Genomic DNA, 115,343 nt, shown 5'->3' with positions numbered 1-115,343 from the left:
ATTGGTGAGGACGGGCTGGAGGGGCTGGGCCGGAACGCGATTGAGGCGATAGAGGCGGCCGAGGTGGTTTTCGGCGGCAAACGCCATCTGGAGTTGGCGGCCGCGGTCATTCGAGGTGAAGCACGGCGCTGGCCGGTGCCGTTCGACACGGATATGGGCGATGTCGTGGTGCTGCGCGGCAAGCGGGTTTGTGTGCTCGCTTCCGGCGATCCGTTCTTTTATGGCGTCGGCGTCACGCTTTTGCGGCGTATCGATGCGGGTGAGACAGTCTGCTATCCCTCGCCCTCCGCTTTCTCGCTGGCCGCCGCACGGCTTGGCTGGGCGCTGCAATCGGTCGACTGCGTTTCGCTGCACGGGCGTTCCATCGACCTCCTGCGGCCGTATCTCCATGCCGGGGCGCGGATTATCGCGCTTACCTCGGACGCCCACGCCCCGGCCTTGATCGCGGAATTGTTGTCCGATTTGGGTTTCGGCCAGTCGGAATTCGTCTTGCTTGAAGCCTTGGGCGGAGAGCGGGAGAGGCGGCGGAAGTGCAGGGCGGCCGATTTCTCGTTTGAAGACATCAACCCGCTGAATGTGGTGGGGATTGACGTCGTCGCGGCCGAGGGCGCTCGCGTTCTGCCTTTCACAGGTGGGCTTGATGATGGCCTGTTCGAACATGATGGGCAGATCACCAAACGTGAAATCCGCGCCGTGACACTTTCCTCTCTTGCCCCACGGCGGGGCGAGTTGCTGTGGGATATCGGTGCCGGTTCGGGTTCGATCGGCATCGAATGGATGCTGTCGCACCACTCGCTCCGCGCCATCGCCATAGAACAACACCCGGAAAGGGCGGAGCGTATCGCCCGCAATGCCGAAGCTTTCGGTGTGCCGGCGCTTGAGGTGATGATCGGCGCAGCCCCTGCGGCCTTTGAAGGCTTGCCTCAGCCGGATGCGATTTTTATCGGCGGCGGCGGCAGTGAAGCGGGCGCGCTAGAGGGCGCTATGGAGGCCCTGAAACCCGGCGGGCGGCTGGTCGCCAATGCGGTGACGCTGGAAATGGAGGCGGTGCTGCTTGCCGCCCATGCGCGGTTCGGCGGCTCGATGATCCGTCTGGATGTGTCGCGGGTGACGGCCGTTGGCTCCATGTCGGGCTGGCGTCCGGCGATGCCGGTGACACAATGGAGCTGGACCAAGCCATGGTGACAGTGGTTGGCATAGGCTGCCGCAGAGGTGCGGGTTCAGATGCTGTTATTGCCGCCGTGCGCGCTGCGGAGCATGCTTTTGGCGTGATGGCGGAATGCCTGGCAACTGCGCCGCTCAAAGCCGGTGAAGCCGGTCTTGCTGAGGCGGCGAAAAGCCTGTCGCTGTCGCTTGAAATCGTATCGCAGGAACGGCTCGAGGCGGTTGCTTCGAAAACAATGACATTTTCACAGGCAAGCCTTGATCATACCGGCTTGCCAAGTGTGAGCGAAGCGGCGGCGCTTGCCGCCGCCGGCGAGAATGCAAGGCTGGTCGCGCCGCGTCTTGTAGTTGGCGATGTGACGGTGGCCATGGCAACCACTGACGATGCCCCACATGATAGCGGCTGCGCCATCGAATATGGAGAACAATAATGACGGTTCATTTCATCGGCGCCGGTCCGGGCGCCGCCGATCTCATTACGGTGCGCGGGCGCGATCTTATCGCCGCCTGCCCGGTGTGCCTTTATGCCGGCTCGCTGGTTCCGAAGGCGCTTATCGAATATTGCCCGCCGGGCGCCCGCATTGTCGATACGGCTGCGCTTTCGCTGGACGAGATCGAGGCGGAATTTGTGGCCGCAGCAAAGGCCGGCAAGGATGTGGCGCGGCTGCATTCCGGCGACCTTTCCGTCTGGAGCGCCATGGGCGAACAGATTCGCCGGCTGGAGCGGCTGGGCCTCGATTATACCGTCACGCCGGGCGTACCCTCCTTTGCCGCCGCGGCCGCCACTTTGCAGCGGGAACTGACGGTGCCGGAAGTGGCGCAGAGCCTTGTGCTGACCCGCATTTCCGGTCGCGCATCGAAGATGCCTGACGGTGAGACGCTGAAGGCTTTCGGTGCGACAGGCGCAACGCTCGCCGTCCATCTCGCTATTCATGCCATCGGCAAGGTGGTGGAAGAGCTGACGCCGCTTTACGGTTCGGATTGCCCGGTCGCCATTGTCGTTCGCGCGTCCTGGCCGGATGAGCGGGTCATTCGCGGCACGCTGTTCGACATTGAGGACAAGCTCGCCGCCGAACCGGTGGAACGGACGGCCCTGATCTTTGTCGGGCGTGGGCTTGCCTCGACGGATTTTCGTGAAAGCGCGCTTTATAGCACCGACTATGTGCGGCGGTTCCGGTCTCCGAAGGAAGATGCGAAAGGCTGATGCGACGGCGTGGAGGCGGTGCGGCCCTTGAGCGCGCCCTGACGATCGAACACCAGAATATCGAGCGCAATGGCCGGCGTCTTCAGCGCCGCCGCTGCGGTTACCCAGGCTTTTTCCGCCACGATCGCGCCGAGGTCTATCCCCGCGTGTTCGGCCAGCTCAAAGGCGTGCGCGACCATGTTGGCCTGACGGATGGCAATGGCGAGATTTTCATCTCCTCCGGCTTCCATCGCCAGTGCCGCCAGCGCATCGAGATCGGCGAGCCCCTTCTTGGAGTGTACATCGAGCATGCCCTGGGCAAGCTTGGTCATCTTCGCGACGCCGCCGGCAATCGTCACCCGCTCGACGGGGTGGCTGCGCAGATATTTCAGCATGCCGCCAATGAAATCGCCCATGTCGATCAGCGCGGTTTCCGGCAGAGCGTAAAGCGCCTGCCCGGCCTTTTCGGAGGTGTTGCCGGTGGCGCCCAGCACATGGGTGCAGCCGGTCGCACGCGCCACATCGATGCCGCGCCAGATGGAGTGAATCCACGCCGAGCAGGAAAATGGAATGACGATGCCGGTAGTGCCGAGGATGGAAATGCCGCCGACGATGCCGAGCCTGCCGTTCAGGGTTTTCTCCGCCAGTTTCTCGCCGTCACGAACGGAAATCTCGACCTCGAAATCGGCGTTTTCTTCGGCCACCTCGCGAATGGCTGTTTCGATCATCTTGCGCGGCACGGGGTTGATGGCGGGTTCTCCCGGCGGCAGGGGCAGGCCCGGCCGGGTGATGGTGCCGACGCCCTTTCCGGCCTTGAAGGTGATGCCGCTTCCCGGTTGACCTCGTCTGACCGTGCTTTCGATCAGCGCACCGTGGGTAACGTCCGGATCGTCTCCGGCATCCTTGACGACGCCGGCGCGGGCGAAGTTTTCGCCCTTTTCCTCGGTGGCAAGGGAAAATGCCGGTCTCGCGCCGCTTGGAAGTTCGACCTCGACAGGGTAAGGAAACTCGCCGGTCAGAAGGGCGGCGCAGGCCGCCTTCGTGGCGGCTGCCGCGCAGGTGCCCGTGGTCCAGCCGCGGCGAAGGGTCTTTCCATCCGTATCCATATGAATTTCTATAGCCGGGACGGCTTTTTCCGTCATCGTTAAAAAGCAGCCAAGAAGAATGTCGATAGCGCAGATTTTGAACAGCATTGCCGCAAAAGGTCCGGTCTTCGAGGCCGGTCACGTCTGGCTCGCGGGCGCAGGGCCGGGCGATGTGCGTTATCTGACGCTGGAAGTGGTGCTCGCGCTGTCTCAGGCCGATATTATCGTGCGTGATGCGCTGGTGAGCGACGAAGTCATAGCGCTTGGTCCGCAGGCGCAGATTGTTTTTGCGGGCAAAAGGGGTGGCAAGCCCTCTGCGACACAGGACGATATTACCGCTTCACTGATCGATTTCGCCGGCCAAGGCAAAAAGGTGCTGCGGCTGAAGGGCGGTGATCCCTTTATTTTCGGGCGTGGCGGCGAAGAGGCGGAGGCGCTTGTCCATGCCGGCATTCCGTTTCGCATATTGCCGGGCATGACCTCGTCGTTCACCGCGCTTGCTTCCGCTCGCATCCCCGCCACCATGCGCGGCATCAGCCGCGCCGTAACGCTGGCCACGGGCCACGCTGCGGGCACCGAAGAGGATCTGGACTGGCTGGCGCTGGCGAAAACACGCGAACCCATCGTCGTTTATATGGGGCTCAAGAATATCGGCACGATTGCCAGCCTTTTGATGCAGGGCGGCCGTTCCGGCGAAACGCCGGTCGCCGTCATCATGTCGGCAACGACGGCGCAGGAGCGGATTTTCATCGGCTCGCTGGAAAGCATAGCTCACGATGCAAAGCGGGAAAATTTCGAAGCGCCGGCTTTGATCGTTATCGGCGAGATTGTTTCGATGCGGGCGCGTCTTGGAGTTTCCGGCTCATGACGGTGCGGGCGATCATCATCGGTGCGCCACGTTCGGGTTCCGGCAAGACCAGTGTGACCATCGGCCTGCTCCGGGCCTTTGCCCGACGCGGTATCAATGTGCGCGGCATCAAGACGGGGCCTGACTACATCGATCCCGGTTTCCATGCCTTCGCTACCGGCACAGCCGGTCTTAATCTGGATAGCTGGGCCATGCGGCCGGAATTGCTGCGGCACCTGTTTTCGCAGCAGACTGGGGATTCGGAACTCGTTCTGATCGAAAGCGCCATGGGCCTGTTCGACGGTATTCCGGTTGCGGAAAATCGCACAGGTTCGGCGGCGGATCTGGCGCGGCTGTTCGGAATTCCGGTGCTGCTGGTGCTGGATGTGTCCGGCCAGTCGCAGACGGCTGCTGCCGTCGCCCATGGTTTTGCCCACTACGATCCGGCCGTTACCATGGCGGCCGTTGTGCTGAACCGGGCGGGCAGCGAAAGACACCGGACGCTGTGCACGGAAGCCATCGAAAAAATAGGCCTTCCCGTTGTCGGCTGCGTGCTGCGTGATCCGTCGCTCATCCTGCCCGAACGGCATCTGGGACTGGTGCAGGCCAGCGAACATCCGGAAATCGACGCGCATATCGAACGGCTGGCGGATGCGATGGAAAAATCCATCGATCTCGATGCCCTGCTTTCACTCGCCGCGCCGGTGAATGTGCCTTCCGGCTCGGAGGATGCGGCGATTGCACCGCCCGGCCAGCGCATTGCGCTGGCGGAGGATGCGGCGTTCACTTTCCTTTATCCGCATCTCAGGAAGCATTGGCAGGCGGCCGGGGCCGAGATCGTGCCGTTCTCCCCGCTCGCGGATGAGGCGCCCGACGGGAGCTGCGATATTTGCTGGCTGCCGGGCGGGTATCCCGAGCTTTTCGCCGGAAAGCTTGCCGATGTGGCTGGTTTCAAGGCGGGTATTGCCCGCTTTGCCGCGACAAAGCCCGTTCATGGCGAGTGCGGCGGTTACATGGTGCTCGGAGAGGCGCTGGAAGATGCGGATGGCGTGACCCATGTCATGACCGGGCTTCTGTCCCATGCCACCAGCTTTGCGACGCGCAAGATGAATCTCGGCTACCGGCAGGCGACGATCGCGGCAAGCGGACCGCTCGGCGCGGCGGGTGATGTTCTGCGCGGCCATGAATTCCACTATGCGCGGGTTACCGATGCCGGCTGCGATGAGCCCTTCGCCCAGATTGCTGACGGGCAGGGTCGTCCGCTCGGGCCATCGGGTGGCAGGAGAGGTTTTGTTTCGGGCACCTTTTTCCACGCCATCGCCAGAGGCGGTTGATTGTTTCCGGGTTTGGTCCGCGGACGTGCGGCAAAGTGGACCAAGCTGCGAAAGTTTGTAGGCCTGGATCACGGGAAAGTGCTATAGATTTCTTTTTAGGGCATGGAAGAGCGGAGTTATCTCCCGTGATCCATGTTCGGTGAAGCGCGGTGGGACCGAAAGCCGCTTCATATGTCCCGGTCCGAACCTGCTCTCGCGCATTTATATCGAGCGTGCCTACCGATGATGAAACCCGGATTTTTTGTCTCCGCTGCTCTTGCCGCATCCATTCTGCTGGCCCCCTTGGGCACCGGTGTCGATGGTATGGCTGCCCACGGCGGTGAAGACTATGCGACGCTGGAAAAGCTCGGTGCGGCGCTGTTCGACGATCCCAGTCTTTCGATGAACCGCACCATGGCCTGTTCCACCTGCCACATGCAGGCCGCCGGTTTTTCCGATGCGCGAGAGAGTGATAAGGTGGGGCGGGATGTATCGCTCGGCGATGATGGCATTTCACTGGGCGACCGCAACGCGCCGACTGCAGCTTATGCCCGCTTCACGCCGCCTTTCGGCAGGAATGCGGCGGGAGAGTATATCGGCGGGCAATTCTGGGATGGCCGCGCCTCCCTGCTTGAAGATCAGGCGGGCGGTCCGCCCCTCAATCCCCTGGAAATGGGCATGCCGGACAAGGCCTCGGTCGTCAAACGGCTCAGGGAAAACCCGGATTATGTCGCGGCTTTCGGCACGCAGTTCGGCAAGGATGTTTTTGCGAGCGACGATACCGCCTATGCCGCGATGACGAAGGCGCTGGCGAGCTTTGAGCGCTCGGATGAGTTCTCCACCTTCGATTCTAAATATGACCGCTTCCTGCGCGGCGAGGAGAAACTGACCGATCAGGAAGAGCTGGGTCGGGTTCTGATCTCCTCGACGCAATTCACCAATTGCAATACCTGCCACGAAATCCGCGGTGCCAAGGGCCTGGAAGACGGCCTCTTCACCAACCACAAATATTTCAATATCGGCGTTCCCGCCAATATATCGGTTCGGGCCGTGAACGGCTCCAAACCGGGCGCGATCGATCTGGGGCTGGCGCAAAATCCTGAAGTTGCCGGCGATGCCGCCCAGCGCGGCAAGTTCAAGGTGCCGACGTTGCGCAATGTCGCCGTCACCGGCCCTTACATGCACAATGGCGTGTTCAAGGATTTGCGCACGGTGGTGCTGTTTTACGTGAAATATAAAAGCAAGAAGCCGAGCCGCCAGATCAATCCGGAAACGGGCAAGACGTGGAATGCGCCGGAAGTGCCTGAAAATATCGCCATGGCGGAACTGACATCCGCGCCGGCGTTGGACGACAAGCGTGTGGACGCCATCGTCGCCTTTCTGAAGACGCTGACTGATAAAAGATATGAGCATCTTCTGCCGAAGGAGGATGGGCAGACGAACGCGCCGCCTGCCCAGCCGGTTTCGTCGAGCGTTACGCCGAAAGCGCCTTGAATTCGGCGAGAACCGCATTACCCATTTCGGAGGTGCCGACCTGGCGGCTGCCCTCGGCCATGATGTCGGCGGTGCGGATGCCCTTGTCGAGCACGTTTGCGATGGCCGCTTCGAGCTTTGTTGCCTCATCCACCATGTTGAACGAGTAACGCAGGCACATGGCAAAGGACGCGATCATGGCGATGGGGTTGGCGATGCCCTTGCCGGCGATGTCAGGGGCCGAACCGTGTACCGGCTCGTACATGGCCTTGCGCTTGCCGGTCTTGGCGTCAGGCGCGCCAAGCGAAGCGGAGGGCAGCATACCGAGCGAGCCGGTGAGCATGGCGGCGACGTCGGAGAGCATGTCGCCGAAGAGGTTGTCGGTGACGATCACGTCGAACTGCTTGGGCTTGCGCACCAGCTGCATGCCGCCGGCATCCGCCAGCATATGTTCCAGCTGAACATCCTTGAACTTGGCGGCGTGGGTTTCGGTGACCACCTGGTTCCACAGAACGCCGGATTTCATCACGTTGCGCTTTTCCATCGAGCAGACGCGGTTGTCGCGGGTGCGGGCCAGTTCGAAAGCGACGCTGGCGATGCGCTCGATTTCGAAAGTGTCGTAGATCTGCGTGTCGATGCCGCGCTTCTGGCCGTTGCCGAGATCGATGATCTGCTTCGGTTCACCGAAATAAACGCCACCCGTCAGCTCGCGGACGATGAGGATATCGAGACCTTCGACCAGTTCCGGCTTCAGCGAGGAAGCGGCGGCAAGTGCCGGGTAGCAGATGGCGGGGCGCAGGTTGGCGAAAAGCTCGAGATCCTTGCGCAGGCGAAGCAGACCCGCTTCCGGGCGGTGCTCGTAGGGCACGCCATCCCATTTCGGGCCGCCGACGGCGCCGAACAGGATCGCATCGGCAGCTAGCGCCTTTTCCATATCCGCATCGGAAATCGCCACGCCATGGGCGTCATAGGCAGAGCCGCCGACCAGACCTTCCGAGACGGTGAAACCGGCATTGTGCGCGCTGTTCATATAATCGATCAGCTTGCGGACTTCGGCCATGGCTTCGGGGCCGATACCGTCACCGGGCAGCAGGAAAAGCGAGCGGACTGTCATGAGAAACCCTCCTTGGGCGGCGCGCCGAAAAACATCCTGAAGGGTTTTCGATTGCGGCGAGCGCGGCGTCAAACTCATTCCGTCCTGCACATGGCAAATCGTGTCGCAGCCGGACGGGATGGGAGGTCTCTTATCTCCGCCTCAAGGGCTTTTCAAGCAAAGCAAAAGCCGATCCGGTACGGTTTGGTACGGGATCGGCTTTTTTGAAGAGCAGAAATGTGGTCAGGCCCAGGGGCGGACCGAGGCGTTTGCCTTTTCGAACGTGTCGATAGCGCCCGAACGTTCGAGCGTCAGGCCGATATCGTCCAGACCGTTCAGCATGCAGTGACGCTTGAATTCATCGATCTCGAAGGTGATCGTGCCGCCATCGGGGCCGCTGATTTCTTGACTTTCCAGATCGACGGAGAGAACGGCGTTCGATCCGCGTGACGCATCGTCCAGCAGCTTTTCGAGGTTCTCGGGGCTGACGACGATCGGCAAGATGCCGTTCTTGAAACAGTTATTGTAGAAGATATCGGCGAAGCTGGTGGAGATCACGCAGCGGATGCCGAAATCGAGAAGCGCCCATGGCGCATGTTCGCGCGAAGAGCCGCAACCGAAATTGTCACCCGCGACAAGAATCTGGGCGTTCTGATAAGCGGGCTTGTTCAGTACGAAATCCGGATTGGGCGAACCATCCTCGAGATAACGCGACTCGGCGAAGAGGCCCTTGCCGAGGCCGGTGCGCTTGATGGTCTTCAGATAGTCTTTCGGAATGATCATATCGGTGTCGATATTGACCACCGGCATGGGCGCGGCAACGCCCGTCAGCTTGGTGAATTTTTCCATCTGTCGCTTCCCGTGTTTCCCTTCAACAAAATCCGGGGCTGGTTAAAGCTCACCGGACGTGTTCTGCTGGGAAATACTGCAAAACTCATCACTTTAGAAGCGCAAACCCGCGTTCTTCGGTACGCCGCGCGCAGCGCTCTGGCATTTTTGCCGATTCGAGACGATCTCAGAGATCGATAATCGTGCCCTTGCCGTCGTTCCAGACGCGCATATCGCGCTGGTTACGGGGCTTGACCGGAATGGGGGCCGGCTTCAGACGCGCGGAAAGCAGGCGGGCAGCACTGAGAACCGCGAGCACGCCGATGAAAGCGACCGTAAGCGACGCGGTGAACAGGGCGACTATCGCCAGAATTGCAATGCCGGATGCGGCGATGAAAAACGAACGTATGCCTTGCATGATCCAAACCTTTCTATCCAGACGAATGTGGGCCTTCTTCTTCCGGCTTGCAAGAGGATTCAGTGGATTGTCAGCTTGCAGATGTCACAAAAGCTTGACACAAGTGCGGCATGGTCAACTTTTCCGAAAATATTCTTGTGAGACCACGTCGTTCGTTGCTCTCCGTGCCGGCCATCAATGTCCGGGCACTGGAAAAAATCCGCGATCTCGATTGTGACGGAGTGATCCTCGATCTGGAGGATTCGGTCGCAGCCGGGATGAAGGACGAGGCGCGGGACAATCTGCAAAAGCTGTTTTCGGAAGCGCCTTTTGCAGCGGGCGAGATCATTATCCGCATCAACCCGCTCTCCACGGCGGATGGGAAGGCGGATTTGCAGCTTGTGCTTTCCTGCCGGCCGGATGCAATTCTTTTGCCGAAGGTGGAGCAGCCGGCCGATATTCACGAGGTGGCTGATCTTCTGGCCGAGGCGGATGTGCCGGAGCACCTGAAAATCTGGGCGATGATCGAAACGCCGCTTGGTGTCCTGAATGCCGCCTCAATTGCTGACGCGGCCCATACGCCGGATGCGCGGCTTTCGGCTTTTGTCATCGGGCTCAACGATCTGCGTAAGGCAACGCGGGTGCCGGCCCTTCCTGGACGCACTTATCTCGTGCCCTGGATGATGCAGGTGGTGCTTGCCGCCCGTGCCTATGGTCTGGATGTCATCGACAGCGTCTCGAACGATTTCCGCGATATCGCCGCTTTCGAAGCCGAATGTGAGCAGGGTCGCACCATGGGGTTCGATGGCAAGATGCTGATCCACCCGGCACAGATCGAGCCGGCCAATCGGCGCTTTGCCCCAGACGACGCCGCTGTTGCGGAAGCCCGCGAGATCATTGCCGCTTTCGCAAAACCCGAATCTGTGGAATTGAACGTCATCAACATGAACGGGCGAATGATCGAACGGCTGCATGTGGGGCAGGCCGAAAGGCTGGTCGCCATGGCCGATATCATCGCACAAAGAGAGGCAAATAAGACGTGAAGGTCTATCGTTTCATAACCGGTCCCGACGACGCGAAATTCTGTCACCGGGTCACCGATGCGCTGAACAAGGGATGGGAACTCGCGGGTTCGCCAAGCTATGCCTTCAACGCCGCAAGCGGCGTCATGCATTGCGGCCAGGCTGTGACCAAGGTGGTCGAGGGCAAGGAATACCATCCGGATATGAAGCTCGGCGAGCAGTGAGCGGCGGTAGCCGCCCCGATCAGCGATCGGCGGCGGCCTCGTCGGCGCTTTCTTCGATCCGCTCCATGTCGTCGTCCGACAGGCCGAAATGGTGGCCGATTTCGTGGATGAGGACATGGGTGATGATATCCCCCAGCGTTTCCTCGTTCTCGGCCCAGTAGTCGAGAATGGGACGGCGATAAAGCGTGATGCGGTTCACCATCTCGCCCGTTTCCATGGTGAAACGTTCGGAGATGCCGCGTCCTTCGAACAGTCCGAGAAGATCGAAGGGTGTTTCGAGCGCCATGTCTTCGAACACGTCATCGGTCGGAAAATCGGCGATCTCGATGATGAGATCTTTCGTCAGTGCGCGAAATTCTTCCGGCAGGTGGCCATATGCCTCGATCGCAAGCGACTCGAAGGCGGAAAGTGTCGGCGCATGGCGGTCCCGCCAATCGTCGGTCTGGTCTATGCGGGCCATTTCTGCTCCTTGTTGGAAGGCCCATATAAACACTTGCTGGACAAATTTCGAGACCCGACTGCTTCACCCGCCGAAAAAGCATGAAATTCTTGGCGTTACAGTTACTTTTCAAGCCGTCGTCATCTTGACATAAACGGGCGTCTCGCGTAATCGGCACCCAAATTGATGGCGTAGTGCGCCTTCTGTTTATTCCGCCCTTCAAAAGGCGGCTTCACCGGCAGACATTCAAAGGGGCATTCAGTCCTGACGGATTTCCGCTACTCCGACTGATAAAAAGACGGCCAGCTTGCATTTGCGGGCAGAGCCGGAACGAACATGAAAGGATAAAAAATGTTCGCAGTCATCAAGACCGGCGGTAAGCAGTACCGCGTAGCGGCCGACGCCGTGCTGACCATCGAAAAGCTGGAAGCAGAGGCAGGCGCAACTGTAGAATTCACCGAAGTTCTCGTTGTTGGCGAAGGCGCCGACGCCAAGTTCGGTGCACCCTTCGTCAAGGGCGCCATCGTCAAGGCTGAAGTTGTCGAGCACAATCGCGGCAAGAAGGTCATCGCCTTCAAGAAGCGTCGTCGTCAGAACTCCAAGCGTTCGCGCGGCCATCGTCAGCATCACACTGTCGTCCGCATCACGGACATCGTTGCTGCCTGATCGGCGCGACACGGGAAACAAGGTTTAAAGGAGAACTCCAATGGCACACAAAAAAGCTGGCGGTTCCTCGCGTAACGGTCGCGATTCCGAATCCAAGCGCCTTGGCGTAAAGAAGTTCGGCGGCGAAGCTGTCATTCCAGGCAACATTATTCTGCGTCAGCGCGGCACGCAGTGGCATCCGGGCGCCAATGTTGGCATCGGCAAGGACCACACGATTTTCGCACTGACCGCAGGTAACGTGAACTTCCGTACGAAGGCCAACGGCCGCGTATTCGTATCCGTGGCCCCGAAAGCGGAAGCCGCAGAATAAGCCGGTAAGCGTCATATGCAGCCGGTGTCCCATCGACCCGGCTGAGACGTATCAGGTTCAGTCAAGAAAACAGGGGAGATGGGGCACCACCCAACTCCCCTTTTTCTTTAACCCCAAGGAGGGACTGAACCATGCAAGCTGAATTGTTGAGGGTTGACCAATCACGGTCACCCGAGGAACGGCCGAGGCCCGATCGGTCGAGGAGCGATTGCCCCGTTTTACTGTCGCAGAGGCTGGTTTTGCGCAAGCCTCACGAAGAAGACATCGACGCCCTTGCCCATCTTGCCAACAATGCCAATATCGCGACCATGGTGTCGCGTATGCCGCACCCTTACACGGCCAAAGACGCCGCGGATTTTGTGCGACGCTCCAAAGCTGGCGAGATTGGCAAGTGCGTCTATGCGATTACCCGCATGGACAATGGCGAGTTTCTGGGCTGCTGCGCGCTCGAACCCCAGGAAGACGAAAAGACGCTGGAAATCGGTTACTGGCTGGGGGAACCTTACTGGAACCGGGGTTACATGACGGAAGCCGCGCATGCGCTGATCGACATGGCCTTCCGCACGCGTGAAATCGACCAGATCGATGCCCGTTGCCGGGTCACCAACATCGCGTCGCGCCGCGTCATCCAGAAATGCGGTTTCCAGTTTCAGGGCTCCGGCATGGTCGGTTCGCTGGCGCTGGGCGGCATGGTGCCGGTCGAATGGTACAGGCTGGACCGCAAGACCTGGGTTTCGCTGAAGAGCTGGGGGGATATGGGATGAGCACGATAGAGCTTACCCGTCGCCGCGCCGCCACTGCCGTGGCGCCGCCCGGCCCCTGCCCTGTCATCGAGACAAAGCGTCTGGTGCTGCGGCCGCAACGGCTTTCCGATGCCGGCAGCATTGCGGAATCGCTTGGCGATTTCGCCGTGACCAGAATGCTGGCTCGCGTTCCCGCGCCCTACCACAAGCAGGATGCGCTGGAATGGCTGGTCTTGCGCACCTCCGGCACTCTGCCCGACTGGGATTTCGCCATTACCAGCGGCGACGATACCCTGATCGGCGTCGTTTCGGTGGAATTGCGGCACGGCGAGTGGCATCTCGGCTACTGGCTGAACCGCTTTTACTGGGGCAAGGGTTACATGACCGAGGCGGTGGCCGCCGTGGTCGAGCGGTTCTTCCGCCGCATGCCGGGGGTGACCCTTCACTCCGGCGTATTTGCGGATAATCCCGCTTCGCTGCGCGTGCAGGAAAAACTCGGCTTCCGGGTGACCGGTTGCCACCAGGTCTACGCCACGGCGCGCGCCGCCATGGTGGCGCATATCGGTACGATGATTGCGGCTGAGGATTTCATTCAGCCGCATCGCACTTGAGGAGCATTGCAAGGCCGGTTTGATCCAAACCGGCCTTGTCTCGCGCATGGGCTTCCCGCACGATAGTCTTTGACCTCGTGAAGAAGCGCTTGTATTCGAAACGACGATATTTTTGTTCGACGCAACGGCAAGATTGTTGCGTCCGCAAACCGACAGAACGGCAGTCCGATGAAATTTCTCGATGAAGCAAAAGTCTATATCAAGTCCGGCGACGGCGGCGCGGGCGCCGTTTCCTTCCGGCGCGAAAAATTCATCGAATTCGGCGGTCCTGACGGTGGCGATGGCGGACGCGGCGGCGATGTCTGGGTTGAGGTGGTCAACGGCCTCAACACGCTGATCGATTTCCGCTTCCAGCAGCATTTCAAGGCCTCGATTGGACAGCACGGCATGGGCAAGACCCGCACCGGCGCCAAGGGTTCGGATGTGGTGCTGAAGGTGCCCGTCGGTACGCAGATCTTCGAGGAAGACAATGAGACGCTGATCGTCGATCTGACAAAAGAAGGTCAGCGCTTTCGTCTTGCCGCCGGCGGCAATGGCGGTTTCGGCAATGCCTATTTCAAGTCGTCCACCAATCAGGCGCCCACCCATGCCAATCCGGGCCTCGCGGGCGAGGAAAAGACAGTCTGGCTTCGCCTGAAACTGATCGCCGATGCCGGTCTCGTCGGTCTGCCCAATGCGGGTAAATCCACGTTCCTTGCGACGGTCACCCGTGCGCGGCCGAAGATCGCCAACTATCCCTTCACCACACTTCATCCGAACCTGGGCGTCGCGACCATCGATGGCCGTGAATTCGTGCTGGCCGATATTCCGGGCCTGATCGAAGGCGCGCATGAGGGTGTGGGCATCGGTGACCGTTTCCTCGGCCATGTGGAGCGTACCCGCGTGCTTCTGCATCTCGTTTCCGCACAGGAGGAGAAAGTCGGCAAGGCCTATAAGACCGTTAAGGCCGAGCTGGACGCCTATGGCGGCGGGCTGACCGACAAGCCGGAAATCGTGGCGCTGTCGCAGATCGACGTGCTGGATGAAAAAGAGCTGAAAAAGAAGGCCAAGGAACTGGAGAAGGCCTGCGGCCGTCCCCCGCTACTTCTCTCCGCTGCCGCCCATATCGGCATGACGGAAGCGCTGCGCGCGCTTCGCGATGTCATCGTCTCGGCGAGCAATGGCGGCGAAACCGCCCTGCCCGACCGGTCGATGCCGCATGAGGACAGCGAGGCCGAGGAAGAGGACGACCGCCTATGAGCCTGACGCGCAAACCGCTGGCGAGCCATCACCGGATCGTCATCAAGATCGGGTCGGCGCTTCTGGTGGACCGGAAGACCGGTCTCAAGAAAGACTGGCTCGACGCCATCTGCGAGGATATCGCCGCGCTGAAGAAAAATGGCGCGGATGTACAGGTTGTGTCGTCGGGCGCTATCGCGCTTGGCCGCACTGTGCTTGGCTTGCCTTCCGGTGCATTGAAGCTGGAAGAAAGCCAAGCGGCGGCGGCTGTCGGCCAGATCGCGCTGGCGCGGGCATGGTCGGAAAGCCTGTCGCGGCATGAGATCGTCGCCGGCCAGATTCTTCTGACGCTCTCCGATACCGAAGAGCGTCGCCGTTATCTCAATGCGCGCGCCACCATCAACCAGTTGCTGAAGATCGGCGCCATCCCGATCATCAATGAAAACGATACCGTGGCGACCACCGAAATCCGTTATGGCGACAATGACCGTCTGGCGGCGCGTGTGGCGACCATGACGGGCGCCGATCTTCTGGTGCTGCTTTCGGATATTGACGGGCTTTACACGGCTCCGCCGCATCTTGATCCCGACGCGAAATTCCTTGAGACGATCGCCGATATTACGCCCGAAATCGAGGCCATGGCAGGCGGTGCGGCATCCGAGCTTTCACGCGGCGGCATGCGTACCAAGATCGATGCGGGCAAGATCGCGACCGCTGCCGGCTGCGGCATGATCATCGCCTCCGGCAAGACGCTTAATCCTTTGAAGGCTATTGAAAACGGCGCGCGCTCCTCATGGTTCGCGCCTTCGGGCACGCCGGTGACGGCGCGCAAGACGTGGATTGCCGGGCAATTGCAGCCGGCCGGCGAAATCCATGTGGATGCCGGTGCGGAAAAGGCTCTCTATGCCGGAAAAAGCCTGCTTCCGGCGGGTGTGCGACTGGTGAAGGGCAATTTCGGCCGTGGTGATGCAATCGCCATTATCGGTGCGGAAGGCCGTGAAGTCGCTCGTGGTCTTGCGGGCTACGATGCTGAAGAGGCGCGTCTTATCATCGGTCACAAGTCCAACGAGATCGAGGCGATCCTCGGTTATGTCGGGCGGGCGGCCATGATTCATCGTGACGATCTGGTGATGACGGGCGCTGCCGTCAAAGTTAAAAATGCAAAGAAGGATGAGGTCCATGCCTGAACAGGCCGTGAAGCAGAGCCATGATATTGACGCGCTGATGATCACCATCGGCGCTCAGGCGAAAGCTGCTTCGCGACCGTTGTCCATCGCCGGTACAGACCAGAAGAACCGCGCGCTGCTTGCCATGGCCTCCGCCATCGAGGCATCCAGGGATGCGATCCTTGCCGCCAACAGGAAAGATCTGACTGCAGCGGAAAGCGCAGGTCTTGCCGCTTCCTTCGTGGACAGATTGACCCTCAACGATGCAAGGATCGCCGGTATTGCCGAAGGCATCCGTTCGGTTGCGGCGCTGCCCGATCCGGTCGGTGAAGTCATCGCCGCCTGGGATCGTCCGAATGGGTTGAAGATCGAGCGCGTGCGCACGCCGCTCGGCGTCATCGGCGTGATCTACGAAAGCCGCCCGAATGTGACGGCGGATGCCGGCGCTTTGTGCCTCAAGGCGGGCAATGCCGTCATCCTGCGCGGCGGCTCGGATTCGCAACATTCATCGCGTGCTATCCATGCCTGCCTCGTGGAAGGCCTGAAGATCGCCGGCCTTCCCGAGCATGCCATTCAGCTGGTGCCGGTGACCGACCGCGCCGCTGTCGGCGCGCTTCTCAGTGGCCTGAACGGTACGGTTGATGTCATCGTGCCGCGCGGCGGCAAAAGCCTCGTGGCCCGGGTGCAGTCGGAAGCCCGCGTGCCGGTCTTCGCGCATCTGGAAGGCATTTGTCATGTCTATATCGACAAATCGGCCGATCTCGACATGGCGAAACGCATCGTCGTCAATGCCAAGATGCGCCGCACCGGTATTTGTGGGGCGGCCGAAACGTTGCTGGTGGATGCCGCTGCCGTTTCCACGCATCTTACGCCGCTCGTCAAAGCCTTGATCGAAGCCGGCTGCGAAGTGCGCGGTTCGCAGGCCGTTCGCGACGTGGTGGCGGGTCTCACGCCGGCGACGGAAGAGGACTGGCGCACCGAATATCTCGATGCGATCATTTCGGTCGCCGTGGTGGACGGTATTTCGGGCGCGATCGAGCATATAGGCACCTATTCGTCCAACCACACCGAGGCGGTGATTGCCGAAGATCCCGATGTGGTCGCGCGCTTCTTCAACGAACTCGATTCGGCCATTCTGCTGCACAATGCTTCGACGCAGTTCGCGGACGGCGGCGAATTCGGTATGGGCGCTGAAATCGGTATCGCCACCGGCAAGATGCATGCGCGGGGCCCGGTTGGCGTCGAGCAGCTTACCTCGTTCAAATACCGGGTGCATGGCACCGGCCAGACACGGACCTGATATTTGCCGGCTGACAAGCGCCTCGACAGACGTTATCTCACCATGCCGCATGTGGAGCGCGGCATGGTCGTCGGCCTGTTCGGTGGTTCTTTCAATCCGCCGCATGCGGGTCACGCGCTTGTGGCGGAGATTGCGCTGCGCAGGCTCGGTCTCGACCAGCTTTGGTGGATCGTCACACCGGGTAACCCGCTGAAAAGCCGCTCAGAACTGGCGTCTCTGGAGGATCGCATCGCCGCCTGCGAAAAGCTGGTCCACGATCCGCGCATCAAGGTGACGGCCTTCGAAAAATCACTGGGGATGAGCTATACGGCCAATACGCTCGCCAAGGTGAAGGCGAAGAATCCGCATGTCCGTTTCATCTGGATCATGGGAGCGGACAATCTGAAGAGCTTCCATCGCTGGCAGAAATGGCGGCGGATCGCCGAGACATTCCCGATTGCCGTGATCGATCGGCCAGGCTCCACGCTCTCTTATCTCTCCTCCACCATGGCGCAGGCCTTCAGCCATGCACGGGTGGATGAGGACGATGCCGGCGTTTTGTGGAAAAAAGCGGCCCCTGCCTGGGTTTTCATTCACGGTCCGCGCTCGACGCTCAGCTCCACGGCGCTGCGCAACGGTCGTAAATGACGCCTTCGATCACAAATGATGTATGTGCCGGGTGTCGAAGGGTCCATATCTTGAAAAGTTAATGCTTTGATGCCACCTTCATTGTGTGACGCAGAGAATCGCGTCGCCAGTACCTGTTTTGTCATTCTTGGAAAGGAAAACCTCTGACAACAGTACACGCCAAGGGAAGAGCATTTGTTGCTATCCCGAAGGGCCAGGACAGTGGCGCCGATGCCGCCGGCCATGCCCTCGAAACCGTCCTCGCGAGCCTCGAGGACTCCAAGGCTGAAGATATCGTCTCTCTCAACATTGCCGGAAAATCGGCGCTTGCGGACTACATGGTCGTGGTCTCCGGGCGGTCGAACAGGCATGTTTCGGCGATTTGCGAGCATCTTCTCAAGGACATGAAGGATGAAGGGTTCGGAAACGCCCGCGTCGAAGGTCTCGAGACCGGAGACTGGGTGCTGATCGATACCGGCGACATCATCGTTCACGTGTTCCGCCCGGAAATCCGCGCCTTCTACAACATTGAAAAAATGTGGGCGACGCCGGACATGCCGGAAGAGACGCTGCATTGATGCGGTGAGCCTTTGAGCGAGTGCATCGCTTTTGCCGAAGATCATATCTGACTTCGGAAACGGTGCCTCTGGCCGGAAATCAGACCGGCCGCATAGGAATCCGCAGGCTATGCTGTTAAGAGCGTGACCCTGTTGGGTCACGACGAATGCAGGTTTGCGATGCGGATTTCAATTTTTGCGGTGGGACGGCTGAAATCCGGCCCCGAAAAGGATCTTGCGGCCCGTTATATCGAGCGTCTGGCAAAGACCGGCCCGGCGATCGGGCTGGAGTTTTCGCGGGTGATCGAGGTTGCCGAAAGCCGCGCTTCCAATGCGGAGACCCGCAAGCGCGAAGAAGCCGCGATGCTGGAGAAACATTTGGCCGATGGTGCTGCCCTCGTCCTGCTGGACGAGCGCGGAAAGGCGCTGGACAGTCCTGCCTTTGCTTCATTCTTTGGCGATTTGCGCGATAGCGGCAAGCGAGACCTCGTGATCGCCATAGGCGGAGCCGACGGGCTTGATCCCGCGCTCTACGACAAGGCGACGGCCGTTCTCAATCTCGGCAAGCTGACATGGCCGCATCAGATCGTTCGTATCCTGATCGCCGAGCAGCTTTACCGCGCCGTCACGATCCTCTCCGGTCATCCTTATCATCGCGTTTGATCGGGTTTCGATTCGGATAATTGTCTCAATTTCAACATGAAGCTCCGCGACACCGCTGACAGCGCACGGCTTTGGCGGCGGCCTTTCCAGGGCCTCTTGGAAGATCGCGGCAAAATCCCTAATATCGGCGCTTCTGCTTCGGCATCAAAGAAAGTTCACATGGACAACAGGCCTCAACGAAAACGGCACGCTGCCCTTGCGGGCGCGGTTATTGCTGCTTTCGTCATGGGCATCGGTCCGACCTATTCGCGGGACGATGCGGGCGCCGTTCCGGCCGCTGGCGATGATTCGTCGCCGGATGCGCTGCAGACGCTGGAGAAGCGTCGCGACCAGAACCGGCAGGATCTGGAGGAGCTGGTCGACAGCATCGGTCTTTCGGAAGACAAGACAAGGAAGCTTGAGGAAAGCATCGCCTCCCTCAATCAGGACAGCGCACGCATCCGGGAGGAGCTGATCGCATCGGCTGCTCGGCGCAAGGCGCTGGAAACCAAGATCAGCGACGGTGAGGATCGCCTGGCCAAGCTTTCGGTGCGCGAGGATGGCGTCAAGGCGTCGTTGCGGGAAAGACGCGGTGTGCTGGCGGAGGTTCTGGCGGCGTTGCAGCGCATGGGCCGAAACCCGCCCCCCGCCCTTCTCGTCTCGCCGGAGGATGCGCTGGCGTCCGTGCGAAGCGCCATTCTTCTCGGCGCCGTCGTGCCCGGCATTCGCGGTGAAACCGACAAGCTGGTCGCCGCTCTCAAAGAATTGACCGATCTGAGGCAGGCAATCGCTCGCGAAAAGGACGATCTTACGGGTATGATGACGGCAAGTCTGGAAGAGGAAAAACGCCTCGACCTGCTGATTGCCGAAAATGACCGCAAGAACACCCAGACGGCGACGGAGCTGGAGGCGGAACGCAAGCGATCCGAAGAGCTTGCGAGCAAGGCGACGAGCCTCGAGGGGCTGGTCAGTTCGCTTGAAGGCGAGATTACCTCGGTGCGGGAGGCGATGGAAAAGGCGCGGGCGGAAGAGCAGCGCCTGGCCCGTCTTTCGGAGGCGGAACGCGAAAAGGAGCGGGCCGCGGCCGAGGCTGGAATGCCCGATAAAAACCGTATTGCGCCCGCATATCCCTTCGCAAGTTTGAAGGGAAAGCTGGAGGTTCCGGTTGCGGGCGAGGTGCTGCGGCGCTTCGGCGATGCGGACGGAACGGGCCACTTTTCCAAGGGAATTGTCGTCGCGAGCGGACCGGAAGCCATCGTGACGGCGCCTGCAGACGGCTTCGTGGTGTTTGCCGGAGATTTTCGCAGTTATGGCCGGATGATCATCCTCAATACGGGCGATGGATATCATGTGGTGATGACGGGCATGGACAATGTGAGGACGCGGCAGGGAATGTTCGTGTTCTCCGGAGAGCCCATCGCCTCCATGGGTGCAAAAAGAGTAGCGAGTGCAGCAGCATTGGCGCTGGAAACCGACAGGCCAACGCTCTACATTGAGTTCAGGAAAGATGGTGTACCGGTTGATTCTCAACCGTGGTGGACCGCAAAAAATACCGGAAGGGCGCACAATGATTCGTAAGGTTTCGCTTCTCCTTATCGGTGGGCTTATGGGCGCCACGGCGATGAGCGTGATTTATTCGGCGAGCATGCCGGCACAGGCGGCCGGGCCTTCGACCTATAAGGAACTGTCGATCTTTGGCGATGTGTTCGAGCGCGTGCGCGCACAATATGTGACGCCGCCGGATGATGAGAAGCTGGTGGAAAACGCCATCAACGGCATGCTGAGCTCGCTCGATCCGCATTCGAGCTTCATGAATGCCAAGGATGCCAACGACATGCGCACCCAGACCAAGGGTGAATTCGGCGGTCTCGGCATCGAAGTGACCATGGAGAACGAGCTCGTCAAGGTCATCACGCCGATCGACGATACACCGGCTTCCCGTGCAGGCATTCTCGCCGGCGACTTCATTTCGGAAATCGACGGTACGCCGGTTCGTGGCCTGAAGCTGGAACAGGCGGTCGAAAAGATGCGCGGCGCGGTCAAGACGCCGATCAAGCTGACGATCATCCGCCAGGGCGCCGACAAGCCGCTCGAATTCACCGTCATGCGCGATGTCATTGCCGTGCGGGCCGTCAAGTCCCGTGTCGAAGGTGACAATGTCGGTTATCTGCGCGTCATCTCCTTTACCGAGAAGACCTATGACGATCTCGAAAAGGCGATCAAGAAGATCAAGGCGGATGTGCCGGCCGACAAGCTGAAGGGTTATGTGCTCGACCTTCGCCTCAATCCGGGCGGTCTGCTCGATCAGGCGATCAATGTCTCCGACGCCTTCCTCGAACGTGGCGAGGTCGTTTCGACCCGTGGCCGTAACCCCGACGAGACCCGCCGCTTCAACGCGACGGCAGGCGATCTGACGGATGGCAAGCCGGTAATCGTGCTCGTCAACGGCGGTTCGGCTTCGGCTTCGGAAATCGTTGCCGGCGCCCTGCAGGATCTGCGCCGTGCCACCGTGGTCGGCACGCGTTCCTTCGGCAAGGGTTCGGTCCAGACGATCATTCCGCTCGGCGAGGCGGGCGCGCTGCGCCTGACCACGGCGCTCTATTACACGCCGTCGGGTAAATCGATCCAGGGTACGGGCATTGAGCCTGACATCAAGGTGGAGCAGCCATTGCCGCCCGAGCTGCAGGGCAAGGTGACCACCGAGGGTGAATCCGGTCTTTCCGGCCACATCAAGGGCCAGAGCGAAACCGACGAAGGTTCGGGTTCCTCCGCTTATGTTCCGCCGGAAGCCAAGGACGACATCCAGCTCAACTATGCTCTGGACCTGTTGCGCGGCGCAAAGACGGATCCGTCTTTCCCGCCGAACCCGGAAAAGGCTGTGGTCAACAAGCAGTAAGATAGTGCGCCGGTCAGCCGGCGCATTCCATCTATTGCCCAACCGTTTGGACGGATCGTTCATTGCCTTCGGACCTGCGAAAACCGCTTCTGGGTCGTCAGAAAAAAAGCGCCGGTATCAACCGGCGCTTTTCCGTCATTATGGCTCTGTCGGTGCTTGCGGTTTTCTCAATCGGCGGCCTGTCCGTCTATACGGCGCTTTCGCCCGGCAATTTGCAGAAGACGGCGAGCGGGCCGGATGCACAGCCTCAGCTTGCCGAAAAAACACCTGAAATCGCACCGGCCGATGTAACGGCTCCCGGCGACGCCGCCGGTATCCAGCCGCAAAGCGGTCGCTCCGGCGCCAATATCAATCGCGAGACGATGCCGGATGGCAATGTCGTATCGGTATACTCTCCCCGCCCGCGCGAGGGTGATGGGCCGGTGCTGATGAGCGGCCAGACCTATGGTCAGGATCCGCGCATGGCGACGCGACCCAATGAGGAACTGCTGGAAGAAACCGCATTCGGCAGATTGCCGGTTGTCGGTGCGGATGGTTTGCGGCCGATGGAGCAATATGCGCGGCCCTGGTCTGGTGCACGCGGCACCCGGGTGGCGATCGTGGTCGGCGGACTGGGTCTCAGCCAGACGGGATCGCAAAAAGCGATCCGGGAGCTGCCGCCGGAGGTGACGCTCGGTTTTGCCGCCAGCGGCAACAGCCTGCAGCGCTGGATGCAGGAAGCGCGCCGACAGGGACATGAAATCCTTCTGCAGATACCGCTTGAGCCTTTCGGTTACCCCGGCACCAATCCCGGCCCGGACACCCTGCTGGCGGGTGATCCCGCCAAGGTCAACATCGACCGGCTGCATCGCTCCATGGCGAAGATCACCAATTACACCGGCATCATGAATTATCTCGGCGGGCGTTTCCTTGCCGAGCAGGCGGCGCTGGAGCCGGTAATGCGCGACATCGGCAAGCGTGGCCTGCTGTTTCTGGATGACGGCTCTTCGGCGCAGTCGCTGAGCGGTGGTATTGCCAAGGCGATTTCCGCCCCGCAGGGTTTTGCCGATATTCTGCTCGACGGCGAAGTCACCGAAGCTGCCATTCTGCGCAAGCTGGACGAACTGGAGCGAATTGCACGGCGTAACGGCCAGGCGATCGGCGTTGCTTCGGCTTTCGATGAAAGTGTTGCCGCGATCTCCAAATGGTCGCGCGAGGCTGGCGGGCGCGGCATTGAGATTGTCGGTGTTTCTGCGCTTGTTTCCGGGCAGGCAGGGCAGTAAACCTTGCGTGCGGCCATTTCTGGCGCTCAGACAGTGCGGGTTTCCCATGACAATCAAAGCAGAAGATTTGCCTTACCGTCCCTGTGCGGGAATTATGGTGCTGAATGCCGAGGGCCTTGTCTGGGCCGGCAGGCGCATCAAGGAAGGCAATTCCGAATATGATGGCTCACCGCATCTGTGGCAGATGCCGCAGGGCGGCATCGATGACGGCGAACGGCCTCTGACGGCCGCCATTCGCGAACTCTATGAAGAAACAGGCATGAAAACGGTGAGCCTGCTTGCGGAGGCGAGCGACTGGATTCACTATGATCTGCCACCCGAACTGATCGGTATCGGCCTCAGGGGCAAATATCGCGGGCAGGCGCAGCGCTGGTTTGCGTTCCGTTTCGAAGGCGACGAAAGCGAGATCCAGATCGATCCGCCGCCGACCGGGCACACGGCCGAATTCGACGCGTGGGACTGGAAGCCGATGGAAAGCCTGCCGGAGCTCATCGTGCCGTTCAAGCGCGCGGTATACGAGCAGGTCGTGGCGGAGTTCCAGCACCTTTCCGGCAAATAAAAAAGGCGGCCAAGGCCGCCTTTTCTGTCCTGTCGCCAGTGCTTATTCCGCTTCGTTGGCGGAATCGGCGTTGAGCTGGCCGTATTTTTCCTCGCCGATCTTGCCGAGCAGTTCGAGCTGGGTTTCGAGAAAGTCGATATGGCCTTCCTCGTCGATCAGCAGTTCTTCGAAAAGCTTCATGGAGACGTAGTCTCCGGCCTCATAACAGATATCACGCGATTTCTTGTAGGAGGTGCGGGCGTCATATTCGCCGGCAAGGTCGGATTCCAGAACTTCCTTGACGTTCTGGCCGATGCGCAGGGGCGCGACGGTCTGAAGGTTGGGATGGCCTTCAAGGAAGATGATGCGTGCGACCAGCTTGTCGGCGTGCTGCATTTCCTCGATGGATTCAGCACGTTCCTTTTTGGCGAGCTTCGTGTAGCCCCAGTCTTCCAGCAAACGATAGTGAAGCCAGTACTGGTTTACCGCACCGAGTTCGAGAAAAAGGGCCTCGTTAAGCCGCTCGATGACTTTTTTGTCGCCTTTCAATGTCCGCTCTCCTGTTCTCTTCATGGAATTGCTTCAGGCGGGACATAAAATCAAAAACATCGGCCTCAGTCGAGTGGCGACGGGCATGATATTCTTCGGTGGTTTTGATGATCAGGTCGACAACGGTGGGGAAACAGCCGCAGCAGCGGCCGCGTTTTTCCATGGCGTGATACACTTTTGCAGGAACGATGAGCTGCCAACAGTCCTCGTCGAGGAGCTCGTTGATGACGTCCCGGATATCGTGATCGGTGATGTAATTGCAGCTGCAAACCAGCATGATGGACTGCCTGTATGACGCAACACGTTGTTTTCGTTCTTAAACCAAAACAGGACAGCAAATGTCAAGAAAAACCTCTTAATGAGTCGCCGAGGATTTCCTAGACTCATTCTAAACTATACAAAAACTATCGTATTTTCATTAGTTTAGGCTGCGTGTCATTCCAGTGTTTCATCTTCAAGTTTTTGTGCGCAGCAAAATTATCGAAGCTGAGATCACGGAAAGTTTACTGGGTTCAGGCGGCCGGGAAGGCAGGATCGACGGCCTCAGGCGAAATATTGTCCGCCATTGGCCGTCATGGTCGAACCGGTGATGAAACCGGCCTCGTCGGAAACCAGAAACAGAACGCAGCGTGCGATTTCTTCCGGCTCACCCAGCCGTCCAACGGGAATTTGCGGCACGATCCGCTCAGCCAGAACCTTCTCCGGTATCGCTCTCACCATCTCCGTGCCGATATAACCGGGGCAGATGGCGTTGACGGTGATATTGCGGCTGGCGCCTTCCTGGGCGAGCGCCTTGGTGAAGCCGATGTCGCCCGCTTTCGAGGCGGAATAATTGGCCTGTCCCGCCTGACCTTTCTGCCCATTGATGGAGGAAATATTGACGATGCGGCCGAAGCCGCGGTCGCGCATGCCCGGCCATACGGGGTGGGTCATGTTGAACACGCCGGTGAGGTTGGTGTCGATCACCTCGCGCCATTGCTGCGGCGACATTTTATGGAACATCGCATCGCGGGTGATGCCGGCATTGTTGACGAGCACCTCGACGGGACCGAAGGTCTCTTCTACCCTGGCTATGCCATTGACGCAGGCGTCATAGTCGCGCACGTCCCATTGAAAAGCGGGGATGCCGGTTTCTTTCTGGAATGCTTCCGCCCTGTCCGTCGTGAAGGCGTAATTGACGGCCACCCGGTAGCCGGCCGCCTGCAGGGCGCGGGCGATTGCGGCGCCTATGCCGCTCGTCCCGCCGGAAATCAAAGCAACCCGGCTCATATCGGCCTCCATGACCTGTCATTGAAGCACCTGCATATGCGAGGATGCTTCCATATCTTGCAGAACTTGTTCGTCGTGCTCACCGGCCACAGAAATGCGGCCAATGGGAGGCCGCTTCTACCCTATTGCGCGCTGAACCGGAATTGCTTTTTGGCAAGTTGTGCGGCGGTTTCAGAGCGCTTCGATGCACATGGCGACACCCATGCCGCCGCCGATGCAGAGCGTTGCAAGACCCTTCGACACGTTACGGCGGCGCATCTCGAAAATCAGGGTGTTGAGGACGCGCGCGCCGGAGGCGCCGATCGGATGACCGATGGCAATCGCCCCGCCATTGACGTTGACGATAGCAGGATCAAGGCCAAGTTCGCGCACCACGGCGCAGGACTGGGCCGCAAAAGCTTCGTTGGCTTCCACAAGGCCAATATCGCTGATCGACCAGCCGGCCTTGGCCAACGCCTTGCGGGAGGCGGGAATGGGACCGGTGCCCATGATCTGCGGATCGACACCCGCGGTCGCCCAGGAGGCGATACGGGCGAGCGGTCTGATACCGCGCTTTCCTGCTTCCTGTTCCGACATCAAAAGCGTGGCGGCGGCGCCATCGTTCAGACCGGAGGCGTTGCCGGCCGTGACCGTCCCTTCCTTGTCGAAGGCGGGGCGCAGCTTGGCCATGGTTTCCAGCGAAGCCCCTGGGCGGATATGCTCATCTGTATCAATGACGATATCGGCTTTACGGCCCTTCACCGTGAAAGCCACGATCTCATCTGCAAAACGGCCGGCGTTTTGCGCGGCTTCGGCCTTGTTTTGTGATGCGACGGCGAATTGGTCCTGCTCGTCGCGGGAAAGCTGCCATTGGCGGGCGATGTTTTCAGCGGTGATGCCCATGTGATAGCCATAGAAGGCATCGGTAAGGCCATCTTTCAGCATGGTGTCGATCATCTTGAAATCGCCCATCTTCACGCCGCCGCGCAAATGGGCGCAGTGAGGCGCCATGGACATGGATTCCTGGCCGCCGGCAATGACGATGTTCGCGTCGCCGGTCGCGATCTGCTGCATGCCGAGGGCCACGGCGCGCAGTCCGGAGCCGCAAAGCTGATTGAGGCCGAAGGCGGTCGCTTCCTGTGCAATGCCCGCCTTCATGGCAGCCTGCCGCGCCGGGTTCTGCCCCTCGCCCGCCGTCAGGACCTGACCGAGAATGACTTCATCGATTTCGTTTGCCGCGACACCGGCGCGCTCCAGCACGGCACTGATGACGGTCGCCCCGAGCTCATGGGCTGGCGTATTGGCGAAGTGGCCATTGAAAGAGCCGACGGCTGTGCGCGCGGCGCTGGCAATCACGATTGAAGGCAGGGTCATCAGTTTTCTCCTCACTTGCGGGCGGAGACTGGCAAAGCTTTCAATACAAGTCAAATGGCGAAAGTTGCTTTAAAAGATGTTGCTAAATCACGCCGAAATCTTGCGGAAAATTGCTGCGCAAAAAACAAACTGTTGCGATGCACAAAACATTTGTCAGAGGGCTCGTTTTGCGCATACACTTTGCGCCGGGAAGAGCAATAACACCAAAAAACAAGAAAATACCATCATCGCGAGGAGGCGGGCATGGCGAAACACGACGGCGAAACAATCATTAAAAAATACGCCAACCGGCGGCTCTACAATACCGGCACCAGCACCTATGTGACGCTCGATGATCTGGCGCAGATGGTCAAGCGCGGCGAGGACTTCAAGGTTCAGGATGCCAAGTCCTCCGAAGACATCACGCATGCGGTGCTGACGCAGATCATCGTCGAACAGGAGGCCAAAACCGGCAATACGTTGCTGCCGACGGCGTTTCTGCGGCAATTGATCTCCTATTACGGCGACCAGATGCAGATGGTCGTGCCGACATTTCTCGAACATTCGATGAAGACCTTTTCCGACCAGCAGAGCCAGATGCAGGAACATATGGCCAAGGCTTTCGGCGATGGCTCGCTTGCCCGCAATTTTCAGGCGCCGCTGCAAATGATGGAAGAGCAGATCCGCCGCAATACGGAACTGTTCCGGCAGGCGATGCAGGGTTTCACACCTTTCGCAATGCCGCAGGCGCCCAAGGAAACCCGCAAGCCGAATGCATCCGAAATCGATGAGCTGAAGGCGCAGTTGCGCGCATTGCAGCAAAAGCTCGATCAGCTCTGATCCTGTCGGGCCGATGCCCGGTTTCAGCAAACCGCATCGGCTTTTGCTTCAGACTTTCAGCCTGCCGTTCTTTCCGGCACGCGCAGCAACAGCAGGAACCCGGATCCCAGAAATACGATGAGCGTCGCCATGCCGATATGGGCGGAGCCGCTTATCGTGGTTGCTATGGAAAACGACAGCGTCGCCATGAAGCTGGTGGCGCGTCCGGAGAGCGCATAAATGCCGAAATAACGGCCCGCCTCCGCCACGGTGATGTTGCGGGCGAGATAAGATCGTGACGAGGCCTGAACGGGGCCGAAGGCAAGGCCGATCAACACACCGTAAAGCAGATAGGCCTTTTCCGCGCCGGTGGCGAAGATGCCGCCATTATCTGCGGTCGACAATTGTATCCAGCCGAACAGGGTGGAGCCTTTTTCCGTCGAGACGATTCCGAGCGTGGCCAGCAGCAGAAATACCAGACTGATGAGGATGGTGATGCGCGAACCTAGTTTCTGGTCGACGCGCCCGGCGGCAAAGCAGCCGGCAATGGCAACGATATTGAGCAGAATTCCGAAGAGCCCGATTTCCATCGTCGCCCAGCCGAACATGCCGGCGGCGAAGGCCCCGCCGAGAATGAGAACGCCATTAACGCCATCCTGATAGAGCATGCGCGCAATCAGAAACCGCAACAGCACGGGGCGGTAGCGCAGTTCGCACAGCGTGATCTTCAGTTCCCCCAATCCCGAGCGGATCGCGGCTGCGAAGGGCAAGCCCTTTTCAGCATCGGGAGTGAGAAGAAACATCGGCAGAATGAAGATGAGATACCAGAGCGCGGCGAGCGGGCCAGTTATTCTGGCATCCTCGCCGGTTGCAGGATCGAGGCCGAAAAGAGGTTTGATACCGGTGATGGTCACCCCGGTTTGTGGGTTGGCGGCCAGAAGCGTCACCACGGCAATCAGCACCACCATGCCGCCGAGATAACCGAGCCCCCAGGCGAGATTGGAAATGCGCCCGACATTTTGCGGGTTGGTCAGCCGCGGCATCATGGAATCGTTGAAGACGATGGAAAATTCCGCCGCGATGGAGGCGAGGATCATGCAGACGATTGGAAGTATGAGCGGCGAACCGGGTGCGGCAAACCAGAGGAAAAAGAGACTGACGATCTTGATGACGGCAAAGAAGGCGATCCACGGTTTGCGTGCGCCGGACTGGTCGGCGATGGAGCCGAGAATGGGGGAGAAGAGGGCGATGATGATCGAAGACACCGTCGCCATGTTGCTCCATGTCGCCTGCGCCGAAATCGGATCGTCGGTAAGCCGTGCGACGAAATAGGGCCCGAAAACGAAGGTCGTGACGACCGTGAAAAACGGCTGCGCCGCCCAGTCGAACATCACCCAGCCCCAGATGCCGCGTTTGGCAACCACTGTTTCCGCATTTGGGGAAGGGACAGTCATTCATCGTCCTATCGGAAAATCGGGAAATAAAATGCGCGATGCGGATGCATCCATCTTGTCTGGCGCCATCCGGGGGGACCCGGATGGCGTTTTTGAGGCTGCCGATCAGCGTGCCTGAACGATATCACCAAGCAGCCCGGCCGCGACCGTCAGGCGGGCAAGGTTGGTATCGCCGCTGTCGCTGAGCGCGCCGAGTTCGGAGACGATGCGGTTGACCCGCACGCGGTCCGCCGCATACCAGGCCTGAACCGGATCCTTTTCCCTGGCATATTCGGTCAGCGCGGAGATGACGATCCGGCGTCTCGACGAGGAGATCTGGTCCTGGCTGCGCAGGAGAGCCAGGCTCTCGTAATGATCCGCCGGGGTGATGCGCTGGCTTGCATCCAGCAGACGCGCGACACGGAAGGTCGATGAGACGGTGGCATAGCTTTCGGCGGCGCGGGCAAGCGTCGTACCGGCGCTTTCGGCGATGCGCATGATCTCCGGCACATAGACGAGCAGGGAAAGCGTATCGAGTTCCTCCAGAAGACCGGAAGGAACGCCGTCGATTTCCGTGACGCCGAGTTCGCGACGATACTTCGCCGCTGCCGGCGATAGCGTCTTGATCGCAGTTTTCAGGCGCTCGATTTCGGTAGCCATGTCACCTGCGGCCGCACCCGCGCTCCCGGTTTGCAGGTAAAGCCTGCTCGCATCCGAGAAGATACGCGTGATCATGGCATAAAGCCCGTTCTGGACTTCACCGCCGACCTTGCCGTCAAGCGCGTCGACTTCGCTCCACAGGCGTTTGAGACCGAAACCATCCTCGACGATCACCGCCGCCTTGACGACGTCGGCCGCCAGAAGGCCACTCGCATCGGCAAGCTTCTGCACAAAGCCTGGGCCGCCGCGATTGACGACGGCATTGGCGAGCGCGGTGGCGACGATTTCGCGATGCAGGCGATGCGATTTGATATCGTCCGCATAGTTCTTCTGCATCTTGGCCGGGAAGTAATCGACCAGAAGATGCTGGAGATAGGGCTCGTCGGGAAGCGTGCTTGCCACCAATGCATCGAACAAAGTGAGCTTGGCATAGGAGAGGAGCACGCCGATTTCCGGCCGGGTCAGCGGTTTGCCGGTGGCGTATCTTTCGCTGAATTCGGCATTGTTCGGCAGGGTCTCGACCTTGCGGTTCAGTTGTCCGGTCGCCTCCAGCGCGCTCATCAGGCGGCCGAGCTCTTCGCGATTGGAAAGGCCCAGCCGCTCCGTCAGCGAGATCGCCAGCGATTGCAGGTAGTTGTTGCGCAATACCAGCTGCGCCACTTCCGGCGTCATGGAAGCGAGAAGCTGGTTGCGTTTCGGCATCGTCAGGCGACCGCTGTTCACGGCGGAGGCAAGCGCGATCTTGATGTTGACCTCGACGTCTGAGGAGTTCACGCCGGCCGAGTTGTCGATGGCGTCGGAATTGCAACGTCCACCCGAAAGCGCATAGGCGATGCGCCCCTTCTGGGTGATGCCGAGATTGGCGCCTTCGCCGATGACCTTGGCGCGCAGCTCGGTTGCGTTGACGCGGATCGGGTCGTTCGCCCTGTCACCCACCTCGGCATTGGTTTCCACCGCCGCCTTGATGTAGGTGCCGATGCCGCCGAACCACAGAAGATCGGTTGGCGCCTTCAGGATGGCCGTCATGATCTCGAAGGGCGTGGCGACGGATTTGTCGATGCCGATGGCGGCCACGGCTTCCGGTGTCAGCGTCACCGATTTTTCGGAGCGGGAGATGATCATGGCGCCGGCGGAGAGGGCCGAACGATCGTAATCCTGCCAGCTGGAACGCGGCAGTTCGAAAAGCCGCTTGCGTTCGGCAAAGGACTTGTCGGTGTCGGGATTCGGATCGATGAAGATGTCGCGGTGATCGAAGGCGGCGATCAGCCTGATCTTTTCCGACAGCAGCATGCCGTTGCCGAAAACGTCGCCGGACATATCGCCCACGCCCGCCACCGTGAAGGGGGTGGTCTGGATGTCGGTGTCCATTTCACGGAAATGGCGTTTCACCGTTTCCCAGGCGCCGCGGGCGGTAATACCCATCTTCTTGTGGTCGTAACCGGCCGAACCGCCCGATGCGAAAGCGTCGTCCAGCCAGAAACCGGCCTCATGGGCAAGACCGTTCGCCGTATCGGAGAAGGTCGCCGTTCCCTTGTCGGCGGCGACGACGAAATAGGGGTCGTCACCGTCGAGCCGCAGTGTGTCGGCTGGCGGCACGATCGCATCGTCGACGATATTGTCGGTGATGGACAGCAGGGTGCGGATATAGGTCTTGTAGGCCTCGCGGCCGGCATTGAAGACCTCGTCGCGGGAGCCGCCAACGGGCAGGTTCTTCGGAAAGAAGCCGCCCTTGGCGCCGACCGGAACGATCACCGCGTTCTTGACCTGTTGCGCCTTGACGAGGCCGAGCACTTCCGTGCGGTAATCCTGGCCGCGATCCGACCAGCGCAGACCGCCGCGCGCGACCTTGCCGAAGCGCAGATGCACGCCTTCGACTTCTGTTCCGTAGACGAAGATTTCGCGGAAAGGCCGTGGGTCGGGCAGGCCGTCCAGATGCTTGGGATCGAACTTGAAGGCCAACAGGTCACGCGGCGTGCCGTCGGCATTTTTCTGGAAGTAATTGGTGCGCAGCGTCGCGTCGATGGCGTTGACGTAACGCCTGAGCGTACGGTCCTCATCGAGATTGGGAACACCGCTCAAAGCCGCTTCGATTGCCTTGTGTATTTCGGCGAGTTTCTTCAGACGCTTCTTTTCGTCGACGGACGGATCGAAGCCGGCTTTGAACAGCGCGAAAATATTGCGGGAAATCGCCGGATACTTATAGAGCGTTTCGGAAATATGCTCCTGCGAATAAACGATGCCGGTCTGGCGGAGATAACGGGCATAGGCGCGCAGCACGGAGACTTCGCGCACGGTGAGACCGCAGGTGAGGATCAGGCGGTTGAAGTTGTCATTGTCGACCTTGCCGGAGAAGGCGGCGAGGAAAGCTTCTTCGACTTTCTGTCCATAGTGCGGCAGATCGAGCGTCGTTCCCTTGGCGACGGACAGTTCCATGTCGTGCAACACGATGTCGCGCTTTTCGCCGTCCGAAACGACGCCGATATCGAAGGTGCGTTCGCTGATGACATTGAAACCGAGATTTTCGAGCAGCGGCACGCGGCGCGAAAGCGGCAGATGGCCGTCGCGGTGGAAAATCTTCAGCGACAGCGTTTCCGCCGACTGACCTTCCTGCTGGTAAAATTCGATGCGGACCGGCTCGCCCTTCGCGGCGCCGAGAATATCCGGCATGTCGCCGATCGCTTCTTCCGGCGTGAAGGCTTCCTGATAGGCCTGATCGACCTCCAGCACCGGCGCTCCCGGCTCGGAGAGGGCGACGAAATGGTCTATCCAGCGCGCCGCAATGTCGCTGACGGCATCTTCAAGCTTGTCCTGGGCGATGCGCGGCGTCTTGCCTTCCGTTCGGCCGACAATGAAGTGGACGCGGGCGACGGCGCCTTCGGGGAAGGCGGGGTAATAGGCGGAAATATGCCCGTCATAGACCCTGCTCAGATAGTCGCCGATCTTCTCGCGCACATAAGAATTATACTCCTCGCGCGGAACGAAGATGATGGCCGAAACGAAACGGTCGAAACGGTCGATACGTGCAAGCACGCGCACGCGCGGCCGGTCGCTCAGTTCCATGATCTGCTCGACGAAGCGGATCAGAAGATCGGTTTCGATCTGGAAAAGATCGTCACGCGGATAGGCTTCCAGCGTGTTCTGCAGGATACGCCCTGAGTGGCTGTTCGGATCGAAGCCGAAATGCCGCTCGACTTCCGCCACCTTGGCGCGCAGCAGCGGTATCTGCTTGACCGAGCGTGTGTAGGCGGTGGCGGTGAAGAGGCCGACGATGCGCAGTTCGCCGATGACATTGCCGTCCTCGTCGAAGCGCTTGATGCCGATATAATCCATATAGGCGCGGCGGTGCACGATGGATTTCACATTGGCCTTGGTGACGATGAGGAAATCCGGGCCGTCGAGGAAGGCGAGAATTTCGGGTGTCGTCGTCACGGCATTCTTGCCGAGGCGCAGCACGCGCACATCCGGATCGCTGAGGCTGCCGAGACCGACGCCGTCACCGCGCTCGATCTTCGCGTTCTTTCCCTTGCCGGAATAGGTGTAGTCACGCATGCCGAGGAAGGTGAAATTGTCGTTGCGAAGCCAGTTGAGGAATTCGACGGCTTCCGCACGCTCGGTCTTGCGCCGTGACGAACCGCGCTTGGACAATTCATCCAGCGCCTCGTCGAGTTTCGTCAGCATGGGCCGCCAGTCGCGATAGGCGAACTGGACCTGCGTCAGCACGAAGCGCAGTCTTTCTTCCAGCGCTGCGGCGGCTTGCGGCGTGAGCGGCGCGATATGCAGCTGGATGAGGCTGATATTTTCAGCGGGGTCATCCTCGGGTTCCGCAAGACGATAGCCCGCCTGCGCGCTTTCGTCGCGCACCAGGATCGGGTGCACCGCGAGGTAAAGACCGCGATAGCTGCTGGTGACCTCACCCATGACGGAATCGTAAAGGAAGGGCATATTGCGGCCGATAATGGTCAGGACCGTTACCGGAATATCCCGCGGCGAAACGCCCTCCACCTGGGAGATACCGATGTACGGAGCGTCTCCGGTCCAGTGCGAAAGCGCCTCGAAACTGTGAGCGGCGCTCGCAGCCAGCATCTCTGCGGAATAATATTCTATATCGTCGGCGCTTGCCCTTCCATAAAGAATACCCGGATCAAGAAATTGGACATTTTCGGCAATTGCCTGCTGGCGCGCTTTTTCGATCTGTTTTTCGCGTTTTGGATTATTTCTGTAGCCCATTTGACGTGGATTCCTCCAAAAATCACACTTTAATATAAAAAAGCATCGCCAATTTGCGGATTTTGCCTTTTCAGTCGAATCGGATATTGGCGTGGAATTACGAAGAGTTTAAGAGGCTTTCGTGTTTCTTCGGTCGGTAAGTGAAATTTTTTTGCTCCTTTTGCCATGAGGGCCTGTCACGAAGCATTTTGACAGTATTTCTGCGGCTAATTTTTAGGCGGTTCTTTGGCTGCCATGTGATGTTGCGGCCACGGTCGAAGCAAATTATTGATTTGCGCCTATTTTTGTGGTACACCAACGACACTGATCCACAGCGTGGCATTTGTGTGCCCAAAAACACCACGAAAGCAACACCTCTTTTGCACGCGGTTTCCGTGACATATCGAGCGTTTACGTTATCGAACCCCGCAAGACGGGAAGGTGTGTTTTTGCGTGCACGGCTGGACCAGTGCGGAGTCACCTGACGGTTCCCCCGTCTCATCAGGGCCTGACCGACCCAACCCCGGCATCCCCGGGTATGTAACAGGGAGTTTTTAGAACGAATGACGACCCAGCAGAAGAAATCTCCAGCACATCACGGTTTCAAGACCGGTGAAGCGATTGTGTATCCCGCTCATGGTGTCGGTACCATTTCTGCCATCGAGGAACAAGAAGTCGCCGGCATGAAGCTTGAGCTTTTTGTCATTGATTTCGAAAAGGACAAGATGCGTCTTAAAGTTCCCGTCGCCAAAGCCGTCAGCATCGGCATGCGCAAGCTTTCCGAAGGCGATTTTGTCGAGCGGGCGCTGAAAGTGGTGCAGGGCAAGGCGCGTGTGAAGCGTACCATGTGGTCGCGCCGCGCGCAGGAATATGATGCGAAGATCAATTCCGGCGATCTCATCGCGATTGCGGAAGTCGTGCGCGATCTCTACCGTGCGGAAAATCAGCCGGAGCAGTCCTATTCCGAGCGTCAGCTTTATGAAGCTGCTCTCGACCGCATGGCGCGCGAAATCGCCGCCGTCAACAAGATGTCTGAAACCGAGGCTGTTCGCCTGGTGGAAGTGAACCTTGCCAAGGGCCCCAAGCGCGGCAAGACCGTCGAAGAGGACGATTCTCAGGACGAAGCCGCTTAATAACCGGCTTTTTCCCTCTAAAAAAACCCGCCTTGATGGCGGGTTTTTTGTTGCCCGATTGCAGGCTGAAATTCACAGGATGCGGATTTTCGTGCCTTTGCGCAGATGCGGCAGGATGCGCCGCATGTCACGGGGATGGAGAGCGACGCAGCCCGCGGTCGGCTCATATCCCGGTCTGATCAGATGCATGAAGATCGCCGAGCCGCGATTGCGGCTTCTCGAGGTGATATTCCAGTCGAGCACCAGGCAGACGTCGTAGAGGTTGTCCTTCCGCATCATCTCTTCATGGCTCGGGGCGAAGGGCGCCTTGACCAGCCTGTTGTAATTGGGACTGCGGGGCTCGTCGCACCACAGCATGGACTTGCGTGTTCGCTGCATCGGCAGTGCCGTGGCGATGCCGGGAAGGCGGTCGCCGCGATAAAACCCGTGCAGCAGGCCGATGGTCGAGATGGGAGATTTTCCGTCTCCTTCATGTTTCAATGCAGTGCGACCATTGCGTCCGATCGCGGCGGGAAAGGTGAGATGTCCGAGCTGGACGATGGCGCGGCTGATTTTCGAGGGGGCCGGCCGAACCATGAGCGTCGATGCGCGTTTACGTTGTCTTACGGGCTGGGTGCTCATGTTTTTCACGAGATTTTGCTTTGCAGGTTATTTAACGTGAAGTCATAGCACTTCGTTATATCATGGCAATGGGTTGACCTTTTATCGGCAAACCGCTGAATTGGCTGATAATTAGAGCGCCGGGCGTCTTCTGGGATGCATAAGGGACGCTCTAACTCTTTTAAACTACGCGTCGTGTCTCTCGAAAATCGAGCCTGATTTTTGGGCCGATGCGCTAAAGTAAGAAAGGCTGAGAATCCGAATGACGGCTCGCACTATCCTTCTGGTGGACGATGACGACGATCTTCGGGAGACGCTGACCGAGCAATTGTCTCCCTATGAGGAATTCTCGCTGCTCAGCGGCGCCAATGCCGCGCAGGCGATGCAGACCGCCAAGACCGCCCAGGTCGATCTTCTGATCATGGATGTCGGCCTTCCGGACATGGACGGCCGTGAGGCGGTAAAGCTGTTGCGCAAGGGTGGCTTCAAGGCGCCGATCATCATGCTGACCGGGCATGATACCGATTCCGATACTATTCTTGGGTTGGAAGCCGGGGCGAATGACTATGTGACGAAACCCTTCCGTTTCGCCGTGCTTCTGGCGCGCATCCGGGCACAGCTGCGTCAATACGAGCAGAGTGAGGATGCGGTTTTCACCGTCGGTCCCTATCAGTTCAAGCCCAGCCAGAAGCTGTTGACGACGGAGGACGGCAAGAAAATCCGGCTGACGGAAAAGGAAGCGGCGATCATCCGTTATCTCTACCGCGCCGGCAGCACCGTCGTTACCCGCGACGTCCTGCTGGAAGAGGTCTGGGGTTACAATTCCGGCGTGACAACGCATACGCTGGAAACGCATGTCTATCGTCTGCGCCAGAAGATCGAACGCGACCCATCCAACGCTGAAATTCTGGTGACCGAGAACGGCGGATACAAGATCGTTCCCTGAGCAGGGGGCTCTTTGCACCTGTCACATGTTCAAAGCTCACGCTGCGCGTCCGAAAAGGCGCGCGGCGTTCTAACAGCTTGTATTTTGAGGGCCGATATTGGAAAACCGCTATAGTGATGCAGGCGTTTTTCCGGAGTAACGATCGACATGGCCTTGACGGACGATATCATGCTGCTGGGGCAAGTGCCGTTATTTGCTGGGTTCAGCGATGACCAGTTGCGGCTTATCGCCTTCGGTGCGGAGCGCCGCCGTGTATCGGCCGGGCAGACATTGTTCCGGGAACACTCACCGGCCGAATGCGCTTTTGCGGTGACGGCTGGCCATTTCGAGCTTTTCACGGCCGGGCGGGATGGCAAGCCCGTGCTGCAGGCGACGCCGGGCAAGGGGGCGCTGCTTTCGGAGCTTGCGCTTTTCACGCTCTGCGAACGGAAGTTTACTGCCGTGGCAGCGGAGGATTCCGAAGTCATCCGCATAACGCGCATCCTCTTCCACCGGCTGGTGGAGGAGTTTCCGGAGGTTGCCGATATCGTATCGGCGCGTATTCGCGACAATATCGCGTCGCTGGCGGCGGGTGCGGCCCGTTTGCAGAACCGCTTCGTCTGACGCCAGAATTCCGCCTGTTCAGAACCGGAAATGGGCGGTGACGGGGACATGGTCGGATGGCCGGTTCCAGCCGCGGGCCTCGCGCAATATGTCGATTTTTTCGAGCGAGGAACCGAGATCCTGCGAAGACCAGATGTGGTCGAGGCGGCGGCCGCGATCAGCCGCTTCCCAGTCCTTGGCGCGGTAGCTCCACCAGGTATAGATCTTTTCCGTCTCCGGCACATTCAGGCGCATCAGGTCGAGCCAGTTGCCCTTCTTCATGATGTCAAGCATGCCTTCGGTTTCGACAGGCGTATGGCTGACGATCTTCAGAAGCTGCTTGTGCGACCAGACGTCATTTTCGAGCGGTGCGATGTTGAGATCGCCGACGAGAATGGACGATGTACCAGGCACGCCGTCGGCGCGCAGCGCCTTCATTTCGTCGATGAAATCCAGCTTGTGGCCGAATTTCGGATTGATCGAGCGATCCGGCTCGTCACCGCCTGCCGGCACATAAAAATTATGCAGCCGCACGCGGCGCGATCCGACCTCAAAAATCGCGGAAATGTGGCGTGCGTCGCCGATACCGCAATAGTCCTGTCGATGATCTTCGGTCAGCGGAATCTTCGAGGCAATGGCGACGCCGTGATAGCCCTTCTGGCCATGGATGATGACATGCTCATAACCGAGCGCCTTCAGCGGCTTCATCGGAAACTCGCCATTCGGGCATTTCGTTTCCTGCAGGCAAAGAATGTCGGGTTTGTAACGTACCAGAAACTGCTCAACGATCGGCATTCTGAGCCTGACCGAGTTGATGTTCCAGGTGGTTATCGAAAACGACATGCATGTGCTCCGCTTTTACTGCCGCGAACCGCTTGGCTCGTGACATGTTTCCGGGGCGCAGGCTTATAACATCGCGACGAAAACGGGAATGTATTTTAGCGGTAAAATGAAAAAGGCGACCGCAGGGCCGCCTTTTGAAGAGTTCCTTTGGGGCTTAAAGCCTCAGCCGCCTTTGCGAACTTCCTCGTAATTGATGTTGAAGACGCGTTCATCGAGGTTCACGCCGGTCTGGACGTTGAAGATCATGACGGTCGTGTCCTTGTTCTGGGCGTCGGTCGTGGTCCATTGCCGCAGATCGAAGGTCTTCGGATCGAACATCAGGGTAATGGTGGAATCGCCGAAGACGCTCTTGTCGCCCAGCACGATGGTGGTCAGGTCCGATTCTTCCTTGACGTTGCGGACCTTCTGATTGCCGAGATCGATCTTGTCGGACAGAAGCAGGCTGAGCGGCGTCTTGGAGAGCGGATAAAGATCCCAGGTCTTGAGCTTCATATTGCCGATGACGACGTTCTTGCCGTCGGCGATGACCCGCATGGGCGAGGGGTCTTCATAATTGAAGCGGAGTTTGCCGGGGCGTTCGATGTAGAACTTGCCGCCGGTCTGTTCACCGCGCGGGCCGAACTGGACGAATTCCCCCATCATGGTTTTGACCGACGAGAAGTGATTGGCGATTTTCTGCGCTGTCGCCGTGTTGCCGGCCGCTTGGGCAAAGGCGTCAAGCGGCGACAGGCCGGCCATGATTGCGGCCATGGAAAATGCCTTCAGCACGCCACGACGCGTCACGCCGTTTTGCGGTGTGTTTGCGTTGGCCGTTTCGCCGGTGGTGAGGTCGTTCATTCTATTCTCCTTCATCGCAGCGATTGTCCGCATAAAAGGCGGCGGCTTCATGACGTTGAAAGCGTGCAATAACGCTTCTTCGCCCCGCTTGGTTGCGGACGTTACCGCTCGATGATGTCTGCTTCCGTCGGTACGAGTATTTCGCGTTTTCCGGCGTGGTTGGCGGGGCCGATAATGCCCTCCTGCTCCATGCGCTCGATCAGCGAGGCGGCGCGGTTGTAGCCGATGCCGAGACGCCGCTGCACATAGGAGGTGGAGGCTTTGCCATCGCGAAGCACGACGGCCACGGCCTGATCGTAAGGGTCCTCGGAATCGGAGAAACTGCCGGCGCCGGCCGGGCCGACGCCATTGCCCTCCTCGTCGTCTTCCTCGGTAATCGCTTCCAGATATTCCGGTGCGCCCTGTGTCTTCAGATAGGCGACGATTTCTTCCACCTCGTTGTCGGAGACGAAAGGACCGTGCACGCGCTGGATGCGCCCGCCGCCTGCCATATAGAGCATGTCGCCCATGCCGAGCAGCTGCTCGGCGCCCTGCTCTCCAAGGATGGTGCGGCTGTCGATCTTCGACGTCACCTGGAAGGAGATGCGGGTCGGGAAGTTTGCCTTGATCGTGCCGGTGATGACGTCGACGGAGGGGCGCTGGGTCGCCATGATGACATGGATGCCGGCGGCGCGCGCCATCTGCGCCAGGCGTTGCACCGCGCCTTCGATGTCCTTGCCGGCGACCATCATCAGGTCGGCCATCTCGTCGATGATGACGACGATATAGGGCAGGGGCTTCAGATCGAATTCTTCCGTCTCGTAGATCGCCTCGCCGGTCTGGCGGTCGAAGCCGGTCTGCACCGTGCGGGTGAGTATCTCACCCTTGTCCAGCGCCTGCTGCACGCGGCTGTTGAAGCCGTCGATATTGCGCACGCCGATCTTCGACATCTTCTTGTAGCGCTCTTCCATCTCGCGCACCGTCCACTTCAGCGCCACGACGGCCTTTTTCGGATCGGTAACGACGGGAGAGAGCAGATGCGGAATGCCGTCATAGATCGACAGTTCGAGCATTTTCGGGTCGATCATGATCAGGCGGCACTGTTCCGGCGACATGCGGTAAAGCAGCGACAGGATCATGGTGTTGATGGCGACCGACTTGCCCGAACCGGTGGTGCCGGCAACGAGAAGATGTGGCATCTTGGCGAGATCGGCGATGACAGGTTCGCCGCCGATGGTCTTGCCGAGCGCCATGGCGAGTTTGGCCTTGCTGTTTTCGAAATCGCGGCTGCCGATCAGTTCCCGGAGGAACACGGTTTCGCGCGTATGGTTCGGCAGTTCGATGCCGATGGCATTGCGGCCGGGAACGACGGCGACACGGGCGGCGATCGCGCTCATGGAGCGGGCGATGTCATCGGCAAGGCCGATGACACGCGAGGATTTGATGCCGGGTGCCGGTTCCAGTTCGTAGAGCGTGACGACCGGGCCGGGGCGGACATGAATGATTTCGCCCTTGACGCCGAAATCCTCAAGAACGCCTTCCAGAAGGCGGGCGTTCTGTTCCAGCACTTCCTCGCTCAGCATATTGTCGCGAACGACATTCTTCGGCTCCGCCAGAAGATGGACTGTGGGTAGCTGGAAACCGTCTGCGGCGATGAAAGAGGCCTGCGCCTCCCTTGCCACGCGCTCGCTGGGCTTCGGGCGCGCGGAAGGGGCGGTTATTCTCGGCTGCCCGCGTCCCGGCGCCTGTCGGGCCGTGAATTTCTGGTCGGACTCGTCGTCGGAGAGAATGCCGTTCGGCAGCCGGCGTCCATCCGCGTCGAAGGGTTGTTCGTCATCCATGTCCTCGTCATGATCGAGCGCGATGGAGGGAGGTGACATCTGGCGACGCGATGCGGCGCGTTCTTCGAAAGACGGCTCTGCGCGCTGGTCGAGACGGTTGATCGCGGTCTTGAGGCGCGACGGTTCGTTCAGCGTGCCGAATTCATATTCGTTGAAGTCGTAAGGATGTTCGAATTCATCGTGCAGGGATTTAGACTTCAGGCCGAACAGGCGGCGGAAGCGCGCCTGGGTGATGTACCAGTAATGCGCCAGTGCGCCGAAGGCGAGCATATTGGCGAAGAAACCCTCGCCGTCGTCTTCATCATCCTCTTCGGCCTCACGGGCGGCGCGGGCCTTGCTGGTGGCGACGGGAGCGGCCTCTTCGCGTTCCAGCTCGTCATCCAGACCGCCAACGACACCGGCGGCAAACAGCATCAGCCATGCGGCAGGCGCCGCAAATATCACACCCAGTACCGTGGCAATCGTGCCGGTGGGGTAAGCGCCGATGAAAAGGGCGGGAAAGCGCAGGATCATGTCACCGATGACGCCGCCGATGCCGTTCGGCAGCGGCCATGTCACGGGGGCCGGAAAACAGCCGAGCGAGGCGGCGCAGACGATGGCGCCTGCGACCCAGGCCACGAGGCGAACGGGTATGCGGTGGAATTTGCGGCCGGCGATCAGCGCGATCGCCCAGGCGATGACGGGCAGGAGCGAGATGATTGCGGAAAGCCCGAGGAACTGCATCACGATATCGGCGAAAATTGCACCGCCGTAGCCCAGAAGATTGGTGGGCTGGTTTCCTGTCGCGTAGGAGAGGCTCGGATCCGCGACATTCCACGTCGCGAGCGCGGCGATGCCCAGTGCAATCGTGGCCAGCAGAGCGAAACCGGCGAGAGCCATGATCTGACGCACGAAAAACGCCGTCAACACGAAGCGCGTGTGACGACCATCGAATGTCGGAGAATGCATTCTGCCCATGTCCCTGAACCCGTCGTTTTATGGTTTCGGCAAGATCCGGCAGGAGACCTGATCCCGGATTGACAGGGAAAACTAACCGCTTGCTGGTTAATGTCGTGTTAACCATGCGGTTTTTTGAAGCGCTTCGGATTTACGGCAAAGAAAAAGGCCCGCCGGAGCGGGCCTTCTTTTGGGAGAGGGGATGGAGAACCCCTTTTCCCGGATATCAGGAATGGTAGGCGGCTTCGCCGTGGGTTGCGAGGTCGAGACCTTCGCGTTCGGCTTCGACCGGAACCCGCAGACCGACGATCACGTCGACGATCTTGTAGAGGATCGCGGAGACGATGGCGCACCAGACGATGGTGATGGCGACGGCGACGAACTGCGTCCAGAGCTGCGAGGCGATGGAGAAGTCTTCCTTGCCCGTGCCGCCAAGCAGCGGCGAGGTGAAGATGCCGGTGCCGAGAGCGCCGATGATGCCGCCAATGCCGTGGACGCCGAAGACGTCGGCAGTGTCGTCATAACCGAACTTGTTCTTCACCACGGAGACGAAGAAGTAGCAGATCGGCGAGACGATGAGGCCGAGAACGATGGCGCCCATAGGGCCGACGGAGCCGGCGGCGGGGGTGACGGCGACGAGACCGGCGATCATGCCCGAAGCGGCGCCCAGCATGGAGGCCTTGCCGCGGGTGAAGCTTTCAACCAGCGACCAGGAAACGATGGCGGCTGCGGTTGCGAGGAAGGTGTTCATGGTTGCGAGAACCGCACCGCCCGATGCTTCGAGGTTGGAACCGGCGTTGAAGCCGAACCAGCCGAACCACAGCATGGCTGCACCGACGAGGGTCAGCGTCATCGAATGAGGGGCCATCATGTCCTTGCCGAAGCCGGTACGCTTGCCGACCATGATCGCGCCGATCAGGCCTGCGATACCGGCATTGATGTGAACCACGGTGCCGCCGGCGAAGTCGAGAGCGCCCATGCCGAAAATCAGGCCGTTTGCATCCCAGACCATGTGAGCGATCGGGAAATAGACGAAGGTGGCCCAAAGGATGGTGAAGAGGATGACGGCGGAGAATTTGACGCGTTCTGCGAAGGCGCCGATAATCAGCGCCGGCGTGATGGCCGCGAAGGTCATCTGGAAGGCGATGAAGGTGTATTCGTAGATCACGACGCCCTCAGAGAAGGTTGCCGAGGTGCTGTCAAGCGAAACGCCAGACAGGAACAGCTTGCCGAAACCGCCGAAATAAGGGCCGGTGCCGCCGCCAAAGGCGAAGGAGTAACCGTAGATTACCCAGACGAGCATCATGACTGCGCCGACGACCGTGCACTGCATGAGAACGGAGAGCATGTTCTTGGTGCGGACGAGACCGCCGTAAAACAGGGCGAGGCCCGGAATGATCATGAAAAGCACGAGGATCGTCGCGACATACATGAATGCGGTGTCGGCCTTTTCCGGAACGGGCGCTGCGGCTGCTGCCGGCGCGGCATCCTGGGCAAAGGCGATGGCCGGAGCCATCAGGGCCGCCGCTGCGCCGCCCAGCTTGCCGAGCGTTGAAAACTTGTTGAGTTGCATAGCTAGAAAACTCCCCTGTCAGCCGTGCTTCAAAGCGCTTCTGTGTTGGTTTCGCCGGTACGGATGCGCACGGCCTGTTCGATAGAGTAGACGAAGATCTTGCCGTCACCGATCTGCCCGGTCTTTGCCGCAGACGCGATCGCTTCGACAGCCTTGTCAACGACGTCGGATGGAACTGCGATCTCGATCTTCAGCTTGGGAAGGAAGCTCACCGCATATTCCGTGCCGCGATAAATCTCGGTATGCCCCTTCTGGCGTCCGTAACCCTTTACCTCGGTCACGGTCAGGCCCTGGATGCCGACGCCGGTGAGCGCTTCGCGCACTTCATCCAGCTTGAACGGCTTGATAATGGCCATCACAATTTTCATCTGGTTTCCCATCCTTTGTTTTGTCCTCGGCACGGAGCCGACTCTCCTGCCGCTGGCAGATCAGTAACAGCGACTGCGGACATACATTCAAAGGGCGTGCCAGTTTTGAGTGTGTATCTAACGTATTGAAATATAAAACTTATATGAAAGGCGTCTGAAAAAGGGGAATTTGTCGCCAAAATTTGCGTCTATTAAATGTGCGATTTTCAGAAAAAGCACATTATTTAATCATTTGCCCTTTTGCGGATCAAACCCTCCTGCGCTACGGAGGCGACCAGTTCACCCTGTCTGGTGAAAATATTGCCACGGGTCAAACCGCGTGCGCCGGAAGCGCTGGGGCTGTCCTGTGTGTAAAGCAGCCAGTCGTCCAGCCGGCAGGGGCGGTGGAACCACATGGCGTGGTCGAGGCTCGCCACCTGAATGGACGGATCGAAGATGGTCGTGCCATGGGCGTAGAGCGAGGTGTCGAGCAGGGTCATATCCGACAGATAGGCGAGAATGGCCGATTGCAGGCGCGGATCATCGGGCACATCGCCGACGGCGCGGACCCAGATATCCTGCTGCGGTTCGAGTTTTTCCTTGGAGATGTAGTGGGTCAGCGATACCGGCCGTATCTCTATCGGCCGCTTGTTGCTCCAGTATTTGCGGATAGAAGCGGGCGCCTTTGCAAGAAAGGCTGCCTGCATCTGCTCCTCGCTCATCAGTTTTTCAGGCGGCGTCACGTCAGGCATTTTGATCTGATGGTCGAAACCATCCTCGAAAATCTGAAACGAGGCCGACATGGAAAAAATGGCCTTGCCATGCTGGATGGCGACCACCCGGCGTGTGCAGAAGCTCGCGCCGTCGCGGATGCGTTCCACCTGGTAGACGATAGGCACCAGCGGATCGCCGGGGCGCATGAAATAGGCATGCAGCGAATGCACGAAACGGTCGTTATCCACGGTCCTCTGCGCGGCGATCAGGGCCTGCGCGATGACTTGGCCGCCGAAAACCCGCTGCCAGCCGATCTGCGGGCTTTCGCCCCGGAACAGGTTCTCTTCCAGCTTCTCAAGATCGAGTGTGGCGATGAGATTGGCCATCGGGTCTGACGTTTGCGAGGGATGCGACATTTTTTCGGCCTGCTCCGGCTGTAGGAAGACGTCACATGGTCTATAGTGCGCCGATGATGCGTGCACAAGATTTGAGGAGAAGCGCGATGCTGGACGTAGTGGTGGCAGGCGGCGGATATGTCGGTCTTTCCGTTGCTGTCGCAATCAAGCAGGCGGCCCCGCATCTTGATGTGCAGGTGGTTGAGGCCTCTCCCGAGGATGTCTGGGCGAAGGACGTTCGCGCGTCCGCCATTATTGCGGCAGCCACCCGGATGCTCGATGTTTTCGGCATATGGAACGAAATCGAGCCGGAAGCGCAACCGATACACAAGATGATCGTCACCGATTCGAAGACCGCCGATCCGGTGCGTCCCGTGTTCCTGACGTTCGACGGCGCCGTGGAAGAAGGCAGGCCGTTTGCCCATATGGTTCCGAACGTCGCTCTGGTGGGCGCATTGCGAGGCCTGTGCGAGCGTCTTGGCATAAAAATCCGTCACGGTCTCAGTGTTTCCGATTTTACCGCGGGTCCCCAGTCGACGGCCATTAGCCTTTCCGACGGGTCGACGCTCGAAGCGCGATTGCTGATTGCCTGTGACGGCGTTCGCTCCGCGCTCAGGGACATGGCCGGTATCAAGACCGTGCACTGGGCTTACGATCAGTCCGGTATCGTGACGACCGTTGAACATGAGCGGCCGCATGAGGGCTGCGCCGAGGAGCATTTCCTGCCATCGGGCCCCTTCGCCATCCTGCCGCTGAAGGGAAATCGCTCTTCGCTCGTCTGGACCGAACGCACGGCCGATGCCGACAGGCTGGTAGCTTCCGATGATCTGGTGTTCGAGGAAGAACTGGAACGCCGGTTCGGTCACAAGCTAGGTCATCTTCGTCCGGTCGGTCCCCGCCGCGCCTTCCCATTGGGTCTGACGCTGGCGCGCTCTTTCGTTGCACCGCGTTTCGCGCTTGCGGGTGATGCGGCGCACGGCATTCACCCGATTTCCGGGCAGGGCCTCAATCTTGGCTTCAAGGACGTGGCGGCTCTCGCTGAAACCGTGGTCGAGGCCGACCGCCTCGGCCTCGATATCGGCTCACTCAACGTTCTGGAGCGTTACCAGTCCTGGCGGCGTTTCGACACGTTGCGGATGGGCGTGACGACGGATGTGCTGAACCGGCTTTTCTCCAACGATATTGGCCCTATCCGTATCATGCGTGATTTCGGTCTCGGCGTCGTGGATCGTTTGCCGGGTCTCAAATCCTATTTCATCGGTCAGGCCGCCGGCACGACGGATGCGAATGCGCCGCGTCTGCTTGCCGGCGAGGCGCTCTGATCCGACCCCTCATGTATGTTTCTGATCGGCTTTTCCGGGATTGCCGCTTGACAGCCGATTCCGGGATTTTCTGCCCGGCGGCTTTACCGTAAAGCCGAATCCGGCCAAGGACTTATCCGGATTCATAATCTGGTATGGTCTGCGCCCTGGCCAACCAGATATTGCGGAGAACAAAAGCTGAATCCCATCGAGTCAGCGATTCGTATTCGATTCGTTCGCAGACTGTTCCGCAGCCGAATCGATTTCATTTTCGCCGGATTCTTTTTGTTTGCTCAACTAGCTGAATCTGAACGGAAAATTACGTCGACAGGTCGCCCTGCGCCACTTTGCGGGTGAGGCCTATTGCCTTTGTCTGCGGGCGTTGCCATGTGTGGTGCGTGCGGCCCGTATCGGTGATGCCGGGCGGCACGGCAAGCAGATGAAGTCGATTCGCGGATAGTACGTTGAATTTTCGCCCCATGATCCTGAGCGGCCGCGGTGTCACGGCCGTTCTCGGCCCCACCAATACCGGCAAGACCCATTACGCGATCGAGCGGATGGTCGCGCATGGCAGCGGTGTCATTGGCCTGCCGCTGCGTCTTTTGGCGCGGGAGGTCTATACCCGTCTCGTTGAAAAGGTGGGTGCGCCGAATGTGGCGCTGATTACCGGCGAAGAAAAAATCGCGCCTCCCAAAGCCAAATATTCCGTCTGCACGGTGGAAGCCATGCCGCGCGAGACGACGGCCGCCTTCGTCGCGATCGACGAGGTGCAGCTGGCGGGCGATCTCGAACGCGGGCATATCTTCACCGACCGGGTGCTGCATCTGCGCGGGCGGGAGGAAACGCTGCTGCTCGGCGCCGGCACGATGCGCCCTATCCTCGAAAAGCTGCTGCCGGGAATTACCGTTGTGGAACGCCCGCGCCTGTCGCAGCTTTTTTATGCGGGTCAGAAGAAGATTACCCGCCTGCCGCAACGCACGGCGATTGTCGCCTTTTCCGCCGATGAGGTCTATGCCATCGCCGAGCTGGTGCGCCGCCAGCGCGGTGGTGCTGCCGTGGTGCTGGGCGCGCTTTCGCCGCGCACGCGCAATGCGCAGGTGGGGCTCTACCAGTCCGGCGATGTCGAATACCTTGTCGCGACGGACGCCATCGGCATGGGTCTCAACCTCGATGTCGACCATGTCGCCTTCGCGCAGGATCGCAAATTCGACGGCTATCAGTTCCGCAATCTCAATCCGGGCGAGATCGGCCAGATCGCCGGCCGCGCCGGCCGCCATCTTCGCGATGGCACATTCGGCGTGACGGGGCGTGTCGATCCGTTCGATGACGAGCTGGTGGAGCGGATCGAAACCCATCAGTTCGATGCGGTGAAGGTTCTGCAGTGGCGGACGAAAAATTTCGATTTTTCCTCCATCGCCAATCTGCGCCTGAGCCTCGATGCCGCGCCGGCGATCCAGGGACTTTCGCGCGCCCTGCCGGCAATCGACCAGCAGGCGCTGGAATATCTGTCGCGTTATCCCGAGATCATCGATGTGACGACGACCGATTCGCGGGTGGAAAAACTCTGGGAGGCGTGCGCGCTTCCAGACTATCGCCGCATTGCTCCTGCCCAGCATGCGGATCTGATCTCCACGCTCTATTTCGACCTCGTCAAACGCGGGGCGGTGAACGAGGATTTCATGGCCGAGCAGGTGCGTCGCGCCGACCGGACGGATGGAGAGATCGATACCTTGTCTGCGAGGATTGCGCAGATCAGAACATGGACTTATGTATCGAACCGCCCAGGATGGCTTGCCGATCCGACACACTGGCAAGAAAAGACTCGGGAAATCGAGGATCGATTGTCCGATGCGCTACATGAAAGGTTGACGAAACGCTTTGTTGATCGCAGGACATCTGTGCTCATGAGGCGCCTGAGAGAGAATGCGATGCTTGAAGCTGAAATCAGTGTAAATGGTGATGTCTTCGTAGAAGGTCATCACGTCGGCCAGTTGGCCGGGTTCCGGTTCACGCCGGTGCCGGGAATGGAAGGGCCGGATCAGAAGGCCGTGCAGGCTGCGGCGCAGAAGGCGCTTGCGCTCGAATTCGAGGCGCGTGCCGCGCGTCTGCATGCCAGTGGAAATGGCGATCTCGCTTTGAGCTCCGATGGTCTGGTTCGCTGGTTGGGCGAACCGGTTGCCCGCCTTTCGGCCGGCGACAACATCATGAAGCCACGGGTGATCCTGCTTGCCGACGAGCAGTTGAACGGCAATGCCCGTGATCACGCGCTGGCGCGCGTCGAGCGTTTCGTCAATCATCAGATTGCGACCGTGCTGAAGCCGCTGGACGATATTTCCCGCGCCGAAGACCTTCAGGGTCTGGCGAAGGGTCTGGCGTTCCAGCTCGTGGAAAATCTTGGCGTGCTGTTCCGCCGCGACGTTGCCGAAGACGTGAAGTCTCTCGATCAGGACGCGCGCGCCTCCATGCGGCGCTACGGCGTGCGTTTCGGCGCCTATCACGTTTTCCTGCCTGCGCTTCTCAAGCCCGCCCCGGCGGAGCTTGTGACGCTGCTCTGGGCTTTGAAGAATGACGGTCTCGGCAAGCCGGGTTACGGCGATCTCATTCCGGTGCTGGCCGCAGGCCGTACATCGGTCGTCACCGATGCCAGCTTCGAGCGCATGTTCTACAAGCTCGCCGGTTTCCGCTTCCTCGGGAAGCGCGCCGTGCGTATCGACATTCTCGAGCGTCTGGCCGATCTCATCCGCCCGTTGCTGCAGTGGAAGCCCGGTCAACAGCCGCGTCCGGAAGGCGCCTATGATGGCCGCCGTTTTACGACGACCACCGCCATGCTTTCCATTCTCGGCGCGACGCTTGACGACATGGAAGAAATTCTGAAGGGCCTCGGTTACCGCGCCGATCAGGTGACGGCGGAAGAGGCGCAGGCCTTCCTCGCCAGCTACGCCGGCGCGTCTGCTCCGGCTGCCGCGGAAGCGGCGACGGCTGAAGAGGAAAGCGTCGAGACCGAGGAACACGAGCCGGCTTCCGAAGAACAGGTGTCCGAGACGGCGGCTGTTGTCGAAGGCGAAGCTGTCGAGGCGCCGGTTGCGGAGGCTGCAAGCGAAGAGGCTGTCGCAGCCGAGGCTGCGCCGGAAAGCGCTGAGGCCGCCGAGCCCAAGCCCGTTCTTCTGTGGCGTCCGGGTGGTCGCAACGAAAATCAGCGTGGCGAAAACCGTCGTCCCGGCAATCGCGGTCAGGGCCGTGGTGAAGGAGCGCGCGAACAGGGCGAGCGTCGCGGTGAAGGCCGCCGCGACAATCGTGACGGTGCAAACCGCGAAGCTGCCAATCGCAGTGGCGACGGCGAGCGCAAGCGCGATGGCGGCCGTCCGGACCGTGGCAACAACCGCAACAATGATCGTCACGATCGCGGGGAGCGCAAGGATCGGCCGGAACGCAATGACCGTGGCGGAAAGCCGCAGGGTCAGCAGCGCTTCGAAGCCAAGCCGCCGCGCAAGGAAAAGCCGCTCGATCCGGATTCGCCTTTCGCAAAGCTCGCTGCTCTCAAGGAGCAACTGAAGAAGTAAGCCCATGGGAAGCAGCGAACAGCCACTGGAAAGCACGCGTCAGCGTCTGGACAAGTGGCTGTTCTTTGCCCGCATGGCCAAATCCCGTTCGCTCGCCCAGGGCTACATTCAGTCGGGCCACGTCAAGGTCAACGGCATTGCCATTCGCCAGTCCAGCCATGTGGTGAAGGCGGGCGACAGGCTGGAGATCGGCTTCGAGTGGATGGATAAGGTGCTTGTCGTCAAGTCCGGCGGAACACGGCGTGGACCCTATGAGGAAGCCAGACTTCTCTATGACGACGAGACGCCGCCACGGGAACCTTCCGACCTGCTGACACCCCTCGAGCAGGCGTTGCGCCAGCCGGGCAGCGGGCGTCCCACCAAAAAAGAGCGCAGGGCGCTCGACAGGTTTCTGTCTGACAGCGACGGAAGCAAAGATTAGAATAAACCTCCGGGTCGCACCCCTTTTTCAGAATTGTTTATCCTTGCTATCTGCAAGCAAAGGCATTACGTCACTTGCGAAATTGCCCTGTCTGAATTCCGGGCGACGGCTTGTGTTCCGAAGCCCACAGACCCGGCCTGCATATTCTGGAGTTCATCATGACATATGTCGTGACCGACAATTGCATCCGCTGCAAATATACCGATTGCGTTGAGGTCTGCCCCGTCGACTGCTTTTACGAGGGTGAAAATTTCCTCGCGATCAATCCCGATGAATGCATCGATTGCGGTGTCTGCGAACCGGAATGTCCCGCCGAAGCCATCAAGCCCGATACGGAGCCGGGTCTCGACAAATGGCTGAAGCTCAATGCCGAATATGCGGCAATCTGGCCTAATATCACGATCAAGCGCGACCCGATGCCGGAAGCCAAGGAAATGGACGGTGTCGAAGGCAAGCTCGAGCTTTATTTCTCCGCCGAGCCCGGACAGGGCGACTGAGTTTTACGGCCTGACGGCGAAACCATGATTTAAAAAGCCCTCGCAGCAGCAGCGCGAGGGCTTTTTGCTGGGCCTCATCCGCCGCGGCCGGATTGCAGCGTGGTCGACAGCAATGTCAGAAGGGCCACGCTTTCCTCCAGGCTTTGCCGCTGACGGCTTTGCAGGATAGCGGCCTGCAGGCGGTTCATCTCGCGTGCGATTGCCGCTGGCTGCCAGGTTCGCAGGGCTCGTTCGATGATGGGTTTTCTGCGGAAATGGATGTGGCGTCCAAGCGTCTGCATGACCTGACCGGCCTGCAGTTTTTTCTCATCCATTTCGGCCCGCATCTGGTCGAGTAACTGGAATTGCTTGAGGCACCCCTGGAGCACAAGAAAGATCGGGGTCTTTGAAGAGACGATCTTCTGCGTCGCGTGGAAAAAGGCGTTTCTGTCGCCTTTCAGAATGGCGTCGACGGCATCGTCTGCGGAAACCGTGCTGGCGTCTCCGATGATCGCCAGCACATCGTCTTCCTCGACCAAGTCGGCCCCACGGCAATAGAGTGCCAGCTTGCGGATTTCGTTGCGCGAGGCGATGCGGTCACCACCCAGGGATTCGATTAGCCTCTGTCTTGCGGCTGGCGCGATGCGCAGATTATCGGCGGAGAGTTCCTGATCGATCAATGCGTTCAATGAGCGCGCATCGTCGGCATAACAGGGAATCGCAGCGATGGAGCGTGCCGGTTCTGCGATCTTGCGCAGTCCCGTACCCTTCTTGATGTCGCCTGCTTCGATGATGAGGAAGCTCGCTTCCGGCGGTGTCTCGGCAAGAATCTGGAGCGCATCCACCAGCGCCTTTTCGGCCGAAGCACTTTTGATCCAGACGAGTTTTTCGCCGCCGAAAAGGCCGATGGCATTCACCTCGTCGAGCAGACGGCCGGGGTCGCCCTGCAGATCGGATGCGGTCAGTTTCAGCGATGCGAAAGCGTCATCGGGATCGATACCGGTCTTTTTGGCGATGACGCCTGCGCGTTCCGACACGAGACCGCGATCCGGGCCGTAGAGCACGAAAATGCGAAAGCGCTCCGCCGGATTTTCGGCGAAGCGCTCAAATTCATGGGATTTTATCTCCGTCACGGCCGCCGCTCTCAGCGGCCGAGCGTGGCAGCGATATCGGTGCGGATGATTTCAGCCAGTTCCCGGGCCGCACGGTTCTCGGCATCGCGGATTGCCCGGATCTTGGCGAATTCCTGCTGTGGCAGGTCCACCTGCGCTGTTACGCTGCGGCGTGCGGAGCGCAGGATTTGACCGTCGGAAACGCGGGTCAGCACATATTGACCGCTCATCACGACTCGACCCGGGTAGGGGCCATCGTAATTGTTGTTCGCGCGGGTCGTCAGGTCGTAATTCTGCACTTCCGTTGACGTGGCGCTCGAGCTTACGGAAATCTTGACGTTATATTGCGCCGTGGCCGGTTGGCCTGCGCCGCCGGCCATCAGAAAGATCAGTTGGTTGCGGACTTCCTGCCCGACTCTGCCACCGACGTCGGAGACGCTGACGGCCGCCAGTCTTTCCTTGGTTCCGGAAGCTTCCCCATAAAGCGGGCGCACCTGGCAGCCTGCCAGAAGACCAGCCATCGTCACGACGGAAATCGCTGCCGCGACGCGGCCCCATCTTGAAAAAACGTCAGACAACAATGTTCACAATCCTCTGCGGAACCACGATGACTTTCTTGGGCTCGCCACCGGCAAGAATGGATTTGACGGCATCCAGCGCAAGGGCGGCCGTTCGGACCGCATCTTGATCCGCATCGCGCGCGATTGTCAATTCGCCACGCTTCTTGCCGTTGACCTGCACGGGCATGACCACATCGTTTTCTTCGACCAGCGAAGCGACGAAGGTCGGCCACGGCGTCTGGGCCACGAGGCCCGTATTGCCCAGTGCGGACCAGCATTCTTCCGCCAGATGCGGCGTCATGGGGGCGATGATGCGGATGAGGATTTCGACGGCGTCGCGCGCTGCCGCCTTGACGTCCTCAGGCTTGCCGCCAGAAGCAACATCGGCGAGCGGACCGGCCAGCGCGTTGACCAGTTCGTAGATGCGGGCGATGGCCTTGTTGAAGGCGAGCTTGTCCAGGTCTTCCTGAACAGCCTTCAGCGTCTTGTGGGCCGCCTTGGAGGCCGCCAGCCCTTCGCCTTCGGTCGCAGGCTTCGGCTGGACTGTTCTCAGCTCTTCCGCCGCTTCGCCGATGATGCGCCAGACGCGCTGGACGAATCGGTTTGCACCTTCCACCCCGGCTTCGGACCAGATGACGTCACGATCGGGCGGAGAGTCCGACAGCACGAAGAAGCGTGCGGTATCGGCGCCGTAGGATGCGATGATGTCATCCGGGTCGACCACGTTCTTCTTCGACTTCGACATCTTCTCGATGGAGCCGATCTTCACCTCTTCGCCGGAAGAGAGCAGGAAGGCGCGGCGCGTGCCGTCGTTTTCTTCGATCCTCAGTTCGGCAGGCGGTACCCATTCGCGTGCGGTGCCTTCGCCGCGGCTATAGGTCTCGTGCACCACCATGCCCTGTGTGAACAGGCCCTTGAAGGGTTCCTTGACGCCGACATGGCCGGTTTCGCGCATGGCGCGGGTGAAGAAGCGCGAATAGAGCAGATGCAGGATCGCGTGCTCGATGCCGCCGATATATTGGTCGACCGGCAGCCAATGGTTGGCGACCTTCGGATCGGTCGGTGCGTCTTCCCACGGCGCGGTGAAGCGCGTGTAATACCAGCTGGAATCGACGAAGGTATCCATCGTGTCGGTTTCGCGGCGCGCGTCATGGCCGCATTGCGGGCAGGAGACATGACGCCAAGTGGGGTGCCGGTCCAGCGGGTTGCCGGGCACGTCGAACGTCACGTCGTCGGGCAGCTTGACCGGCAGATCCTTTTTCGGAACCGGTACGACGCCGCAGACTTCGCAATGGATGACCGGGATTGGGCAACCCCAATAACGCTGGCGGGAAATGCCCCAGTCGCGCAGGCGGAAATTGACCTTGCGCTCGGCCTGCGGCGTGTTGCCCAGCGTCTGCGCAGAAAGCTTCTGCGCCATCGCCTCAAAGGCGTCAGCCGTCTTCATGCCGTTCAGGAAGCCGGAATTGATCATCACGCCGTCATCGGTGAAGGCGGTATCATCGATGGTGAAGTTTGCAGCATCGGGGCCTTCAGGGGCGACGACGGCCACGACCGGCAGGCCGTATTTGCGGGCGAAATCCAGATCGCGCTGGTCACCCGACGGGCAGCCGAAGATTGCGCCGGTGCCGTAATCCATCAGCACGAAGTTGGCGACGTAGACTGGCAGTTCCCAGCTGGGATCCAGCGGATGCACGACCTTGACGCCCGTGTCGATGCCCTTCTTTTCAGCCGTTTCGAGCGCTGCGAGCGAGGTGCCATGGCGGCGGCATTCGTCGCAGAACTCGGCAATCGCCGGGTTGTTCACGGACAGTTCCCTGGCCAGCGGGTGGTCGGCGGCGATTGCCAGGAAGGAGGCGCCGAACAGGGTGTCCGGGCGTGTCGTATAGACGGTGATGTCGGAGAAACCTTCCGGCGCCGTGTCGGCAACCGTCTGCCAGCGCAGTGACAGGCCTTCGGAGCGGCCGATCCAGTTCTTCTGCATCAGGCGCACTTTTTCTGGCCATTGGTCGAGCGTATCCAGCTCGTCCAGCAGGTCCTGGCTGAAATCGGTGATGCGGAAGAACCATTGCGTCAACTCGCGCTGTTCGACCAGCGCGCCGGAGCGCCAGCCGCGACCGTCGATCACCTGCTCATTGGCGAGAACCGTATGGTCGACCGGGTCCCAGTTGACCTTGGACTGCTTGCGGTAGACCAGACCCTTTTCCATGAAATCGACGAAAAGCGCCTGCTGGCGGTGGTAATATTCCACGTCACAGGTGGCGAATTCGCGGGTCCAGTCCAGCGACAGGCCCATGGATTTCAGCTGACCGCGCATGGTGGCGATGTTCTGATAGGTCCAGTCCTTCGGGTGAACCTTGTTCTGCATGGCGGCGTTTTCGGCAGGCATGCCGAAGGCGTCCCAGCCCATCGGGTGCAGAACGTTGAAGCCGCGGGCGCGCTTATAGCGGGCGACCACGTCGCCCATGGCATAGTTGCGGACATGGCCCATGTGGATGCGTCCTGACGGATAGGGAAACATCTCCAGAACGTAATATTTCTCGCGCGGATCGCTGTTGTCGGTGACGAAAACCTTGTCTTCGTTCCATTTCTGCTGCCAGCGCGGCTCGGCGTCGCGAGGATTGTAACGTTCGATGGCCATTGTTTAGAATTCCGGGTATCGAGGGGAAAAATTTGCGCTGACCTTCACCATGAAACGACCGGGGCGTCAAGTTTGGCGGGGCATTCGGGCGTTCAATCTTGGCCAGCGTGCCTCAAATGGTGCTAAACCCGCTTGGCATCAAGGCAATCGGCGTCTAGTTAGCGTTGCGAATGGTTCAAATGAAGGTCTTGTGATGGAAATCGAAGCACGTCTTGAGGATGTCAGGCAGCGCATTGCCGATGTTGCGGAAAAATCCGGACGCAAGGCGGCGGATGTTGCCCTCGTCGCGGTCTCGAAGACCTTCGAGGCGGAGGCGATCCAGCCGGTCATCGATGCGGGCCAGCGCGTGTTCGGCGAGAACCGCGTGCAGGAGGCGCAGGGCAAGTGGCCAGCGCTTAAAGAGAAGACGCCTGATATCGAGTTGCATCTGATTGGCCCGCTACAGTCCAACAAGGCGGCGGATGCCGTGGCGCTGTTTGATGTGGTGCAGAGCGTCGACCGGGAGAAGATCGCCCGCGCGCTTGCCGAGGAATGCGGCAAACAGGGCCGCAGCCTTCGTTTTTATGTGCAGGTCAATACCGGGCTTGAGCCGCAAAAGGCGGGCATCGATCCGCGTGAGACAGTTGCATTCGTCGCCTTTTGTCGGAATGAGCTGAAATTGCAGGTCGAAGGACTGATGTGCATTCCGCCGGCGGATGAAAATCCGGGTCCGCATTTTGCGCTTCTGGCGAAACTTGCCAAACAATGTGGGCTTGAGAAGCTTTCCATGGGCATGTCGGGCGATTTCGAAACCGCCGTGGAATTCGGCGCAACGAGTGTCCGTGTGGGCTCGGCGATCTTCGGTACGCGATAAGGCTGCAAATAAAAAACCCGGCGCTGAGGCCGGGTTTTCAAACTCTAAAAGACGTCCGATCAGTAGTGATCGTCCTCGTCTTCGTCCTTCTGCGTAGACTTCAGCGAGCTGAGCTTCTTGAAGACCGCATCGGCGTCGATCTGCTCGTCTTCGTCGCGCTGGAAGCTGTAGTCCAGACCTTCCGTCGCCGTTGCCGGCTGCAGCGTATTGTCGAGTTCTTCTGCGGTCGGCAGCGGACGGCCGCGCGAGGCGCGTTCGACTTCGAGGTCGAGATCGATCTGGCTGCAGAGGCCGAGCGTCACCGGGTCCATCGGCGTCAGGTTGGCCGAGTTCCAGTGGGTACGGTCGCGAATCTGCTCGATCGTCGACTTCGTGGTGCCGACGAGACGCGAGATCTGCGCATCCTTCAGTTCCGGGTGGTTGCGAACGAGCCAGAGAATGGCGTTCGGACGGTCCTGGCGCTTGGAAACCGGGGTGTAGCGCGGGCCGCGGCGCTTGGATTCCGGCACGCGGACCTTCGGTTCGGAAAGCTTGAGCTTGTGGTTGGGATTGGCTTCGGCGCGGGCGATCTCGTCGCGGGAGAGCTGTCCGGTTGCAATCGGATCGAGACCCTTGATGCCCTGTGCGGCTTCACCGTCGGCAATCGCCTTGACTTCGAGCGGATGCAGTTTGCAGAACGTGGCGATCTGATCGAACGACAGCGCGGTGTTGTCAACCAGCCATACAGCCGTAGCCTTTGGCATGAGCAATTGTTGAGCCATAGATACAGTCCTTCTGTCCGTCCGCGCCGGTGTCGCGGGCCGTGGGTATCAACCACTAATTTCCGGGATATGGGGGCTCTATAGCCGCATTGCATCAGAATTGCAATTCTTTGCGAAACAAATGACCTTTGTCTAATTGCCGTGCGGATTTGAACTGCTATGAATTCAACACATGCCTGAGGTGGGAGTCTCGGGCCACGTTAAAAGCCATATCGGTTCCAGGAGGAGTTCATGTCTGCCAAAATCTACCCGGTTCTCAAATCGGCGAAGGCCCGCACGCTCATCGACAATGAGCGTTACCAGAAATGGTATCAGGAGAGCGTCGAGGATCCGGAAAAGTTCTGGGACAAGCACGGCCGGCGGATCGACTGGTTCAAGCCCTATACCAAGGTCAAGAACACGTCCTTCAAGGGCAGGGTGCCGATCAAGTGGTTCGAGGACGGCCTGACGAACGTTTCCTATAACTGTATCGACCGGCATCTGAAGACGCATGGCGAGCGCACGGCGATCATCTGGGAAGGCGACAACCCCTATATCGACAAGAAGATCACCTATAACCAGCTCTATGACTATGTCTGCCGTCTGGCGAATGTGCTGAAGAAGCACGGTGTCAAGAAGGGCGACCGCGTCACCATCTATATGCCGATGATACCCGAGGCGGCCTACGCGATGCTCGCCTGCGCCCGCATCGGCGCCATCCATTCCGTCGTGTTCGGCGGGTTCTCGCCGGAAGCGCTGGCGGGCCGCATCGTCGATTGCCAGTCCACCTTCGTCATCACCTGCGATGAGGGCGTGCGCGGCGGTAAGCCGATCCCGCTCAAGGAAAATACCGACAAGGCGATCGATATCGCCGCCAAACAATATGTCATCGTCAACAAGGTTCTGGTGGTGCGCCGCACCGGCGGCAAGACCGGCTGGGCGCCCGGCCGCGATATCTGGTACCATCAGGAAATCGCCACCGTGAAGCCGGATTGCCCGCCGGTGAAGATGCGTGCGGAAGACCCGCTATTCATCCTCTATACGTCCGGCTCCACCGGCAAGCCGAAGGGCGTGTTGCACACGACGGGCGGCTACCTCGTCTATACGTCGATGACGCATGAATATGTCTTCGACTACAAGGATGGTGAGGTTTTCTGGTGTACGGCCGATGTCGGCTGGGTCACCGGCCATTCCTATATCGTCTACGGGCCGCTTGCGAACTGCGCGACGACGCTGATGTTCGAAGGTGTTCCCAATTTTCCGGATCAGGGCCGTTTCTGGGAAGTCATCGACAAGCACAAGGTCAATATCTTCTACACCGCGCCGACGGCGCTCAGATCGCTGATGGGGGCGGGCGACCAGTTCGTCCAGCGCTCCTCGCGCGAGAGCCTGCGGCTTCTCGGCACGGTCGGCGAACCGATCAATCCGGAAGCCTGGGAGTGGTATTACCATGTGGTCGGCGAGGACAAGAGCCCGATCGTCGACACCTGGTGGCAGACGGAAACCGGCGGCATTCTCATTTCGCCGCTGCCGGGCGCGACCGATCTGAAACCCGGTTCGGCCACAAGGCCGTTCTTCGGCGTGCAGCCGCAGCTTGTCGATGCCGAGGGAAATGTGCTGGAAGGACCGGCCGACGGCAATCTCTGCATCATCGATAGCTGGCCGGGCCAGTCGCGCTCCGTCTATGGCGATCATCAGCGCTTTGTCGATACCTATTTCTCGACCTACAAGGGCAAGTACTTCACTGGCGACGGTTGCCGGCGTGACGAGGACGGCTATTACTGGATCACCGGCCGCGTCGATGACGTGCTGAACGTTTCCGGTCACCGCCTTGGCACGGCCGAGGTGGAGTCGGCGCTGGTGTCGCACCACCTCGTTTCGGAAGCGGCCGTGGTGGGCTACCCGCATGCCATCAAGGGCCAGGGCATTTATTGTTATGTCACGCTGATGGCGGGCCAGAATGGCGACTATGCGCTGCGTGAGGAGCTGGTGAAGCACGTGCGCAACGAGATCGGACCGGTTGCGACACCTGACAAGATCCAGTTCGCGCCGGGTCTGCCCAAGACGCGCTCCGGCAAGATCATGCGGCGCATCCTGCGCAAGATCGCCGAGGACGACTTTGGTGCGCTGGGGGATACGTCGACGCTCGCCGATCCGGCGGTGGTCGAAGATCTCATCGCCAACCGGCAGAACCGCACGGCGTGATCTTTTGGAAAGGCCGCTTCGGCAGCCTTTTTTCTGTCGGCTATTTTCACAAACAAAAACACCCGGAGGCGGAACCTCCGGGTGTTTTCAATTGTATCCGGCAAGGATTACTGGCCGCGGATCTTCTTCAGGTCCGCCAGAACGGCGTCGACGACGTCTGCGCCGATTTCAGCCTTGTGCTTTTCGTAGACGACCATCGACTTTTCGCGGATACGGGTCTGCTCTTCGGCAGACAACGTGTTCACTTCGAGGCCGGCAGCCTTGATCTTCTCCAGCGACTTCTGGTTCAGTTCGCGGATGACCTTGCGCTCTTCGTCGCGGCCGACGACTGCGCATTCACGCAGGGCGGCCTGTTCTTCGGGCGTGTAGCTGTCGAAGATCGGCTTGGAGAAGAGGAAGAGGAACGGCGTATAGGCGTGGTTCGTCTCGGTGATGTATTTCTGCACCTCGTAGAACTTCGAGGTGTCGATCGTCACATAGGGGTTTTCCTGCGCGTCGATCGCATTGGTTTCCAGCGCCGAGAAGACTTCGCCGAAGGCCATCGGCGTTGCATTGGCGCCGAGGTTCTGGAAGGTGTCGAGGAAGATGTTGTTCTGCATCACGCGGACCTTGAGGCCCGAGAAATCTTCCCACTTGTTCACGGCATGCTTGGAGTTCGACAGGTTGCGGAAGCCGTTTTCCCAGTAGGCCAGGTTTACGAGGCCCTGTTCTTCCAGCTTCTTGTTCATCATGTCGCCGAAGGCGCCGTCCATGACGGCATCGGCTTCCTTGGCGTTGGCGAAGAGGAACGGCAGGTCGAAGACGCCGAGCGACGGGATGAGACCGACGAGCGGCGACGAGGACGTCACGACTGCTTCCTGAACGCCGGAGCGCAGGGCCTGCGTCGCCTGAAGGTCACCGCCGAGAGCGCCGCCCCAGAATGCCGTCAGCTTCAGCTTGCCGCCGGACTTGTCGTCGAGGCAGGCCTGCATGGCCTTGATGCCGTTGCCGACCGGATGATCCTGGTTGATGCCGTTCGAAACGCGGATATTGCGGCTGTTGAATTCGGCCATTGCCGGAGCGGCGGCGCCAACTGCGAAAGCGATGGCCGTGGTGGTCAGAAGAAGCTTTCTCATAATATCCTCCCTTGGATTGTTTGCGAGAAGCAGGTTGAATTAACGAAGATACTGCAGCGGTACGAGGACGATGTCCGGGAAAATCACGAGCAGCGCCAGGACGATGGTTTCGGCGACGAGGAACGGCCATACGCCGACCGTGACCTTGCCGAGCGGAATGCGGCCGACGCCGCTGACGACGTTCAGCACCACGCCAACCGGAGGAGTAATCAGGCCGATGGCGTTGTTGATGATGAAGAGAACGCCGAAATAGACCGGGTCTATGCCCGCCTGTTTGACGATAGGCATCAGAACAGGGGTCAGGATCAGGATGGTCGGCGTCAGGTCGAGTGCGGTTCCGACAATGAAGACCAGTACCATCATCGCGGCCATCAGAAGCATCGGGCGGTCGATCAGCGGCTCGATATAACCTGCGACTTCATTCGGAATGTTCGCTGCCGTGATGAGCCATGCGGAGACGAGTGCCGCGCAAACCAGGAACATGATGATGGACGTGCTCTTGGCGGCGCGCAGAAGCACGTGGAACAGATCGGCCGGTTTCAGTTCGCGGTAGATCACCATACCGACGAAAAGCGCGTAAACAGCCGCAACGACGGCAGCTTCCGTCGGCGTCATGATGCCTGCCTTGATGCCGCCGAGAATGATGACCGGCATGCCGAGCGCCCAGCCGGCGCGAGCAGTGGCGGTCAGACGTTCCTTGGCGGAGGTCTTCGGCAGCGGCTTGACGTTATCCTTGCGGACCACAATCAGCCAGGCGATGATGAGCGATGCACCCATCAGAATGCCGGGAACGATACCCGCAAGGAAAAGCTGTGTGATCGAGACGTTGGCGGCAACACCGAAAACGATGAAGGCCATGGATGGCGGGATGACCGGGGCGATGATGCCGCCTGCGGCGATGAGGCCACCGGAGCGCGGAATATTGTAGCCGGCCTTCGCCATCATCGGGATGAGGATTGCGGCAAGGGCTGCGGTATCGGCAGCGGCCGAGCCGGAAATGCTGGCCATGATGATGGCCGCAACAATGGCCACGATGCCGAGACCGCCACGGATATGACCGACGAGTGCGATTGCAAAGTCGATGATGCGGCGGGACAGACCGCCGGAATTCATCAGTTCGCCAGCCAGAATGAAGAAGGGGATGGCGAGCAGCGTGAAGGTGTCCGCGCCCGAGATCATGTTCTGGGCGATGATCGCGGTGTTGAACATGCCCATGTACCACATGAGCACGACGCCGCAGAACATCAGAGAGAACGCGACGGGAACGCCAATCGCCATGGCTCCCAGCAGAGAGCCGACAAAAACGAGAAGTGTCATGGTATCAGCGCTCCGAAAGCTGTTCGATCGTGAGGTTCTCGCCCGCGAACTGGGCGATTTCGTCTTCTGTCACGCCGCCCGTCAAGTAACGGTACAGGCGTTCCAGTGCGATGATGAACATCAGGCCGCCGGTGAACATGCCAACGCCATAGACCCAGATCATCGAAAGCTTGGTGACAGGCGCATGCATGCTGGCATTGATGCCGGACTGCTTCCAGGTGCCCCAGAAGAAGATGGCGGAACAGGCCAGAATGATGATGTTCGACACGATCATGCAGACGATGCGGGCGCGACGGGACAGGAACATCACGAGCGTTTCGATGCCCATGTGGCTGTTCTCACGGAAGGTCAGCACGGCGCCGATGAAGGTCAGCCACACGAAGAAATAACGCGATAGTTCTTCCGAGACGTTGATGCCGGAATTCATCGTATAACGCATGACGACGTTGACGAAGACCATGATCGACATGCCGGCGAGCAGCAGGACGAGAATGATTTCGAGAATCCGGTAAAAGAGATTGATGATCTTTTGCATTTTCCCCTCCCGAAGAAATATCTAGAGCAGCCCTCGTTTCGCCAGGTTGCGCATCAGGGCCGCGGTGCCGAATGTCCATTCCGGGCATTCGTCGGTCGTGGTGACCCAATTGATCAGCTTACCGAGCTTGGGCGTGGAGATTTCGACACGGTCACCCTTTGAATGGGTGAAACCGAGGCCTGGGCCATGACGATCCTTCACCGGCGCGAACATCGTGCCAAGGAAAAAGACGGCGCCGTCAGGATATTGGTGGTTACGGTTCAAGAGCTGCGAAGCGAGGTTTTCCGGTGTGCGGCTGATCGCTTCCATGGGACTGACGCCCGTCATGGTGAAGCCGTCTTCGCCTTCGACCAGAAGCGATATCTGCGACTTCTTCACGTCTTCGATGGTGAAGTTGCCGTCAAACAGGCGGATGAAAGGACCGATGGCGCAGGAAGCGTTATTGTCCTTCGCCTTGCTGAGCAGGAGTGCAGAGCGGCCTTCGAAATCGCGCAGATTGACGTCGTTGCCAAGCGTCGCGCCGACGATGCGGCCATCGGAGGTGATGGCCAGCACCACTTCCGGTTCCGGGTTGTTCCATTGCGATTTCGGGTGAACGCCGATCAGCGCGCCGCAGCCGACGGAAGCCATGGCCTGCGCCTTGGAGAAAATTTCCGCATCCGGTCCGATGCCCACTTCCAGATATTGCGACCAGAGGCCCATTTCCTGGAGCAGTTTCTTCACTTCGGCCGCTTTTTCGGAACCGGCCTCAAGTCCCTTGAGATTGTCGCCGAGAACCGGCGCCAGCCGTCCGCGAATTTCCTGCGCCCGCAGCGGATCGCCCTTTGCCTGCTCTTCGATCACGCGTTCGAGCATGCTGTCGGCGAAGGTGACGCCGGCGGCCTTGACGGCCTGAATGTCGTTGGGGGCAAGGAGTTCGCCGGCGGAACCGTCCAGAAAAGCTTCCAGTGCGCCGAGTGCGACGAAAGTGCCGGTGTCGGCGAGCCGCTCCAGCAGATCGGTCTTCTCCAGAAGTTCGGACATGGTAGGGGAAATCGAAGTGAGGTCATAAAGCACGCCGCCCTTCAGCAGGACGGGGCAGGGGCCACCTTCGCTTTTCGACCAGACACGGCCGACGAGCAGCGCGTTTTCGAAATCTTCAGGCAAAATTGCGGTAGCGTCGATGGACCTTGTACCGGTCATGTAGTCCTCCCCTTCAGCACCCGACAGGCCGCCTCCTGCGGTCTTATTGTCTGGATGTCTGACAACTTAATCCCATTCTTCTTAGTATGACTTTTGTTACGAGTCTAGCGGCCTTGCCGACAAAATTATCGTGTTTCGCGTCTCAATTCCCGGAAAGCCGTAAACCTGTCCTATAGCTTTGCCGGCGTGCTCATTTGCTGCTCAGAAGATATCCAGTTCGAGATTGACCCGGCTGGCTGCGCCGATCAGATGCTTGCGCATGGCGTTCTTGGCGGCAGTGGCGTCGGCCTTCTCGACGGCTTCGTAGATTGCCACATGTTCGGCGATCGTCACCTCGAGAATTTCACCAAAAACCGCACGCGAAAAAGCAATGTTGATGGCGGAGCTGATGCGTTCCGCGATGAAGCCGAGGAACATCAGGAAATATTCGTTCTCAGTCGCTTCCGCCAGAATGCGGTGGAAGTCGAGATCGGCGGCAACGCCTTCCGTCGACCAGTCATCGGCGGTTTTCATCTTTTCCAATGCTGCCGCCAGCCGCGTTAGCTGCTGCGGGCTGCGGTGCAATGCGGCCAGCCCCGCCGCCTCTATTTCCAGCGGCATGCGAAGCTGAAAAAGATCGCGGAAATTTTCCGGGTCGTTCAGCCGCGACCGCTCGATGCGGATGGACAGTCTTTGCCGGGGATCGGTGACGAATGCGCCCACGCCCTGTCGGGTTTCGACAAAACCTTCGTTGCGCAATTGTGCGATCGCTTCGCGGATGACCGAACGGCTGACCCCGAAGGTTTTCGCCAGAACATGTTCGGTCGGCAGCCTGTCACCCGGTCCGAGCTTCGAATCATTGATTTCGCGCGCAATCTCCGCGGCGATCCGGCCGGGCAGATGGTCGTTGCGATGTATCTGATTGAACTCCAGCGTCATGGTTGCTCCCGTTCCACAGAAACGATTGGTTCGTTTTCCCGCGGCAGGCGACTTCCTCCTTCGCCGTCAGCGGGGTTTTCAAAGGCGGCGTTTTTGGCCGCCTTTGCCGTTCCTCGATTAGCTATCCGGTTGCAGGGTTATCTGGCAACCGGGATTCATCCGCAAATCAGGGTCAAAGGTGTTTTTCAGGCCGGTGATCATCCGGCGCTGCACGTCGGATAGCCGGCTTTCGAAATCGGCGCGTTTCAGGCGGCCGATGCCGTGCTCGGCGCTGATGCTGCCGACGTAACGGTCAAGGACTTCGTTAACGAGCGTCTTGGACTTGTAGATGAAGGCGTCGCGCTCTTCCGGCGTCGAACCGTTCGGCGGCAGCACGTTGAGGTGGACGTTGCCGTCTCCAACGTGGCCGTAGGAAACCGCCAGGCATTCCGGCAGTTTTGTCGCCAGTTCCGCCTCGGCTTCGGCCACGAAAGCGGCGAGTTTCGACAAAGGTACGGAAATGTCGGTACGCATATGCGCGCCGCGCAGCGCCTGGCCTTCGTTCATACCTTCGCGGAACAGCCAGAGCGATTGTGCTTGTGCCCGTGAAGAAGCGATGACGCCGTCCAGCACCAGCCCGTCTTCCATCACGCCCTCAAGGAAGCGTCCCATCAGGTCGGCGGTATCGACCAATCCCGAGCCGGAAATTTCCATCAGCACATAAGCGGGGTAATCGCCGGCGATCGGCATTTTCAGGTCGGGTATAGCTTCGATCGCCAGCGTGAAGGCGACGGGCGGCATGAATTCAAAGGCGGACATCAGGTCGCAGCATTCGCGGCGGGCGCGTCGGTAAAGCTGGATGGCATCGTCAAGCGAATTGAGGCCGAGCAGCGCCGTCTCGACATGTTCGGGATTGGGGTAAAGCTTGACGGCAACGGCGGTTATGATGCCGAGCGTTCCTTCCGCGCCGATGAAGAGCTGCTTCAGATCGATGCCGCGATTATCCTTGCGCAGTGTCGACAGCCCGTTCCAGATGGTGCCATCAGGCAGGACCACTTCCAGACCCAGCACCAGTTCGCGGGTCATGCCATAGCGCAGGACATTGATGCCGCCGGCATTGGTGGAGACGTTGCCGCCGATGCGGCAGCTGCCCTGTGCACCGAGCGACAGCGGGAAGAACATGCCCTTGTCCTGAACCGCATCCTTGAATTCCGAGAGAATGCAACCGGCTTCCACAACGGCGGAAAAATCGTCGCTATCGATGGTGCGGATGGCGTTCATGCGCTCCAGGCTCAATACGACCTGATGCTTGGGGGCATCGGGAATGCCACCGAGCACCAGTCCGGTGTTGCCGCCCTGGGGGATGATGGCAAGGCCAAGTTCCGCGCAGGCGCGGACAGTGTCGGAGACTTCCTTGGTCGACCGGGGGCGGATGACGGCCACGGCCGAGCTGGTGACATCGCCGTGCCAATCGCGGCAATAGCGCAGCATGTCTTCCTGCGATGTCAGCAGCAAAGCCTCGCCGAGCCTGTTCTTCAACGAGAACCGCAATTCCTCGATATCGGTTTCGCTCACGATCGTCATTCCACCCTCTCCGTCCAATCCGCCCTAAATTTCCGGACAGGGCTCTTTCGCCCTTGCTTTTGCCGGTTTGTGAAAAAATACTATTTTCAATCCGATCATATAAGGTTATCAGACAACCTTACAAGCTAATTTATCGGCGACTGGCCGATGATGTTTTTTCGGTCCCGGGAGAATGGCCGGGACAAAGAGGAGGAAGACATGCATATCGCAATCATCGGCGCCGCAGGCATGGTTGGCCGCAAGCTGACGCAGCGTCTCGTCAAGGACGGAGCGCTCGGCGGCAAGCCAATCGACAAGTTCACGCTTATCGACGTGTTCCAGCCCGAAGCGCCCGCCGGTTTTTCCGGTACGGTCGATGCGCGTGCCGCCGATCTCTCCGCGCCGGGTGAGGCCGAAAAGCTGGTTGAAGCCCGTCCCGATGCCATTTTTCACCTCGCTGCCATCGTCTCCGGTGAAGCCGAGCTTGATTTTGACAAGGGCTATCGCATCAATCTCGACGGTACGCGTTATCTCTTCGATGCCATCCGCATTGCCAACGGCAAGGACGGTTACAAGCCGCGCGTGGTCTTCACCTCGTCCATCGCCGTCTTCGGTGCGCCGCTTCCCTATCCGATCCCGGACGAGTTCCACACCACGCCGCTGACCAGCTATGGTACGCAGAAGGCGATCTGCGAATTGCTGCTGTCCGATTACAGCCGTCGCGGTTTCTTTGACGGCATCGGTATTCGCCTGCCGACCATCTGCATTCGTCCCGGCAAACCGAATGCGGCTGCTTCCGGCTTCTTCTCCAATATCCTGCGCGAGCCGCTGGTCGGCCAGGAAGCGGTTCTGCCGGTGCCGGAAAGCATTCGCCATTGGCACGCTTCGCCGCGTTCCGCCGTCGGCTTCCTCATCCATGGCGCAACGATTGACGTCGATAAGGTCGGCCCGCGCCGCAACCTGTCGATGCCGGGCCTCAGCGCCACCGTCGGAGAACAGATCGAGGCGCTGCGCAAGGTCGCTGGCGAAAAGGCCGTCGCCCTCATTCGCCGCGAGCCGAACGAGATGATCATGCGCATGTGCGAAGGCTGGGCCCCCGGTTTCGAAGCCAAGCGCGCCCGCGAACTGGGCTTTACGGCCGAAAGCTCGTTTGAAGAGATCATTCAGGTTCATATCGAGGACGAACTGGGAGGTTCACTGAAATGAGTGTTGGCGGGGGGGAGAAGAAGCGGTCGGTTGCCTTTATCGGCACGGGCCTGATGGGCGGGCCGATGGCCCGGCGTCTGCTGGGCGCTGGCTTTTCGGTCACGGTCTGGAACCGCAGCGTCGATAAGGCCGAGGCACTGGTTGCCGATGGCGCGGTCGTCGCGGCATCGCCGGAGGAGGCCGCCAGGGGGGCCGATATCGTCATCACCATGCTGAGCGACGGCAAGGCTGTGGGCGAGGTGCTGTTCGAGGCCGGCGTGGCCGAAGCGCTGAAAAAGGGTGCGGTCGTCATCGACAGCAGTTCGATTGCGCCGCCGATTGCGCGCGAACATTCCTCCCGGCTTCAGTCGCTAGGTGTTCATCACGTTGACGCGCCGGTTTCCGGTGGTGTGCCGGGCGCGACCGCCGGTACGCTTGCGATCATGGCGGGTGGCGATGAGGCGCTGATCGCGGGTCTTGCGGATGTTTTCGCGCCGATGGGCCGGCTCACCTATGTCGGTCCCTCGGGTGCTGGCCAGCTCTGCAAGCTCGCCAACCAGCAGATCGTCGCCATCACCATCGGCGCGGTTGCCGAGGCGATGATGCTGGTGGAAGCGGGTGGTGCATCCCGCGAAGGGTTCCGCAACGCCATACGCGGCGGTTTTGCCGAAAGCCGAATCCTGGAACTGCATGGCGACCGCATGGTGAAGCGCAATTTCGTGCCGGGTGGTCCCTCCAAGTTCCAGCTCAAGGATCTGAATGGCGTGCTGGCGACGGCGAAGGATCTGTCTCTCAACCTGCCGCTTACCCAGCAGGTGACGCGGGAATTCGATGACTTCGTCGGTGACGGCGGTGCCGATATCGACCATAGCGGCATCCTGCTTTACCTCGAAAAACTGAACAACCGGGAACAGGGCTGAGGCAGGTTCATGAGCGACGAGAAGACACCGATGCGCCGCCTGCGGTCGCAGGACTGGTTCGACAATCCCGACCATCTCGACATGACGGCGCTCTATCTGGAGCGCTTCATGAACTACGGCGTGACGCCGGAAGAGCTGCGTTCCGGCAAGCCGGTCATCGGCATTGCCCAGAGCGGCAGCGACCTGACGCCCTGTAACCGCGTCCATGTGGAACTCGTCAAGCGGGTGCGGGACGGCATCCGCGATGCGGGTGGCATTCCCATCGAGTTTCCGACCCATCCGATGTTTGAAAACTGCAAGCGCCCGACGGCGGCGCTTGACCGCAATCTCGCCTATCTGAGCCTCGTGGAAGTGCTTTACGGTTATCCGCTTGACGGCGTCGTTTTGACCACGGGCTGCGACAAGACCACGCCTTCGGCATTGATGGCGGCAAGCACGGTCGATATTCCGGCCATCGTGCTTTCCGGCGGGCCGATGCTCGACGGTTACCATGATGGTGATCTGGTCGGTTCCGGCACGGTCATCTGGCGCATGCGCCGCAAATACGGCGCTGGCGAAATCACCCGCGAGGAATTCTTGCAGGCGGCGCTGGAATCTGCGCCTTCCGTTGGTCACTGCAACACCATGGGCACCGCTTCCACCATGAATGCCATGGCGGAGGCGCTCGGCATGTCACTCACCGGCTGCGGTGCCATTCCAGCCGCTTACCGCGAGCGCGGCCAGATGGCCTATCGCACCGGTCGCCGCGCCGTCGAGCTGGTTGTCGAAAACATCAAGCCCTCCGACATCATGACCCGCGAGGCGTTTTTGAACGCGATCCGCGTTAATTCTGCAATCGGCGGTTCCACCAATGCCCAGCCTCACCTGGCAGCCATGGCCAAACATGCGGGCGTTGAGCTTCGCGAGGAAGACTGGCAGGTTCACGGTTACGACATTCCGCTTATCGCCAATGTCCAGCCTGCCGGCAAATGGCTGGGTGAGAAATATCACCGCGCCGGCGGCACGCCCGCCATCATGTGGGAGCTTCTCAAGGCGGGCAAGCTCGACGGAAACTGTCCGACCGTGACTGGCAAGACCATGGCGGAAAATCTGGAAGGCCGGGAATCGACCGACCGCGACGTGATCCTGCCTTACGATAAGCCGCTGAAGGAACGGGCCGGTTTCCTCGTCCTCAAGGGCAATCTGTTCGATTTCGCCATCATGAAGACGAGCGTGATCTCGGCGGAGTTCCGCCAGCGTTATCTGAGCGGGCCGGGCCGCGAGGGGATTTTCGAGGGAAAATGCGTGGTGTTCGATGGTTCGGAGGACTATCACGCCCGCATCAACGATCCGTCCCTCGATATTGATGAGCGTACCATTCTCGTCATTCGCGGTGCGGGGCCGCTCGGCTGGCCGGGTTCAGCTGAGGTCGTCAACATGCAGCCGCCGGATGCGCTGTTGAAAAAGGGTATCACCAGCCTGCCGACGATCGGCGACGGCCGGCAGTCGGGAACGGCGGACAGCCCCTCCATCCTCAACGCCTCGCCGGAAAGTGCTGCCGGCGGTGGGCTGGCATGGCTCCGTACGGGGGATGTGATCCGCATCGATTTCAATGAGGGCGAGTGCAATGCGCTGGTGCCGGATGAGGAGCTTGCCGCCCGCAAAGCCGATGGCATTCCCGCCGTTCCTGCGGATGCGACGCCTTGGCAGCGCATCTATCGTCAATCGGTGACCCAGCTTTCGGATGGCGCGGTTCTCGAAGGGGCCGCGGATTTCCGCCGGATCGCCGAGAAGATGCCCCGGCACAATCATTGATCACATACGACAAGATCCCTGGCTACGTCCGGGGATTTTTCTTTTCCGGGCGGTTTCGCAATTGATTGCGACCTCTTAATGTATCCGCAAATCCGCATCACAGGGGCAGGACATGACAGATATTTCGATGATAGAAGCCGCGCGTGGGCGCATCGGCAACCATGCGGTTCGCACACCGCTTCTCTCATCGCCTTTTCTGGACGAGATTGCCGGGCGGAAGCTGTTCGTGAAGGCTGAATGCCTGCAAAGAACGGGTTCCTTCAAGTTTCGCGGCGGCTGGTCGGCCGTTTCCGGCCTTCCGGCGGAGGTGCGCGCCAAGGGCGTGATCGCCTTTTCCTCCGGCAACCATGCGCAGGGCGTGGCGCTTGCCGCCCGACTGCACAATGTTCCCGCCGTCATCATCATGCCGTCGGATGCGCCGAAGATCAAAATCGACAATACCCGCGCTTATGGCGCAGAGGTCGTGCTCTATGACCGGGCAAACGAGGACCGTGACGCCATCGGCGACCGCCTGTCGCGCGAGCGCGGGCTGACGCTGATCAAGCCATTCGACGAACCGCTGGTCATTGCCGGTCAGGGCACGGTGGGGCTGGAAATTGCCGAACAGGGCGCCGAGCTTGGCGTCGGCGCGGCCGAGGTTCTGGTGCCGTGCGGCGGCGGCGGTCTCACCTCGGGCATTTCGCTCGCGCTCGCCGCAAAGGCTCCAAATTACAAAGTAAGGACCGCCGAGCCCGAGAATTTCGATGACGTGGCGCGCTCGCTCGCCTCGGGCAAGATAGAGCGTAATGTTTCGACATCGGGTTCCGTCTGCGATGCGATCATCACGCCGCAACCCGGCAACATCACCTTCCCGATCATGGCCGGGCTCTGCGGAAAAGGCGTTGCCGTTACCGAGGAGGAAGCGCTGCGGGCAATGGTTCTCGCCTTTAACCGGCTGAAGATCGTTGTCGAACCCGGTGGTGCGGTGGCGCTGGCGGCGGCACTGTTTCATGGCGATGAACTGGAAAGCGAAACGGTGATCGCAGTCGCGTCCGGCGGCAATGTCGATCCGGAGATCATGGCCGGTGCGCTGTCCCGTTTCGGCTGAGGTTGAGGTCAGGCCTCGAGCCGTGCCGCGACCTCATTGGCAATCGCCAGCGATGCGGTAAGTCCGGGGCTTTCTATGCCGAAAAGATTGACGAGGCCGGCAACGCCGTGGGTTTCCGGCCCATCGGTGCGGAAGTCCATGGCCGGTTCGTCCGGGCCGGAAATCTTCGGCCGGATTCCGGAATAGGCCGGGATCAGCGCGTTATCGGGAAGGCCCGGCCAATAACGACGGATCGCATCGCCAAAACCCTCCATGCGGCGGGGATCGACGGCATAGTCGATGGTGTCCACCCACTCCACATCCGGCCCGAAACGGGCCTGGCCGGCGAGATCGAGCGTGAGATGCACGCCGAGGCCATGGGTGTGCGGTGCGGGGTAGATCAGCCGTGAAAAGGGCGACTTGCCGGCCAGCGAAAAATAGCTGCCCTTGGCGAAACGCGCCTGCGGAATAACATCCTCCGGCAATCCTTCGATCTTTCTCGCCACCATGGGTGCAACAAGCCCGGCGGAATTGACAAGCAGCCGGCATGTCAGGCTGGTGGGCTCCGCTCCGCCGACGTAAACACGGAAACCATTGCCCATCGCCTCTGCCTTTTCGAAGGGTGCGTTCAGGGCAAGGGCCGCGCCATGATCCTGCGCATCTCCAAGCAGCGCCAGCATATAGCCGTGGCTATCGATGATACCGGTCGAGGGCGATATCAGGGCTGCGACGCAGGCGAGCGCGGGTTCGAGCAGGCGCGCCTGTCGCGCATCGATCAGCTCAAGGTCGTTGCAGCCGTTAGCTTCGCCTTTTTCGTGAAGCGTGGCGAGCATGGCCACCTCTTCATCGCTCGTGGCGACGATGAGCTTGCCGCAACGACGATGTGAAACGCCGTGGCTTTGGCAGAAGGCATAGAGCCGCTCCTTGCCCTCCACGCAAAGTCGGGCCTTGAGGCTTCCGGCCGGATAATAGAGCCCGGCGTGGATGACTTCGCTGTTGCGGGATGAGGTGGCAGAGCCGAATTCCTTCCCGCTTTCGAGGATGATGACGGAGAGGCCACGCATCGCCAGTTCACGCGCTGTCGCGAGCCCTATCACCCCGGCTCCGATGATGATGGCGTCGATATCCGTCATGGTCTTTTCCGTGCCCGCCACCGATTTTGAACGGAAATGCCCTCCACCGCGTTGATCCTGCGCAATGGGTAGATTGATGCTTGCCGGTGGGCAAGTCGCAATCGGTATTTTTCCCAATGCGCCAATCTTATGGAATTTTATCTCTACTGAAACAGTGGGGAATAAAGCTATTCTATAAGTGAAATAAGCAATGCCCGCTTTGAAGGGCCGAGCAGGAAGGGAGTGTACAATGTCTTATTCCAAGGCAGGAAAAGTAAAAGACTTTGTCTCGCAGCCCCAGTCGCCGCGCAACTGGAAAGATTCGGTTCATGCGGCTCTTGTCGGCGTCTGCGTGGCTTTTGTCGCTGCCGTCATTTTCGGTCTCGTTCCCTGATCCTCCCGATTTTCTCGTCAGGTAATCTGAGAATAAAAGGCCGGTCGCTCCTCCGACCGGCCTTTTTCATGCCCATTCAGGCCTTCAGGTAATCTTCCGCCAGATCGACCCAGAAAGCGGTGCCGATCGGCAGGATATCGTCGTTGAAATCGAATTTCGGATGGTGCAGCGGCGGGTCATTCTCCGTGCGCGCGGTGCCGAGGAAGAAATAACAGCCGGGCCGTTTCTCCAGCATATAGGCGAAGTCTTCCGCACCCATCGACGGGCGCTGCATCTCGACCACCTTTTCAGGTCCGGCAAAACGCCGGGCGAGATCGGCGACATAATCCGTTTCCGCCTTGTGGTTGACGGTTGCATTATAACCGCGCTCGTAATCGATGGTGACGCTCATGCCGTAGCTGGCCGCCTGGCCTTCGGCTATCGCCCGGATGCGCTTTTCCAGCTCGTCGCGCACGCCCGGATCGAAGGAGCGGATGGTCAGCAGCATTTCCGCCGTTTCGGGAATGACATTGCTGGCAGCACCGGCATGGAACGCGCCAACCGTGACGACCGCCGATAATTGCGGATGGATGTTGCGGGAGACCACGGTTTGCAGCGCCATGATGATGCTTGCGCCGGCAACGATGGGGTCGGCCGCATCCTGCGGTTCGGCGCCGTGGCCGCCGTAGCCGTTGACGGTAATCTTGCACTCGTCGACGGCGGCAAGGATCGGCCCGTCGCGTAGCACGAATTGCCCGAAGGGCACGCCGGGATCGTTATGAAGGGCAAAAACCGCATCGCAGGGAAAACGTTCGAACAGCCCGTCTTCGATCATGATGCGGGCGCCGCCGAAATTCTCTTCCGCCGGCTGGAAGATCAGATGCAGGGTTCCGTCGAAATTTTTGCGCTCGGCAATGATCTTCGCCGCGCCGAGCAGCATGGCGGTGTGGCCGTCATGGCCGCAGGCATGCATCACGCCCTGATTGGCGCTCGCATAATCCGCACCGGTTTCTTCATGGATCGGCAGGGCGTCGATATCGGCGCGAATGCCGAGCGTGCGGGTGCTGTCGCCATTGCGGAGTGTGGCGACGACCCCGGTTCCGGCGAGCCCCCGCGTAACCTCATAGCCCATTGCCGCCAATTGTTCGGCGATAAAATCCGACGTCTTGAACTCCGAAAGGCCGATTTCGGGGTTGCGGTGCAGGTGGCGGCGAATGGCCACCACATCCGGCATATGGTTGGCAAAAGATGCGAGATTTGCGGTCTGTCTGGTCATTTTTAAAGTCCCGGGTTCGGCCGTTTTTTCCGGCGTCTTTTGTAAATGACATAGCAGCATATGCAGCCATGCGTAAGGGGCGTGCCTGCCCGGAAATGCCCCGAAATTCAGCGCTTGCATCGTGCCGCGACAGGTGGCATGGAACTATTGACGTCCTGGGGCATTAGCTTCTTTCGGATGTAGCGCGGGCCTCTCGGTTCGTGTTGCCCTTCAGGTTGTCAACGGGGGATTATCGGACGTTGCGCGAACAATTTTCGCCATCGGGGAGGGTGCGAAATCCGGTCGGAACGGCATTGCCGGGCCGAACGATGCCATTTTCTTCCCCTCATCGAAAACGCCCTGTCCGCGCCGATCTCCAGCTTCGCAGATATTACGGAATAATGACGCTGCAGCATGACGCGCCTGCGGATATTCTGCACTTGACGATCCGTTCCGCACAGCGTCCGGTCCGGTTCACCGAAGGTTCAGGATAAGTCATAAATATAGCGTGGCCCGATTTTCGTGTGTGTTCCCGCCACGGACGAAATGCCGGTCAAGTCGAACAGGTTTCCATAAAGTTCAGAATACGAGCCCGATGTCATTTCATATTACCCCGACCGCCGCCGCCCGTGATTCCGAGACGAAGCAGATCGATCACAACGATTCGATCCGCGCGTCCTATATGACGGTGGAGGAACTGCATGATGCGGGCGCCGCGCTTTCGCGCGATGGCGCCGACAGCCTTCCCGGCTTCATGGAGTTCGATTTCTTCGAGCGTCATCGCGAGAACGAGAAAGAAATCCTCAGGGTCTATCGCACGACGGCCGTCGATGCGGAAAATGGCGCGACGATAACGCCCGCGGCGGAATGGCTGCTCGACAATCACTACGTCATCGAAGAGGCGATCCAGGAAGTCCGCCGCGATTTTCCGCGCAAGTTCTATCGCCAGCTGCCGACGATGACGGTGGGCGGCGTGACGATCCCGCGGGTCATGGCGCTCGGCTGGCTTTATGTCGCCCATACCCACAGCACGGTTTCGCGCGAGAACATGACGGCGCTGGTGGATGGCTACCAGACGTCGAAGACGCTGCAGATCGGCGAATTGTGGGCTTTGCCGTCGATCATCCGTTTCGTCCTCATCGAAAATCTTCGCCGTATCTCCATCCGCGTGGAGCGTTCGCGCCGCATGCGCCAGAAGGCAAATGAGGTCGTCGATGAAATCATCCGTCTGAACGATGCGGAAGCCTCGGCAGCGCTTCTCAAGCAGGTCGATTCGCTGGTCGACGACCCGACTTTCGCGACGCAGTTCCTTTATCGTCTGAGGAACGGTTCGCAGACCTCCGGTTTTGCCGTTGCCTGGCTAGAAGAGCGTCTTCACGCTGCCGGCACCGATGCCGAAAACGTCATGATGTCGGAACATAATCGCCTGGCATCCGGCAATGTGACGATGGGCAACATCGTCAAGAGCCTGCGCGAAATCGACGATACCGAATGGTCGGTGTGGTTCGAGGAAGTCAGCCATATCGACAAGGTTCTGCGCGAAGAGACCGACTACGAGGTTCTCGATTTCGGTTCGCGCAACACCTACCGCAACACGATCGAACTTCTGGCGCGCCGTTCTCCCAAGACCGAAGTCGAGGTTGCACGCGCCGCCGTTGAAATGGCGCGTTCGGAGACGCCGGCCGATGCGGATGAAACCCATCGCGTCAATGTCGGCTCCGTGCTTGTCGGCCAGCGTCGCTTTGAGCTTGAAAAGGCTTTGGGTTACCGGCCGTTGGTGTCGCAGCGCATCGTGCGCTCGATGCGCAAGTTCAACTGGCTTGCGATTGCGGCGCCGGTGCTTCTCATTACCGCGCTCGCCATGCTCGCTGTCGGCTGGTTCCTGGCGCAGGCCGGCATGCCCTGGTATGTTGTGACCGCCTTCCTGCTGATGTTCGCATTGCCAGCATCCGAGGGCGCGACCGGCCTCTTCAACACGCTCGTCACCTTCTTTGTGAAGCCGTTCCGGCTGGTCGGATACGAGTTCAAGAACGGCATTCCGCAGGATGCCCGCACATTGGTCGCCGTGCCCTGCATGCTGACCAGCCGCGACAGCGTCGACGAGATGATGCGCAATATCGAGGTGCATTATCTCGCCAATCCGCATGGCGAGATTTACTTCTCACTGGTGAGCGACTGGCGCGATGCGCAGTATGAACAGTCCGACGATGACCTCGAGATTCTCGATTATGCCAAGCGCGAGCTTGCGGCGCTGAACAGCCGTTATGCCTTTGATGGCAAGACGCGCTTTTACCTGCTGCATCGCCGCCGCCTCTACAATCCGGCCGAAGGCTGCTGGATGGGCTGGGAGCGCAAGCGCGGCAAGCTGCATGAGCTGAACATGCTGCTGCGCGGCGACAAGGATACGACCTTCCTCGGTGGCGCGAACATCGTGCCGGCCGATGTCAAATATGTCATGACGCTGGATGCCGATACGCGCCTGATGCGCGATGCGGTGACCAAGCTCGTCGGCAAGATGCATCACCCGATCAACCGTCCGGTGATCGATCCGGTATCCGGACGGGTTGTCGAAGGCTACGGCCTGCTGCAGCCGCGGGTAACGCCCTCGCTGACGACCGGCAAGGACGCCTCCGTCTTCCAGCGCGTCTTCTCGATCAACCGCGGTATCGATCCTTACGTCTTTACCGTTTCCGACGTTTATCAGGACCTGACCTCGGAAGGCACCTTCACCGGCAAGGGCCTTTACGATGTGGATGCCTTCGAGGCGGCGCTGAAGGGTCGTATCGAAGAGAACTCCATCCTCAGCCACGATCTGCTCGAAGGCTCCTTTGCGCGCTGCGCGCTGGTGACCGATGTGGAACTGGTCGAGGATTTCCCGACCCGTTATGAGGTGGAAGTGTCGCGCCAGCATCGCTGGGCGCGTGGCGACTGGCAGCTTCTGCCCTTTATCCTCGATCGTGCCCGCGGCGTTACCGCCATCGGCCGCTGGAAGATGGTCGACAATCTGCGTCGCTCGCTGACGCCGATCGCCTGGTTCTTCGCCTCGATCCTCGGCTGGTATTTCATGGATCCGCTCGGTGCGTTGATCTGGCAGATCCTGCTGATCTTCTCGCTGTTCGTCGCGCCCACGCTTTCCCTGCTGTCTGGTCTCGTGCCGCGCTCCACCGATATCGTGCCGCAGGCGCATTTCCATACCATTTGGTCGGAAATCCGCGCCACCAATGCACAGGTTGCGCTGCGCATCGTCTTCATCGCCGATGCCGCCTGCATGATGACGGATGCGATTGCCCGTTCGCTTTACCGTCTGCTTGTGAGCCATAAGCTGATGCTGGAATGGCGTACCGCCGCCAGCATGCAGTCGAGCGCGCAGGGCAGCATCGTCGATTATTACCGCCAGATGTGGCATGCGCCCGTGGTGGCGATGCTCGGCCTGCTGTTTGCGGCACTGCCGGGCGACAACGCCTTCCTGATCGGCATTCCTTTCACGCTGCTCTGGGTTCTGTCTCCCGCCGTTGCCTGGTATGTCAGCCAGTCCGCTGAAACCGAAGACCGACTGTTCGTTTCGGAACACGTTTCCTTCGAGCTTCGCAAGATCGCACGCCGCACCTGGCGTTATTACGAGGCCTTCGTGACGCCGCAGGAAAACCACCTGCCGCCGGACAACTTCCAGGAAACGCCCGAGCCGATCGTCGCTTCGCGTACCTCTCCGACCAATATCGGCGTCTATCTGCTTTCCATCATTTCGGCGCGCCAGTTCGGCTGGATCAGCTTTGCCGATACGCTGGAGCGGATCGAGAACACGATCCAGACCGTCGAGAAGATGGAAAAGCATCGTGGCCATCTCTACAACTGGTATCATACCGACACCTTGCAGACGCTTGGGCCGCGCTATGTTTCGGCGGTGGACAGCGGTAACCTCGCCGGTCACCTTATCGCGGTTTCATCCGCCTGCCGCCAGTGGGCGGAGGCGCCGTCCGCGCATCTTCAGGGCAATCTGGACGGTATCGGCGATCTCGCTGGCATCCTGCGTGAAACGTTGAAGGCGCTGCCCGACGACCGCAAGAACCTGCGCCCGCTGCATCGTCGCCTCGAGGAGCGCATCATCGGCTTCTCGAACGCTCTGGCCTCTGTCAAGCGCGAGCATGAATTCGCTTCGATCCGTGTCATCAATCTCGCGGTTCTTGCGCGCGATATCCAGAAACTCGCGACCAACGTCGATCACGAGGTGAAATCCGCGCAGAGCGCGGAAGTGACGCGCTGGGCGCAATTGCTCGTCGATTGCTGCGAGGCGCATATTTCCGACAGCGCCATCGACCTCACCAACATGGAGCCGCTGCGCCAGCGCCTCGCATCGCTGCGCGACCGCAGCCGCAACCTCGCCTTCTCGATGGATTTCACCTTCCTTTACCGCAAGGATCGCCGTCTTCTGTCGATTGGCTACCGCGTCGAAAGCAAGGAGCTGGACGAGGCCTGCTACGACCTTCTGGCTTCCGAATGCCGCCTGACGAGCCTCTTCGCCATTGCGAAGGGCGATCTGCCGACCGAGCATTGGTACCGTCTCGGCCGTCAGGTCGTGCCGATCGGTGCGCAGGGCGCGCTGGTTTCCTGGTCCGGCTCGATGTTCGAATATCTGATGCCGCCGCTCGTCATGCAGGAGCGTCAAGGTGGCATCCTCAACCAGACCAATAATCTGATCGTCAAGGAACAGATGAACCACGGTCGTCGTCTCGGCACGCCATGGGGCATTTCCGAAGCGGCGTTCAACGCCCGCGATCACAACATGAACTATCAGTACACCAACTTCGGCGTGCCGACGCTCGGCCTCAAGCGTGGCCTTGGCCAGAATGCGGTGATCGCACCCTATGCATCGATCCTCGCCAGCCAGTACGATCCTGACGGTGCGCTCGAAAACCTCGACAAGCTGCGCAAGCTTGGCGCTCTCGGCCAGTACGGTTTCCATGATGCGGTGGATTTCACGCCGACACGTGTGCCCGATGGCAAGGTCTGCGCGGTGGTCTACAATTATTATGCCCACCATCACGGCATGTCGATTGCGGCCGTCGCCAACGTCGCTTTCGATGGCGTGCTGCGCGAACTCTTCCACTCCGATCCGGTGATCGAGGCGGCCGAACTGCTGCTGCAGGAAAAGGCGCCGCGCGAAGTGCCGGTCATGAGCGCCAAATACGAGCCGGAAACCCCCGGCAAGGAACAGGCGGACCTGTTGCGTGCGGAAGTGCGCTCCATTGCCGATCCGGCCGTGCGCGACCGCGAAGTGGTGTTCCTGTCGAATGGCCATTACTCGACCATGCTCACCTCCACGGGTGCGGGTTATTCGAAGTGGAACGGCCAGGCGATTTCCCGCTGGAAGGCCGATCCGACGGAGGATCGCTGGGGAACCTTCATCTTCCTGCGCGACACCACCAATGGACAATGGTGGAGCGCGACGGCGGAGCCGCGCGTTATCGAAGGTGAAAAGACCAAGACGATCTTCACCGACGACAAGGCCGAGTTCCACAAGACCACCGGCGATCTGCAGAGCGTGGTCGAATGCATCGTCGCCACCGAGCACGATGCCGAGGGCCGCCGCGTCACCCTGCTCAACGTCGGTTCCGAGGATCGCTATATCGAAGTGACCTCCTATATGGAGCCGGTGATTGCGTCGGAGGATGACGACAACGCCCATCCGCTGTTCTCACGCATGTTCGTGCAGACAGAGATCGGCCGGCGCGGCGACGTTATCCGCGCATGGCGCAACCGTCGCAGCCCGAACGAGCCCGGCACCGTCATCGCTCATCTGGCCGCTGACAATGCCGGCCCGTCGCGCCCGACGGAATTCGAGACGGATCGCGCCAAGTTCATCGGTCGCGGACGCTCGCTGCGTGAAGCGGCGGCTTTCGATGCCGGTGCGACGCTTTCCAGCACCGATGGTTTCACGCTTGATCCGATCCTGTCGCTGCGCCGCACCGTGCGCGTGCCGGCGGGCAAGAAGGTGAGCGTGATCTTCTGGACGATCGCCGCGCCGAGCCGCGAGGAAGTCGACAAGGCAATCGACCGTTATCGTCATCCGGATGCCTTCGCGCATGAACTCGTGCATGCCTGGACGCGTACGCAGGTACAGATGCGCCATGTCGGCGTCACCTCGCAGCAGGCTGCTGCCTTCCAGCATCTCGGCCGTTATCTGACCTATCCCGACATGCATCTGCGGGCGGATTCGGAAACGCTGAAAACCGGCCTCGCCTCGCAGCGCGCTTTGTGGCCGCTTGCGATTTCGGGTGATTTCCCGATCTTCAGCCTGCGCATCAACGACGATATGGACATGGATATCGCCCGTGAGGCGCTCAGCGCCCATGAATATCTGCGCTCGCGTGGCGTGATCTTCGATCTCGTCATCGTCAACGAACGGGCTGCGTCCTATGCGCAGGACATGCAGCATGCGCTGGATCATATTTCCGAGGCGCAGCGCCGCATCAATCCCGCCGATGGCGGTCGTCCGCACGTCTTTTCGGTGCGCCGCGACCTGATGGATGAAGAGACCTGGAGCGCGCTTCTCGCCGCCTCCCGCGTTGTCCTCCATGTGCGCAACGGCAAGATCGTCGACCAGATCAACCGCGCGGTATCGCTGTTTGCGGCCCATCGCGGTCCTGACGGCACGAGCGATGCTGCACAGGCCCGTCTGCCTGTTCCGGTCTTCCCTGTGGCGGAGCCGGTGGAGGATGCGGGCGATCTCGATTTCTGGAACGGTTTCGGCGGTTTTGCCAGAAGCGGTCAGGAATATGTCGTGCGCCTCAATGGCGGGCAGTCCACGCCACATCCGTGGATCAACGTCATCTCGAACGAGAATTTCGGCTTCCATATTTCGGCCGAAGGCGCCGGTTTCAGCTGGAGCCGCAATTCGCGCGACTATCAGCTGACACCCTGGAGCAACGATCCGGTCATCAACCGGCCGGGCGAGGCCTTCTATGTCGCCGATGTGGAGACAGGAAAGCTCTATACGCCCTGTGCTGCGCTGTCGCGCGATCCCGAAGCCATGTTCGAAACCCGCCATGGTCTCGGTTACTCCGTGCTGACGGGCGTGGCCGATACGCTTGAGGTGGAGCTGACGCAGACCGTAGACCGTGAAAAACCGGTCAAGCTCTCGCAGGTCATCGTTCGCAACAAGGGTTCGAAAAGCCGCCGGCTGAAGGTCTATGCCTATGTGGAATGGGTGCTCGGCAATAACGGCCAGAAATCTGCGCCGTTCATTCTGAGCAGGCACGATGCTGGTAACAATGCGATCTTCGCGTCGAACCCCTACAGCATCGACTATAGCGCCCGCACCGCTTTCCTGACGCTCGACAGCGAGGCGAGCGGCTTCACGACCAGCCGTCGGGAATTCATCGGTCGCTTCGGGTCGGCGCAGGCGCCGCAGGGCATCGTGTCCGGCGCCGCACTCAGCGGCAGCACCGAGGTCGACGGCGATCCCTGTGCTGCACTGATGCAGGAAATCCACCTGAAGCCCGGCGAAGAACGGCACATGACCTTCATTCTCGGCGACGCCGACAATGCGGAAGAGGCCGAAGCGCTGGTGAAGGATGTTCGCAAGGCGGACTTCCAGACGGTGCTGGATGAGAGCAAGGCGTTCTGGACGGGCTTTACCGGTCAGTTGCAGGTTTCCACGCCCGATTCCGGTTTCAACCACATGGTCAACAACTGGCTGCCCTATCAGGCGCTGGCCTGCCGCATTCTGGCACGTACCGCCTTTTACCAGTCGAGCGGCGCCTTCGGTTTCCGCGACCAGCTTCAGGATACGCTGGCCTTCCTGCTCTACCAGCCGGATCTCGCCCGCAAGCAGATCCTGCGCGCGGCAGGCCGCCAGTTCCCGGAAGGCGATGTGCAGCACTGGTGGCTGCCGCTGACGGGCGCTGGCGTTCGCACCACCATTTCGGACGATGTGGTCTGGCTCGCTTATGCGATCAACCAATATGTCTCGGCCACGGGCGATGCCGTCATCCTCGATGAAAGCATCCCCTTCCTGAAGGGTGCGGCATTGATGCCCGGCCAGCATGACGCCTTCTTCCAGCCGGAGACCAGCGACAGATCCGCCACGCTTTACGAGCATGCGGCGCTGGCGCTCGATCTTGCCATTCATCGCACCGGCGAAAATGGCCTGCCGCTGATCCTCGGCGGCGACTGGAACGACGGCATGAACCGTGTCGGCGTCGGCGGCAAGGGCACGAGCGTCTGGCTCGGCTGGTTCCTGTCCGGAGCGTTGCGCGATTTCATCGAGATTGCGGAAAAGCGTGGCGATACCGAGCGCGTCGGCAAATGGGCGGCGCACCGGGAAAGGCTGCGCAATGCGCTGGAAACAGCGGGTTGGGATGGCAGCTACTACCGGCGCGGTTATTTCGATGACGGCACGCCGCTCGGTTCCGCCGAAAGCGAGGAATGCCGGATCGATTCGCTCGGTCAGAGCTGGAGCGTTCTCTCCGGCGAAGGCGAAGAGGCTCGGTCGCGGCAGGCGATGGATGCCGTCATGGAGCATCTGGTCGATGAGCAGACCGGCATCATCCGGCTGTTCACGCCGCCCTTCTCGCGTGCGCCGCATGATCCGGGCTACATCAAGGGATATCCGCCGGGTGTGCGCGAAAACGGCGGACAATATACCCACGCGGCGACCTGGGTGGTTCTCGCCCTTGCGAAGCAGGGTAGGGCGCAGGAAGCATGGAACTGCTTCAAGCTGCTCAACCCCGTCAATCATGCGCTCGATGCGGCAGCGTCGGAAACCTATCGGGTCGAACCCTATGTGGTGACTGCGGATGTCTACGGTGAAGGCGCTTATGCGGGCCGTGGCGGCTGGAGCTGGTACACGGGTTCCGCCGGCTGGCTCTACCGCGCCGCTGTCGAGGGTATTCTCGGCATCACCCGCACCGACGGCAAGCTGCATATTTCGCCGTCGCTGCCGGAGGACTGGAGCGGTTTCTCGGTGAAGATCACGCTCGACGGTAAGACCAGGGACATCGTCGTAAGCCGCAAGGCCGACACGGCGGAAGTCTCCGTTTCCGTCGATGGCAAGGCCCTGTCGGCAGATGATCGGGTGATCCCCTTCGACTGAGACGATCAGGTCTCCGTTCGCCCTTAAACTCAGGCTCCCGTGGTAACGCGGGGGCCTGAATTTTTATGAGGCTACCCTGGCCCCCGGCTCAGCTTACGGGTCGGATCTTGGCACGGAAGCCCGGGCTCCTTCGCGGTGTCGGCTGGAAGGTCCTGCCGCACCGAGATAGGGTCATATTGGCGAAGGCTTTGATGGCGCGGTGCCGGACCGTCCGGTGCGGACTGTCGTCAGTCTTTTCGAGAAAAGCAGCAGTCGCCAATAGTCGGTCGATCGGAAGGGAGTTATCTTGCAATTCAGCGCATCTTTCACAGAACTTGCACTGTTGGCGGTGCTCGCCATTCTTTCCCTGGCGTTGTCCTGCTGGTTGGCGCGCTACCCTCGGAAAACGAGCGTCGGAATAACGCTTGGTGGGGTGCTCGGAGTTTTATTGACCAATCTCGCAGCAGGTATTGTCGCCATTCTGGGAAATGTCCTCCCCTTCGGGCAGATCGATTTCTGGCTGGCAAGTTTCTTGACCGGAATTCTTCGATAGGCGGCCTGTGATCTGGTATGGCTGTCGGGAAGCGCACAAAGAAAAAGGGCGGACAGCATGCTGTCCGCCCTGTCTTCATTCCGTCAGCCAGGCCCTCAGGAGGCTATGGCCTTTGGCCGGGGCTGCTGGTTTTCGTCTTCCGTCAGCAGGCCGCTGGTGCGCAGCAGCGAGGTAAAGCGTCCGCCGCGCTGGCTTAGCTCATCGAAGGTGCCCTTTTCGATGATCCGGCCCTGATCGAGGAAGAGGACGAGATCGGCATCGCGGACCGTGGAAAGGCGGTGGGCGATGATGAAGGTCGTACGGTTCTTTCTCAGCGCGTCGACAGCGGCCTTTACCCGGGCTTCCGTTTCCACGTCCAGCGCACTGGTTGCTTCGTCGAGAACCAGAATGGGAGCGTTCTTCAGGATGGCGCGGGCAATGGCGATGCGCTGGCGCTCGCCGCCGGACAGGCGGTTGCCGCGTTCACCCACCTGGGTCAGATAGCCGTTGATGCGGCTATCGATGAAATCCGTCGCCGCTGCGGCTGCCGCTGCTTCCACCACTTCCGCATCGGTGGCCGATTCACGGCCGAGGCGGATGTTTTCGCGAATGGAGCGGTTCAGCAGGCCGGCATCCTGAAACACCGTGGCGATGGAGTTGCGGAGCGAATTTTTCGTCACCGTCGAAATATCGGTCCCATCGATCAGGATCTGGCCGGAATCGGGATCGTAGACCCGCTGCAGGAGATTGATGAGCGTGGTCTTGCCGGCACCTGTCGGTCCGACGATAGCGACTGTCTCGCCGGCTTTGGCCGTGAACGAAACGTCGTGAACGCCCTGCTTGGTGTTGGCGAAACCGAAATTGATGTTGCGGAACTCCACAGTGCCGGAGACATTCGACAATTCGCGCGCATCGCCCGGTTCTTCCCGTTCCTTGACGGAATCTTCCAGTACGAAGAAGTCCTCGAGTTTGGCGCGGGCTTCGAAAATCTGCGTCACGAATTGGCGCATCTGGTCCAGACGGCCGATCAGGAGATTGGCGAAACCGATGAAGGCAATGACGTCGCCGACGCGCAACTCGCCGTTCTTCACCAATACCGTGCCGATGACGAGGATGATCATCATAGAAACGGTGGAGGCCGTACGGTTCAGCGCGCTGGCGAAAGCCCACCAGTCGAGCACCGGATATTGGGCGCTCAGCAGCTTCTCGGTAAAGGATTTCAGCGCCTTCGTTTCGGCCTCGATACGGTTGTAGCTATGCAGCACCGAGACGTTGCTGATGGAATCGCTGACATGGGCAAAAACGCTGTGATAGTGTTCTTCAACCGAAGCCTGGCCGTCCTTGGTGCGGCCCATCACCCACTTGCCGATGAACCAGTAGACGATGCCGAGGCCGATCAGCACGAAGCTGAGGCGCAGGTCCATGGACATGGCGGTCGGCACAAGCAGCACCAGTGCGACGAAGGTGGCCAGATGCGTGCGCATGAATTCGAGCCACAGGCCGAACAGCGTTTCGCTGGCGCGCAGCAGCGTGTGCAGGGCATTGGATGTGCCGCGCTGATGGTGCCAGGAAAGCGGCATCGAGATGATGCGCCCGAAGGCTTCCGTCAGGAGCGAAGCGCGCCGGCCATGGGCCAGCCGGTCTGCCTCGCGGGCGACAGCCACATAAGCGACGGTGTTGAAGACACCGAAACCCGCCCAAAGGATAAGGATCGGCGTGACGTTGGTGCCGGAAGAGATGGCGTCGATGATCCGGCCGAACAGCACCGGTTCGGCGATGGTGATCGCTGCAAGAATGACGTTGGCGATGACGACCACCGTCACCCGCCATTTATGTACGGTCAGATAGCGCAGAGCGCGTGTGTAAACCTGAAACAAGGTCAAATTTTCAATCCAGTCCGAGCGTCTTTTTCGAGCGGTTGTTTGTTCGGCCTCAAGGCAAGTTATTTTAGCAAGGTTGCATGAGACGGCGAAATTTGTGTAATTATCGCTCTTTCTGTCTGAATGGCGGCTTAACAGATTGACCGCGCGTGCGAACCGAAAAAAACCGAACCCGATGTTTCCCGGGGCCTGCCGTCACAAGATTTCGCATCTTCGTTTCAGGGATTGCTAACGACGATATGTTCAATCTCAACCGACCGGCGCCCGAGTAACATGACGTCATCGCGGGACCACGTCCTTCGTGTCATTCCCTTCAAGCCAAGCTCCGGACCACGTGTCTTTATGCATGATATTCTTCACTTCATCTCTGCGTGTTACCAGGCGGGAAGCGCCGACCGCGTTCGTTCCGAATTTGCAACGCTCATTCGCGAATACGGTTTCGAATATTTTCTCGTCAGCAGGCGGATGACCGGGGAGCTCGCCTCCACCGGACACATCCTTGCGCAACATCTGCCCGAAGGCTGGCTGGAGGTCTACAGGGCCAAGAAATACAATCTCGTCGATCCCGTCCGCAAGGTGATCGGCATGGTGCACAAGCCGTTTCAGTGGAAGGAAGCGCTGGAGGGCCTGCCGCGTGCGATGCATCGCAAAAGGGCGAGCGTCTTTTTCCACGATGCCGGCCGGTACGGCCTGCAGGGCGGTTACGCCTTTCCCGTACATGGCCGTGCGGGCTTCATCGGTGCGGTCTTCATCGGCGGCCAGGATCGGCAATTGCCCTCTTTGCAGGTGGAACTGCTGGATGCGGCCACGCGTGCCGTGTTCTGGCGCCTGCTCGATCTTTCTGGGCAAGCCCATGGCTTCAGCAATGCCCCTGAAGTTTCCGCTCTCGAGCTTACGAGGCGCGAAATGGAGGTGCTGACGCTGATGGCGGACGGCATGACCTCCACCGAAATTGGACGCCAACTATCGATCTCCAACCACACGGTCGACTGGTATATCAACGGAATTCAGCGCCGTTTCAGCGCCAAGAACCGGCAGCATACCGTAGCGCTTGCTTTTCGTCATGGTTTGCTGAGCTAGCGCAAACAGGACAGTTCTCGCCGGAATTGCCCTTTCCAAGACCGGGTTTTGCTGCTTAATTCCGCAGTGCAGCAGAAATTTTGTTTTGGCGTGTGGGGAGACCGTCTTGAAAATATCGAAAATACTTGTTGCCAACCGATCCGAAATTGCGATCCGCGTTTTCCGGGCAGCGAACGAGCTTGGGATTAAAACCGTTGCGATTTGGGCGGAAGAGGACAAGCTGTCTTTGCACCGCTTCAAGGCGGACGAATCCTATCAGGTCGGCAGGGGTCCGCATCTCGCCAAGGATATGGGACCGATCGAGAGCTATCTTTCGATCGAGGAGGTTATTCGCGTAGCCAGGCTCTCCGGAGCGGACGCGATCCATCCCGGTTACGGCCTTCTGTCTGAAAGCCCCGAATTCGTGGAGGCCTGCAACAAGGCCGGCATCACCTTCATCGGACCGACGGCCGATACGATGCGCCAGCTCGGCAACAAGGTGGCCGCGCGCAATCTGGCGATCTCGGTCAACGTCCCCGTTGTTCCCGCTACCGATCCGCTGCCGGACGATATCGCCGAGGTGGAGCGCATGGCCGAGGAAATCGGCTATCCGGTCATGCTGAAAGCCTCCTGGGGCGGCGGCGGCCGCGGCATGCGCGCCATCCGCAAAAAGGAAGACCTGGCGCGTGAGGTGACCGAGGCCAAGCGCGAGGCGAAGGCCGCCTTCGGCAAGGACGAGGTCTATCTCGAAAAGCTGGTCGAGCGTGCGCGTCACGTCGAAAGCCAGATTCTCGGCGATACGCATGGCAATGTCGTGCATCTGTTCGAGCGTGATTGTTCGATCCAGCGCCGCAATCAAAAGGTGGTCGAGCGTGCGCCCGCGCCCTATCTCACCGAAGCGCAGCGTCAGGAACTGGCTGCCTACTCCCTGAAGATCGCCGCCGCGACCAATTATATAGGCGCCGGCACGGTCGAATATCTGATGGATGCCGATACCGGCAGATTTTACTTCATCGAGGTCAATCCGCGCATCCAGGTGGAGCATACCGTTACCGAAGTCGTGACCGGTATCGATATCGTCAAGGCGCAGATCCATATTCTCGAAGGCGCCGCCATCGGCACGGCGGAATCCGGCGTGCCTCGCCAGGAGGATATCCGTCTCAACGGCCACGCGCTGCAGTGCCGTATCACGACGGAAGACCCGGAACATAACTTCATTCCGGACTATGGCCGTATCACCGCCTACCGTTCCGCCTCTGGCTTCGGTATCCGTCTGGATGGCGGCACTTCCTATACCGGCGCTGTCATCACCCGCTATTACGATCCGCTGCTCGTCAAGGTAACGGCCTGGGCGCCGCAACCGGATGAGGCGATCAACCGCATGGACCGCGCGCTGCGCGAATTCCGTATTCGCGGCGTGGCAACGAACCTCACCTTCCTCGAAGCCATCATCGGTCACGACAGTTTCCGCAACAATACCTATACGACCCGCTTCATCGATTCGACGCCGGAACTGTTCGCGCAGGTGAAGCGTCAGGACCGTGCCACGAAGCTCCTGACCTATCTTGCCGACGTGACCGTCAACGGCCACCCGGAAACCAAGGGTCGCGCCAGGCCGTCCGAAAAGGCGGCAAAGCCCGTCGTGCCTTATATCGATGCGCCGACGCCCGATGGCACCAAGCAGTTGCTGGACAAGCTTGGCCCGAAGGGCTTTGCGGACTGGATGCGCAATGAAAAACGCGTTCTGGTTACCGATACGACCATGCGCGACGGGCACCAGTCGCTGCTGGCCACCCGCGTTCGCACCCATGATATTGCCCGCGTCGCCAGCGTTTACGCCAAGGCGCTGCCGCAGCTTCTCTCGCTGGAATGCTGGGGCGGGGCGACGTTCGACGTTTCCATGCGCTTCCTGACGGAAGACCCATGGGAGCGTCTTGCGCTGATCCGCGAAGGCGCGCCGAACCTGCTGCTGCAGATGCTTCTGCGCGGCGCTAACGGCGTGGGATACAAGAATTATCCCGACAATGTCGTCAAATATTTCGTCCGTCAGGCCGCAAAGGGCGGGGTCGATCTTTTCCGCGTCTTCGACTGCCTGAACTGGGTGGAGAATATGCGCGTCTCGATGGATGCGATTGCCGAGGAGAACAAGCTCTGCGAGGCGACCATCTGCTATACCGGCGATCTGTTGAATTCGGCGCGTCCGAAGTACGATCTCAAATATTATACCAACCTTGCCGCCGAGCTTGAAAAGGCCGGAGCTCATATCATCGCCGTCAAGGACATGGCGGGCCTGTTGAAACCGGCCGCCGCCAGGGTTCTGTTCAAGGCGCTGCGTGAGGCGACCGGTCTGCCGATCCACTTCCACACCCACGATACCTCGGGCATTTCCGCCGCGACCGTTCTTGCGGCCGTGGATGCCGGTGTCGACGCCGTCGATGCTGCAATGGATGCCTTCTCGGGCAATACGTCGCAGCCATGCCTCGGCTCGATCGTGGAGGCGCTGGCGGGGTCGGAACGCGATACGGGTCTCGACACCGAATGGATCCGCCGCATTTCCTTCTATTGGGAGGCTGTGCGCAACCAGTATGCCGCCTTCGAGAGCGATCTCAAGGGACCGGCCTCGGAAGTTTATCTGCACGAAATGCCGGGCGGCCAGTTCACCAACCTCAAGGAACAGGCGCGTTCGCTGGGTCTCGAAAGCCGCTGGCACGAGGTGGCTCAGGCCTATGCCGACGCCAACCGCATGTTCGGCGATATCGTCAAGGTGACGCCGTCCTCCAAGGTCGTCGGTGATATGGCGCTGATGATGGTCAGTCAGGATCTGACGGTGGCCGACGTTGAAAACCCCGATCGTGAAGTGTCTTTCCCGGAATCGGTGGTGTCGATGCTGAAGGGCGATCTTGGACAGTCGCCCGGCGGCTGGCCGGCAGCCCTGCAGAAAAAGGCGCTGAAGGGCGAAGCGCCCTATACGGTCCGTCCGGGTTCGCTGCTGGAAGATGCCGATCTCGATGCCGAACGGAAGGTGATCGAGACCAAGCTGGAGCGCAAGGTCGACGATTTCGAGTTCGCGTCCTATCTGATGTATCCGAAGGTATTCACGGATTTCGCGCTGACAGCCGAGACCTATGGCCCGGTTTCGGTGCTGCCCACCCATGCCTATTTCTACGGCATGGAGGACGGCGAGGAACTGTTTGCCGATATCGAACGCGGCAAAACGCTTGTCATCGTCAATCAGGCCTCGTCCGGCACGGATGACAAGGGCATGGTGACGGTGTTCTTCGAGATCAACGGCCAGCCGCGCCGCATCAAGGTGCCGGATCGTGCCCATGGTGCTTCCGGCTCCGCCGTGCGCCGCAAGGCCGAACCTGGCAATGCCGTCCATATCGGCGCGCCGATGCCAGGCGTGATCAGCCGCGTCTTCGTCAACCAGGGCCAGGACGTCAAGGCTGGCGACGTGCTGCTTTCCATCGAGGCGATGAAGATGGAAACCGCGCTTCACGCCGAACGCGACGGCAAGATCGCAGAAGTTCTGGTGCGCCCCGGCGACCAGATCGATGCGAAGGATCTGTTGATCGCTTACGGGGAATAAAGCCGTATCCGATCATTGATGCAGTGTCAGACGCCCGCCTCTCCGGCGGGCGTTTTTTGTTGCGCGGCCGTAAAAACTCGAATATGCATGTTCGTGCACGTTTATTCCTGTTTATGCATGAGTTCCGATGAGCGATCATTTTGTTAGCGAGCGGCAGGCGCTCATCCTTGCGCAGTTACGGCAAAGCGGCCGGGTGCTGGCGCAGGATCTCGCGCAGAATTTCGGCGTTTCCGAAGACACCGTGCGCCGCGACCTGCGTGAGATGGCAGCCCGTGGCGAATGCCTGCGGGTTTATGGCGGAGCGTTGCTTTCCGACAGCAAAACGGTGCCGCTGAAGACGCGCATTGCCGAGGATGCGGACCGCAAGGCCCTGCTGGCGCGCGCCGTTGTCCCGCTTCTCGAACCGGGCATGGTCGTCTTCATCGATGCCGGTTCCACCAATCTCGCCATTGCAAGGGCGCTTCCCGCAGGGCTCAATCTGACGGTGGTGACGAATACGCCCGCCATTGCCGCTGAACTGACGGGGCGGGCCGATATCGATCTGGTGCTGATCGGCGGCAAGGTCGATCCGGCCGTAGGTGCTGCGATCGACGCCATGGCGCTTCGGCAGCTCGAACTGATGCGGCCCGATCTCTGCATTCTCGGTGTCTGCGGCGTTGCGGCCGAGACGGGTCTGTCGGCGGATGTTTTCGAGGATGCGGTGTTCAAGCGGCTCGCCTGCAGCGCCAGCCAGCGGATTGTCGCCGCCATCACCACGGAAAAGCTCGGCCACAGGGCAGCTTTCCATGTGCATGATTTCTCCCCACCTCTTTCCCTCGTGCTGGAACAGGATGCCGACCGTGCATTCGTCGAGGCGCTGTCGGCAAAGGGCGTACAGGTTTATTGCGGCGATGATGACGTCGCTCAGTTTTCTCATGGTCAAGTCTGAAGGATATTGCCGATGAATGGCCCCACGACATTTTCGCCGACAGGCATACGCTCGTCCTATCTGACGCGGCACAGGCTGGGCGTTTCCCTGCTGTTCTTGATGAACGGTTTCATGATGGGGTCATGGGCGCCCAAGATTCCGGAATTTGCGGCGCGCCTGTCCCTCAGTGAGAGCGCGCTCGGCCTGATCATTCTGGTCTTCGGCATCGGTTCGCTGGTTTTCATGCCGATTGCCGGTTCGCAGATCGCCCGTTTCGGCTCGCGTACGGTGAGCCTCGTCACTGCGGCGATCTTTTTGCCGACTCTGCTTTTCATTTCCTGGGCGGGCACGGTGTGGGCCGGGGTGATTGCGGTGTTTCTGTTCGGCGGGCTGACGGGGGCGATGGATGTCGCCATGAACGCCAATGCCGTGGCGGTGGAACGGGATATGCGCCGCGCCATCATGTCGTCGTGCCACGCCTTCTGGAGCCTTGGCGGCCTGATCGGCGCCGGTCTTGGCGGTTATCTCATCACGGCCATCGGTGTGCAGGGGCACGCCATTGCGCTGACGGTCATCGCACTCGTGCTGCTGGTCATCGCGTGGCCGCGCGTCCTTGCGGATCGTCCGCATCCGGAGGAAGAGCGACCGAAAGGCGGCCTGCCGCTGACGCCGCTGCCGTGGATCATCGGCCTGATGGCGCTGTTCTCGATGATTCCTGAAGGCGCTATCCTCGACTGGGGCGCACTTTATCTGCGCAATGAACTCGGTGCTTCGGTATCGCAGTCCGGTTTCGCCTTCGCGGCCTTTTCCATGACCATGGCGGCCATGCGTTTTGCCGGCGATCTGGTGCGTGACCGCTTCGGTGCCGTGACGACCCTGCGCTTTTGTTCGGCCATGTCGATTATCGGTCTTATGATTGCTGGTCTTGCGGGAAATTCCACTATCGCGATCATCGGCTTCGCGATTGCCGGCATCGGCATTTCCAACATGGTGCCCATTGCCTTTTCCGCCGCCGGCAACATGCCGGGACTGGCGCCCGGCATTGGTCTCTCGGTGGTCACCACCATGGGCTATTCCGGTATTCTGGTGGCGCCATCGGCCATCGGCTTTATTGCCGAGCATACCGGTCTTGCCAGCGTCTTCATCGCCCTGCCGCTCTTGCATGTGGTGGTTCTGCTGCTTTCGCGGCTCGCCCGCCATGCGGATGGCGCGGGCAAGGAATAGGCGTCTCGAATTTTGCCATGATTGCGGTAAAGTAGAAGCTCTCATGCGTTGGGTGTTGACAAGCAGGCCCCCTTGTTTCACCTCAATTGCCAGACCTTGCCGCAAGCTCCAGAGACCGCCATGACGTCACATGCCGATTACGATCCCAAGCCCCGCCGCGCATCCGTCGCCGTAGACGTGGGCGGTGTCATCGTCGGTGGCGGCGCGCCCGTCGTCGTGCAGTCGATGACCAACACCGATACGGCGGATATCGACGCCACCGTGCAGCAGGTGGCGTCGCTCTTCCGGGCCGGTTCGGAAATCGTGCGCATCACCGTCGACCGCGACGAGAGCGCGGCCGCCGTGCCGAAAATCCGCGAACGGCTGCTGCGTCTTGGGCTTGATGTGCCGCTTGTCGGCGATTTCCATTATATCGGCCACAAGCTTCTGGCCGATCATCCGGCCTGTGCCGAAGCGCTGGCGAAATACCGCATCAATCCGGGCAATGTCGGCTTCAAGGACAAGAAGGACAAACAGTTCGGCGAGATCGTCGAAATGGCGATCCGCTACGACAAGCCGGTGCGAATCGGCGTCAACTGGGGGTCGCTCGATCAGGAACTTCTGACGACGCTGATGGACAAGAACAAGGAGCAGGGTTTCCCTCTCTCCGCCCGTCAGGTCACGCGTGAGGCCATCGTTCAGTCGGCGCTGATTTCCGCCGAGCTTGCCGAAGAGATCGGCCTGCCGCGCAACCGCATCATCCTGTCGGCCAAGGTCAGCCAGGTGCAGGACCTGATCGCCGTTTATTCCATGCTGTCGGAACGCTCCGATCACGCCCTGCATCTCGGCCTCACCGAAGCGGGCATGGGCTCCAAGGGCATCGTCGCCTCGTCCGCCGCCATGGGCTACGTCTTGCAGCACGGCATCGGCGATACGATCCGCGTGTCGCTGACGCCGGAGCCGAATGGCGACCGCACCCGCGAAGTGCAGGTGGCGCAGGAATTGCTGCAGGTCATGGGTTTCCGTCAGTTCATTCCGGTCGTTGCGGCATGTCCCGGCTGCGGACGCACCACGTCCACCGTCTTTCAGGAACTTGCCCAGAACATCCAGAACGATATTCGCAAGAACATGCCGATCTGGCGTGAGAAATATCCGGGCGTCGAGGCGCTCAATGTCGCCGTCATGGGCTGTATCGTCAACGGCCCCGGTGAAAGCAAACATGCCGATATCGGCATTTCCCTGCCCGGAACCGGTGAAAACCCGGCAGCGCCCGTCTTTATCGACGGTGAAAAGGCGCTGACCCTGCGTGGTCCCAATATCGCCGCCGATTTTGAAGCGCTTGTGATCGATTACATCGAAAAGCGTTTTGGCCGGAAAGATGCGGCGGAGTAAAGAGTACCGTGAAAAGGCCGGAATTCCACTGTCATACCTCCTGAACCTCTCGGAGCATCAAAACACATGATCAAAAAAATCGCGATCGTCGCCCTTTGCGGGACCTATCTTTCCGCCTGCACCACCACCGATCCGTATACGGGTGAGCAGAAGATGTCGAACACGGCCGGCGGCGCCGGCATCGGCGCCGTGGTCGGTGCTTTGGGTGGTCTGGCTGTCGGCGGTTCGCCGACCGGTCGCCGCAATGCCGCGCTTATCGGTGCGGGCATCGGCGCGCTCGCCGGCGGCGCCATCGGCAATTACATGGATGGCCAGGAAGCCGAGCTTCGCGCCCAGCTTCAGGGAACCGGCGTTTCGGTTACCCGCCGTGGCGACAGCATCGTTCTCAACATGCCGTCGAACATCACCTTCGCGACGGACCAGGATCAGGTCATCCCGCCATTCTATCAGACGCTCGATTCCGTCGCCATCGTGCTGAACAAGTTCAACCGCACGCTCATCGACATCAACGGCCATACCGATTCGACCGGCAGCGCCGGTTACAATCAGGGCCTTTCGGAACGCCGTGCCGCATCGGTCGCCAATTATCTCGGCGCGCGTGGCGTCGACCAGCGCCGTATTTCGACACTCGGCTTCGGCCCGTCGCAGCCGATCGCTTCGAATGCAACGCCGGATGGCCGCGCTCAGAACCGTCGCGTCGAAGTGCTGATTTCGCCGCTCAAGGGCTGATTGGGTGATGAAAAGCTGAGTGGAAGCCGCTCAGCTCTTTCGTTCAGCGATGAATCTGGCGGCCGCGATGAGAATCGCGGCCTTTTCGCCATAAGGGGCCAGCAGTTCGCTGGCTTCCGCCACTTGCTCCCGCAGCTGGCTGCGCGCCCAGTCCTCGCCGCGTAGCGCCACAAGCGTTCCCTTGCCACGTGCGGCATCCTTGCCGGTTGCCTTGCCCATGGTGGCGGCATCGGCCGTCAAATCCAGAAGGTCGTCGGCAAGCTGAAAGGCGAGGCCGATCTTTTCGCCGAAGAGACGCAGCCTTTGCCTTTCGGAAACATCGCTGCCGGCGATGATTGCGCCTGCTTCGCAGGCAAAACGCAGCAGTGCACCGGTTTTCATAGCCTGCAATGTAATGACGCCGGCTTCATCGGGTGCTTTCTTTTCCGCAGCGAGATCGAGCGCCTGGCCGCCGGCCATGCCGCCGATGCCCGCCGCGCGGGCAAGCGAAAGTACGAGCGCGGCCTTGCGCTCGGCCGCAAGCGGATTTTCGTCCGAGGCGATGATGTCGAAGGCAAGCGTCAGCAGGCTGTCGCCGGCGAGAATTGCGGTCGCCTCATCGAATTTGCGATGCACGGTCGGCTGGCCGCGGCGCAGGTCGTCGTCGTCCATGGCCGGCAGATCGTCATGAACAAGCGAATAACAATGGAGGCATTCCAGTGCCGCGCCGACATAAAGGGCTGCTTCGGCATTCCCGCCCGCAAGGGCGGCACTTTCGATGACGAGGAAGGGCCGCAGGCGTTTACCGCCGTTCAGCACGCCATGGCGCATGGCATCGAGCAGGTTTTGCGGACGAGTGATCTCATCTGCGCGGGCTTCGCCGGAAAGCAGGCGGCCAAGCAGGGCTTCGGTTTTAGCCGCGTTTTCGCGCAGCTTCGTTTCGAAATTTGTCATCGCAGCGTCCATGCCGCGCTCTTTGGCATGCCGCGCGAATGCAGGCAAACCTTTTCGTGATTCCAGAGGTGCAACTATTTGAGCGGACTCGCCTTGAAGGCGGCAATGGACTATGAAAGGCTTCAATTGGTGCGGGGCTTTGACGAATATTGAGCAGTACGCCTGAAAGCGACGCAGATTACGCCGTGCTGGCGGAAGACCGGAGCAGTCCGAAGGTGGATTTTCGCACGTTGGCAAAGCGTATCGTCATGACCTTGCTGGCTTTGCTGATCCTGCCCTATCTGCTGATTCCGGTTTATGCGCTGCCGTTTATCCGGCCGGTCTCGACGCTGATGCTCGCCGATCTGGTGACCCTGCAGGGATATGACCGGCGCTGGGTGCCGCTTGAGGATATTTCGCCGCGCCTTGTGCAATCCGTGATGATGTCCGAGGACGGGCAATTCTGTTTCCATGGCGGTGTGGACTGGAACCAGATGCAGTCCGTGGTCAGCAATGCGCTTGACGGGGCCGCGACGCGTGGGGCGAGCACCATTCCGATGCAGACGGCCAAGAATCTGTTTTTATGGAACGGCCGCTCGTTTTTACGCAAAGGGCTGGAGTTGCCGCTGGCGATTGCTGCCGATTTCGTCTGGTCCAAAAAACGGATGATGGAGATTTATCTCAACGTTGCCGAATGGGGACCGGGCATTTATGGAATCGAGGCTGCCGCCCAGCACCATTTCAAGGTGCCGGCCGCAAAACTCAGCTCCCGTCAGGCGGCGTTGCTGGCTGTGTCATTACCCAATCCAATCGACCGCGTCGCCAGCAAGCCGGGACGCGGGCTGCAACGGCTTGCCGGCCTTATCGAACGGCGCGCCCGCGCTTCCGGCGGCTATGTCGGCTGCGTGCTGGATTGACCCCGGCGCGCCGCTTCAGCCTTTCTTGAAAATATAGTCGGTTTCCTGTCGCAGCGTTTCACCCGGCCGCAGGATGGCGTGCGGGAAATCCGGGTGGTTGACGGCGTCCGGCCAAATCTGCGTTTCCAGGCAGAAACCGGCAAAGGGGCCGTAGTGACGGCCATCGAGGCCCGGAACCGGGACATCCAGTTTGAAGGCCGAATAAAACTGCACACCGGGTTCGGTGGTGTGAACCTCAAGGGCGATATCGGAGGCCGGTGAATAGGCGCGGGCAACCTTGCGTTTTGCGCGGCGCTCGGGCGAGAGGCAGAAATTATGGTCGTAGAGAACCTGCTCGCCATTCTCCTTGCGCCGCATCGGTGTCGGGTGGCGCAGGTCGAAGACGGTGCCTTCGACGGAGCGGATTTCGCCCGTCGGTATCTGCTTGTCATTGGTGGGCAGGTAAAAATCAGCCGCGATGCTGATCTCATGCCCAAGTGCGGTGTCTGCGCCATCGAGATTGAAATAGGAATGCTGGCAGACATTGGCGATGGTCGGCTTGTCGGTCACCGTTTCATAGACCACCGAAAGCACGCCGCCGTCGAGGATCGTATAGGTGGCCGTGACCGTGCAATTGCCGGGATAACCGGCGCGGCCATCGGGGTCGATGATCTGCAGAACCGCATGGCTTTCGCCATGTTCCATCAGCATCCAGTTGCGCTTGCCCATGCCGTCGCTGCCGCCATGCAGGTGGGTCACGCCCTTTTCGTTGAGCTCCAGCTGGTATTCGTGCCCGTCGATGGAGAACCGACCGTCGCCGATGCGGTTGGCGTTGCGGCCGGGGGTGGCGCCGAAATAGGAGGAATATTTGTAATCCTCGAACCTGTCGAAGCCGAGAACGAGCGGCGGCTGGTGGCCTTCAAGGCGCAAATCCTGAATGACCGCGCCCCAGGTGATGACCTTGGCCGTCAGTCCGTCTTTCGAGATGGTGACGCGTTCGACCTTTTCGCCGGTCGCCGTGAAACCGAAATTCTCCCGCGCCGCCGCGTCGCTCATCTCGTCATTCTCCCTGGTGTTGCGAATTGCCGGGCGGACGTTGCGTCATTTTCCGGCAATTCGCAATCCCGCAATTCAAAGCATGTCTCCCAAAAGTGTGCCGCGGTTTTGGGAAAAAGACATGCTTAAAACAGAACGAAAGCGCGTCGCATGCGTTCGATAAAACGCGACGCGCTTTACGCCGCCAGTTGCCCGATGGCTTCGAGATCGTAGGGTGTCGTCTGGTATATCTCGTTGATCCAGTTGCCGAAAAACAGATGGGCATGGCTGCGCCAGCGGTTGAGCGGAGCGAGCTCCGGGTCGTTGTGCGGAAAATAATCATGCGGCAGCTTGATGGGCACGCCGGCATTCGCGTCACGGAAATACTCGTCCGAAAGCGATGTCGAATCATATTCGACATGGTTGAACATATAGAGCCGGTTGCCCTCTTTCTCATGCACCAGACAAACGCCCATTTCCTCGGATTCCATCAGGATTTCGAGTTTCGGATGTTTTTCGATATCGGCGCGGCGTACTTCCGTCCAGCGCGAGACCGGGACCTGGAAATCGTCCGAAAATCCGTTCAGATAGATTGATGAGGGGCAGAGATTGCGGTGACGGTAGACCCCGAAAGCCTTTTCCTTCAGCTCGTGTTTCGGCACGCCGTGGAAATGATAGATGGCGGCCATCGCGCCCCAGCAGACATTCAGCGTCGAATGAACGTTGGTTTGCGTCCATTCGAAAATTTGTCGCATTTCGTTCCAGTAAGTCACGTCTTCATAGGCCAGCGTCTCCACGGGCGCGCCGGTAATGATGAAACCGTCAAACTTGCGGTGGCGCACTTCCTCCCACGTCTCGTAGAAGGACAGAAGATGTTCTTCCGGCGTGTTCTTGGCGCGATGGCCGCCGATCCGCACCAGCGACAGCTCCACCTGCAGCGGCGAGGCGCCGACAAGGCGCGCCATCTGGATTTCCGTCTTGATCTTGTTCGGCATGAGGTTGAGAAGCCCGATCTGGAGCGGGCGGATATCCTGCCGGATGGCCGCCGTTTCGGTCATGACCCGCACGCCCTCATGAACGAGGGTCTCAAAAGCGGGAAGCGTATCGGGAATCTTGATCGGCATGTCGAACTCTCTTTTCCGGATCACGTAAAGAACGTTGCGAAAACAAAAAAACCGGCAGCGAAATCGCGACCGGTCCCAGGAAATTGCCTTTTTCCTCGACCCTTTAGCGACTTCTTTAAAGTGGCTGCAAGCCGGTCGGCAAATCACCACTGAGGCGTTTCATAATCCCGAAGCCGGCGAAAATCAATATAGGCCGATTTCATCGGGTTTCCGCTTTCCATTTTTGGCCGAGGTGCGATAAGGCAGGGCATGGATAAAGAGCGTTTCACCATTCTGCTTGGCGGCGATGTTACGGTAACCGATCGTCTGCAAGAGGCGGTCGCGGATAGCCGTGTGATTGCGGCCGACGGCGGCATGCGCCATGCCGGGCCGCTTGGCCTTGCGCCGGAGTTGTGGGTCGGGGATTTCGATTCCGCCAGCAAAGAGTTGCTGGAGGCCTGGCCCGATGTAGCGCGGCAGCCATACCCGGCCGCAAAGGCGGTGACGGATGGCGAGATCGCGGTATCGGAAGCTCTCTCCCGTGGCGCGCATTCGCTGGTGCTTGTCGGTGCGCTTGGCGGCGCGAGAAGCGACCATGCGCTTCAGCACCTCCTTTACGCGGTGGCGCTCGCCGAACGTGGTATCGACGTTACGCTGACCTCCGGTGAAGAAGAGGCGCGGCCGCTGCTTGCCGGTTCGCTGGATATCGATCTGCCGCCCGCCTCGCTGTTTTCGGTTGCCGGATTTACTGCCCTTGAGGGGCTCGATATCGGCAATGTGCGTTATCCGCTGAAGGATTTCGCGCTTGCTTTCGGTTCGTCCCGCACTATTTCCAATGTCGCGAATGGCGGCCCCGTGCATTTCTCGCTGAAAAGCGGAAAAGCCATCGTGCTCGCCCGCCCTTATGATCTGACCGGAGCCTGACGCCTTGGCACCCCCAATTTTGAAACTCGATGACATCAAGCTGACCTTCGGCGTGACCCCGCTGCTCGACGGCGCCAATCTCCAGGTGGAACCGGGCGACCGCATCTGCCTCGTCGGGCGCAACGGTTCCGGCAAGTCCACCCTGATGAAGATCGCTGCGGGTCTGGTCGAGGCGCAGTCGGGCGAGGTTTTCCGGCATCCGGCCGCCACCATCCGTTATCTGGAGCAGGCTCCGGATTTTGCCGGTTACGACACGGTTCAGGCCTATGCCGAAGCGGGGCTCGGCCCCGGTGACGATCCCTATCGCGTCACCTATCTTCTGGAGCATCTTGGCCTCACCGGGCAGGAACATCCGGCGAGCCTTTCCGGCGGTGAAGCGCGACGTGCGGCTCTTGCCCGCGTCATGGCGCCGGAACCCGATATCCTGATGCTGGACGAACCGACCAACCATCTCGATTTGCCCACCATCGAATGGCTTGAAAGCGAGCTGCAGCAGACGCGCAGCGCGCTGGTGCTGATTTCGCATGACCGGCGTTTTCTCGAAAAGGTCTCGACCTCGACCGTCTGGCTGGATCGTGGCCAGTCCCGTCGTCTCAATCGCGGTTTTGCCCATTTCGAGGAATGGCGCGACAAGGTGCTGGAAGAGGAAGAACTGGAACAGCACAAGCTCGGCAAGGCCATCGAGCGCGAAGAACACTGGATGCGTTATGGCGTGACCGCAAGGCGCAAGCGCAACATGCGCCGCGTCGGCGAGCTTCAGGCCATGCGTGCGGAATATCGCGGCCACAAGGGGCCGCAGGGCACGGTGCAGGCGACCGTTACCGAAGGGCGTGAATCCGGCAAGCTCGTTATCGAAGCCGAGGCCATCACCAAGGCTTATGGCGAGCGCGTGATCGTCGCGCCGTTTTCGCTGCGTGTCCATCGCGGCGATTGCATCGGTTTCGTCGGCCCGAATGGCGCCGGTAAAACCACGCTTCTGAAGATGCTCACCGGCCAGCTGGAGCCCGATAGCGGCTCGGTGAAGCTCGGCACCAATCTGGAGATTGCGACGCTCGACCAGAAACGCGAGGATCTCAATCCCAACGATACGCTCGCGCATTATCTGACCGATGGCCGCGGTGAAAATCTGCTGGTCAACGGCGAATTGAAGCATGTTACCGGCTATATGAAGGATTTCCTGTTCCAGCCGGAACAGGCCCGTACGCCGATCCGCAACCTTTCCGGCGGCGAGCGCGCGCGCCTTATTCTGGCGCGCATTCTGGCGCGGCCGACCAATCTTCTGATCCTCGACGAGCCGACCAACGATCTCGATATCGAAACGCTCGATTTGCTGCAGGAAATCGTTGCGGGCTTTTCCGGCACCGTTATCCTTGTCAGCCACGACCGCGATTTTCTCGACCGCACCGTCACCTCCACCATCGCGCCCGTCAATCCGGATGAGCCGGACGGACGATGGATCGAATATGCCGGTGGCTATTCGGACATGATGGCGCAGCGCAAGGGCGCGGCGGAAGAAAAACGCAAGGCTGAGAAACAGGAAAAGGCGAAGGCAGCACCTTCAGCCTCTGCATCGCAGGATCCTTCAAAGGCCAAGGGCAAGCTGTCCTTCAAGCAGAAATTCGCGCTCGAAAATCTTCCGAAGGAGATGGAGAAGGCGCAAGGCGAAATCGCAAAACGCGAGCAGCGCATGGCCGATCCGGAACTTTTCACAAAGGACCCGGCGGCCTTCAACACGCTGGCGCAGGAAATGTCGAAGCTGCGCGACAAGCTGGAGGCCATGGAAGAAGAATGGTTGGAACTGGAGATGCTGCGCGAGGAACTGGAGGGCTGAAGGCAATCAGTTCCCCGTTTGGCCGACCCTCCTTCGGCCTTTGACAGAAAAGCAGAATTGCCGTTCTATGCCGGCGTTCGTTTGGAGGAGTTGTGAAAATGCGCATGATTTTCGTCAATCTGCCGGTCAAGAATATCGAGACATCAAGAAACTTCTTCACTGCTCTCGGTTTCAGCTTCAACCCGGAATATTCGGATGACCGCACGCTCTGCATGATCGTGGAAGAGAATATCTTCGTGATGCTTCTCCAGGAGGGACGTTTCCGCGATTTCATCAACGGCGACATTGCCGACGCGACGCGAACCACCGAGGTTCTGACCTGTCTTTCCGCCGGAAGCAGGGAGGAAATCGACCGGATGATCGCCACGGCGCTTGCCTCCGGCGGCAGCGGCTGGAAGCCTGTTCAGGACCATGGCTTCATGTATGCCGGCAGCTTTCAGGATCCCGACGGGCACGTCTGGGAACTGGTGCATATGACGGAGCAGGGCTGACCTCGGCCATCTTGCCAATCAGGGACGGCGGGACTACACCATCATCTTGATCTAACGGGGTGTCTTTTGCGCTTGGGTGCAAAAGGCTGAGAGGCTTGCCAACCCGAAGAACCTGATCCGGTTCATACCGGCGGAGGGATTAGACGGCTTTAACGCAGGCGGCTATTTCCCTATCGTTTTTTTGAGGAGATACCCGTGCGCCGTCGTCTTTTCCTGAATTCCCTCGTTGCCGCCTCGCTGTTTCTGCCCGGTCTTGCCGTCGCACAGGATAGACAGGAACTGACCGTCTACACCTATGAGAGCTTCGTTTCCGAATGGGGTCCCGGTCCCAATGTGAAGGAGGCCTTCGAGAAGGTTTGTAATTGCACGGTCAATTTTGTCGGCGTGGCCGATGGCGTGGCGCTGCTCAATCGTCTGAAGCTTGAAGGGGCGGGATCCAAGGCGGATGTCGTCGTCGGTCTCGACACCAATCTTGTCGCGGAAGCAAAACAGACCGGTCTATTCGATGTCAGCGGCATCGATGCATCGGCGGCCAAGGTGCCGGGCGGCTACACGGACGATGTTTTCGTTCCCTATGATTACGGTCATTTCGCTGTCATCTATGATACGCAGACGGTGAAAAGCCCGCCGACGAGCCTGAAAGACCTCGTGGAAGGCGACCCCTCGCAGAAAATCGTCATTCAGGATCCGCGCACCTCCACGCCGGGGCTTGGCCTGCTGCTATGGGTGAAATCGGTTTACGGCGACAAGGCCCCGGAGGCCTGGGAAAAGCTCAGGAAGCGCATTCTCACCGTTACGCCGGGCTGGTCGGAATCCTATGGCCTCTTCACCAAGGGTGAGGTGCCGATGGTGCTCTCCTACACCACCTCGCCCGCCTATCACATGGTCGCTGAAAAAACGGATCGTTATCAGGCCGCCGCCTTTTCCGAAGGGCATTACATCCAGATCGAGGTTTCCGGTCTCCTCAAAAACGCGCCGCACAAGGAACTGGCAAAGCAGTTCCTCGCTTTCACGCTGACATCCGGTTTTCAGGATGCCATTCCGGAAAACAACTGGATGATGCCGGTTGCGGCGACCTCTAAGCCCTTGCCGGAGGCGTTTTCCAAACTCGTGGTGCCGCAGAAGACTTTCCTGATGGATCCGGAAGAGGTGGCGAAGAACCGCAAGGCATGGATCGATGAATGGCTTGCCGCCATGAGCATGAATTGAGGAAGAGGCACACCCGCGCATGATGCTGCGTCGCGATTACCGGCGGTCGATCATTTTCGGAACGGCGGCCTTTGCCGCCGTTTTCCTGTTCATGGCGCTCGCGGTTGCGGCTCTCCTGTCCTTCGATGCCGGCGCGTCCGCTGCCGGCATCATGGATGCCTATACGCTGCGCATCCTGCGTTTCACGCTTTATCAGGCAATGCTTTCCACCCTTCTTTCCATTGGTCTCGGCCTGCCGGTGGCGCTGGCGCTTTGCCGTCGGCGCGAGTTTCCGGGAAGGATCTGGATCGTCAGACTGATGGCGGTGCCGATGGGTCTGCCGGTGATCGTCGGCGCCTTCGGTATCATCACCATCTGGGGCAGGCAGGGCGTTTTGAATTCGGCACTCGTTTTTGCCGGGGCGGATGAACCTTTCAGCATTTACGGCCTGTCTGGCATTCTTATTGCCCATGTGTTTTTCAATCTGCCGCTTTCGGTGCGGCTGATGCTGGCAGGGCTGGAGCGCATTCCGGGCGAATATTGGCGCATGGCGGCGAGCCTCGGCATGGGGCCGATTTCGATTTTCCGTTTTATCGAATGGCCGGCGGTCGCGCGTCTCGTTCCCGGCATTGCCGGGCTTGTCTTCATGCTGTGCGCCACCAGCTTCACGCTCGTTCTTCTGTTGGGCGGCGGGCCGGCGGCAACGACGCTGGAGGTGGCGATTTATCAGGCGCTGCGGTTCGATTTCGATCCGCAGCGGGCGATTGCGCTTTCGGTTTTGCAAATTGCCCTCACCGCAATCCTGCTCGGCCTTCTTGCCTTTTTGCCGTCGCCCGAAGCGGAAATTCCCTCGCTTGGTCGTTCCCTTCACCGTTTCGACGGAAAGGGTATCGGTGTCCGCCTCTGGGATGGCGCGGCAATTGTGTTCGCTGTTCTGCTGATTGGCCTGCCGCTTGTCGCCATAGCAGTCTCGGGTTTGAGGGCCGATCTGCCGCGTCTTCTGTCCGCGCCGATTTTCCTGCGCGCGGCGGTGACCAGTCTTGCAATCGCCGCACTGTCCGCAGCCCTTGTCGTGCTTTGCTGCATGGCGATCATCGGCGCACGCCAGGCGATAGGCTCCAGACGGCAGGCGGGGCAACCCCTGCGCTTCCTCTCCGCCATGCTGGGGGCAGGGTCTTCGCTGGTGCTTTTGGTGCCGCCTGTCGTATTGGGAAGCGGATGGTTCCTGTTATTGCGGGTTTTCGGCGATGTCAGCTTCTATGCGCCGGTCCTCGTGGCGCTCATCAACATGCTGATGGCTTTGCCGCTTGCCATGCGGGTGCTGGAGCCGGCCTGCACCAGTCATTTTTTGCGCACCGGCCGACTTTCCGCCAGTCTCGGGCTTCAGGGCCTGACGCGGCTGCGGTTCGCCGATCTTCCGGTTCTGTGGCGGCCGCTGGCCATGGCGTTTTCCTTCGCCATGGCCCTGTCTCTCGGCGATTTAGGCGCGGTTGCCCTGTTCGGGTCGGAAAGTTTCGTCACCCTGCCATGGCTGGTTTATAGTAATATGGGCAGCTATCGTACCAATGACGCCGCCGGTTATGCCTTCCTTCTCGGTATCGTCTGCCTGCTGCTTGCCGCAGGCGGTGTTGCACGGCAATCCCAATCAGCAAGGGCGAGCATATGACAGGCGATGATTTTGCCGTTGAGCTGGACAAGGTCAGGCTGCGGCTTGGAACACAGGATTTCGACCTCGATTGCACATTCCCGCAGAGCCGGATAACCGCCGTCGTCGGCGCGTCCGGTTCGGGCAAGTCGACGCTTCTCAACCTCGTCGCCGGTTTCGAGGCGCCGGATTCAGGCCGCGTGATGATCTGCGGGCAGGATATGACGGCGTTCGATCCTTCGGAAAGACCGGTCTCATCGATCTTTCAGGATAATAATCTGTTTGCGCATCTCGATATCTTCACCAATGTCGCTCTCGGTGTCAGCCCCGGGCTGAAATTGCGGGTGGAAGACCGGGAACGGATTGAGATGGCGCTTGCACGTGTCGGTCTGGCGGGTTTCGACAAACGTTTGCCGGGCACGCTTTCCGGCGGAGAAAGGCAGAGAGCGGCGCTGGCGCGTGCGCTGGTCAGGGAAAAACCGGTCATGCTGCTCGACGAGCCTTTTGCCGCACTCGATCCGGGACTGCGGGCGGGTATGGCCTCCCTGCTTCTCGACTTGCACGGAGAAACAAAAAACACGGTGATTATTGTCACCCACCATCCCGAAGACATAAAGAAGCTGGCGCAGCAGGTGGTTTTTCTTGATCGCGGCCGGGTTGTCTATGTCGGCTCGACCGCAGATTTCTTCGCCACACAAAATGTGAAGGCGGTGGACAGTTTTCTGAACGGGTGATCGCCTTATTTTCGACGTGTGCCGCTGGCAATCGCTTTAGATGACTTCAATGGCGCTAATTTGCACTTGCCAGTTTCAAGTTGTTGCCCGAGAAAAGATGGGAATTATTGCGTTCTTCAGGAATAATCCGGACTTGATGGATCGTTTTTACCGTTTCGGCATTCATCGCCCGTTGGGGCGAATCTGTTATTCTGGTCTGCAATTAACGGATGATCAGGAACGTTAGGGGCAGGCATAGAGAATGAGAAATAGCATGACTGCACTGTGGAGGCTCTTCTCCCGTTCAGGCCTTCGCCGTTCGGGCAGGATGGCTGCCGCCTGTTCCGTGCTGACCGCGTCTGCGGTGTTCCTGTCGTCGTGCCAGTCTCTCTTCAGCCCGGCCTACCAGTCCACCCTGCGCCCGTCGGATAATCCGCAGACTGTGGAAGAGGTGCAGAAGAATGATCCCCGCGCCCAGATGGGCGCGCGCGAGCATCCGCGCATCGTGGCGAGTTATGGCGGTGAATATCGTGACGCCAAGACGGAACGGCTTGTCGCGCGCATTGCCGGTGCGCTGACCGCCGTTTCGGAAAATCCGCAACAGTCTTACCGCATCACTATCCTCAACTCGCCGGCCATCAACGCCTTTGCGCTGCCCGGCGGTTATCTTTACGTGACGCGCGGGCTTCTGGCGCTTGCCAACGATGCTTCGGAAGTGGCCGCCGTGCTTTCGCATGAGATGGGCCATGTCACCGCCAATCACGGCATCGAACGCCAGCGCCGCGAAGAGGCGGAGGTGATTGCCAGCCGCGTGGTTGCCGAAGTGCTGTCGAGCGATCTTGCCGGCAAACAGGCGCTTGCGCGCGGCAAGCTGCGGCTTGCGGCCTTTTCGCGCCAGCAGGAATTGCAGGCGGATGTGATCGGCGTGCGGATGCTGGGTGAGGCCGGTTACGACCCCTTTGCCTCGCCGCGTTTTCTGGATTCCATGGCGGCCTATGCGCGGTTCTCTTCGGCTGATCCCGAAAACGACCAGAGCCTCGACTTCCTTTCCAGCCACCCCAACACGCCGCAGCGCATCGAGCTTGCGCGCCGTCATGCCCGCGCCTTCGGTCAGGACGGTCAGGTCGGGGATCGTGGTCGCGACTGGTTTCTGGATGGCATAGACGGCCTGCTTTATGGCGATAGCCCGCAGGAAGGTTATGTCCGCGGCCAGACGTTCCTGCACGGAACGCTCGGCATCCGTTTCGATGTGCCGGAAGGTTTCGTCATCGACAACAAGGTTGAGGCCGTTCTGGCGACGGGACCGGGCGATATGGCGATCCGTTTCGACGGCGTCGCCGATCCGAAACAGACGACCCTTGCCAATTACCTGACCAGCGGCTGGGTTGCCGGTCTGTTGCCGGAAACCGTCAAGGAAACCCAGATCAATGGTCTGGAGGCCGCGACAGCCCGGGCAAGTGCGGATAAATGGGACTTTGACGTGACCGTCATTCGTGTCGGCCAGCAGATATTCCGTTTCCTGACCGCCGTGCCGAAGGGCAATACGCAGCTCGATTCCATCGCCAATACATTGCGCACTAGTTTCCGCAAGATGACGCCGCAGGAAATCGCCTCGCTGAAGCCGCTCAGGGTACGGGTGGTGACGGTGAAGCCCGGTGAAACCGTGGCGACGATGGCGGCGCGGATGATGGGAACCGACCGGAAGCTCGACATGTTCCGCATGATCAATGCCATGAGCGCCACGGCCACCATCCAGCCGGGCCAGCGGGTGAAGATCATTTCTGAATGAGCTGACGGCCTGTCATTCACCGGTTGCCTGAGACAGGTAGGCGTGAACGAGTGCGATCATTTCCCGTCTGACTTTGGGCGACTGCAATTCTCCGCGGCGGGCGGCATTGTGAATGATGCCGTCAATGGCATCGGATACGGTCAGCGCCGTGGTTCTGCTTTCGACCTTTGTGTCGGCCGTCATATGTGCCGCGATCGCTGCAGCGTAGAGACCGAGATATTCCTGTTCGAAAACGCTGTTGGGATCGTTCGTCCCTTCGTGGCTGGGCGCATCGTCCAGAAGGACCTTGTGAAGACCGGGATGGATGCTGTGGACCCCGATCATGCCAGTCACGAGCTCTTCCACGAATTTCGCAAGCGATTGCCGCTTTTGCGAGACGCTTTTCATGACGGAGAGACAGTCCTCGAGGTGACGATGGCGCACGGCTTCCACGATTGAAATCTTGTCCGGGAAATATTGATAGAGCGAGCCGATGCTGACGCCAGCCGTTTCGGCGACCCTGTTCGTGGTAAAACCCGCCCAGCCATGATCGCTCAAAATGCGAGCCGCCGCGTGAATGACGGCATCGACCGTGGCGCGGGAACGCTCCTGACGCGGCTCCTTGCGCATCTCGGTCTTCCGCTTTGCAATGCGAGTAGACAAGACACCCTCCATGGCGAAAATATAAACATAGTACTCACATTTTTCAGATGTAAAGGATATTGTGATGAGGGATCTGCTCGGGAGCCTGCTCGGCTATCACCAATGGGCGAACAGGGACTTGTTCGAGAAGCTGCAACACCTCGATCCCGTCCACAATGCATCTGAACGGCACACGGCAATCCGGCTGATCAATCACTATTACGTCGTCGCGAGGATTTTTTCGGGTCACCTCACGGGAACGGCACATGGTTTTCTCTCGGATAATACCGAGGCAACGCCGCAGCTGGATGATCTTGCGAAGGATGTCGCCGCTCTCGATGGCTGGTATCTCGATTATCTCGAGAAAACATCGCCGGCATCGCTTGGCGAATTCGTCGCCTTCACCTTCACGGATGGGGACAAGGGTTACATGTCCCGCGCTGAGATGATCTCACATATGGTCCTGCATGCGGGTATTCACAGAGGCGAGGTCGCGCGTATTTTGGGCCAGCTCTCCATCACGCCACCCTGGGATACTTTTGCCGTGTTTCTGCACGGCACGCAGCCGCAGCGGCGTTTGCAGGGGCTATAATAAAAAGCCACCCGCCCCTGTGGGGACGGGTGACTTTCCTGAAACGATGGCTTCAGGAGCTTATTGCCACTCACGCACGTCGACGAAATGACCGGCGATCGCCGCCGCTGCCGCCATGGCGGGGGAGACGAGGTGGGTGCGGCTCTTATAGCCCTGACGGCCCTCGAAATTGCGGTTCGAGGTGGAGGCGCAGCGTTCGCCGGGTTTCAGGCGGTCGTCATTCATGGCAAGGCACATGGAACATCCGGGTTCACGCCATTCGAAACCGGCTTCGAGGAAAATCTTGTCCAGACCTTCCTTTTCCGCCTGTTCCTTCACGAGACCGGAGCCGGGCACGATCATGGCCGAAACGGTGGGAGCGACTTTACGGCCGTCAACGATCTTCGCCGCCGCGCGCAAATCCTCGATGCGGCCGTTGGTGCAGGAGCCGATGAAGACACGGTCGATGGCGATATCGGTGATGCGCGTGCCGGGCTTCAGGCCCATGTAGTCAAGCGCACGCCACTTGGAAGCGCGCTTGTTTTCTTCCTCGATATCATCGGGATTGGGAACAATGCCTTCAACGGAGGTCACGTCTTCCGGAGACGAGCCCCAGGAGACGATGGGCGGCAGGTTGGCCGCATCCAGCACCACGACCTTGTCGTAATGGGCGCCTTCGTCGGATTTCAGCGTTTTCCAATAGGCGATAGCCTGTTCCAGTGTTTCGCCCTTCGGCGAGCGCGGCTTGTCCTTGATGTAATCGAAGGTGGTTTCGTCCGGTGCGATAAGACCTGCACGGGCGCCACCCTCAATGGTCATGTTGCAGACCGTCATGCGGCCTTCCATGGAGAGCGAACGGATCGCCTCGCCGGCAAATTCGATAACGTGGCCGGTGCCACCAGCCGTGCCGATCTCGCCGATAATGGCGAGGATGATATCCTTGGCGGTAACGCCATCAGGAATTTTGCCGTTGACACGCACCAGCATGTTCTTGGCTTTCTTCTGGATCAGCGTCTGGGTGGCCAGAACGTGCTCGACTTCGGACGTGCCGATGCCATGCGCCAGCGCTCCGAAAGCGCCGTGGGTGGAGGTGTGGCTGTCGCCGCAGACGATTGTCATGCCCGGCAGGGTGAAACCCTGTTCGGGGCCGACGATGTGAACGATGCCCTGGCGTTTGTCGCGCTCGGAATAATATTCGACGCCGAAATCCTTGGCGTTCTGCGCGAGCGCTTCCACCTGAATGCGGCTTTCCTCGTTCTTGATGCCTTCCAGCCGGTCGGCCGTGGTCGGAACGTTATGGTCGACGACGGCCAGCGTGCGGGCAGGCGAATGCACGGGGCGACCGGCCATGCGCAGGCCTTCGAAGGCCTGCGGGCTCGTCACCTCATGGACGAGGTGACGGTCGATGTAGAGAAGACAGGTTCCGTCCGGGTCACGATTGACGACGTGGTCGTCCCAGATCTTGTCATATAAGGTTCGGGGTGCGCTCATGGCTCTATGCCTTGTCATGGAAAAGGGTAATCAGGGTTCAGAAAGGCGTGGACAGCGGTGCTGTCAGGCGAGCCTAAGTCGGCTGGTGAGCGCCCCGGAAACGCGCGCAAAGAACCGTGCCGGCAGACGCTTGTGGTCCTGCAGCACATAAACATTCTGCGCGAGACATCCGAATTTAGATCCCATGGCAGCCTTCATAGCAGATCGCCGGTTTTACGGCAATATGAATGCGCATAGCACGGAACGCGACGGCTCGGCATTTTCTATATGCACTGCATCATGGCTGAAGGCCCGTAACGGGCCCTGTCCTGCTGGGGTTCTCCAATGGTTATGATGCAATGCAACTTGCGTATTTTGCGATGCACATATAGATGGATTCCCTTATCATTTGCGTTTCGACGAGAAATCGAAGGGAGGGAAAAGCATATGGTATCCGAAAAAGCCCTTATCTCGAAGATCACCTGGCGGCTGATGCCGTTTCTTGGCCTTCTCTATCTCATCGCCTATATCGACCGCCAGAATGTCAGCTATGCCAAGCTGCAGATGGTGGATGCGCTGAGCCTCAGCGAATATGCCTACGGTCTTGGCGCTTCGCTGTTCTTCATCGGTTACTTCATCTTCGAAGTGCCGAGCAACCTGTTCCTCAACCGTTTCGGCGCCAGCAAATGGTTTGCCCGCATTCTGGTTTCCTGGGGCGCCGTCACCATTGCGCTTGCCTATACGCAGAACGCCACGATGTTTTACATCCTGCGCTTCCTGCTCGGGCTTTGCGAAGCGGGTTTCTTCCCCGGTGTGCTCTTCCTGATGACGCTCTGGTTCCCGCGCGATTATCGCGGCCGTATGATTGGCCTGTTCATGATTTTCAGCGCGCTTGCCAATGCCATCGGCGCGCCGCTCGGCGGCATGCTGCTCGATCTGGATGGCTTCCTCGGTTATGCCGGATGGGAATGGGTATTCCTCGCCACGGGTATCCCGGCTGTCATCGCCGGCGTCGTCACCTTCTTTTATCTCGACGACACCCCGGAAAAGGCGAAGTTTCTGTCGCAGGATGAGAAAAACTGGCTGAAGAACCGGCTGGCCGAAGAAAACAAGGGCATGGAAGAGCATGCGGAGGACGGCTTCAAGGCGCTGGTCAATCCGCGCGTTCTATTCATGGCGCTTTGCTATGTCGGCTTTCCGCTGGCGGCCTATGGTCTCAGCTACTGGCTTCCGACCATCGTGAAGAGCTTCGGCGTTTCCAACACCGCCAATGGCTTCATCAACATCATCCCCTGGGTGATCGTGGCCATCGCCCTGTTCGTTGTGCCCCTGGCCGCCGACAAGGCAAAGAACAAGACGCCCTATATCGTCGGTCCCGCCTTCATCGGCGCCTTTTGCCTGTTGATGTCGGCATTGCTGAGCGATCCGGTCTTGCAATTCGCCTTCCTTTGCATCGCCGCCGCAGGCATCTTTGCCGGCCAGCCGGTGTTCTGGAGCCTGCCCGGCCGCTTCCTCAAGGGAGCAGGTGCGGCCGCCGGCATCGCCGCGATCAATTCCGTCGGCAATCTGGGTGGCTTCGTGGCGCAGAATGTGGTGCCCTGGATCAAGGATGAGACCGGCAGCACCATTGCGCCGATGTTCTTCCTTGCCTTCTGCCTGGCGCTTGCCGGGGTGCTGGTCATCATCGCAACGCGTAGAATGGGCAGTCAGGTCAAGGCGGCTTGACTGGACGATTGCGATAGCTGACGCGATTGCCTACCGTTTCATGAGCAAAAAATTGTGGCCCGGATTCTTCCGGGCCACAATCATTTCAGGCTATGAGAAATGAAATTCTCTTTGAGACAATTATGCAGTGAACCAATCGCTGCCGCTGAGGTGGACGTCGGACAGAACGATCTTCTCGCCTTTGTGAGCTCCATCGACATTATAGCTTAAGATCGTGTCTGATTCGTAAGTCGACAGCGTCCAGTCGCCAATTGTCGTCCCGACCAGCTTCAGCTTGTCCATAGACGCATTGAAGCCGTTGACGGTGTCGGTAACAATGCTCTTGGCCATATCGCCAAGATTGAAAACGAAGGTATCAGCGCCACCGCTTGCAATGATGCGATCGACACCCGTGCCGCCGGTTACCAGCGAGGAAGCCAGCTTCACTCCGCTCAGGTCGATTTTGTCGTCACCGGCGCCTGCATTGATGGTGACATTGGTGAAACTGCCGTCGGTTACGCCAGCGCCACCATTCACAGCCTGGGCGAGAATACCGCCCGTACCTTCGGCTGAGGTGTCGTTGAACGACTTTCCCGCCTTGAACGTGATGGTGTCGTTGCCAGCACCTGTGTCGACATTGAAGGCATTTGACCAGAATTTCTCGTTCGAAACGAGAGAGACGGTGACCGTATCGTTACCCGAGCCCGTGGAAATATTGCCACGCTTGGCGTTGAGGACTTCAACGTTGGATGAACCCGTGCCGCCGAGGTGAACATCGACGTGAACGAAATCCTTGAACGAGAGGTTTTCGGATGTGTCGGATTTGGCGAGGACGTTTTTAACGGAATTCCACGCCGTCGTTACGTCGAAATTGAAGCTGTTCGTGTCGGCATTGTATCCGACAGCGATCTTGGCACCCGGGGCGGCCTGAACGATGCCGGAATTGAGCGAGGAGCCGGTCTTGGTCTGCGTAGTCGCTTCATCGAGGAGTTTGTATGTTTCCTGATCAACCAAATTGGTAAGCGAAGCGACCGTGTAGGCGCCACCATTACCAAAAGTTACTTTTAACGCCATTTTACACTCCCATAAATTTTTGAGAAATCGATGAATTGAAATTAAATTTATAATAAATATTGCGGGTGATATTTAATACGTAAAAAATGATAATACAATATAAGAAATTGTTTTTTTGAATAAAGTGCGTCTTTAACGTGTTGCGGAAATTCCTTTCGCAAAATTATGCAGTGAAAACTGTTTATTCCTGCACGAAGGTCTTTTTGAGCCTGTCCTGGAACGGCTTCATAAAATAAGAAAGAACACTCCTTTCGCTGGTTTGTATGAATACTTCGGCCGGCATGCCGGGATATAATTTCCCGCCGGGCAGATGACCCATTCCGGCCTTGTCGGGTTTGATGCGCAGCGCGTAATAAGATGTGCCAGTTCGGGAATCCGTCTGCAGATCGGGGGCGACGACAGCAACTTGCGCGCTCAAATCCGGCGTCGTGCTTTGATTGAATGCCGTGAAACGAATGGTAACTGGCTGCCCGACGTAAATCTGATCGATGTCTCGCGGGGTTATATTGGCCTCGATGGCAAGCTCGTCCTGCTCCGGCACCACCAGCATCAGAACTTCACCCGGTTGAATGACGCCGTTTATATTGTGCACCGAGAGCTGGTAGATGCGACCGGCAATCGGCGAGCGGATGTCGAGGCGATCCAGCTGGTCGCGCGTTGCCGCCAGCCGCTCTTCATATTCCGCGACGGTCGCTTCGATCGATGTCAGATCTTTCGTGACTTCCGATTTGCGGTCTTCATCGAGCTGAAGCAATTGCAGGTCCAATTCGCTCAGCTTGCCCACCGTCTGTGCCCGGGCGGCGATATATTGGCCCTGCTGACCTTCGAGATTGGAAAGCTGGCGCTTGAGGAGATTGAGGCGCTGAAGTGTGACAAGCCCTTTTTTGAAGAGCTCGTCCGTCTTGGAAACGTCTTCCTTTACAATGGCAAGCTCATTGTTCGTCGCCTCTACCTGCACCTCGAGGCCGCGTGCCTCGTCGGCGAGTTGGTCCTTGCGTGTTCCCAGCTGCTTTTTCATGCCGATCAAGGCGTTGCGACGGCTGTTGAAAAGGTTCTGTTCGCTGTCGATAAAGGTCTTGGCCGCCTTCGAACTCGTCAGGGCCGCCAGATCTTCCTGCACGGTGAAAGACGGCGCCTCGGCAATTTCCGCACGCAGGCGAGCCCGACGAGAATAAAGCTGCGCAAGCGTATTTTCGACGATGGAGAGGTTGGCCTGCACGACGGTGGCGCTTAGCCGCAACAGCACCTGACCGGCCTCGACCCTGTCACCTTCGGCAACATTGATCTCACTGACGATGCCACCGGAAAGATGCTGGATTTTTTTTGAATTGCCTTCAACGACAACCCGGCCCGTGGCCACCACTGCGCCGGCAAGCTTTGCAAAAGCCGCCCAGCCGCCCAATCCGACCAGAAGGCCAAGGGCTAGAACGACCACTGCGGTCGAGTGCCTGAGAATGGAGGCATTCGTCATACCGGATTTTTCCGCCTCAACCATTTTCGCTCACCCGGTTTTCAATCTTGCGCGTTTCTTCCTCCTCAGGCACCTGGCGGATATTCTGCCGCAGGATTTGCGCGAGCACCTCCTCCTTGGTGCCAAAGCGCAACATCCGGCCGTTGCTCATCACCATCACCAGATTGACGCTTTCGATAGCGCTGGGGCGATGGGCAATGACGACGACAATGCCGCCACGCGCCCTGATGTCGCCAATGGCATTGCGCAGGGCCGCTTCGCCTTCGCTGTCCAGATTGGAGTTCGGCTCATCGAGAAGGACAAAGAAGGGTTCGCCAAACAGTGCGCGGGCAAGGCCGATGCGCTGTTTCTGCCCGCCTGATAAAGCCTCGCCACGGTCGCCAATATAGGTATCGTAACCGTTGGGCAGGTTGAGGATCAGCTCATGCACCTGCGCGGCCTTTGCTGCGGCGACAACCGCTTCCGCTGTCGCATCGCGGTCGAAGCGTGCGATATTCTGCGCCACGGTTCCGGGCATCAGCTCCACCTGCTGGGGCATGTAGCCGATGGATTTGCCGAGAAACTCGAAATCCCACTGGTTGAGCGCGGCCCCATCGAAGCGGACGGAACCGCGTTCATAGGGCCAGATGCCGGTCATCAAGCGTGCCAGCGTGGATTTGCCGGAGGCGCTTGGGCCAATGATGCCGAGACCATCGCCTGCGTTCAGCGTGAAGGAAATATCGGCGACCGTATCGCGTGCATTATTGGGCGGCCCACCGGTTACACGGTCAACCGCGACGGTAAATTGCGGGCGGGGCAGGGAGAGCGGCTGCGAGGGTTCGGGCACCAGTTCCAGGAACTCGTTGATGCGTTTCCAGCCCTGTCTTGCGGTCATGAAGCTGCGCCAGTTTGCAATCGCATGTTCGACAGGACCGAGCGCCTTTGCGGAGAGGATCGAGCCTGCGATGATGCTGCCCGCCGATGCATTGCCGTCGATGACAAGCACGGCGCCGATGGCCATGACGCCGGATTGCAGCAACAGGCGGAAAGTTCGCGACATGGCGCCGAGCATGCCGGCCGTATCGGATGTCGACAGGGTGACGGCGCGATATCTGGAGTGCAATTCGTCCCACATGGACGTTACCGCCCCCATCATGCCCATTGTCTTGATAGATTCGATGTTGCGCTGGCTGCTGCCGACGAGGACGTTTCTCTGCCCTCGTGCGGTATAAGCCTGCTTTGTCGCCCGTTCGGTCAGCCAGTTCGTAAGAAGCGTCAGCACGATGAGAACTATAGCTCCGCCGAGCACAGCGAACCCGATCCACGGATGCAGGGCAAAACAGATCAGTAGATAAATGGGCAGCCAGGGAATGTCGAAAAAGGCGGCCGGGCCCGGTCCCGAGAGGAACTGGCGGATCTGATCGAGATCGCCGATGATCTGCAGCCCATCGACCTTTCCCGAGGCAAGGAGCGGCGCACTGATCGACGCCCTGAAAAGCTTCTGATTGAGCGCGTCGTCCATATTGTCCGAAATGCGAGCCAATATGCGGCCTCGCAGCGCGTCGAACCCCATAAGAAACGCGTAGAGAACGATCAGGAGAACGACCAGTGCCACAAGGGATGGAATGCTCTTGCTTGGCAAAATGCGGTCGTAAACTTCCAGCATGAAAAGCGAGCCGGAAAGATTAAGAATGTTCATCAACGCGCTGGCGAGACCAACGGCGAAAAAAGCGGACTTATTTTTTGTTAAAAAAGAATTAAATAAAAACATAATAACACCTGAAACGGCAAGAAAATCGCACAATAAATGCAATTAGGCAATGCTGTTCGAGGATGGGCTAAAACACTCGAGCAAGAAATCAGGGAGGCATTTGTTGTCGGTCGAAATCTGCCGCATCTTTCCGCAAAGGAAATGACTGAAAGAGCTTCGGTATTCTCAGGTCCGCCAATGCTTGCCAAGCGCAGCTTTCAAGCCGCATGCGTGCCTTGCTATGTTATATCGTCGCAACAAAAAAGGCGGCCCGAAGACCGCCTTTTGATCAATCCATCGAAATGGAAATCTTATTCCGCTGTGGCTTCCGCAGCCTTTGCTGCTTCTTCCGCTGCCTTGGCTTCTGCGGCTTCGGCTGCTGCCTTCTCGGCGGCGAGAGCCTGTGCTGCTGCTACCTTTTCGGCTTCCAGACGTGCCTTTTCGTCGGCAAGCGCCTGACGCTCGGACTCGTTCAGCTTGCGGGCGCGCGTACCGGTGTTTTCGACGATACGGGCAGCCTTGCCGCGACGGTCGCGCAGGTAGTAGAGCTTCGCGCGGCGAACCTTACCGCGGCGAACGACTTCAACGCCTTCGACCAGCGGGGAGTAGATCGGGAATACGCGCTCGACGCCTTCGCCGTAGGAAATCTTGCGAACGGTGAAGCTTTCGGAAAGACCGCCGCCGGAACGGGCGATGCAAACGCCTTCGTAAGCCTGAACACGGGTACGGTTACCTTCCGTCACGCGAACGTTGACGCGCAGGGTGTCGCCCGGAGAAAACTCGGGCAGGGTGCGCTTTGCTTCGATCTTGGCGGCCTGTTCGGCTTCCAGCTGCTGAATGATGTTGGTCATGTTAACCTCTGATTTCTTCTGAAACAGCCAGAGCGCTCAACGGTTCGTCTGTCGGTTAATGCCTTCAGACCATGCCTTTCGGCAGGAGCGGGTTCGCCATTCTTTGCTTTCGGTTGGGATATTTCCCATTTCCACGCGGGCACATACACGAGGATGCGCCGTTTGTCATCCCTTTCATGACAATATTTTATCAATTACGCGCCG

At 59.7% G+C, this 115,343-nt stretch carries 95 protein-coding genes and 2 riboswitches (1 of these 97 cut by a window edge); of the genes, 55 read left to right on the top strand and 40 right to left on the bottom strand.

Features of this window, described 5'->3' with window-relative positions:
* The 3 genes in view from cbiE to cobM are tightly spaced (each overlapping or abutting the next) and all read left to right on the top strand, a layout consistent with a single transcriptional unit that may run on beyond the window.
* Positions 1-1,185, top strand: the 3' portion of a protein-coding gene (gene cbiE, locus CFBP4996_RS12810) for a precorrin-6y C5,15-methyltransferase (decarboxylating) subunit CbiE (RefSeq protein ID WP_080852955.1). It extends 75 nt beyond the left edge of the window; the window shows 1,185 of its 1,260 coding nt (coding positions 76-1,260); the start codon falls outside the window, past its left edge; its stop codon occupies positions 1,183-1,185.
* A complete protein-coding gene (locus CFBP4996_RS12805; protein WP_162935957.1) occupies positions 1,179-1,595 on the top strand; it encodes a cobalamin biosynthesis protein in 417 nt (138 codons plus the stop codon). Before cbiE ends, CFBP4996_RS12805 begins: the two co-directional genes overlap by 7 nt.
* Entirely contained in the window at positions 1,595-2,368 is a 774-nt protein-coding gene (cobM, locus tag CFBP4996_RS12800) for a precorrin-4 C(11)-methyltransferase (RefSeq protein ID WP_080852957.1), read from the top strand. The genes CFBP4996_RS12805 and cobM overlap by 1 nt, the downstream gene beginning before the upstream one ends.
* Here the strand turns inward: cobM and CFBP4996_RS12795 are convergent.
* Entirely contained in the window at positions 2,323-3,453 is a 1,131-nt protein-coding gene (locus CFBP4996_RS12795) for a cobalt-precorrin-5B (C(1))-methyltransferase (RefSeq protein WP_162935958.1), read from the bottom strand. The two genes, cobM and CFBP4996_RS12795, sit on opposite strands and share 46 nt — an antisense overlap.
* A gap of 58 nt (positions 3,454-3,511) precedes the next feature.
* On the opposite strand from CFBP4996_RS12795, the gene cobA reads away from it, so the two are divergent.
* The 3 genes from cobA (at position 3,512) to CFBP4996_RS12780 (ending at position 7,086) form a co-directional block, all read left to right on the top strand.
* Positions 3,512-4,300, top strand: coding sequence for a uroporphyrinogen-III C-methyltransferase (gene cobA, locus CFBP4996_RS12790; protein WP_080852958.1), 789 nt, complete (start codon positions 3,512-3,514; stop codon positions 4,298-4,300).
* Positions 4,297-5,613, top strand: a complete 1,317-nt coding sequence (locus CFBP4996_RS12785) for a cobyrinic acid a,c-diamide synthase CobB (protein ID WP_080852959.1) — start codon at positions 4,297-4,299, stop codon at positions 5,611-5,613. Before cobA ends, CFBP4996_RS12785 begins: the two co-directional genes overlap by 4 nt.
* Before the next feature lie 222 nt (positions 5,614-5,835).
* Positions 5,836-7,086 carry a cytochrome-c peroxidase gene (locus CFBP4996_RS12780; protein WP_121490286.1) on the top strand — a complete coding sequence of 417 codons (1,251 nt, stop codon included), beginning with the start codon at positions 5,836-5,838 and terminating at the stop codon, positions 7,084-7,086.
* On the opposite strand, the gene leuB is transcribed toward CFBP4996_RS12780, so the two are convergent.
* The 3 genes from leuB to CFBP4996_RS12765 all read right to left on the bottom strand — a co-directional run bounded on the left by leuB (position 7,067) and on the right by CFBP4996_RS12765 (position 9,404).
* Positions 7,067-8,179: a 3-isopropylmalate dehydrogenase gene (leuB, locus tag CFBP4996_RS12775; protein WP_080853291.1), complete on the bottom strand. Its 1,113-nt coding sequence runs from the start codon at positions 8,177-8,179 to the stop codon at positions 7,067-7,069. The two genes, CFBP4996_RS12780 and leuB, sit on opposite strands and share 20 nt — an antisense overlap.
* A 222-nt stretch (positions 8,180-8,401) precedes the next feature.
* Positions 8,402-9,007, bottom strand: coding sequence for a 3-isopropylmalate dehydratase small subunit (leuD, locus tag CFBP4996_RS12770; RefSeq protein WP_080852960.1), 606 nt, complete (start codon positions 9,005-9,007; stop codon positions 8,402-8,404).
* 166 nt (positions 9,008-9,173) lie between these two features.
* Positions 9,174-9,404 carry a hypothetical protein gene (locus tag CFBP4996_RS12765; protein ID WP_020809819.1) on the bottom strand — a complete coding sequence of 77 codons (231 nt, stop codon included), beginning with the start codon at positions 9,402-9,404 and terminating at the stop codon, positions 9,174-9,176.
* A gap of 110 nt (positions 9,405-9,514) precedes the next feature.
* Here CFBP4996_RS12765 and CFBP4996_RS12760 point away from each other — a divergent pair, with 110 nt between their 5' ends.
* Both CFBP4996_RS12760 and CFBP4996_RS12755 read left to right on the top strand, forming a co-directional pair.
* Positions 9,515-10,426 carry an HpcH/HpaI aldolase/citrate lyase family protein gene (locus tag CFBP4996_RS12760; protein WP_162935959.1) on the top strand — a complete coding sequence of 304 codons (912 nt, stop codon included), beginning with the start codon at positions 9,515-9,517 and terminating at the stop codon, positions 10,424-10,426.
* A complete protein-coding gene (locus CFBP4996_RS12755) occupies positions 10,423-10,629 on the top strand; it encodes a DUF1737 domain-containing protein (protein WP_045020366.1) in 207 nt (68 codons plus the stop codon). Before CFBP4996_RS12760 ends, CFBP4996_RS12755 begins: the two co-directional genes overlap by 4 nt.
* Positions 10,630-10,648: 19 nt before the next feature.
* Here CFBP4996_RS12755 and CFBP4996_RS12750 read toward each other — a convergent pair whose 3' ends face one another.
* A complete protein-coding gene (locus CFBP4996_RS12750) occupies positions 10,649-11,089 on the bottom strand; it encodes a metallopeptidase family protein (RefSeq protein WP_003520258.1) in 441 nt (146 codons plus the stop codon).
* Between the two features lie 330 nt (positions 11,090-11,419).
* Here CFBP4996_RS12750 and rplU point away from each other — a divergent pair, with 330 nt between their 5' ends.
* From rplU to CFBP4996_RS12680, 14 genes are all read left to right on the top strand, one after another.
* Positions 11,420-11,734, top strand: coding sequence for a 50S ribosomal protein L21 (gene rplU / locus CFBP4996_RS12745; protein ID WP_003492690.1), 315 nt, complete (start codon positions 11,420-11,422; stop codon positions 11,732-11,734).
* A 40-nt stretch (positions 11,735-11,774) separates the two neighbouring features.
* On the top strand, positions 11,775-12,044 hold the full coding sequence (rpmA, locus tag CFBP4996_RS12740) for a 50S ribosomal protein L27 (RefSeq protein ID WP_003492686.1): 270 nt from the start codon (positions 11,775-11,777) through the stop codon (positions 12,042-12,044).
* Between the two features lie 131 nt (positions 12,045-12,175).
* Complete coding sequence (locus tag CFBP4996_RS12735; protein ID WP_003505256.1) at positions 12,176-12,808, top strand: GNAT family N-acetyltransferase; 633 nt, start codon at positions 12,176-12,178, stop codon at positions 12,806-12,808.
* Entirely contained in the window at positions 12,805-13,398 is a 594-nt protein-coding gene (locus CFBP4996_RS12730) for a GNAT family N-acetyltransferase (RefSeq protein WP_080852961.1), read from the top strand. Before CFBP4996_RS12735 ends, CFBP4996_RS12730 begins: the two co-directional genes overlap by 4 nt.
* Before the next feature lie 168 nt (positions 13,399-13,566).
* Positions 13,567-14,637, top strand: a complete 1,071-nt coding sequence (obgE, locus tag CFBP4996_RS12725; protein ID WP_035265258.1) for a GTPase ObgE — start codon at positions 13,567-13,569, stop codon at positions 14,635-14,637.
* Entirely contained in the window at positions 14,634-15,803 is a 1,170-nt protein-coding gene (gene proB / locus CFBP4996_RS12720; protein ID WP_059759775.1) for a glutamate 5-kinase, read from the top strand. The genes obgE and proB overlap by 4 nt, the downstream gene beginning before the upstream one ends.
* The gene (locus CFBP4996_RS12715; RefSeq protein ID WP_162935960.1) at positions 15,796-17,082 is read left to right on the top strand and encodes a glutamate-5-semialdehyde dehydrogenase; all 1,287 of its coding nucleotides are present in this window, start codon (positions 15,796-15,798) and stop codon (positions 17,080-17,082) included. The genes proB and CFBP4996_RS12715 overlap by 8 nt, the downstream gene beginning before the upstream one ends.
* A gap of 42 nt (positions 17,083-17,124) precedes the next feature.
* Positions 17,125-17,709 carry a nicotinate-nucleotide adenylyltransferase gene (locus CFBP4996_RS12710; protein WP_052025747.1) on the top strand — a complete coding sequence of 195 codons (585 nt, stop codon included), beginning with the start codon at positions 17,125-17,127 and terminating at the stop codon, positions 17,707-17,709.
* 113 nt (positions 17,710-17,822) lie between these two features.
* A complete protein-coding gene (gene rsfS / locus CFBP4996_RS12705) occupies positions 17,823-18,266 on the top strand; it encodes a ribosome silencing factor (protein WP_035236703.1) in 444 nt (147 codons plus the stop codon).
* A gap of 159 nt (positions 18,267-18,425) precedes the next feature.
* Positions 18,426-18,908: a 23S rRNA (pseudouridine(1915)-N(3))-methyltransferase RlmH gene (rlmH, locus tag CFBP4996_RS12700; RefSeq protein WP_035265250.1), complete on the top strand. Its 483-nt coding sequence runs from the start codon at positions 18,426-18,428 to the stop codon at positions 18,906-18,908.
* A gap of 159 nt (positions 18,909-19,067) precedes the next feature.
* Positions 19,068-20,465, top strand: a complete 1,398-nt coding sequence (locus tag CFBP4996_RS12695) for a murein hydrolase activator EnvC family protein (RefSeq protein ID WP_080853295.1) — start codon at positions 19,068-19,070, stop codon at positions 20,463-20,465.
* Positions 20,455-21,783, top strand: a complete 1,329-nt coding sequence (locus CFBP4996_RS12690; RefSeq protein WP_065656868.1) for a S41 family peptidase — start codon at positions 20,455-20,457, stop codon at positions 21,781-21,783. Before CFBP4996_RS12695 ends, CFBP4996_RS12690 begins: the two co-directional genes overlap by 11 nt.
* A gap of 62 nt (positions 21,784-21,845) precedes the next feature.
* A complete protein-coding gene (locus tag CFBP4996_RS12685) occupies positions 21,846-23,045 on the top strand; it encodes a divergent polysaccharide deacetylase family protein (RefSeq protein ID WP_080852962.1) in 1,200 nt (399 codons plus the stop codon).
* 46 nt (positions 23,046-23,091) lie between these two features.
* On the top strand, positions 23,092-23,604 hold the full coding sequence (locus CFBP4996_RS12680; protein ID WP_020811992.1) for an RNA pyrophosphohydrolase: 513 nt from the start codon (positions 23,092-23,094) through the stop codon (positions 23,602-23,604).
* 42 nt (positions 23,605-23,646) lie between these two features.
* Here CFBP4996_RS12680 and bfr read toward each other — a convergent pair whose 3' ends face one another.
* The 4 genes from bfr to CFBP4996_RS12660 form a co-directional block, all read right to left on the bottom strand.
* Complete coding sequence (gene bfr, locus CFBP4996_RS12675; protein ID WP_003520274.1) at positions 23,647-24,132, bottom strand: bacterioferritin; 486 nt, start codon at positions 24,130-24,132, stop codon at positions 23,647-23,649.
* The gene (locus CFBP4996_RS12670) at positions 24,098-24,409 is read right to left on the bottom strand and encodes a (2Fe-2S)-binding protein (protein ID WP_003505234.1); all 312 of its coding nucleotides are present in this window, start codon (positions 24,407-24,409) and stop codon (positions 24,098-24,100) included. Before CFBP4996_RS12670 ends, bfr begins: the two co-directional genes overlap by 35 nt.
* A 266-nt stretch (positions 24,410-24,675) precedes the next feature.
* Positions 24,676-25,401 (bottom strand): acetoacetyl-CoA reductase, encoded by a 726-nt coding sequence (gene phbB, locus CFBP4996_RS12665; protein ID WP_003520276.1) that lies wholly within the window; start codon positions 25,399-25,401, stop codon positions 24,676-24,678.
* Between the two features lie 171 nt (positions 25,402-25,572).
* Positions 25,573-26,754, bottom strand: coding sequence for an acetyl-CoA C-acetyltransferase (locus CFBP4996_RS12660; protein WP_080852963.1), 1,182 nt, complete (start codon positions 26,752-26,754; stop codon positions 25,573-25,575).
* A 243-nt stretch (positions 26,755-26,997) separates the two neighbouring features.
* On the opposite strand from CFBP4996_RS12660, the gene phaR reads away from it, so the two are divergent.
* Positions 26,998-27,573, top strand: a complete 576-nt coding sequence (gene phaR / locus CFBP4996_RS12655) for a polyhydroxyalkanoate synthesis repressor PhaR (protein WP_003520279.1) — start codon at positions 26,998-27,000, stop codon at positions 27,571-27,573.
* A gap of 56 nt (positions 27,574-27,629) precedes the next feature.
* On the opposite strand, the gene CFBP4996_RS12650 is transcribed toward phaR, so the two are convergent.
* A complete protein-coding gene (locus tag CFBP4996_RS12650) occupies positions 27,630-29,006 on the bottom strand; it encodes an MFS transporter (protein WP_080852964.1) in 1,377 nt (458 codons plus the stop codon).
* A 105-nt stretch (positions 29,007-29,111) separates the two neighbouring features.
* Positions 29,112-33,872: an NAD-glutamate dehydrogenase gene (locus CFBP4996_RS12645; protein WP_080852965.1), complete on the bottom strand. Its 4,761-nt coding sequence runs from the start codon at positions 33,870-33,872 to the stop codon at positions 29,112-29,114.
* Between the two features lie 542 nt (positions 33,873-34,414).
* Between CFBP4996_RS12645 and CFBP4996_RS12640 the strand changes: the two genes are divergently transcribed.
* Complete coding sequence (locus tag CFBP4996_RS12640; RefSeq protein ID WP_003505223.1) at positions 34,415-34,984, top strand: CarD family transcriptional regulator; 570 nt, start codon at positions 34,415-34,417, stop codon at positions 34,982-34,984.
* A gap of 72 nt (positions 34,985-35,056) precedes the next feature.
* On the opposite strand, the gene CFBP4996_RS12635 is transcribed toward CFBP4996_RS12640, so the two are convergent.
* Complete coding sequence (locus CFBP4996_RS12635; protein ID WP_121490305.1) at positions 35,057-35,560, bottom strand: L,D-transpeptidase family protein; 504 nt, start codon at positions 35,558-35,560, stop codon at positions 35,057-35,059.
* Between the two features lie 286 nt (positions 35,561-35,846).
* Between CFBP4996_RS12635 and CFBP4996_RS12630 the strand changes: the two genes are divergently transcribed.
* Both CFBP4996_RS12630 and CFBP4996_RS12625 read left to right on the top strand, forming a co-directional pair.
* Positions 35,847-36,530, top strand: coding sequence for a response regulator transcription factor (locus tag CFBP4996_RS12630; protein ID WP_003505216.1), 684 nt, complete (start codon positions 35,847-35,849; stop codon positions 36,528-36,530).
* A 147-nt stretch (positions 36,531-36,677) separates the two neighbouring features.
* Entirely contained in the window at positions 36,678-37,133 is a 456-nt protein-coding gene (locus CFBP4996_RS12625) for a cyclic nucleotide-binding domain-containing protein (protein WP_020810625.1), read from the top strand.
* An 18-nt stretch (positions 37,134-37,151) separates the two neighbouring features.
* Here CFBP4996_RS12625 and CFBP4996_RS12620 read toward each other — a convergent pair whose 3' ends face one another.
* The 6 genes from CFBP4996_RS12620 to tesB form a co-directional block, all read right to left on the bottom strand.
* A complete protein-coding gene (locus tag CFBP4996_RS12620; protein ID WP_080852966.1) occupies positions 37,152-37,955 on the bottom strand; it encodes an exodeoxyribonuclease III in 804 nt (267 codons plus the stop codon).
* Between the two features lie 162 nt (positions 37,956-38,117).
* Positions 38,118-38,843, bottom strand: coding sequence for an outer membrane lipoprotein carrier protein LolA (locus CFBP4996_RS12615; protein WP_162936003.1), 726 nt, complete (start codon positions 38,841-38,843; stop codon positions 38,118-38,120).
* 50 nt (positions 38,844-38,893) lie between these two features.
* Positions 38,894-41,560 carry a DNA translocase FtsK gene (locus CFBP4996_RS12610; protein ID WP_162935961.1) on the bottom strand — a complete coding sequence of 889 codons (2,667 nt, stop codon included), beginning with the start codon at positions 41,558-41,560 and terminating at the stop codon, positions 38,894-38,896.
* Positions 41,561-41,774: 214 nt separating this feature from the next.
* A complete protein-coding gene (locus tag CFBP4996_RS12605) occupies positions 41,775-43,121 on the bottom strand; it encodes an ammonium transporter (protein ID WP_121490287.1) in 1,347 nt (448 codons plus the stop codon).
* A gap of 29 nt (positions 43,122-43,150) precedes the next feature.
* A complete protein-coding gene (locus tag CFBP4996_RS12600) occupies positions 43,151-43,501 on the bottom strand; it encodes a P-II family nitrogen regulator (protein ID WP_004444057.1) in 351 nt (116 codons plus the stop codon).
* 212 nt (positions 43,502-43,713) lie between these two features.
* On the bottom strand, positions 43,714-44,598 hold the full coding sequence (tesB, locus tag CFBP4996_RS12595; protein ID WP_080852969.1) for an acyl-CoA thioesterase II: 885 nt from the start codon (positions 44,596-44,598) through the stop codon (positions 43,714-43,716).
* Between the two features lie 86 nt (positions 44,599-44,684).
* Between tesB and CFBP4996_RS12590 the strand changes: the two genes are divergently transcribed.
* The 4 genes from CFBP4996_RS12590 to fdxA all read left to right on the top strand — a co-directional run bounded on the left by CFBP4996_RS12590 (position 44,685) and on the right by fdxA (position 50,356).
* A complete protein-coding gene (locus CFBP4996_RS12590) occupies positions 44,685-45,899 on the top strand; it encodes a ubiquinone biosynthesis hydroxylase (protein WP_233283511.1) in 1,215 nt (404 codons plus the stop codon).
* 458 nt (positions 45,900-46,357) lie between these two features.
* The gene (locus CFBP4996_RS12585) at positions 46,358-49,438 is read left to right on the top strand and encodes a helicase-related protein (RefSeq protein WP_080852970.1); all 3,081 of its coding nucleotides are present in this window, start codon (positions 46,358-46,360) and stop codon (positions 49,436-49,438) included.
* Between the two features lie 4 nt (positions 49,439-49,442).
* Positions 49,443-49,859 carry an RNA-binding S4 domain-containing protein gene (locus CFBP4996_RS12580; protein WP_080852971.1) on the top strand — a complete coding sequence of 139 codons (417 nt, stop codon included), beginning with the start codon at positions 49,443-49,445 and terminating at the stop codon, positions 49,857-49,859.
* 158 nt (positions 49,860-50,017) lie between these two features.
* Positions 50,018-50,356, top strand: coding sequence for a ferredoxin FdxA (gene fdxA, locus CFBP4996_RS12575; RefSeq protein ID WP_003520294.1), 339 nt, complete (start codon positions 50,018-50,020; stop codon positions 50,354-50,356).
* Positions 50,357-50,430: 74 nt separating this feature from the next.
* Here fdxA and holA read toward each other — a convergent pair whose 3' ends face one another.
* The 3 genes from holA to leuS are packed head-to-tail and all read right to left on the bottom strand — an operon-like array spanning position 50,431 to position 54,648.
* A complete protein-coding gene (gene holA, locus CFBP4996_RS12570; RefSeq protein WP_080852972.1) occupies positions 50,431-51,468 on the bottom strand; it encodes a DNA polymerase III subunit delta in 1,038 nt (345 codons plus the stop codon).
* Between the two features lie 11 nt (positions 51,469-51,479).
* Complete coding sequence (gene lptE, locus CFBP4996_RS12565; RefSeq protein ID WP_049832314.1) at positions 51,480-52,025, bottom strand: LPS assembly lipoprotein LptE; 546 nt, start codon at positions 52,023-52,025, stop codon at positions 51,480-51,482.
* A complete protein-coding gene (gene leuS / locus CFBP4996_RS12560; RefSeq protein ID WP_080852973.1) occupies positions 52,018-54,648 on the bottom strand; it encodes a leucine--tRNA ligase in 2,631 nt (876 codons plus the stop codon). Before leuS ends, lptE begins: the two co-directional genes overlap by 8 nt.
* 193 nt (positions 54,649-54,841) lie before the next feature.
* Here leuS and CFBP4996_RS12555 point away from each other — a divergent pair, with 193 nt between their 5' ends.
* Entirely contained in the window at positions 54,842-55,501 is a 660-nt protein-coding gene (locus CFBP4996_RS12555) for a YggS family pyridoxal phosphate-dependent enzyme (RefSeq protein ID WP_162935962.1), read from the top strand.
* Positions 55,502-55,560: 59 nt separating this feature from the next.
* On the opposite strand, the gene CFBP4996_RS12550 is transcribed toward CFBP4996_RS12555, so the two are convergent.
* Positions 55,561-56,262, bottom strand: coding sequence for a DUF1013 domain-containing protein (locus CFBP4996_RS12550; protein ID WP_162935963.1), 702 nt, complete (start codon positions 56,260-56,262; stop codon positions 55,561-55,563).
* A 231-nt stretch (positions 56,263-56,493) separates the two neighbouring features.
* On the opposite strand from CFBP4996_RS12550, the gene acs reads away from it, so the two are divergent.
* Positions 56,494-58,446 carry an acetate--CoA ligase gene (acs, locus tag CFBP4996_RS12545; RefSeq protein WP_080852976.1) on the top strand — a complete coding sequence of 651 codons (1,953 nt, stop codon included), beginning with the start codon at positions 56,494-56,496 and terminating at the stop codon, positions 58,444-58,446.
* A gap of 107 nt (positions 58,447-58,553) precedes the next feature.
* Here acs and CFBP4996_RS12540 read toward each other — a convergent pair whose 3' ends face one another.
* The 6 genes from CFBP4996_RS12540 to CFBP4996_RS12515 form a co-directional block, all read right to left on the bottom strand.
* Complete coding sequence (locus CFBP4996_RS12540; protein ID WP_080815532.1) at positions 58,554-59,561, bottom strand: TRAP transporter substrate-binding protein; 1,008 nt, start codon at positions 59,559-59,561, stop codon at positions 58,554-58,556.
* A 39-nt stretch (positions 59,562-59,600) separates the two neighbouring features.
* Positions 59,601-60,878, bottom strand: a complete 1,278-nt coding sequence (locus tag CFBP4996_RS12535) for a TRAP transporter large permease (RefSeq protein WP_035265222.1) — start codon at positions 60,876-60,878, stop codon at positions 59,601-59,603.
* 4 nt (positions 60,879-60,882) lie between these two features.
* Entirely contained in the window at positions 60,883-61,413 is a 531-nt protein-coding gene (locus CFBP4996_RS12530; protein ID WP_080852977.1) for a TRAP transporter small permease, read from the bottom strand.
* A gap of 21 nt (positions 61,414-61,434) precedes the next feature.
* A complete protein-coding gene (locus CFBP4996_RS12525; protein WP_080852978.1) occupies positions 61,435-62,595 on the bottom strand; it encodes a fumarylacetoacetate hydrolase family protein in 1,161 nt (386 codons plus the stop codon).
* 201 nt (positions 62,596-62,796) lie between these two features.
* On the bottom strand, positions 62,797-63,513 hold the full coding sequence (locus tag CFBP4996_RS12520) for a FadR/GntR family transcriptional regulator (RefSeq protein ID WP_003520305.1): 717 nt from the start codon (positions 63,511-63,513) through the stop codon (positions 62,797-62,799).
* A gap of 117 nt (positions 63,514-63,630) precedes the next feature.
* On the bottom strand, positions 63,631-65,076 hold the full coding sequence (locus CFBP4996_RS12515; protein ID WP_080852979.1) for an FAD-binding oxidoreductase: 1,446 nt from the start codon (positions 65,074-65,076) through the stop codon (positions 63,631-63,633).
* A gap of 198 nt (positions 65,077-65,274) precedes the next feature.
* Between CFBP4996_RS12515 and denD the strand changes: the two genes are divergently transcribed.
* From denD to CFBP4996_RS12495, 4 genes are all read left to right on the top strand, one after another.
* The gene (gene denD / locus CFBP4996_RS12510) at positions 65,275-66,261 is read left to right on the top strand and encodes a D-erythronate dehydrogenase (RefSeq protein WP_080853298.1); all 987 of its coding nucleotides are present in this window, start codon (positions 65,275-65,277) and stop codon (positions 66,259-66,261) included.
* On the top strand, positions 66,258-67,160 hold the full coding sequence (locus CFBP4996_RS12505) for an NAD(P)-dependent oxidoreductase (protein WP_080852980.1): 903 nt from the start codon (positions 66,258-66,260) through the stop codon (positions 67,158-67,160). Before denD ends, CFBP4996_RS12505 begins: the two co-directional genes overlap by 4 nt.
* A 9-nt stretch (positions 67,161-67,169) precedes the next feature.
* The gene (locus CFBP4996_RS12500) at positions 67,170-68,954 is read left to right on the top strand and encodes an IlvD/Edd family dehydratase (RefSeq protein ID WP_080852981.1); all 1,785 of its coding nucleotides are present in this window, start codon (positions 67,170-67,172) and stop codon (positions 68,952-68,954) included.
* Between the two features lie 112 nt (positions 68,955-69,066).
* Entirely contained in the window at positions 69,067-70,041 is a 975-nt protein-coding gene (locus CFBP4996_RS12495; RefSeq protein ID WP_080852982.1) for a threonine ammonia-lyase, read from the top strand.
* Positions 70,042-70,049: 8 nt separating this feature from the next.
* Here the strand turns inward: CFBP4996_RS12495 and CFBP4996_RS12490 are convergent, their stop codons facing one another.
* Entirely contained in the window at positions 70,050-71,153 is a 1,104-nt protein-coding gene (locus CFBP4996_RS12490) for an NAD(P)/FAD-dependent oxidoreductase (RefSeq protein WP_080852983.1), read from the bottom strand.
* A gap of 229 nt (positions 71,154-71,382) precedes the next feature.
* Here CFBP4996_RS12490 and CFBP4996_RS12485 point away from each other — a divergent pair, with 229 nt between their 5' ends.
* On the top strand, positions 71,383-71,526 hold the full coding sequence (locus CFBP4996_RS12485; protein WP_003505150.1) for a hypothetical protein: 144 nt from the start codon (positions 71,383-71,385) through the stop codon (positions 71,524-71,526).
* 76 nt (positions 71,527-71,602) lie between these two features.
* On the opposite strand, the gene CFBP4996_RS12480 is transcribed toward CFBP4996_RS12485, so the two are convergent.
* Positions 71,603-72,781 carry a M20 aminoacylase family protein gene (locus CFBP4996_RS12480; protein ID WP_162935964.1) on the bottom strand — a complete coding sequence of 393 codons (1,179 nt, stop codon included), beginning with the start codon at positions 72,779-72,781 and terminating at the stop codon, positions 71,603-71,605.
* A 574-nt stretch (positions 72,782-73,355) separates the two neighbouring features.
* On the opposite strand from CFBP4996_RS12480, the gene CFBP4996_RS12475 reads away from it, so the two are divergent.
* Together CFBP4996_RS12475 and CFBP4996_RS12470 are read left to right on the top strand one after the other, a co-directional pair.
* The gene (locus CFBP4996_RS12475) at positions 73,356-81,851 is read left to right on the top strand and encodes a glycoside hydrolase family 94 protein (protein WP_080852984.1); all 8,496 of its coding nucleotides are present in this window, start codon (positions 73,356-73,358) and stop codon (positions 81,849-81,851) included.
* A 286-nt stretch (positions 81,852-82,137) separates the two neighbouring features.
* On the top strand, positions 82,138-82,383 hold the full coding sequence (locus CFBP4996_RS12470; RefSeq protein WP_080852985.1) for a hypothetical protein: 246 nt from the start codon (positions 82,138-82,140) through the stop codon (positions 82,381-82,383).
* Positions 82,384-82,478: 95 nt separating this feature from the next.
* Here CFBP4996_RS12470 and CFBP4996_RS12465 read toward each other — a convergent pair whose 3' ends face one another.
* Positions 82,479-84,245: a glucan ABC transporter ATP-binding protein/ permease gene (locus tag CFBP4996_RS12465; protein ID WP_003520317.1), complete on the bottom strand. Its 1,767-nt coding sequence runs from the start codon at positions 84,243-84,245 to the stop codon at positions 82,479-82,481.
* Between the two features lie 339 nt (positions 84,246-84,584).
* Here CFBP4996_RS12465 and CFBP4996_RS12460 point away from each other — a divergent pair, with 339 nt between their 5' ends.
* The 6 genes from CFBP4996_RS12460 to CFBP4996_RS12435 all read left to right on the top strand — a co-directional run bounded on the left by CFBP4996_RS12460 (position 84,585) and on the right by CFBP4996_RS12435 (position 93,121).
* A complete protein-coding gene (locus tag CFBP4996_RS12460; RefSeq protein WP_080852986.1) occupies positions 84,585-85,322 on the top strand; it encodes a helix-turn-helix transcriptional regulator in 738 nt (245 codons plus the stop codon).
* Between the two features lie 106 nt (positions 85,323-85,428).
* On the top strand, positions 85,429-88,890 hold the full coding sequence (gene pyc, locus CFBP4996_RS12455; protein WP_080852987.1) for a pyruvate carboxylase: 3,462 nt from the start codon (positions 85,429-85,431) through the stop codon (positions 88,888-88,890).
* Between the two features lie 127 nt (positions 88,891-89,017).
* The gene (locus CFBP4996_RS12450; protein ID WP_080852988.1) at positions 89,018-89,818 is read left to right on the top strand and encodes a DeoR/GlpR family DNA-binding transcription regulator; all 801 of its coding nucleotides are present in this window, start codon (positions 89,018-89,020) and stop codon (positions 89,816-89,818) included.
* Positions 89,819-89,830: 12 nt separating this feature from the next.
* Positions 89,831-91,021 (top strand): MFS transporter, encoded by a 1,191-nt coding sequence (locus CFBP4996_RS12445; protein WP_020810992.1) that lies wholly within the window; start codon positions 89,831-89,833, stop codon positions 91,019-91,021.
* A gap of 120 nt (positions 91,022-91,141) precedes the next feature.
* Complete coding sequence (ispG, locus tag CFBP4996_RS12440; protein WP_080852989.1) at positions 91,142-92,392, top strand: flavodoxin-dependent (E)-4-hydroxy-3-methylbut-2-enyl-diphosphate synthase; 1,251 nt, start codon at positions 91,142-91,144, stop codon at positions 92,390-92,392.
* Positions 92,393-92,458: 66 nt separating this feature from the next.
* Positions 92,459-93,121 carry a YiaD family glycine zipper/OmpA-like lipoprotein gene (locus tag CFBP4996_RS12435; RefSeq protein WP_003520323.1) on the top strand — a complete coding sequence of 221 codons (663 nt, stop codon included), beginning with the start codon at positions 92,459-92,461 and terminating at the stop codon, positions 93,119-93,121.
* Positions 93,122-93,151: 30 nt separating this feature from the next.
* Here the strand turns inward: CFBP4996_RS12435 and CFBP4996_RS12430 are convergent, their stop codons facing one another.
* Positions 93,152-94,066: a polyprenyl synthetase family protein gene (locus CFBP4996_RS12430; protein WP_065657031.1), complete on the bottom strand. Its 915-nt coding sequence runs from the start codon at positions 94,064-94,066 to the stop codon at positions 93,152-93,154.
* A gap of 236 nt (positions 94,067-94,302) precedes the next feature.
* On the opposite strand from CFBP4996_RS12430, the gene mtgA reads away from it, so the two are divergent.
* Positions 94,303-94,950 (top strand): monofunctional biosynthetic peptidoglycan transglycosylase, encoded by a 648-nt coding sequence (gene mtgA, locus CFBP4996_RS12425; protein WP_211393980.1) that lies wholly within the window; start codon positions 94,303-94,305, stop codon positions 94,948-94,950.
* Positions 94,951-94,965: 15 nt separating this feature from the next.
* Here mtgA and CFBP4996_RS12420 read toward each other — a convergent pair whose 3' ends face one another.
* Both CFBP4996_RS12420 and metA read right to left on the bottom strand, forming a co-directional pair.
* Positions 94,966-95,985, bottom strand: coding sequence for an aldose epimerase family protein (locus tag CFBP4996_RS12420; RefSeq protein WP_080852990.1), 1,020 nt, complete (start codon positions 95,983-95,985; stop codon positions 94,966-94,968).
* 176 nt (positions 95,986-96,161) lie between these two features.
* Positions 96,162-97,088, bottom strand: coding sequence for a homoserine O-acetyltransferase MetA (metA, locus tag CFBP4996_RS12415; RefSeq protein ID WP_003520328.1), 927 nt, complete (start codon positions 97,086-97,088; stop codon positions 96,162-96,164).
* 83 nt (positions 97,089-97,171) lie between these two features.
* Positions 97,172-97,248: riboswitch (SAM riboswitch) on the bottom strand.
* Positions 97,249-97,337: 89 nt separating this feature from the next.
* Between metA and CFBP4996_RS12410 the strand changes: the two genes are divergently transcribed.
* From CFBP4996_RS12410 to CFBP4996_RS12380, 7 genes are all read left to right on the top strand, one after another.
* Entirely contained in the window at positions 97,338-97,991 is a 654-nt protein-coding gene (locus CFBP4996_RS12410; protein WP_003520329.1) for a thiamine diphosphokinase, read from the top strand.
* A gap of 4 nt (positions 97,992-97,995) precedes the next feature.
* Positions 97,996-99,822, top strand: a complete 1,827-nt coding sequence (locus CFBP4996_RS12405) for an ABC-F family ATP-binding cassette domain-containing protein (RefSeq protein WP_020811007.1) — start codon at positions 97,996-97,998, stop codon at positions 99,820-99,822.
* Between the two features lie 98 nt (positions 99,823-99,920).
* Positions 99,921-100,313 carry a VOC family protein gene (locus tag CFBP4996_RS12400; protein WP_003520331.1) on the top strand — a complete coding sequence of 131 codons (393 nt, stop codon included), beginning with the start codon at positions 99,921-99,923 and terminating at the stop codon, positions 100,311-100,313.
* 45 nt (positions 100,314-100,358) lie between these two features.
* Positions 100,359-100,469: riboswitch (TPP riboswitch) on the top strand.
* 39 nt (positions 100,470-100,508) lie between these two features.
* The gene (thiB, locus tag CFBP4996_RS12395) at positions 100,509-101,522 is read left to right on the top strand and encodes a thiamine ABC transporter substrate binding subunit (RefSeq protein WP_080852991.1); all 1,014 of its coding nucleotides are present in this window, start codon (positions 100,509-100,511) and stop codon (positions 101,520-101,522) included.
* Between the two features lie 19 nt (positions 101,523-101,541).
* Positions 101,542-103,167 (top strand): thiamine/thiamine pyrophosphate ABC transporter permease ThiP, encoded by a 1,626-nt coding sequence (gene thiP / locus CFBP4996_RS12390; protein ID WP_080852992.1) that lies wholly within the window; start codon positions 101,542-101,544, stop codon positions 103,165-103,167.
* Positions 103,164-103,880, top strand: a complete 717-nt coding sequence (locus CFBP4996_RS12385; protein WP_080852993.1) for a thiamine ABC transporter ATP-binding protein — start codon at positions 103,164-103,166, stop codon at positions 103,878-103,880. Before thiP ends, CFBP4996_RS12385 begins: the two co-directional genes overlap by 4 nt.
* A gap of 253 nt (positions 103,881-104,133) precedes the next feature.
* Positions 104,134-105,648, top strand: coding sequence for a M48 family metalloprotease (locus CFBP4996_RS12380; RefSeq protein WP_170988553.1), 1,515 nt, complete (start codon positions 104,134-104,136; stop codon positions 105,646-105,648).
* A gap of 12 nt (positions 105,649-105,660) precedes the next feature.
* Here the strand turns inward: CFBP4996_RS12380 and CFBP4996_RS12375 are convergent, their stop codons facing one another.
* Complete coding sequence (locus CFBP4996_RS12375; RefSeq protein ID WP_080852995.1) at positions 105,661-106,257, bottom strand: TetR/AcrR family transcriptional regulator; 597 nt, start codon at positions 106,255-106,257, stop codon at positions 105,661-105,663.
* A gap of 97 nt (positions 106,258-106,354) precedes the next feature.
* Here CFBP4996_RS12375 and CFBP4996_RS12370 point away from each other — a divergent pair, with 97 nt between their 5' ends.
* A complete protein-coding gene (locus tag CFBP4996_RS12370) occupies positions 106,355-106,861 on the top strand; it encodes a DinB family protein (protein ID WP_080852996.1) in 507 nt (168 codons plus the stop codon).
* A 60-nt stretch (positions 106,862-106,921) separates the two neighbouring features.
* Here the strand turns inward: CFBP4996_RS12370 and leuC are convergent, their stop codons facing one another.
* On the bottom strand, positions 106,922-108,331 hold the full coding sequence (gene leuC / locus CFBP4996_RS12365) for a 3-isopropylmalate dehydratase large subunit (protein ID WP_080852997.1): 1,410 nt from the start codon (positions 108,329-108,331) through the stop codon (positions 106,922-106,924).
* A 426-nt stretch (positions 108,332-108,757) separates the two neighbouring features.
* Here leuC and CFBP4996_RS12360 point away from each other — a divergent pair, with 426 nt between their 5' ends.
* Positions 108,758-110,035, top strand: a complete 1,278-nt coding sequence (locus tag CFBP4996_RS12360; RefSeq protein ID WP_080852998.1) for an MFS transporter — start codon at positions 108,758-108,760, stop codon at positions 110,033-110,035.
* Between the two features lie 120 nt (positions 110,036-110,155).
* On the opposite strand, the gene CFBP4996_RS12355 is transcribed toward CFBP4996_RS12360, so the two are convergent.
* The 4 genes from CFBP4996_RS12355 to rplS all read right to left on the bottom strand — a co-directional run bounded on the left by CFBP4996_RS12355 (position 110,156) and on the right by rplS (position 115,139).
* The gene (locus CFBP4996_RS12355; RefSeq protein ID WP_080852999.1) at positions 110,156-111,088 is read right to left on the bottom strand and encodes a rhizobiocin; all 933 of its coding nucleotides are present in this window, start codon (positions 111,086-111,088) and stop codon (positions 110,156-110,158) included.
* A gap of 181 nt (positions 111,089-111,269) precedes the next feature.
* The gene (locus CFBP4996_RS12350) at positions 111,270-112,583 is read right to left on the bottom strand and encodes an HlyD family type I secretion periplasmic adaptor subunit (protein ID WP_137396221.1); all 1,314 of its coding nucleotides are present in this window, start codon (positions 112,581-112,583) and stop codon (positions 111,270-111,272) included.
* Positions 112,576-114,309: a type I secretion system permease/ATPase gene (locus tag CFBP4996_RS12345; protein WP_080853000.1), complete on the bottom strand. Its 1,734-nt coding sequence runs from the start codon at positions 114,307-114,309 to the stop codon at positions 112,576-112,578. Before CFBP4996_RS12345 ends, CFBP4996_RS12350 begins: the two co-directional genes overlap by 8 nt.
* 290 nt (positions 114,310-114,599) lie before the next feature.
* Entirely contained in the window at positions 114,600-115,139 is a 540-nt protein-coding gene (gene rplS, locus CFBP4996_RS12340; protein ID WP_059759847.1) for a 50S ribosomal protein L19, read from the bottom strand.
* Between the last annotated feature and the right edge of the window lie 204 nt (positions 115,140-115,343).

The sequence above is a fragment of the Agrobacterium leguminum genome, assembly GCF_005144435.2.
Classification (GTDB): Bacteria; Pseudomonadota; Alphaproteobacteria; order Rhizobiales; family Rhizobiaceae; genus Agrobacterium; species Agrobacterium leguminum.
Note: the sequence above shows the minus strand (reverse complement) of the source record. Positions and strands in the feature narration are given on the sequence as shown.

Coding starts and splice junctions, on each gene's coding strand:
- CFBP4996_RS12805 (WP_162935957.1), top strand. CDS start 1,179: ATGGTGACAGTGGTTGGCATAGGCTGCCGCAGAGGTGCGGGTTCAGAT.
- cobM (WP_080852957.1), top strand. CDS start 1,595: ATGACGGTTCATTTCATCGGCGCCGGTCCGGGCGCCGCCGATCTCATT.
- CFBP4996_RS12795 (WP_162935958.1), bottom strand. CDS start 3,453: ATGGATACGGATGGAAAGACCCTTCGCCGCGGCTGGACCACGGGCACC.
- cobA (WP_080852958.1), top strand. CDS start 3,512: ATGTCGATAGCGCAGATTTTGAACAGCATTGCCGCAAAAGGTCCGGTC.
- CFBP4996_RS12785 (WP_080852959.1), top strand. CDS start 4,297: ATGACGGTGCGGGCGATCATCATCGGTGCGCCACGTTCGGGTTCCGGC.
- CFBP4996_RS12780 (WP_121490286.1), top strand. CDS start 5,836: ATGATGAAACCCGGATTTTTTGTCTCCGCTGCTCTTGCCGCATCCATT.
- leuB (WP_080853291.1), bottom strand. CDS start 8,179: ATGACAGTCCGCTCGCTTTTCCTGCTGCCCGGTGACGGTATCGGCCCC.
- leuD (WP_080852960.1), bottom strand. CDS start 9,007: ATGGAAAAATTCACCAAGCTGACGGGCGTTGCCGCGCCCATGCCGGTG.
- CFBP4996_RS12765 (WP_020809819.1), bottom strand. CDS start 9,404: ATGCAAGGCATACGTTCGTTTTTCATCGCCGCATCCGGCATTGCAATT.
- CFBP4996_RS12760 (WP_162935959.1), top strand. CDS start 9,515: ATGGTCAACTTTTCCGAAAATATTCTTGTGAGACCACGTCGTTCGTTG.
- CFBP4996_RS12750 (WP_003520258.1), bottom strand. CDS start 11,089: ATGGCCCGCATAGACCAGACCGACGATTGGCGGGACCGCCATGCGCCG.
- rplU (WP_003492690.1), top strand. CDS start 11,420: ATGTTCGCAGTCATCAAGACCGGCGGTAAGCAGTACCGCGTAGCGGCC.
- rpmA (WP_003492686.1), top strand. CDS start 11,775: ATGGCACACAAAAAAGCTGGCGGTTCCTCGCGTAACGGTCGCGATTCC.
- CFBP4996_RS12735 (WP_003505256.1), top strand. CDS start 12,176: ATGCAAGCTGAATTGTTGAGGGTTGACCAATCACGGTCACCCGAGGAA.
- CFBP4996_RS12730 (WP_080852961.1), top strand. CDS start 12,805: ATGAGCACGATAGAGCTTACCCGTCGCCGCGCCGCCACTGCCGTGGCG.
- obgE (WP_035265258.1), top strand. CDS start 13,567: ATGAAATTTCTCGATGAAGCAAAAGTCTATATCAAGTCCGGCGACGGC.
- proB (WP_059759775.1), top strand. CDS start 14,634: ATGAGCCTGACGCGCAAACCGCTGGCGAGCCATCACCGGATCGTCATC.
- CFBP4996_RS12715 (WP_162935960.1), top strand. CDS start 15,796: ATGCCTGAACAGGCCGTGAAGCAGAGCCATGATATTGACGCGCTGATG.
- CFBP4996_RS12710 (WP_052025747.1), top strand. CDS start 17,125: ATGCCGCATGTGGAGCGCGGCATGGTCGTCGGCCTGTTCGGTGGTTCT.
- rlmH (WP_035265250.1), top strand. CDS start 18,426: ATGCGGATTTCAATTTTTGCGGTGGGACGGCTGAAATCCGGCCCCGAA.
- CFBP4996_RS12695 (WP_080853295.1), top strand. CDS start 19,068: ATGGACAACAGGCCTCAACGAAAACGGCACGCTGCCCTTGCGGGCGCG.
- CFBP4996_RS12690 (WP_065656868.1), top strand. CDS start 20,455: ATGATTCGTAAGGTTTCGCTTCTCCTTATCGGTGGGCTTATGGGCGCC.
- CFBP4996_RS12680 (WP_020811992.1), top strand. CDS start 23,092: ATGACAATCAAAGCAGAAGATTTGCCTTACCGTCCCTGTGCGGGAATT.
- CFBP4996_RS12670 (WP_003505234.1), bottom strand. CDS start 24,409: ATGCTGGTTTGCAGCTGCAATTACATCACCGATCACGATATCCGGGAC.
- phbB (WP_003520276.1), bottom strand. CDS start 25,401: ATGAGCCGGGTTGCTTTGATTTCCGGCGGGACGAGCGGCATAGGCGCC.
- CFBP4996_RS12660 (WP_080852963.1), bottom strand. CDS start 26,754: ATGACCCTGCCTTCAATCGTGATTGCCAGCGCCGCGCGCACAGCCGTC.
- phaR (WP_003520279.1), top strand. CDS start 26,998: ATGGCGAAACACGACGGCGAAACAATCATTAAAAAATACGCCAACCGG.
- CFBP4996_RS12650 (WP_080852964.1), bottom strand. CDS start 29,006: ATGACTGTCCCTTCCCCAAATGCGGAAACAGTGGTTGCCAAACGCGGC.
- CFBP4996_RS12645 (WP_080852965.1), bottom strand. CDS start 33,872: ATGGGCTACAGAAATAATCCAAAACGCGAAAAACAGATCGAAAAAGCG.
- CFBP4996_RS12640 (WP_003505223.1), top strand. CDS start 34,415: ATGACGACCCAGCAGAAGAAATCTCCAGCACATCACGGTTTCAAGACC.
- CFBP4996_RS12635 (WP_121490305.1), bottom strand. CDS start 35,560: ATGGTTCGGCCGGCCCCCTCGAAAATCAGCCGCGCCATCGTCCAGCTC.
- CFBP4996_RS12630 (WP_003505216.1), top strand. CDS start 35,847: ATGACGGCTCGCACTATCCTTCTGGTGGACGATGACGACGATCTTCGG.
- CFBP4996_RS12625 (WP_020810625.1), top strand. CDS start 36,678: ATGGCCTTGACGGACGATATCATGCTGCTGGGGCAAGTGCCGTTATTT.
- CFBP4996_RS12620 (WP_080852966.1), bottom strand. CDS start 37,955: ATGTCGTTTTCGATAACCACCTGGAACATCAACTCGGTCAGGCTCAGA.
- CFBP4996_RS12615 (WP_162936003.1), bottom strand. CDS start 38,843: ATGAAGCCGCCGCCTTTTATGCGGACAATCGCTGCGATGAAGGAGAAT.
- CFBP4996_RS12610 (WP_162935961.1), bottom strand. CDS start 41,560: ATGCATTCTCCGACATTCGATGGTCGTCACACGCGCTTCGTGTTGACG.
- CFBP4996_RS12605 (WP_121490287.1), bottom strand. CDS start 43,121: ATGCAACTCAACAAGTTTTCAACGCTCGGCAAGCTGGGCGGCGCAGCG.
- CFBP4996_RS12600 (WP_004444057.1), bottom strand. CDS start 43,501: ATGGGAAACCAGATGAAAATTGTGATGGCCATTATCAAGCCGTTCAAG.
- tesB (WP_080852969.1), bottom strand. CDS start 44,598: ATGTCGCATCCCTCGCAAACGTCAGACCCGATGGCCAATCTCATCGCC.
- CFBP4996_RS12590 (WP_233283511.1), top strand. CDS start 44,685: ATGCTGGACGTAGTGGTGGCAGGCGGCGGATATGTCGGTCTTTCCGTT.
- CFBP4996_RS12585 (WP_080852970.1), top strand. CDS start 46,358: ATGATCCTGAGCGGCCGCGGTGTCACGGCCGTTCTCGGCCCCACCAAT.
- CFBP4996_RS12580 (WP_080852971.1), top strand. CDS start 49,443: ATGGGAAGCAGCGAACAGCCACTGGAAAGCACGCGTCAGCGTCTGGAC.
- fdxA (WP_003520294.1), top strand. CDS start 50,018: ATGACATATGTCGTGACCGACAATTGCATCCGCTGCAAATATACCGAT.
- leuS (WP_080852973.1), bottom strand. CDS start 54,648: ATGGCCATCGAACGTTACAATCCTCGCGACGCCGAGCCGCGCTGGCAG.
- CFBP4996_RS12555 (WP_162935962.1), top strand. CDS start 54,842: ATGGAAATCGAAGCACGTCTTGAGGATGTCAGGCAGCGCATTGCCGAT.
- CFBP4996_RS12550 (WP_162935963.1), bottom strand. CDS start 56,262: ATGGCTCAACAATTGCTCATGCCAAAGGCTACGGCTGTATGGCTGGTT.
- acs (WP_080852976.1), top strand. CDS start 56,494: ATGTCTGCCAAAATCTACCCGGTTCTCAAATCGGCGAAGGCCCGCACG.
- CFBP4996_RS12540 (WP_080815532.1), bottom strand. CDS start 59,561: ATGAGAAAGCTTCTTCTGACCACCACGGCCATCGCTTTCGCAGTTGGC.
- CFBP4996_RS12535 (WP_035265222.1), bottom strand. CDS start 60,878: ATGACACTTCTCGTTTTTGTCGGCTCTCTGCTGGGAGCCATGGCGATT.
- CFBP4996_RS12530 (WP_080852977.1), bottom strand. CDS start 61,413: ATGCAAAAGATCATCAATCTCTTTTACCGGATTCTCGAAATCATTCTC.
- CFBP4996_RS12525 (WP_080852978.1), bottom strand. CDS start 62,595: ATGACCGGTACAAGGTCCATCGACGCTACCGCAATTTTGCCTGAAGAT.
- CFBP4996_RS12520 (WP_003520305.1), bottom strand. CDS start 63,513: ATGACGCTGGAGTTCAATCAGATACATCGCAACGACCATCTGCCCGGC.
- CFBP4996_RS12515 (WP_080852979.1), bottom strand. CDS start 65,076: ATGACGATCGTGAGCGAAACCGATATCGAGGAATTGCGGTTCTCGTTG.
- denD (WP_080853298.1), top strand. CDS start 65,275: ATGCATATCGCAATCATCGGCGCCGCAGGCATGGTTGGCCGCAAGCTG.
- CFBP4996_RS12505 (WP_080852980.1), top strand. CDS start 66,258: ATGAGTGTTGGCGGGGGGGAGAAGAAGCGGTCGGTTGCCTTTATCGGC.
- CFBP4996_RS12500 (WP_080852981.1), top strand. CDS start 67,170: ATGAGCGACGAGAAGACACCGATGCGCCGCCTGCGGTCGCAGGACTGG.
- CFBP4996_RS12495 (WP_080852982.1), top strand. CDS start 69,067: ATGACAGATATTTCGATGATAGAAGCCGCGCGTGGGCGCATCGGCAAC.
- CFBP4996_RS12490 (WP_080852983.1), bottom strand. CDS start 71,153: ATGACGGATATCGACGCCATCATCATCGGAGCCGGGGTGATAGGGCTC.
- CFBP4996_RS12485 (WP_003505150.1), top strand. CDS start 71,383: ATGTCTTATTCCAAGGCAGGAAAAGTAAAAGACTTTGTCTCGCAGCCC.
- CFBP4996_RS12480 (WP_162935964.1), bottom strand. CDS start 72,781: ATGACCAGACAGACCGCAAATCTCGCATCTTTTGCCAACCATATGCCG.
- CFBP4996_RS12475 (WP_080852984.1), top strand. CDS start 73,356: ATGTCATTTCATATTACCCCGACCGCCGCCGCCCGTGATTCCGAGACG.
- CFBP4996_RS12460 (WP_080852986.1), top strand. CDS start 84,585: ATGCATGATATTCTTCACTTCATCTCTGCGTGTTACCAGGCGGGAAGC.
- CFBP4996_RS12450 (WP_080852988.1), top strand. CDS start 89,018: ATGAGCGATCATTTTGTTAGCGAGCGGCAGGCGCTCATCCTTGCGCAG.
- CFBP4996_RS12445 (WP_020810992.1), top strand. CDS start 89,831: ATGAATGGCCCCACGACATTTTCGCCGACAGGCATACGCTCGTCCTAT.
- ispG (WP_080852989.1), top strand. CDS start 91,142: ATGACGTCACATGCCGATTACGATCCCAAGCCCCGCCGCGCATCCGTC.
- CFBP4996_RS12435 (WP_003520323.1), top strand. CDS start 92,459: ATGATCAAAAAAATCGCGATCGTCGCCCTTTGCGGGACCTATCTTTCC.
- CFBP4996_RS12430 (WP_065657031.1), bottom strand. CDS start 94,066: ATGGACGCTGCGATGACAAATTTCGAAACGAAGCTGCGCGAAAACGCG.
- mtgA (WP_211393980.1), top strand. CDS start 94,303: ATGACCTTGCTGGCTTTGCTGATCCTGCCCTATCTGCTGATTCCGGTT.
- CFBP4996_RS12420 (WP_080852990.1), bottom strand. CDS start 95,985: ATGAGCGACGCGGCGGCGCGGGAGAATTTCGGTTTCACGGCGACCGGC.
- metA (WP_003520328.1), bottom strand. CDS start 97,088: ATGCCGATCAAGATTCCCGATACGCTTCCCGCTTTTGAGACCCTCGTT.
- CFBP4996_RS12410 (WP_003520329.1), top strand. CDS start 97,338: ATGGATAAAGAGCGTTTCACCATTCTGCTTGGCGGCGATGTTACGGTA.
- CFBP4996_RS12400 (WP_003520331.1), top strand. CDS start 99,921: ATGCGCATGATTTTCGTCAATCTGCCGGTCAAGAATATCGAGACATCA.
- thiP (WP_080852992.1), top strand. CDS start 101,542: ATGATGCTGCGTCGCGATTACCGGCGGTCGATCATTTTCGGAACGGCG.
- CFBP4996_RS12385 (WP_080852993.1), top strand. CDS start 103,164: ATGACAGGCGATGATTTTGCCGTTGAGCTGGACAAGGTCAGGCTGCGG.
- CFBP4996_RS12380 (WP_170988553.1), top strand. CDS start 104,134: ATGACTGCACTGTGGAGGCTCTTCTCCCGTTCAGGCCTTCGCCGTTCG.
- CFBP4996_RS12375 (WP_080852995.1), bottom strand. CDS start 106,257: ATGCGCAAGGAGCCGCGTCAGGAGCGTTCCCGCGCCACGGTCGATGCC.
- CFBP4996_RS12370 (WP_080852996.1), top strand. CDS start 106,355: ATGAGGGATCTGCTCGGGAGCCTGCTCGGCTATCACCAATGGGCGAAC.
- leuC (WP_080852997.1), bottom strand. CDS start 108,331: ATGAGCGCACCCCGAACCTTATATGACAAGATCTGGGACGACCACGTC.
- CFBP4996_RS12360 (WP_080852998.1), top strand. CDS start 108,758: ATGGTATCCGAAAAAGCCCTTATCTCGAAGATCACCTGGCGGCTGATG.
- CFBP4996_RS12355 (WP_080852999.1), bottom strand. CDS start 111,088: ATGGCGTTAAAAGTAACTTTTGGTAATGGTGGCGCCTACACGGTCGCT.
- CFBP4996_RS12350 (WP_137396221.1), bottom strand. CDS start 112,583: ATGGTTGAGGCGGAAAAATCCGGTATGACGAATGCCTCCATTCTCAGG.
- CFBP4996_RS12345 (WP_080853000.1), bottom strand. CDS start 114,309: ATGTTTTTATTTAATTCTTTTTTAACAAAAAATAAGTCCGCTTTTTTC.
- rplS (WP_059759847.1), bottom strand. CDS start 115,139: ATGACCAACATCATTCAGCAGCTGGAAGCCGAACAGGCCGCCAAGATC.